A 110,091-nucleotide genomic window follows, 5' to 3' on the forward strand; every position below is an offset into this window, starting at 1 on the left:
CGCTGCTACTTCTTGAAGGCGTCTTTGACCTTTTCGCCCGCGTCCTTGAGGCTGGACTTCGCCTGGTCGAACCGGCCTTCGTTCTCGGTGCTCCGGTCCCCGCTGGCCTTGCCCACGGTTTCCTTCGCCTTACCACCCAGGTCCTCGATCTTGTTCTTGACCTTGTCTTCGGCACTCATGAAATGCGGCTCCTTTTCGCTTTTTGGCTGACCGCAAGGTAGTACCCGGGTCCGCCGGGTTTCGAAACCAAAGGCTGTCGCCTAGCGCACCCGTCGGCGCCGCCGGAACGCGTTTCGGACGTCCAAACCGGTGTCCTTGACGTTCGCCTTCGCCTGATCCAGTTTGCCTTCATACTGGGTGCGCCGGTTGCCGGAGAGGCGACCGATGCTCTCCTTGGCTCTGCCGCCCCAGTATCGGGCTGCGTTGCTCAATCGATTGTTGGTAGCCATCGGTGGTGCATACCCGTTGTGCGGCGGCTTCATTCTCCGGCGGCGGTCAATGGGTGGGCACCGTCCCCCGCGATAGCGTCAACGGAAGATCGGCGTAGGTGACAATGCCGGGAGCGGCGGCGACCACGGCCGGTATGGCGTTGATCGCCGGCATCGCCGTCATGATGTGACCGAGCGCCATGAACTCGGCCAGCGTTGTGGCCTGGAAGTACGGCGGCGGCAGGAAACCGACCTTGGTGGTCACCGTCGGCTGCCCGTCGATCTGAATCATCCAGCCGTCCTGTTCGATCTTCCAGTCGGGTTCGAGCGTCTGCCCCTTGCGCCACCGGACATTGAGGTCGATGACGGTTCGGTCGCCTATCAGGCCCTGCCAGCTTATGTAGACGCCGGCGACGCATCCCGCCGATATGGTCCACGACGCCATCTCGAGATCAGCTGTGGTTTGCGCGAATTCGGACACACACCGGATCTCGTCGAGCTCCACGCCGAGCGCGTCGGCGACCAACCGAACCGCCTCGCCGAATATCGCGGTGCCCTTCTCGGCCATCCGTGCCAGCTCCGGGTGGTCGATGCGCTGGCCGAAGCCCACCGGCTTCTCGGTGTCGGGGGAGTCGTAGAACGTGGTGTCTGCCGCCTCGTTGACGGTGACCTTGTCCACGCGGTTGCACACCATCGCCGACACGATGGCCAGCAGCTCGGCGAAGCCGGGGCTGACGCCGGAGCCGAACATCGTCGAGCCGCCCTCCAGACATGCCGCGGCGATGCGGTCGCGGCCGTCGCCCAGGTTGTGCCCGGTGATGAACGACGCCGTCGTCACCACATTCACCCCGGCGGACAGGATGCGGACCAATTCGTCGACGTCGCTCCACATCGGGTTGTAGACCACGCAATCCGGTTTGAGCGCCAGCAACGCCTCGACGTCGCCGGTGGCGGTCACTCCGATAGGGCCGATACCGGCCAGTTCACCGGCGTCACGACCGGCCTTGTCCGGTGACCACGCGAAACATCCGACCAGTTCGAATTGGGTGTTGGCGACGACGGACTGCAATGAACTCTTACCGACGTTTCCGGTCGTCCACTGCACGACTCGATATTTGTTGGGCACTCGCTCAGCATAGAGAAGCCGGGTGATGGCGCCTAGTACGACGATTCGCTCGCCAGCAGCTCGGCCAGGAAAGCATCCGGCGGCGGTTGCTCCAACCGGGCCCGCACCCAGTGCCGTACCCGGTCCCGGGCTTCCCGGGGCTCCGCGGCCTCCGGCAGCGGAACTCCGACCACTACCGACGTGGCCGGCCAATTGTGGTTCCAGGCAGCGACTTCCGTCATCTCGCCCCGATCGGCGTCGATCAGGGGGACGGTGGCCCGGCCGTTGGCGTCCAGTGCGCCGGCACCGGTCACGTCTCCTGATTGCACCCGAACGGCGATGTCGGTGGGCGGGTCCGGACCGATCACTTCCGCACGCACCACGGCGACGACGGCCGGGCCGGCCGCCTCGACGCTCCAGTCGACGGTGTCTTCGGCCGCGTCGAAGATTCCCGGCGGCACCGCACCCCAGTTGATCGACGCGACGCCCCGCCCGATCGCCGCCGCGGAGAACGGGCCTGAATCCGCACCGGCGGCCAGCGCGTAGTCATCGCGGTAACCGCTCGGCGAAGCGAGTCCGCCGAGCGAATCGCGCACTGCGGCCGAAAGATCCGACCAGCCGCCGCCGTCCAGTCCCAACTCGTCGGCCAGCTCGGCGCCGGCGCGGACCAGGTCGCGTACCCGGGCATCCTCGGTTCTCGCGTGAGCGATCAGCGCCGCGGCGTGTGGGTCAATGAGTTGGGTGACATCTGAATCCAGCGTGTCGTCGGTAAAGAAACCCTGCGCGCCGACCGTCAGCAGCGCCACCTCGACATCGAGCAGGGCGCGGTCGAGGGCGGGGATCCCGTCGCGGCGGCTGGCCGGCCACCAGCGCCGCAGCCAATGGCCCAGGGCGAGCCGACGGAGCGGGGCCATCGACCCGGGCGTGATGCCGACGCCCGGCACTTCGTTGGCCATCTCGTCGGCCGCAGCGGCCGCCAGCAGCGCGACATGGCCGGATTGGCCGATTACGCGCCACAGCCAGTCGGCGCGGGTGGGGTCGGTGAAGGCGATCTGCACGGAGTCGGCGCCCGCCGGATCATCGACGATCCATGACAGCACCGCGCCGCTGACTTCGAGCACCGCGACCAGCGGCATCGGTTGCTCGAGGACCCTGCCCAGCCTCATCCGGCCACCTGCAATTCCAGCATCGACTTGATGCGTTGCCGATGGTCCAGGCTGACCGATCTGGCCACGCCCTCCAGTAGTGACCGCACCTCGTCGACGTCCGCACAGGGCTCCTGCCACACGTCGCGTCCGTGCAACCGCGCCCACAGCCGGCTCAGGTAGGGCTGTGGGTAACGGGCCAGATCGTCGACGACCTGCTGTTGTCGCGGATGGATCGGTCCGACCTCGGTGAGATACCGCCGCGCGTGCAGGACGTAGGCCTCCTTGCGCAGCCGCGCCTGGATCTGTGCGGCCAGCGGGTAGCGGCTGTTGACGGACCGGTCCAGCGGCGCGAGCTCACCCGCGACTTCGATGCCGGTCACCAACGTTGCCTGCTTGTCCTCGGCCAGCAGCCCCCACGGCGCGCAGGCGCGGTCGACCTCCTCTTCACACAGCATCGGGATATCGGGTAGCGCATCGCGGTCCAGGGCGCGGCGCAGCGTGGCGCGTACCCGGTCCACCACCGTGCGGTCCAGCGGCCGATCGCTGTCATTGCCGCCGGCTATGCGCGGTGGTCGTTGCGGCGCAACCGAACTCAACCCGATTTCAACGATGGACCATGGCAGTTCGGCCCCGTCGACGCGGATCAGGGCGCCCAGGTTGTACGGGGTGGCATCAGCAATGACCGATGACCACACCCGTTGGCGCGCGGTGGCTGCGGTATGGCTCCGCGCCGGCCCGAGCACGGTGGACAGCGCGGCCAGAAACGTTTCCAGTGCTGCCGGTGCGGGACGCACGTCGCGCCAGCTCCCGTCGAGTTGGGCGGCCAGGGCGGCCACGACGCCGGGATCGGCGACATACTCGTTGAGCTCTTCGATCGCCGTGCGATCCCGGCCCCGGTGCACGTCGTGCAGAACCGCCGCGGCGGCCTCCTGATCTTGCGGTGTGGGCGCGCCTTTGGTGACCGCAAGCTCGAAGCACACCGGAAAATACAGCTCCTGGGCGTTGCCGCTGCGTATCCGCAATCTGCGGCGTTCGAGCTTGAGCACCTCGAACCAGGCTGCCGTGTAACGCAATTGGCCCGCACTCCCGACGATGAGGTCGTGCATCTCAGCGGCGGTGTCGTTCTCCACGATCGGCGTGGAGAACTGGGGGTTGGAGCGCAGCCGCAGGACCAGCGGATCGATGATGCGTTTGACCGTACGGGTCAGTGGTCCACCGTCCTCGCTGCTGAGCACCTCTACACCCGGGCCGACGGCGCGCCATGCCAAGTCGATCACCGCCCGGCGCGGTTGTCCCGCCGCGCGGCTGTCCACGGCAGCCGGTGCCTGCGGGTCGGCGCTCATGACCACAGAATAGGGGCACGCGTAAAAATTCCGGTACTCGAAAAGTTGGGTTCGGTAGCGCTCGGAGGCCCCCAGACTGACCGCATGAACAGTGAGTTATGGCTGGCAGTGGCCAGTATCGTCGTTGCCGCGACCGCCGCCGTGTGGGTGAGCCGGATCCGAGGATCGGCGCGTCAGTCCGCGAAGCGCCTTGCCGTCGGAGTGGGAACGGTACGCACCGTCGCCGGGGACCGGCCCGAAGCGGTCGGCGGAGAACGCGAGATCTGGATCGAGGTATCCAGCGTGCAGGGCGACACGTTCGTGGGCCGGCTGGTGCACCATGGTTGCGACGCTGACCTTGCTGCCCTGCGCCCCGGACTGGTGGTGCTGGTGGCCTTCGATCCCGCATCCCGCGAACGGCTTTCGTTACCCGACGACGTACTGGCCGTGCGTGCGTCCGGTCCGGCGCCGTCATGACGTCACCGGGTCCCGTCCACGGCGAACGTGACCAGGGCGGCCCAGAACAGTGGGCTTGCGGTGCGGGCTCCGTCGCGCCAGTGCCGCAGTTGTGAACGCTGCCAACGGTTCACAGCACACCCGGGCTCAGGCTCTTGGTGTGCGGTATCGACGGCGATGATGACGTCGGCCATCGCGTCCGGTGCCGGCTCATCACCGGCCGCGGCGAATCGGCGAAAAGCAGCGGTGGTGGGCAATGACCACAGGGTTGCGGTCACCACCTGGGCACCGCCCAGAATCATCGCCGCCACCAGGCCTGTGGCCTCGTCGAACTGGTAATCACCGCCGGATGCGCACGCCAGCAGGGCAACCCGCGGCGGCATCGGTAACCGCAACGACATCAGATCCGAAGCGGTCAGGGGGCGGTGGTTGCCGATGGCGACCGCGTCGCCCGGGACTGCGGCGGTGCATGCGAGATGCAGCGCGGCGCGGTCCGCGAGCGCCAACTCGCCATCGGCTGAGCTGGCGTGTCCGACATACATGAGTCGGCTCGGATGCCGGGCCAGCAGATCGGCAAGCCACCGGCGATCCGCGTCCTGTCGGCGGAATAACTCAATGGTGTCTCCGACGCTCGGCAGCACCTCGCGTCGCCGCCTCAACCCGGCGAAGTGCCGCGTCAAAATCGTTTGCTCGGAGGGCCGGCCGAGCACCGATCCCAGTGCCGAATCCGGTCGCTGCCCCGGCACCCGGGGATCGAGTATCAGTAGCGGCGGCCCGTCCTGGCGGTCGTCCCAGCACGCGGGTGTCCGCGCCGCGTGCACGATATTCTGGGGCGCCGCCAAGAGTACGTCGACCAGCTCCAGCAACCGGTAGCCGTCGGTGTGCTCGCGAACATCGGCCAGTTGCCAAGGGATTTGGGCGGCGACGCGGCCTGCGGCGGTGATCGCCTGTTGGCGGGCACGCACCAATTCCTCTTTGCTCGGGCCCGACTTCGGCATTGCCAGTAGCCCCCATGGCACCCGCGCCAGTCGTGCGCTCGGGGAGACGAACAGCGTCGGGCGCGGCGACGCGACGCAGTCGGCCAGAAGTTGCCAGCCGGCGGCTCCGATCAGCAACACCCCCAGGATGTACGCGATCGTCAGCTCAGTCTCGGGCGCCGCGAACGCTCCGCGGCCAAGGGCGCGTTCAATCGCGTCTCGGCGGCTCTCGTCGCCCTGCGGTTCGGGCAGCGCGCCGGTCAGTTCATCCAGGGCCGCCAACAGAATCGGCTCTTCCACAACCCAGTTGACGGTCCGCGAGGGATCGCCTACCACCCGCAGACTGGCATAGGTGGCGATACCGACGTCTGCGTACCGCAGCACCAGCGTCAACCGGTCCGGTGCGCTCACGGCCAGGTCGTCCACGCCGGTTCGGCGGCGGTGACCGCTCGTCCGTAGCGCTGCCGGGCCAGCGTGCGGTAGTGACTCAGGATCGGCCCGGCACCGGGATGCATCTGCAGCGGGGGTAACGGGCCGAGCCGAGTCACCGAATCACCGCCCGGGACAGGGGAACCGGCCGCCGTAGCTGCCGGCGTGAGTTCGTCGTCGGTCTCGATGAACGCCGGAGCGGCGGCGGTCGACTCCCATTCGCCGGCCTGCCGTTGCTCCCGTTCTTTGCTGAAAGTTCCCCGCGCACTGTGGTATTCGACGAGCTCGCTGACCAGTTCGGTGTTCTCCCATTCCCAGGCGACCGCGAAGGCGCCGGCGAGCACCGGCGCCGAGACCCGGGCCGCCCAGCGGGACCGGGCGTCGGGGTCGGCGATCGAGTGCCGCACCGAGTCGACCGCCAGCGCGGCGGGCACCTTGAGTTCTGCGGCCTGTTCCAGCTTGCTCAGCGCCCGCCGATGCTCCGGCGTGCCGACCTCGCCGCGCAAGATGCCCAGCGCCTCGGCCTGCCGGGCCCCGGTCTCGCGTAGCGATTCGTCAGGATTTCCCGCAGCGTCGAATCCCATGTCTGACAGTGCATCAGCTCGCCACACCGTGCCGAGGTGACTGTCGAGCAGCGCATACTGCAGCCAGCTGCTGCGTGGCGACGAATCCAGTAACTCCCGGGCCTGCGCGATCAACTCGACCGCGTCGGCGAAGCGGCCGCAAAAGATCGCAATCCAGCTGCGCTGCAGAAGAATGCGATGCAGATGCAACGGCTTGCCCAGCTCACGCCAGTGCCGCTCGGCCTCTTCCCAGCAGTGGTCGGCTTCTTCCAGTGCGCCGCCGGCCAGCCGGGTGAGGCCCAGGTACAGCCAGCAGCGGGAGACGTCGTGCGCACGCGCGTAGCGGCTGATCACCTGATAGGCCCCGGTGGCCAGCTCCTCGGTCGTGACGTGGTCACCGATCGTCCAGGCCGCCGCCGCCCGCTCCAATTGCGTTCGCGCCGTTGCAAGTTCCCACCCGTTGGCCTGGGCCCGCGCTCCGGCGCGGCGTAGCCAGCGTTCGGCCTCGGAGAGACGGCCCGTCTCGACGCAGAATCTTCCGTAGCCCGTGGCGGCAAGAACCCATACATACCGGGCATATGTGGTCGTCGTGGCGTTACGCCCCAGCACGTCGAGGACCCGTTCCCACAGCGGAACGGATCGCACGTGCAAATCGTCGTCGCACAACGCCGTTGCGCACAACACACGGGCATGGGTGCACAGGTTGGCCTGTTCGTCGGCCAGGTCGGGGAAATCGGGATCGGGCTCGGTCAGCACGTCCAGCGCAACCCGTGCCTGCTCATGATCCCCCTGCGCGGCGGCCAGGCCGGCGTGCAGGAACTGTGCCCGCCGCGAATAGCGGCAGATCATACGAGCGATCTCGGTCTGCGAGAGGCGCACCTGCTCGGCCGCCTCCGGCCGGCTGCCGGCCAGGATGTCCCGGTAGATGGTCAACGGTTCACGGATACGCCGAATACATTCGTGCACACCATCATTGACCCCCCGAGCCAAGTAGATGGCGCCGAGTTGGGCGAAGACTTCCAGCATCAGATCGTCACGATCCGCCTGCTCGATTCGGGGCATCAGCGACAGCAGCAGATCCTTGGCCCCGCTCTCGTCAGCCGCGAACGCCAGAGTCTGAGCGCGTTCGAGTTCGGCGGAGATCGACACGGCTGCATCATAAGTCCGGCCAATCCGAAACGGCGGACATGCAGTGCATGCCCGCCGTCCCGAACCACCCCTGGTCAGCCGCACGACACCTTGATGTTGAAGTCTTTGGTGATCATGCCGGCCATCGGGTTCTTCAGGTCGGCGCCCTGCGCCTGGCCGGTGATGGTGTACGTCTTGCCATCGACCGCGACCTTGGCCGAGCCGACCTTGGAACCCATGCTGTCTGCCACCGACAAGGCGTTGCCGTCGACCACCAGGGCCAGCGATTCAACGGTGGGCGGATTGCCGTCGGCCATCACCACCGCCAGGGCCTGCTGTCCGCCGGTGGAGCCGCTGCCGATGTTGATCTTGCCGGCCTGCTTGACGCAGGTCACCGACGAGGGATTCAGCCCGGGCAGATCCGAGCCGCCGACCTGGACCGAGGTTCCGGATCCGTTGTTGGTGGCCACGCTCGCCGGGCCGTTGGACGCCGGACTGGCAGTGTGGCCGCCGCTGGAGCAGCCGACCAGCGCGGACGCGCAGCCAAGTGTTCCGATCGCCACCGCGAAAACACGCTTCACTGAACTTCCTTCCGTCATGCGCCGCCCTGTTGGCGTCGTCATGGGAGAAGTACAGATCGCCGTTCCCGCTACCGATCCCAATTATCGTGGCGGCATGGCAACCGTGAAATGGCTGGAAAGGCCGGAGAGCCACGATTTTCCGGCCGCCGCCGACTACCTGGGACTGCTCGCGGACATACACACCGTCAACGAAGTAATTGAGCGGCTGCGGTCCGGCGCCATCGCGCACAAGAAGGCCAAGGACATTCTTCGGGCTGCCCGGTTGCGGTTGCTCGACGAGGGAAATCCGCATGTGGCCGCGGACCTGACGAAGATCAAGAAAGGGCAACCGCTCTCGCCCATTCTGCTGGTACGCGGCGACTATGCGGCTGGTGTGCCGTTGCAGGTCGCGGACGGCTACCACCGGGTGTGCGCCAGCTACCACACCGACGAGAACACCGACATCCCAGTAATTATCGTGTAGCGCCGGCGGCGTTAATGAGGAACTACTCCTCGACCGCAACGCCGCCCCTGCTGCGCCGGCGGCGATGTGAGGTCTTGCCGGTGGGACGGCGGTTGCGCAACCGTGGCGGCGCTTCGGCCGTCTTCTCGGATACCGGCGCTTCGACAGTTTCAGCGGTTTCGGGGGCCGGCTCTGCGGCCGATTCCGGGCTCTCGTCTTCCAGCGTGACTTCCGCGGGAACCTCTGAGGCCTCGGACTCCTCCGGCTCCGCGGCCTCGTCAGCGTCTTCGGCGTCCTCGTCTTCGGCGTCCTCGTCGGTCTCGTCGGACTCCTCGTCGACGACCTCGGAGCCTTTTGCGCGCTTCTTGCCCCGGATGCGACGCTCTTTGACCTTCTTCGGCTTGATCGGTTTGGGCGGTGGCGGCGGCAGCTCGGCGACGAACGACAAGTAGAACGCGAAGAATCCGAGAACGCCGATCGCGGCGGCTGCTCCGTAGATCGCGAACAACCACTGACCGGCGGAGTCCAGGCTGAACCAGTGTTCGCTGATCGCCGTGCCGATGATGAGCACCCCGGCCAGGATGTGCGCCACGATCGAGCAGGTCCTGATGGTCAGTGCCAGCTGCGGCGTGGCCAGCTCCGGCTTGCGGGTGCGCAGCAGCGTGAACACCACGGGCAGGGCGGCCAGGCCGAGCAGCGCGCCGGTCACGATGCGCAGCGTCATCCCCGCCCCGCTGGAGATGTCGCCCATCAGCTCGGGCCACCGTGGCAGGACGAAATAGTAGAACAGGACGCCGGCGCCGATCGTGAACGATGCGTGCCACAGGATGGCGACCTTGCGCCCCATACCACTCCCTCAAGCTGGTGAACTCAAGCCGCCGAAAACCGGCCGGGCCCGATGCCCACAACCGGCATCGTGCCTGGTCGCACGGCAGACCGTACAGCGGAGGATGCGGGATTTGAACCCGCGAGGGCTGTTAACCCAACCCGCGTTCCAGGCGAGCGCCATAGGCCACTAGGCGAATCCTCCGTGGTCATGGTAGCTGCTGCGGCGCGCCGAGTGTCCCCGGTACCTGCCACTGCCGCCGCTGCGTCGGGAATCCCAGGGACTACACTCGCCGTTGGACCCCGCGCGGCGTCTATCCTGTGAACTCCCCCAGGGCCGGAAGGCAGCAAGGGTCAATGGGCTCTGTCGGGTGCGCGGGGTCCCCACTATGACCCCCGCTTTGCTCGCGTTTTCGATGGGAAGGGTCCCTGGTGTCGCTCCACTCCCTCAGCCCTGAGGAGCTATCGGCTCTGCACACGCGCCACCAGCAAGATTATGCAGAACTCCAGGCCAAGAAGCTGTCCCTGGATCTCACCCGCGGCAAGCCGTCGCCCGGGCAGCTCGACCTGTCAAACCAGCTGTTGACGTTGCCTGGCGAGGATTCCCGAGACAGTTTCAAAGACCCCGAGGGAACGGACACACGCAACTACGGCGGACTGCACGGACTGCCCGGACTGCGGGAGATCTTCGCCGAGTTGCTGGGGATGCCGGTGCAGAATCTGATTGCCGGCAACAACGCCAGCCTGGAGTTCATGCACGACGCCGTCGTCTTCTCCATGCTGCACGGCGGCGTGGATTCGCCACAGCCCTGGATCCGGGAGCCGGTCGTCAAGTTCCTGTGTCCGGTCCCGGGCTATGACCGCCACTTCGCCATCACCGAGACCATGGGCATCGAGATGATCAATGTTCCGATGCTCGAGGACGGCCCGGACGTCGACCTGATCGAGGAACTCGTGGCCGCCGACCCGGCCATCAAGGGAATGTGGGCGGTTCCGGTGTTCGCGAATCCCACCGGGATCACCTACTCGTGGGAGACCGTTCGTCGCCTCGTGCAGATGCGGACCGCGGCTGCGGACTTCCGGCTGTTCTGGGATAACGCGTATGCCGTGCACACGTTGACTCACGACTTCATCCGCCAGGTCGACGTCCTGGGCCTGGCCACCAAGGCCGGCAACCCGAACCGGCCCTACATCTTCGCGTCCACCTCGAAAATCACGTTCGCCGGCGCGGGTGTCAGTTTCTTCGGCGGATCGCTGGGCAACATCGCCTGGTACTTGCAGTACGCCGCCAAGAAGTCGATCGGCCCGGACAAGGTCAACCAACTCCGGCACCTGCGCTTCTTCGGTGACGCCGACGGCGTGCGGCTGCACATGCAGCGCCACCAGCAGATCCTGGCCCCGAAGTTCGCCTTGGTGGCCGAAATCCTGTCGCAGCGGCTGGGCGAATCCAAGATCGCGTCGTGGACCGATCCCAAGGGCGGGTACTTCGTCAGCCTGGACGTCCTGCCCGGCACGGCGCGCCGCACCGTCGCCCTGGCCAAGGACGCCGGCATCGCGGTCACCGAAGCGGGCGCGTCGTTCCCCTACCGCAGGGACCCCGACGACAAGAACATCAGGATCGCGCCGTCGTTCCCCTCGCTTCCAGATCTGCGCGACGCGGTCGACGGTCTGTCGACCTGTGCGCTGTTGGCGGCGACCGAGTCGCTGCTCGCGAGGTCCTGAACCGGGACAGCGTGCATCCTCCGCATCGCATGTGCGTCCACTGCGGCGACACGCCGACGGATGTCGCAGTGCGCGCACACTCAGCGCCGGAGTGCACTCGCGAGCGCGCCCTCCGGGGCGCGCATCGTCACCGGGCGTCGGTAGCCTGCTCACCGTGGCCCTCTACCGCAAGTATCGACCGGCAACCTTCGCCGAGGTGGTGGGGCAGGAGCACGTCACCGAGCCGCTGTCCGTCGCGCTGCAGGCCGGGCGGATCAATCACGCGTACCTGTTCTCCGGGCCGCGGGGCTGCGGCAAGACGTCGTCGGCCCGCATCCTGGCGCGGTCGCTGAACTGTGAGCAGGGGCCGACGCCCACGCCGTGCGGCGTCTGCGACTCGTGCCAGGCGCTGGCGCCCAACGCGCCGGGCAGCATCGACGTCGTCGAACTGGACGCGGCCAGCCACGGCGGCGTCGACGACACCCGTGAACTGCGCGATCGCGCGTTCTACGCTCCGGCCCAATCGCGGTATCGGGTATTCATCGTCGACGAAGCCCACATGGTGACCACCGCGGGCTTCAACGCGCTGCTCAAGATCGTCGAGGAGCCGCCTGAACATCTCATCTTCATCTTCGCGACCACCGAGCCGGAGAAGGTGCTGCCCACCATCCGGTCGCGCACCCATCACTATCCCTTCCGGCTGCTGCCGCCGCGCACCATGCGGTCGCTGATCTGCCGGATCTGCGAACAGGAAGGCGTAGTCGTCGACGAGGCGGTGTACCCGTTGGTTATTCGCGCCGGTGGCGGTTCTCCGCGGGACACCCTGTCGGTGCTGGATCAGCTGGTGGCCGGCTCCGACGGTGGCCGGGTGAACTACCAGCGGGCTCTGGGACTGCTCGGTGCCACCGACGTCGCACTCATCGACGACGCCGTCGACGCCCTGGGCGCCGGCGATTCCGCGGCCTTGTTCGGAGCCGTCGAGTCGGTGATCGATGCGGGCCACGACCCGCGGCGCTTCGCCACCGACCTGCTGGAGCGCTTCCGCGACCTCATTGTGCTGCAAGCGGTTCCCGACGCGGTATCCCGCGGGGTGGTCGATGCGCCGGAGGACATCCTGGACCGGATGCGAGAGCAGGCCGCTCGCATCGGCCGGGCAACCCTGACCCGGTACGCCGAGGTGGTGCAGGCCGGGCTGGGTGAGATGCGCGGGGCGACGGCTCCTCGTCTGCTGCTGGAGGTGGTGTGTGCGCGTCTGCTGCTGCCCTCGGCCACCGACGCCGAGTCGGCGCTACTGCAACGCGTCGAACGCATCGAAACCCGGCTGGCCATCTCCATCCCGGCCACCGACGCCGGCCCACCAAGTCCGCCCGCTCCCACGCCCGCGCCGCAGCGCGAGCCCACGCGCCCCAAACCGGTTGCGACGCCGCCGGTCCCCCAGGCGCCCACGGCGCCACCGGCTCCCGCACCGGCACCAGATGCCGCCGCTCCCGGCGAACTCAACGCGTCGGCGGTACGAAGCATGTGGCCGACGGTGCGCGACAAGGTCCGCGAGCGCAGCCGCACCACGGCGGTCATGCTGTCGGGCGCCACCGTGCTGGCCGTCGAAGACAACACGCTGGTGCTGACGCACGAGGCCGCGCCGCTGGCTAAACGGCTGTCCGAACAACGCAACGCCGACGTCATCGTCGAAGCGCTCAAGGACGCCCTCGGGGTGAACTGGCGGGTGCGCTGCGAGACCGGACCGCCGGCGGCGGCCGACATCAGCGCAGTGCCGGTCAAAGAGGAGGAGCCTGCCCCTGCGCCGGACCCGGCGCAGCGTGACGACGAGGAGAGCATGCTCGCCGAAGCCGGACGGAGCGACCCGTCGGAGCCGCGCCGCGACCCGGAGGAGGTGGCCCTCGAGTTGTTGCAGAACGAGTTGGGCGCACGTCGCATCGAGGGCTGACGGCGCAATCGGAAAACGGCCCCACCTATATCGTGGTCCTCGACAAACGGCTACCACAGCAGAGGAGTTGCACCTGATGGGACAGGTGAAGGCATCCAGCACCGTCTTGATCGAGGCTGAGCCCGCGAAGGTTCTCGACGCGGTTGCCGACTACCAGACAGTCCGGCCGAAGATCCTCTCGCCGCAGTACAGCGAGTACGAGGTGCTACAAGGCGGCCATGGACAGGGCACCGTCGCCAAGTGGCGGCTGCAGGCGACCGAGTCGCGGGTGCGCAACGTGCAGGTGAACGTGGACGTCGCGGGTCACACCGTCATCGAGAAGGACGCGAATTCGTCCATGGTGATCAATTGGACCGTGGCCCCCGCCGGGCCCGGGTCCAGCGTCACCATCACGACCACCTGGACCGGCGCCGGCGGCGTCAAAGGTTTCTTCGAAAAGACGTTCGCGCCGCTCGGGTTGAAGAAGATCCAGGGTCAGGTGCTGACCAACCTCAAGAGCGAACTGGAGAGCGTGATATGACGAAGACCTCTGAGAGAAGTGCGAGCCGTACTGCGACGGGCCTGTTACGTGGTCGATGACGGTTGGCCGTCGACCTCGGCAGGGGCGCCGTCTACGTCACCACTAGAACAGCCGCACGGTGTCGGTGATCAGAGGGTCTAACCCTGACCCGTTGACCAGTGAGGTGTGAGCTGACAGTTGCTATCTCCTAGCATGTCTGGTCGGGAGAGACGTACGGAATTGGCGCGTTTATTGCAGGTTCTCAAACTCCGTGGCGGATCGCGACGCCTTTACCTTTAGGTCCGCCGAACTCTTATGAAAAATGGCCCGACACTTTTTCTCATCTTCGTGGCTGATCTTCGACTCATTCGATTGTGCAGTTCTGTCTGGCAATGATCTGCCTCTCCGCCGACGGTGAGGTGCGTTGTGTGTAATTGCGATTGTCTGTCGGCTGCCGGGGGCCTAGTGAATCCGCAGGGACAAGCGGACAAGCTTTGGAGTGGATCGCGTCGTTGTCGAGCGTCTCCTCAGGCGCGTCGAGCAGCAGCGCCCGGGTGCTGTCTCGTCCAATCCTGGTCCGTAAACGGCGCAAAATGTAGGATTCGGACTTACCGAGTCGCAACGCGTGAAGGTTGCTTCAAGCCGCCGTCCTCTCGAACCCAGCTTCTCAACGACGAGCGGCGACTCCATTCCATTCTGCGGCATCGAATATTTGCCGTAACCGATGAAGGACGTTCCGATGGATCTTCGTCTTCGAGGCAAACGCGCATTGGTAACGGGGTCGTCGAGCGGGATCGGTGAGAGCATCGCTCGCGGGTTAGCTGCTGAAGGTGTGACGGTCGCGGTTCATGGCCGTGACCAGACACGCGCTCTCCTTCCTACTTCGACCGCGTAACCGCCCGTCGACTACCGGCTTGGAGCCGCTGGTTATTCAGGCGCTGACCGCATCCTGGCGCGCGCGGCGGGGAGGTCATCGCACATTGACAGGTCGAATCCAGAGAGCGAGAGAGCCTAATAAGATATCATCTGATATCATTTCGGCGATGAGTGATGTGCTGATCCGCGACGTACCAGACGATGTGCTTGCGGGACTCGATGCGCGAGCCGCCGAGCTGGGCTTGTCGCGCGTTGAGTACATTCGGCGCCGCCTTGCCCAGGACGCCCGAACCCCACGAGTTGCGGTGACTCGCGAGGACTTATCCCGGTTTGGACACGCCGTCGCGGGCCTGGCCGACGATCACTTGATGGGTGAAGCATGGCGATGACGGACCAAAAGTGGCTGATCGACAAGTCGGCGCTGGCCCGACTAGCGCACAGCCAAGATCTGGACATTTGGAGCACCCGCATCGAGCGTGGACTGGTGCATATCAGCAACGTGACGCGGCTGGAAATCGGGTATTCAGCCCTATCCGGTGATGCGGCGCGCAGTGAGTTCCGTCAATCGCCTTTGGCGGCGATGCCGGTCGAGTACTTGACACCGAAGATTGAGGACCGTGCGCTGGAAGTTCAGCTGCTCCTCGCCGATAGGGGTCAACACCGCGGCCCGTCGATCCCCGATCTCATTATCGCGGCCACCGCAGAGATTTCCGGATTGACGGTGCTGCATGTTGACAAAGACTTCGACACCATAACCTCGATCACGGGCCAACCCACAACCCGCCTGGCCTACACCAGCGCGGGCAGTCCTGAATAGATCGCAGCATCACGGAGAGCGGACAACCGCTTCTGTGGTGACCGCGGTAGACCGTCTTCGCCGGTCAACCTCTCGGGTCAGCACATTCAGCGCGCCTGCCCCTGAGTCGCCAAAAAGCCGGCAACGCCCCGCACCAGCGCGTCGGCGTATTTCTGTCTGCCCTCCGCGGATTCCATCAGCGCCGAGTCGGCCGGATTCTTCATGTTGCCCAACTCGACCAAAATCGACGGGTACTGCGCCAGGTTGAGGCCGGCGAGGTCCGCCCGTCCATACAGACCGCCCTGGCCGATGTAGTTCGCCGGCGGGATACCCGAGGCCTGCAGCTGATCACGCATGACACGAGCGAACTGCACCGACGGCCCTGCCTGGGCAGCGTTGAGCGGCGGGGCGGAGTAGTTGACGTGGAATCCCCGGCCGGACGCCGGACCGCCGTCGCCGTGCAGGCTGACGACGGCATTGGGGTGCAGCGCGTTGGCCATATTGGCGCGTTCGTCCACGCAGGGTCCCAGCGCGTTGTCATTGCCGCGCGACATCGCCGTGCGTACGCCCAGCGCGTTCAACGCCGCCCGCAGTCGCAGCGCGGTGTCCCAGGTGAAGGTGTGCTCCGGATAGCCGCTGTTCGTCGTCGTGCCGCTGGCCTGGCAGTCTTTGGTGCCGCCCCGACCGGTGGGCACCTGTCGTCCGATCGACGCGTCGTTCGCGCCGTTGTGGCCGGGGTCGATGAACACGACCATCCCGGCGAGGTTGGCGGGGGTCGCGGCCGCGTGCGGCATCAGCGGCATGACGGCGGCGACGAGCACGCCGATGAATACCGCGATCCCGACACGCAGGCTTGCACGTACGTCCACTGCGCCAAGGTAACGCGGCGCGGACTACGCTGAAGGTTTCAAATCGCCCGACAAGCGCAGGCGAAACCAACTCGAGACCAAGATGCGAGGGGACTGTCATGCAACCCGGAGGCGATATGTCGCAGCTGCTGGCGCAGGCGCAGCAGATGCAGCAGAAACTACTGGAAGCCCAACAGCAGTTGGCCAACTCCGAGGTGCACGGTCAGGCCGGCGGCGGCCTGGTCAAGGTTGTGGTCAAGGGCAGCGGCGAGGTCGTCGGAGTCACGATCGACCCCAAGGTGGTCAACCCCGACGACATCGAGACTTTGCAGGACCTGATCGTCGGCGCCATGGGCGACGCATCCAAGCAGGTCACCCAGATGGCTCAGGAGCGCCTTGGTGCACTGGCCGGTGGCATGCGGCCGCCCGCTCCACCCGGGCCGCCGCCCGGTGTTCCGGGGGTCTGAACGGCAGGATGTTCGAGGGACCCGTTCAGGATCTGATCGACGAGCTCGGCAAACTGCCGGGCATCGGACCCAAGAGCGCGCAGCGCATCGCGTTCCACCTACTGTCGGTGGAACCGCCGGACATCGATCGGCTGACGGCCGTGCTCGGCAAGGTTCGTGACGGCGTGCGCTTCTGTGCGGTCTGCGGCAACGTGTCCGACGACGAGCGGTGCCGGATCTGCGCCGATCCGCGCCGGGACGGTTCGCTGGTCTGTGTGGTCGAGGAGCCGAAGGACATCCAGGCCGTGGAACGCACCCGGGAATTCCGTGGCCGCTACCACGTTCTCGGCGGTGCGCTGGATCCCTTGTCGGGGATCGGTCCGGAGCAACTGCGGATCCGCGAGTTGCTGACCCGCATCGGTGAGCGGGTCGACGATGTCGACATCACCGAGGTGATCATTGCGACCGACCCCAACACCGAGGGGGAGGCGACCGCTACTTACCTGGTACGGATGCTGCGTGACATCCCCGGTTTGACGGTGACGCGCATAGCCTCCGGCTTACCGATGGGTGGTGACTTGGAGTTCGCCGACGAGCTGACGCTGGGCCGGGCGCTGACCGGCCGCCGCGCCATGGCCTGACGCCGCATCATCCGGTCACGACGGCGAAATCGCCACTGGTGGCCCAGGACGCTTCGAAGGTGGCGAGCGAAACCTGCTCGTCGCGGCCGGCCTTGATGCCGCTGTCGTTGAGATGCACCACATCGCTCCGGGTGTCGATGCCGGTGACAACCACGAAATGGTTCTCCCGGCTACGGTCACCACCTTCGTTCCAGAGAATCCGGTTGTTGACCCCCGCGATCACTTTGCGGCCCTGATCCAGGGCACGCTCCAGCGCGGCCGTGTCGCTCTTGGTCTCGTCGGACTGGATCCCGTAGTGCGCCAACAACACCGGCAGGTCGCGGTTGCTGGTCCTGTTTCCCGGCGTGTAGATCGGTCCGGCATGGGATGTGCTGGGGATGTTTTCGGCCGCAGCGTCGATCTCTTCCTCGGACGGCAGGTTGCCGGTGATTTGACCGATGACGTCGGCCACGGCCATCTCCCCGCAGTCGCGGTCCTGCTTCTGATAACGCCAGTAGGGTGCGGCTGCCGCCGGGTCGCCATGCATTCCAACGGCGTTCGGATCGGCGTGTGCTGCTCCGGGCGATCCGACCAGCCAGCAAGCCACGGCCACGATCCCCGCCGCGTTGGCGACGGCTGCCCTGAAGTCACTGCTCATGTGGGTCCAATTCTCGACCCCCCGCGAGGATTCTAGATCCGCCACGGTCTATTGATAACGCTTCGGGCACGACGGGCGAAATGCTTTACTGAGCCACCGCGCTCGGATCCGCTCGGGGCAGAAGGGATGGCAATGTCATTTGTCAGCGCAAGACCGGAATTGCTCGAGGCGGCGTCGGCGGACCTGGCGGAGATCGGATCAAACCTGTCCGCGGCGAATGCCTTCGTAGCGGCGCCGACGATGACGGTTCCCGCTCCGGGCGCCGACGGCGTGTCAGCCGTGATATCGGCGCTGTTTGGCTGGCACGGCCAGGCATATCAGCGGCTGAGCGCGCAGGCCGGCGCTTTCCACGACCAGTTCGTGCAGCTCATGAGATCCGGCGCGCAGTCCTATTCGACGGTGGACGCCGCCAGCCAGGCGGTGTTGCAGGCCGAGACCGCAGTGAGCAGCGGGGGCGCGAGCGTGGGGCCTGCGGCCGGTTCGGCATTGGGGCTGGAAACCCAGATCACACCGGTGCTCACTCACACGGTGGCCACGGAGACGCCCTTGTACGCCGCATTGGCCAACAGCCCGGCCTTCGAGGGCCTGGGCGATTGGATCCAGTTCTGAGCTAACGCGCGCGAAGGCGCTCCCGCCGCAACAGGTCCACCTCGGGTAGCTCCAGCGGAGCCAACTCGCCCACCACCTGGGTCAGCAGATGGTCGGCGAGCTCGGGGTTGCGCGCCAGACACGGCCCGTGCATGTACGTTGCCACTACGCTGCCCTGTACTACGCCGTCGAAGCCATCCCCGGCCCGGTTGCCCGCACCCTTGGTGACTTCGGCCAGCGGGGCAGCCGCGGGTCCCAGCACGGTGCCGCCGCGGTGGTTCTCGAAACCGGTCAACGGCTGCGTCAACCCGGCCAGCAGTGGCCTCGACACCAGCTCGCCGATGGTTCGCCCGTTTTGCGGCGAGGTCGTCGCGTCGAGCATCCCGACGCCGTCCACCCGCTCTCCCGACGACGTCTCGTACCAGTGACCGAGTACCTGGACCGCGGCGCAGATGGCCAGCACCGGCGCACCGCGCTCCGCCGCGCGCTGCAGTCCCGGGTGTCGCAGCAGATGCCTGGTGGCCAGTCGCTGGGCGTAGTCTTCCGCGCCGCCGAGGGTGTACAGATCCAGCGAGTCCGGCACCGGATCGGCCAGCGTGATCTCGACGATCTCGGCGGGAATGCCCCGCAACAACAACCGTTGCCGCAGCACGACCGCGTTGCCGCCGTCACCATAGGTGCCCATCACGTCCGGCAGCACCAGACCGATCCGCACCGTCTCAGCCATGCCGTGCTAACTGCCGGCTGAGCTGCAGGAACGCGGTGTAGTTGGCCACCACCTCGACCCGCCCGGGCGGGCAGGACTCGATGGCCGCCGCCGTGTCGTGCACCAGGGTGTGCTCGACGCCGGCGTACCCGAGCCGCACCGCGAGGTCGGTCCCGCGTTCGCCGGCCGCCACTACCCGGGTCTGTTCGAAGTGCTCGAAGCGCACGTCCCACAGCCACGACAGGTCCTCACCATCGGGAACCTGGCCGTTGACCGCGATCACTACGCCGTCGGCGTGCTTGTCCACCATCGACAGTGCTTCCTGCCAGCCGGCTGGGTTCTTGGCCAACAGGATTCGCGCATCGTGCTGACCGATCCGGACGGTTCGGTACCGACCGGCGACCTCGTCGACCATGCATACGGCCGCCGCGGCCTTCGCCGGGTCGGCGCCGAGCGCGACAGCCGCGGCCACTGCCTGGGCGGCGTTGCCGCGGTTCACCGTCCCCGGCAGGGCCAGTCGCATCGGCATCGCCACGCCGTCGGGTCCGTAGAGGGCTTCGGCGTCGAACCACCACTGCGGACTGGGCCGCTTGAAGTCCGCGCCGGTGGAATACCAATGTCCCTGCTCGCGGACGATCACCTCGCCGCTGCGCGGGCAACTGACCGAATCGTTCGACCACGAGCCGCCCGCCGCCACCCACACCACGTTCGGGCTGTCGTAGGCCGCCGAGGTCATCAGCACGTCGTCGCAGTTGGCTACCACCACCGCGTTCGGATGCCGGGCCAGGCCCGCTCGCAGGGTGCGCTCGATGACGTTGATCTCGCCGACCCGGTCCAGCTGGTCGCGCGAGAGGTTGAGCAGCACGATCGCCGCCGGTTGCACGGCATCCGATACATGCGGCACGTGCATCTCGTCGACTTCCAGGGCCGCCAGACCCGCGCGCCGGTCCGCGGCCAGCGCTGCCACCAGGCCGGCGTCCATATTGGCGCCTTCGGCGTTGGTGGCCACCGCACCGAGCGTGCCCAATGCGGCGGCGGTCATGCGGGTGGTCGTCGACTTGCCGTTGGTGCCGGTGACGATGACGGTGCGGCGGCCGACACCAAGCTGCCGCAGGATCGAGCGGTCCAGCGTCATGGCGACCAGTCCGCCGATCATGGCGCCGGCGCCGCGGCCGGTGACTCGCGACGCCCACCGCGCGCTTGCCCCGGCGGCAAGAGCCAGACGTGCGCGCGTGGTGATCACCCGTGCAGGTTAACCGCCGACACGACGCGTCAGCGAACCGGCGATGTCGGTCGGACGTGCCATTCTCAAGCCATGAAGCGGATGTCCTGGGGTCGGCCGGCGCGGGAGCCGGACGCGGGTTGGGCGGTCGTCGATGTCGAAACCTCGGGCTTTCGCCCAGGTCAGGCCCGAATCATCAGTATTGCGGCGCTCGGCCTGGACGCCGCCGGTCGAGTCGAGCAGTCGGTTGCCAGCCTGCTCAATCCGGGCGTGGATCCCGGCCCTACCCATGTGCACGGGCTCACCGCCGCGATGCTGGAAGACCAGCCGCAATTCGCCGACATCGTCGCTGACGTGGTCGAGGTGCTGCGTGGCCGCACTCTGGTAGCGCACAACGTCGCGTTCGACTACTCGTTCCTGGCCGCCGAAGCCGAGATGGCCGCGGCTGAGCTGCCCGTCGACTCGGTCATGTGTACGGTCGAGCTGGCCCGACGGCTGGAGCTCGGCGTGGACAACCTGCGGCTGGAGACACTTGCCGCGCACTGGGGAGTCACGCAGGAGCGGCCACACGATGCTTTCGACGACGCGATGGTGCTGACCGGAATCTTGGCTCCCGCCCTAACGTTGGCGCGTGACCTCGACATCTGGCTGCCGGTCCACCCGGTGACCCGGCGCCGATGGCCCAACGGTCGCGTGACGCATGACGAGCTGCGGCCCCTGAAGGCTCTGGCTGCGCGGATGCCCTGCCCGTATCTCAACCCGGGCCGTTTTGTCCGGGGCAGGCCGCTGGTCCAGGGCATGCGGGTGGCCCTGGCGGCCGAAGTGCGGCGAACGCATGACGAACTCGTCGAGCGCATGCTCCATGCCGGGTTGGCCTATAGCGACTACGTCGACCGCGAGACGTCGCTGGTGGTGTGCAACGACGCCGCTCCCGAGCAGGGCAAGGGCTACCACGCCATGCAGCTGGGTATACCGGTGGTCTCGGACGCGCAGTTCATGGACGGCATCCGCGCGGTGGTGGGTGGGCGCAGCATGGAGGAGTTCGTCGACACCGCGATGGTTGATGAGCAGTTCGCGCTGTTCTGAAGGCGGCGGCTATGGACCGCCGCGCCAGTGCTCTATGCGGTGGTGGTCCGGAGTGAACCCATGTTCGACCCCCCACAACACCGCCTGCGTGCGGCTTTCCACCCCGATCTTTCGATAGATCGTGCGGATGTAGGACTTGACGGTGTTCGGGCTCAGATAGGTCAGCCGCGCGACGTCGGCGTTGCTCTTGCCCTGGGTGATCAACGCCAGTATCTCTGCCTCGCGGTCGCTGAGCCCCTCGCCGCGCCCGGGCCAGTCCAGCCCCGGTGCGCTGCGGGCCCGCATGGCTACTTCGCTGATGACCACCTCCCCGGCGTGCACGGCCTCCAGCGCGGCAACCAATTCCCGTGCGGGCAGGGTCTTCGAGAGATAGCCATGGGCGCCGTGGCGCCGCGCGCTCTCGATGAGATCTGGGTGAAAGTTCCACGTGTACACCACAACTCGGCGCGACCGGGGATTGGCGACCAGATGCCCGATCTCTTCGTGATCAGACTCGGGTTGTGCGAATGAGTCATAAAGGACGATGTCTACCGCGTCCTCGACAGGCAGGGAAGAGTCGAGTTCGGCGATCACGATGCGGTCGCGGTACGGGTCGAGCATGTTGGCGACACCCTTGACGACGACGTCGTAGTCGTCGACGAGCGCAACGGTGATCGGCGCGCCGGAGGCTGGCGGCATGGCGGCGAGATTACCCCCTTAAGGGTGTATTGGTACCCCCCTTAGGGGTGGTCGACTGAATTGGTCACTGCCCCAACGGAAGGCTCGAATCATGATTGTTCTCGGTATCGTTCTGCTGATCGCAGGCCTCCTGCTCAAGATGTCCATCCTGTGGACCATTGGTCTCATCCTGGTCGTCGTCGGCGCCATCCTCGCTGTCCTCGGCAACACCGGACGCGCCGTCGGCGGACGTCGGCACTATTACTGATCTCGTTACCGACGTTAAGCCGACGGACAGACGGCTATTCAACACACGTACGAGAGGAGCGCGAAATGCCCACTTGGGAAACGATTTTGATCGTGGTCTCCGTCGTCATCGTGATCGCGTTGGCGATCGTCGCGGCGAGTTACGCCAGTAGTCGCCGCAAAACGCGACGACTGAGACAGCACTACGGCCCCGAATACCAGCGTCTTGTAAGCGAGGCCGGAGGCCAGAAAGCGGCGGAGAAGGAGCTCATCGCCCGGGAACACAAGCGAAACAAGCTCGACGTCGTTCCGTTGACGCCCGCTGCCCTGTCCGACTTCACCACCCGCTGGAACCAGGTTCAGACGGCGTTCGTCGACAACCCCTCCACTGCCGTCGGCGTCGCCGATCGGTTGGTGACGGAGGTGATGCGCGAAAGGGGTTATCCGGTAGACGATTTCGACCAGCGAGCGGCCGACATCTCGGTCGACCACCCACAGGTCGTCGACAACTACCGCGCCGCGCATGCGGTTCATCTGTCGCAGCAACGCGGCGAGGTCAGCACCGAACAACAGCGGGAAGCCTTCGTGCACTACCGGGCACTGTTCGAAAAGCTATTGGAGACAACATCACAGGAGACGAAGAAATGACGACGCACGACCAGCGAAGCGACCTGACCGGCTCATACGAGCAATCACACCCTGCAGCGCAGTCAACCCCGCCGGCCGAAGAGCACACCCAGCCGCAGCGCCAGACCGCGGGTGGCGAAGCCGCACCCCGAAGCGAGGCGTCACCGTCGATGCAGCAATCACCTGGCGTTGGCCAATCAGCAACGGAGGAAACACTTTTCGCTGAGGCTGAACTCGCAGATCTGCGGGCCCGCTGGGCCGGCGTGCAAGCGGCTTTCGTCGATGACCCCAAGGACTGCGTCCAGAAGGCCGACGTGTTGGTCTCCGATCTGGTCGACCAGCTCACCACTGTATTCGCCCGTGCGCGTTCGCGTCTGGAAGAACAGTGGTCACGCGGCGAGGAAGCGTCCACCGAAGATCTGCGCATGGCGCTGATGCAGTACCGCGAGTTCTTCGAGCGACTGCTCGCCGTCTAACCGAGCACGGGCCCGGCCTCCCCACCTCGACGGGCCGGGCCCGCCCCTTGCAGTACTACATCTGTAGTGGTACCGTCGCCACATGACAACCACTACAGATGTAGTACAACACCACGAGGACCGCTCCCTGTGGAACTCCTACCGTCGACACGGCTACTTCTTCCGCGAAGCGGCCATGATCACCATCTCGCTGGGCGTCATCCTGCACTTGGATCGGGTCCTGCTGGGCGACGCCCTCGCTCTCCATCACCTGTTGACCGTGACCAGCGATCGGATTCTTCTTGTCCCGATGACGTACGCGGCGATCACCGGCATCCTGGTGTGGCGCCGCGCGTGGTTCGCGACCAGGCGGGAGCGGGCGATATTCACCGGGTCGGTGGTCTACATCGTGGGCAGCGTTCCACTGCACGTATACATTTCGTGCATCAGCATGAATGTGGCACTCGTCACGTGGTTCCCGATGTGGTTCAGCTACCTGCTGCTACTCGTGGTCTATCCGGTGTTCCTGACCACGTTCTGGCGATTGCGCTACGAGGCCGCTGACCAGAACTGATTGATGCCCCCCAACCCCGAACGTCGCCTCCAGATCCTCGACACCGCAATCGGCATCCTCGCCGACGAGGGGGTCGGGGGTCTGACACATCGGCATGTCGACGAGCTGGCCGCACTGCCGTCCGGCACCACGTCAAACTACTTCCGCACCCGGCAGGCCCTTCTCGAAGCCACCGCACAACGCACCGTCGATCTGCACTGGGAACGGGTGAACGTGCTGCAAGCCGCGATCGGTCCACTGACGCGCGACGGCCTGCAGGCTCTGATGACGCGGATGCTCGCCGCTGGCGACGAGCAGTTTCGGCGCAACACGCTGGCCCGGTTCGAGTTGTTCATGGAAGGCACTCGCCGCCCAGAGCTTCGACCGTTTCTCGACGAGCTTCAGAAAGCGGCGGTGAAGTCGGCGACACTGATCTTCGACGCCGCGGGCATGGCCCCGACGCCTGACGAGATGGAAGAGCTCAGCCGCCTGCTCAACGGCTACGCCTTCAGCGAACTCACCATTCCCAGCAAACTGGACGACGCCGGGCGGGCCCGGCTCGTCGAGCGGCTGCTGAAGGCGTTCTTCGACCGCTAGCGCGAAGCCCGGTTGACCGCCGACACCACCGCCCGCAGCGACGCGGTGGTGATCGACGGCGCGATCCCCACGCCCCACACCGTCCGGCTTGACACCGGGCCCGATGGGTGCCGACCCGCTTCGCCCGGCAGCGCCGCGCTCGCGATCGACACCGAAGCCTCCACGTACGCCGCGGCTTGCGCATCGTCCCCGGCGCTCATCGCGTGCTCGGAGTAGTCGAGTACCGCCACATCGAAGCCGACCGTGCCCAGCGCGTCGACGAAGGCGGCCAACGGGCCGTTGCCCGTACCGCTGATCTCGGTCTCCCTCCCGTCGATCTTGACGGTGGCGGTGATGCTGGTGGTGCCGGTGTCTTCCTCTGACGCGTCGACCCGCTGCTTGATCCGCTCCAGCGGCAGGATCGGCGCCAGGTACTCCTCGGAGAACGCCTCCCACATCTCCTTGGGGGACACCTCGCCGCCCTCGCCGTCGGCCATCTTCTGAATCACCTGCGAGAACTCGATCTGCAGCCGCCGCGGCAGGGCCAGCCCGTGGTCGGCCTTCATGATGTAGGCCACCCCGCCCTTGCCGGACTGGGAGTTGACCCGGATCACCGCCTCATAGGTGCGCCCGACATCCTTGGGGTCGATCGGCAGATACGGCACCTGCCAGAGCATGTCGTCTACGTCGGCGGCGGCTTCATCAGCGGCGATCTTCATGCTGTCCAGGCCCTTGTTGATGGCGTCCTGGTGGCTGCCGGAGAACGCGGTGTACACCAGATCACCACCGTAGGGGTGACGCTCGTGCACCGGCAGCTGGTTGCAGTACTCCACCGTGCGCCGAATCTCGTCGATGTTGGAAAAGTCGATCTGCGGGTCGACGCCGCGGGAGAACAGGTTCAGCCCCAGTGTGACCAGGCAGACGTTGCCGGTGCGTTCGCCATTGCCGAACAGGCAGCCCTCGATCCGGTCGGCGCCGGCCTGATAGCCCAATTCGGCTGCGGCGACGGCGGTTCCGCGGTCGTTGTGCGGGTGCAGGCTCAGAATGACGGAGTCGCGACGCGCCAGGTTGCGGCTCATCCACTCAATCGAGTCGGCGTAGACGTTGGGCGTGGCCATCTCCACGGTGGCCGGCAGGTTGAAGATGATCGGGTTTTCCGGGGTCGGCGCGATGATCTCGCCGACCGCGTCGCACACCTGCTTGGCGTACTCCAGCTCGGTTCCGGTGTAGGACTCCGGCGAGTACTCGAACCGCCACCGGGTGTCCGGATACTTCGCCGCCTCCTCGACGCACTTGCGGGCACCGTCGGTCGCGATGGCTTGCACGGCGGCCCGGTCGGCACGAAAAACCACGCGTCGCTGCAGGATCGACGTGGAGTTGTAGAAGTGCACGATGGCGTTCGCGGCGCCTTCGCAGGCCTGGAACGTGCGCTCGATCAACTCGGGCCGGCACTGGGTCAGCACCTGAATGGTGACGTCGTCGGGAATGGCGCCGTCGGTGATGATGTCGCGGACGAAGTCGAAGTCGGTCTGGCTGGCCGAAGGGAATCCGACCTCGATCTCCTTATAGCCCATCCGGACCAGCAGGTCGAACATGCGGCGCTTGCGGGCCGGGCTCATCGGGTCGATCAGCGCCTGGTTGCCGTCGCGCAGGTCCACTGCGCACCACAACGGCGCGTTCTCGATGACCCGGTCGGGCCACGTGCGGTCGGGCACCGTGATGGGCTCGACTTCATCGGCGAACGGACGGTACCGGTTGACCGGCATGGAGGTGCCGCGTTGGGGATTCCACGCGGGCTGTCCGGGCCGTGGCGGGCCGGCCGGTTTGTTGATGGTGCGCGCTGAGACGTAGGCGTCGGGTGAATCGGGGTTAGTCATGATTGGTGCTCCAGGGAGTGAAACGGGACGGGCGAGGGAACCTCAGACCGGCGCATCGCGAACACCCGCGACGGGAAGCCGGTCTGGATCAGACCCCGTCGCGGCGGCCGAGAAGGAGCACCCGCTGCACGGTGTGCACTCTACCGTGATCGGTCTGAGGGCCCAAACGCGCTCAGCTGGCGCCGAACCCCAACGGGCTCCTCAACCACGCCCATTCGCAGCCCACCAGCCCGCCCATCCAACTGAACATGCCCATCAGCCACAATGTCGCCACCGTCACCGCCACCGCGATGACCGTTCCGACAGCTTGCACCGCCCCGTGCTGTCGGCGAAACCACCCCATCGAGGCGTCATAACGAGTGCGGACCTGTTTCAGCAGCCGCCGGAAGACGTGAAACTCGGTAGCCAGGACGGCCAAACCCAGGAACACGATCGCCCACCCCGGACCCGGATAGGGGATCGCGATGACGCCCACAGCCAGCAGCGGCAGACCGACCAAGCCAACCATGCTGCGGTAGGCGAGATCGACCGCGGGCCAGTCGCGGATTCGATCCCGCGCACGAGCGAGTCGGCGTCCGATCCGGCGGCGTCTGTCGTCGCCCTCGTGGGTCACATCTTCACCGTAACGACCGGGAAGAGACGCCGGGGAAGGACTGCGCTGGCCCGACATGGGCTGTTGCGCTGCCGCATCGGAGATAAACCAAGATGCGCCGCCACGTATTCTGTTGTGGACTTATTCCAGGCCCCGTCCAAGACAGGAACTGATCAGTGGCGCTCGTCGTGCAGAAGTACGGCGGATCCTCGGTGTCCGACGCCGACCGGATTCGTCGCGTTGCCGAGCGGATCGTGGAAACCAAGAAACAGGGCAACGATGTCGTGGTCGTCGTGTCTGCGATGGGTGACACCACCGACGACCTGTTGGACCTGGCTCAGCAGGTCTGCCCGGTGCCGCCGCCGCGGGAACTCGACATGCTGCTGACCGCCGGCGAGCGCATCTCCAACGCGCTGGTCGCCATGGCGATCGAATCGTTGGGAGCCCACGCCCGGTCGTTCACCGGCTCCCAGGCCGGCGTCATCACCACCGGCACCCACGGCAACGCGAAGATCATCAACGTGACGCCGGGCCGGCTGCAGGCCGCGCTCGACGAGGGCCGCATCGTCCTGGTCGCCGGATTCCAGGGCGTCAGCCAGGACACCCGCGACGTCACCACACTGGGCCGCGGCGGCTCGGACACCACCGCGGTCGCGCTGGCCTCCGCGCTGGGCGCCGACGTGTGCGAGATCTACACCGACGTGGACGGTATTTTCAGTGCCGACCCGCGCATCGTGCCCAATGCCCGCAAGCTGGACACGGTCACTTTCGAGGAAATGCTCGAGATGGCTGCCTGCGGCGCCAAGGTGCTGATGCTGCGCTGCGTCGAATATGCCCGTCGCTACAACCTACCGGTGCACGTCCGGTCGTCGTATTCGGACAAGACTGGCACCGTCGTCGTCGGATCGATCAAGGACATACCCATGGAAGACCCCATCCTGACCGGCGTCGCCCACGACCGTAGCGAGGCCAAGGTGACCATCGTCGGGATCCCCGACATCCCCGGTTACGCCGCTAAGGTGTTCCGGGCCGTTGCCGACGCTGACGTGAACATCGACATGGTGTTGCAGAACGTTTCCAAGGTCGAGGACGGCAAGACCGACATCACGTTCACCTGCTCGCGCGACAGTGGCCCGGTCGCGGTGGCCAAGCTGGACTCGCTCAAAGAGGAGATCGGGTTTCTGCAACTGCTCTATGACGACCACATCGGCAAGGTCTCGCTGATCGGCGCCGGCATGCGCAGCCACCCGGGCGTGACGGCGACGTTCTGTGAGGCACTGGCCGCGGTCGGGGTCAACATCGAGCTGATCTCCACCTCCGAGATCCGCATCTCGGTACTGTGCCGCGACACCGAACTGGACAAGGCCGTGGTGGCGTTGCACGAGGCGTTCGGACTCGGCGGCGAGGAGGAGGCGACGGTGTACGCGGGGACGGGTCGCTAGATGGTTGCCATCGGAGTTGTTGGCGCCACCGGTCAGGTGGGCCAGGTGATGCGGGCGCTGCTGGACGAGCGCGATTTTCCCGCGACGTCAGTGCGGTTCTTCGCCTCCGCGCGATCGCAGGGCCGCAAGCTGCCGTTCCGCGGGCAGGAGATCGAGGTCGAGGACGCCGAGACGGCCGATCCTACTGGGCTGGACATCGCGCTATTCTCCGCCGGCGGGGCGATGTCGAAGGTGCAGGCGCCGCGGTTCGCCGCCGCGGGCGTCACGGTGATCGACAACTCGTCGGCCTGGCGCAAGGACCCCGACGTGCCGCTGGTCGTGTCGGAAGTCAACTTTCAGCGCGACGCGCATAACCGCCCGAAAGGCATCATCGCCAACCCGAACTGCACCACCATGGCCGCGATGCCGGTGCTCAAGGTGCTGCACGACGAAGCGCAGCTGGTCCGCTACATCGCGTCCTCCTACCAGGCCGTCTCCGGCAGCGGTCTGGCCGGCGTCGAAGAGTTGGCGACGCAGGCGCGCGCGGTCATCGACGACGTCGAGCAGTTGGTGCATGACGGCGGCGCCCTGGACTTCCCGCCGCCCCGCAAGTACGTCGCCCCGATCGCGTTCAACGTGGTGCCCCTGGCCGGCTCCCTGGTCGACGACGGCTCCGGCGAGACGGACGAGGACCAGAAGCTGCGCTCGGAGAGCCGCAAGATCTTGGCTATTCCCGACCTGCTGGTCAGCGGTACCTGTGTGCGGGTGCCGGTGTTCACCGGGCACTCGCTGTCGATCAACGCCGAGTTCGCCCGTCCGCTCTCACCCGAGCGAGCTCGGGAGCTTCTGGCCGATGCGCCCGGGGTGAAGCTGGTCGACGTACCGACCGCACTGGCAGCCGCGGGCATTGACGAATCGCTGGTCGGCCGCATCCGACAGGACCCGGGGGTGCCGCAGGGGCGCGGTCTGGCGCTGTTCGTATCCGGGGACAACCTGCGCAAGGGGGCGGCGTTGAACACGATCCAGATCGCCGAGCTGCTGGCCGCCGAGCTGTAGTCGACGGGTGCGTTCCGCCCTGGTCGCGCGGTGCTCACTGGCTGTCTATCTGCTTGCCTGGCAGAGCTATTGCCCTGCCCACGCCGACCCGCCGGCTCCGGCGCCGCAGCCGGTTCTGCAGCCGCTGGCGCCGGGCCAGGTGGTGCGCATGGGTCCGGTCGCCGGAACCGGCACTGCCACCGGGGATTACGGCATCGGCGCCACCGACCTGTGTGAATTCGTCGAGTTCCCCAGCCAACTGCTGCAGGTCTGCGGCGACAGCTTCGCCGGCCAGGGCGTCGGTTACGGCGGCTGGTACGCCCCCGTCGCGTTGCGTGTCGACACGGACTCGGTCGACGACCCCGGCGGCGTCCGCTATACCGGGGTCACCGGTATCAGCCGGCCGCTACTGGCCGACCCGACACCGCCCGGAGCATCGCAGCTGCCCGCCGGGGTGGTTCAGATCAATCGCCGCAACTACCTGATGGTGGCCACGACCAAGAACCTGGACCCACAGAACTCGCGGCTGGTCAGAGTCGACCCTTCCCGAGGGGACTGGGAAACGGTCGCCGGGTCGGCGCGCCCCGCTTCCTTTCAGGGCGGTCGGCAAACCCAGATCAGTGGTTACTACGACCCGATCCCCAAGCCGGACTCGCCGACAGGATGGGTGTACATCGTGGCCAATAGTTTCACCCGTCGACAACCGGTGGTGTTGTACCGGTCGGCGCCCGAGACGTTCACCGACCGGTCCCGCTGGCAGGGCTGGGCGGCCGCGGCGGGGTGGAACAAAACGCCGACACCGCTGTGGCCCGACCTGGTCGGTGAGATGTGCATCAAGCACATCGACGGCATGACCGTGCTGTCGTATTTCAATGCCAGCACGGGCGACATGGAAGTTCGGGTGGCCGCCGACCCCACCTTGCTGGGTTCCGCGCCGGTGACCACCGTGGTGCAACACGACGACGAATGGCCCGACCCACCGGAAAGTCTGCCGCCCCCTTATGACAACCGGCTCGCGCAGCCCTACGGCGGCTACATCTCACCGGGTTCCACGCTCGACGAACTGCGGATCCTGGTGAGTCAATGGGACACCCAGGCGCGGCAGGACGCGCCCTATCGGGTGATCCAGTACGCGGTCAACCCGTTCAAGGGCTAGCGAATCTCGGCCGGCTTCATCCGGCTATGGCGCCCGGTCGTCCCGTTGGCACCACCGAATAGGCCGCCGCTGCCACCAGCGCCGCCCTTGACGCCGTTGGCGCCGTAGCCGAACAGCGCCTGGGTGAAGGAGCCGTTGGCGATCACCCCTACGTTGCCGCCGTTACCGCCGTTGGCAGGCCCTGCGCCGTTGCCGGCGTTGCCACCGTTCCCGCCGATGCCGACGCTGAGAAGGCCGCCGCCGTCCGTCACCGCCGGCACCGCCATTTCCGCCGAGTTCAACGAGACCGGCGCCGCCCGTACCGCCGGTGCCGCCGGCGCCCAAGCCTACGAGCGTCACGCCCTGGCCGCCCCCGCCGCCCGCGCCGCCGGCGACGATGCCGAACCCACCGAGGCTGCCGCCACCGCCCGCACCCAGGCCGATGAGCGCAGTGGCCTGACCGCCCAGCCCACCCACGCCCCCGGTGGTTGCCACGCCACCCAGGCCGCCGAAACCCCCGACGCCCACGCCGACGAGTGCAGCGGCCACGCCGCCCTGGCCGCCGGCGCCGCCAACGGCGCCACCAAAGCCACCCATGCCGCCGGCACCGCCCTGCGCGTAGCCGACGATGGCGGCACTAGCACCGCCGGCGCCACCCAAGCTGTCGACGCCACCGGCGACACCACCGGCGCCACCCTCACCGCCGAGGCTGAACAGGAAACTCCGTGGGGCAGCGCCTTCGGCGCCACCGGCGCCACCGGCGCCACCGTCACCGGCCAGGCTGAACAGCAGACCCTGTCCGGTGCCGCCAGTGCCACCGGCGCCACCGGTGTTGGAGCCAAATCCGCCGGGCCCATCGTCAGCCCCCAGGCCGAAGAGGCGGCCGCCTGCGCCGCCGGCGCCGCCGGCCCCGCCAGTTCCAGTGAGTGAGACGCCGCCGGCCCCGCCCGTGCCGCCCTGGCCGAACAATAGAGCATTCCCGCCGGCGCCACCGGCGCCGCCGACAGCACCGAACGTCCCACCCCCGCCGCCACCGGCACCACCATTGCCGATGAGCCAGCCGCCGGCCCCGCCGGCCCCGCCGGCGGCACCACGCCCACCGGTGGCACCAGCCCCACCGGCACCACCATTGCCGATCAGGCCCGCGGCACCACCCGCACCACCGGCCACCCCGGCAACCGTGGGGGAGAAGCCGTTTCCACCGTTGCCGTACAAGATGCCGCCGGCGCCGCCGTTGGGGTTTGCCGCCGTCCCATTGGCGCCGTTACCGATCAGGGGACGGCCTAACGACGTCTGGGTAGGCACATTGATCACGCCCAACAGGTTCTGCTCCAACGCCTGCAACGGAGAAGCATCAGCCGCCTCCGCGCCCGCGTACGCGCCGCTGGCCGCGTTCAACGTTGCCACGAAACCGTGATGTAGCTTCGCAGCCTGCGCGCTCAGCGACTGGTACTGCTTGCCGTAACTACCGAACAGCGCCGCGATAGCTGCCGCGGTCAGCACCCCGGTGGTGGACGCGGCCGCCGCGGCATTCGCCTCGCTCAGCGATGTACCGATGCCTGCCATGTTCTGCGCTGCCGTCGCCTGGAGCTCCGGAGCTGCGATCACGAACGTCAAAAAAGGCTGCCTTCACTCGGGTCCTTTGACGCGGATCTTCCCATACGCCGACTACTGCTCAGCAATTGTCAGCAATTAGCAACGGCTCGTCTACTTCCGACCTAACGTTATGGATACGTAAGCGTAGGTAAACATTTCGAAAGTCATCGAAAGTCATTGTGGCGCTGAAGTTCAAGACGCCGTCACCGCCGAGGACAAGGCAATCCTCGCCGGCACCTACGTGAGCATCAATCCAGCCGCCATGCAACGCCAGATCCCGCCAGATCCAGGCACTAACCACCGAGCTGTTCACGATCACCCCAGCAAGGCCGGACCGTCCAATAAAGCCCGTCACGCGGAGCATCCCGCGGCTCCGGGAACGGTCCAGGGTACGCCAGTGTCGACCTCGCCAAATGGCTGACGGGAGGGCCTATCTGGCCATTGGCTGAACAGCGCTTAGCGGACTGTGGATGGTGCGTCTAGTTCTAGTCGTGCTCCACAGGCTGACGTTGAATTCGCGTATCGACTAATGCATCAGCGGTCACGCATTTACCCAGGTTGGAGGAGTTGTCCGTTGCCGATTTTCCCACCCTGGGCAGTGTGTCTACTCAGGGGTACCCCGGGTCAGCGCGGCGGCGTTGACCCGGCAGGCAGCCCAAGAGCGGGGGCGGCCAACAACGGTGCCGCCCCCGCTCTTGTCCAGCTATGGCGCCCCGTTCGTCCCTCTAGCACCAAGAACTGTGCCGCCGGCGCCGCCGATGCCGCCGGTGCCGCCGTTGACGCCGTTGCCGCCGTTGCCGCCGTTACCGACGAACGTCGGGGTGAAGGAGCCGTTCAGGATTAGCCCGACGTTGCCGCCGTTGCCGCCGTTGGCGGCCAAGGCGCCGCCGCCGGCGTTGCCTCCGGCGCCGCCCCCGGCGATGGTGAGCAGGCCGCCGGCATCACCGCCGGCACCGCCATTGCCGCCAGCTCCGCCGGCGAGAGACACACCGCCGGTACCGCCGGCGCCGCCGAGGGCCACGCCTAGCAGCCCAGAGCCCTGGCCACCTCTGCCGCCCGCACCACCGGTGAGATCGGCCTCGCCTCCGATGCCACCGACACCGCCGGCGCCGACACCCAGGATCGCAGAGCCCTGGCCGCCCTGGCCGCCTTGGCCGCCGGCACCAGCGGTCTCGGAGGCGATGCCACCGGTGCTGCCGGCGCCGCCGACGCCGATGCCTAGGACCGCGGCACCCGTACCGCCTTGGCCGCCGGCGCCGCCGGTGCCGACGAAGGTCTCTCCGCCAATGCCGCCGACGCCGCCTCGGGCGTAGCCGATCAAGGCGCCGCTATCTCCGCCGGCGCCCCCGGCGCCGGCACGCGAGAAACTGGCTCCACCGTCGCCGCCGGCACCGCCTACGGTGAGGCCGATCGTGGCGCCGCTAGCGCCACCGGCGCCGCCGGTGCCACCGTTGAAGAAGCCAAATCCGCCGGCTCCGCCGGCACCGCCCACGCCATAAAGTAGACCTCTTGCCTCGCCGCCGGCGCCGCCGGTGCCACCGAAGCTGGCGGCCGTTCCGCCGGCGCCACCGGCACCACCGGCGGCGACGAGCCGGCCGCCGGCCCCGCCGGCCCCGCCGGCCCCGCCGGCCCTGCCGAGATCGGAGGTCGACTCACCTCCAGCGCCGCCGTTGCCGCCCATGCCCCACAAGGGGGCGTTGCCGCCCGCTCCACCAGCACCGCCCACCTGGCCAGCGCCGGTCACCGGGCCGCCGGCGCCGCCGGCGCCGCCGTTGCCGAACAGCCACCCCCCATTGCCGCCGGCGCCACCGGACCCACCCAAGAAGCCGCTGCCGCCGGCCCCGCCGTTGCCGATCAGCCCTGCTGAGCCACCATTACCGCCGTTCTGAGTGGCGCCGCTGGTGAAGCTGAAGCCGTTACCGCCGTTGCCGTACAACAGTCCGCCGGCCCCGCCGTTGGGGCTGGCCGCCGTTCCGTTGGCGCCGTTGCCGATCAGTGGACGGCCCAACAACGTCTGGGTGGGCGCGTTGATCAGGCCCAGCAGGTTCTGCTCCAACGCCTGCAACGGCGACACGTTAGCGGCCTCCGCGCCCGCATACGCCGCACCGGCTGCAATCATTGTTTGCACGAAACTCTGATGTAGCTGCGCGGCCTGCGCGCTCAACGCCTGGTACTGCTTGCCGTGGCCGTTGAACAGCGCCGCGATAGCCGCCGATATTTCATCGGCGCCGGCCGTCAGTACTCCGGTGGTGGATGCGGCCGCGGCGGCGTTCGCCTCGCTCAGCGACGTCCCGATACCTGCCATGTTCTGCGCTGCGGTCTCCAGGAATTCTGGAGCCGCGATCACAAACGACATCAAAAACCTGCCTTCCACACTGGTCGTATCACAGGAAGCTTTCCATGTGCCGACCGCTGCTAAGTGGTCTCGCCCGGATGGTGTGCGCATTAATGCGCCATAGGAGCGCTCTGAATTCTTATTCACTAATGTCGGCGGTCACGCGTTTCCCCAGGTTTGAGGAGTTGTTCCGTCGCGCAATTCCAAAGATCAGCGCGGTGGCGTTGACCCGGCAGGCACGGTGAAGCGGGGGCGGCAAGGAAAGTGCGCCGCCCCCGCTCTTGTCCAGCTATGGCGCCCCTTTCGTCCCTCTAGCACCAAGAGCAATGCCGCCGGCGCCGCCGATGCCGCCGGTGCCGCCGTTGACGCCGTTGCCGCCGTTACCGCCGTTACCGACGAACGTCGGGGTGAAGGAGCCATTCAGGATTAGCCCGACGTTGCCGCCGTTGCCGCCGTTAGCGGCCAAGGCGCCCCCGCCGGCGTTGCCTCCGGCGCCGCCCCCGGCGATGGTGAGCAGGCCGCCAGCGTCACCGCCGGCACCGCCATTGCCGCCAGCTCCGCCGGCGAGAGACACACCGCCGGTACCGCCGGCGCCGCCGAGGGCCACGCCTAGCAGCCCAGAGCCCTGGCCGCCTTTGCCGCCCGCACCACCGGTGAGATCGGCCTGTCCTCCGGTGCCGCCGGCACCGCCGGCGCCCGCGCCGAGGATCGCAGAGCCCTGGCCGCCCTGGCCGCCCTGGCCGCCGGTACCAGCGATGGCGCCGAGACCACCGGCGCCGCCGGCGCCGCCTTGGCCAATGCCTAGGACCGCAGCTCCGATACCGCCTTGGCCGCCCGCGCCGGCGGTGGTGAGGCTATCTCCGCCAATGCCGCCGAAGCCGCCCCGGGCGTAGCCGATGAAAGCGCCGCTATCTCCGCCGGCGCCCCCAGCACCAGCGGTGCCGGTGAGGCTGGCTCCACCGGTGCCGCCGGTACCGCCTATGGTGAGGCCGATCGTGGTGCCACTAGCGCCGCCGACGCCGCCCACGCCACCGACATTGACGCCCCCGCCGCCGGCTCCGCCGGCACCGCCCAGGCCGGAAAGTAGACCTGTTGCACTGCCGCCGGCACCGCCGGCGCCGCCGATGTCGCCGGCGATTCCGCCGGCACCGCCGGCACCGCCGACGGCGACGAGCCGGCCGCCGGCGCCGCCGGCACCGCCGGCACCGCCGACACCGCCCGTAAGGGAGTCCGACTGACCTCCAGCCCCGCCGTTGCCGCCCATGCCCCACAATGGGGCGCTGCCGCCCGCTCCACCAGCGCCGCCCACCTCACCAACGCCGGTTACCGCGCCCCCGGCCCCGCCGGCCCCGCCGTTGCCGAACAGCCAGCCACCGGTACCGCCGGCGCCTCCGGTCCCACCCAAGAAGCCGCTTCCCCCGGCCCCGCCGTTACCGATCAGCCCCGCGGCGCCCCCACTACCGCCATTCCGACTGGCGCCGCTGGTGAAGCTAAAGCCGTTACCGCCGTTGCCGTACAAGAGCCCGCCGGCACCGCCGTTGGGGTTTGTCTCCGTTCCGTTGGCGCCGTTACCGATCAGTGGCCGCCCTAACAACGTCTGGGTGGGTGCGTTGATCACGCCCAGCAGGTTCTGCTCCAACGCCTGCAACGGCGAGGCGTTAGCCGCCTCCGCGCCCGCGTACGCGCCGCTGGCTGCGTTCAACGTTTGCACGAAACTCTGATGAAGCCCCGCGGCTTGGGCGCTCAGCGCCTGATACTGTTTGCCGTGACTACCGAACAGCGCCGCGATGGCCGCCGACACTTCGTCGGCGCCGGCCACCAGCACCTCGGTGGTGGACGCCGCCGCCGCGGCGTTCGCCTCGCTCAGCGACGTACCGATGCCCGCCATGTTCTGCGCTGCTGTCATCAAGAGCTCCGGAGCTGCGATCACAAACGTCATCAAAACCTGCTTTCCAAATAGGGGTCGTTTGGCACGCAGTCTGTCACGTGCCAACTAGTTCTGGGCAATTTCCGACGTCTTTTTCGGCGCATTTACTTTCGCTTTACGTCAACGGTTACGTAAGCGTAGGTAATCGTGCGTGTTAGGGTAACGGTTACGTAGGCAAAACCGACGGTTACGTAGGCAAAGGTACCGAATGCAGAGCGTCCATATTGCTAAAACGGCTGTTCGGAGGTGGAATCCTCGACTGGTCATCCAGCCTTTAGCGGCCACGAAAGCATTTTCCGGCTCCGGCCCAAAATGGCCTAGCTGCGACCTTCGATAATTTGGTTTCGATTTGAAACGCATATGGCGCGGCATTGCGCCGTCAATGTCTCGTCAATGGCAATTCAATTGCGCATGCTCGGCTGTGAGTGAGTACGTATGGTGAAACGCACGACGCTCTTGTTAGTCCGCGGTAACGGTGAAACGGGTTCGGCGGAACAAGCAGCCCCCGGGGTGGACGCTCGGCCCCGACGGTCCGATCCTGCTGCAAGACCACTAACTGATCGAGCCAGAGTGCAGCGCCCTATCGGGTGATCCAGTACGCGGTCAACCCGTTCAAGAGCTGAGCCGCCGAATCGCGGAGCATCGCCGCATGCGATACGTTGCCGGATAACTCGGCAATTGACGTTGTTGCCGGGTTCGGCGGGCATACCGGAGGTGCCAGATGTTGCTCGTGACGGCGGCGCCGGGAGTGATCGAGTCATCCGCCGGCGATGTGCTGCGGATCAACGCCACGCTGGCTGCGGTGCGTGCTGTCATTGCCGGCCCCACCACGGAGATGCTTGCGGCGGCAGAAGACGAGATCTCAGCAGCGGTCGCGGCGTTCTTTTCCGCGCACGGCCGGGATTACCAGGCGCTGAGTATCAGAATGGCGGAGTTCGGAGAGCAGTTCGCGGGCCTTCTGGTCACGGGCGCGGACTCCTATGCCGCTGCCGAGGCTGCGACCGCTACGCCGTTACAGGCGTTTTGGCGGCGCCTCCTTGGGCGGTAGCGGCGGTCTCGGTGGTACCGGAGGCAGGTCAGGCGTGCTGCTCGGCAATGGCGGCGCGGGTGGTGCGGGCGGCAACAGCGCATCGACGATCGGCGGTAGCGGCGGGGCCGGCGGTGAGGCCGTGTTCTTCGGCATCGCGGGTAACGGCGGCAACGGCGGCTTCTCCCTGGTGACGCCGGGTGCCGTCGGTGCCAGCGGTGCGGGTGGTCCCCTGCAGGTTGTCTTCGACGCGGTCAATGCGCCGGTGCGGGCGATCACCGGGCGCCCCCTCATCGGCAATGGTGTCAACGGAGCCCCGGGCAGCGGGATGAACGGCGCTCCGGGCGGCTGGCTGCTCGGAGACGGCGGCGCAGGCGGTTCCGCCGGCGGCGGCAACCAGAATGGCGGAGCCGGCGGTGCGGGCGCGCTGCTGGGTGCGGGCGGCGCCGGCGGTGCAGGCAGCTTCTCACTCAGTGGCGATGCCGGGGCCGGTGGCGCCGGGGGAGTGGGCGGTTTGCTGCTGGGCAACGGCGGCGGCGGCGGGCCCGGCGGATACGCACTGACCTCGGGTAACGGCGGCGTCGGCGGGAAAGGCGGCACAGGTGGCCTTTTCGGCGCCGGTGGAGACGGCGGAGTGGGCGGGTTCAGCTTCGCTCTCGGCGCTGTCGCCGGTGCCGGCGGGCCGGGAGGCGACGCGGGACCACTCGCCGGACTGGTCGGCGCCGCGGGAGGCAACGGCGGTGACGGTGGGGTCGGGTCCACCTCGGGCGCCGGCAGCGCCGGCGGCGCCGGCGGCCTTCTCGGTGGGTCCGGCGGTGCGGGCGGCAACGGCCGGGACGGCGCGAGCGGCGGTGCCGGCGGCAGGGCCGGCCTGGTGTTCGGCGGAGGCGGCGACGGTGGGGCCGGTGGAAATGGCGCCAGCGGCGGGCGGGGCGGCGATGCGGGCTGGCTGTTCTCCGCCGGCGGAACCGGCGGGAGCGGCGGCGACGGTGTGGACGGCGGCGCCGGCGGGGCCGGCGGCAACGCAACGCTGCTGGGCTTCGGCGGCGCCGGGGGAGCGGGTGGACTCGGCGCCAACATCGGAACCGGCGGTGCCGGCGGTGCAGGCGGTCAGGCCGGCCCGCTGTTCGGCATCGGCGGCAACGGGGGCGCCGGCGGAGACGCCGTTGATGACGGTAGGGGAGGCCGCGGCGGCGCCGGTGGCAGTGCGGTGATCTTCGGCGGTGGAGGCAACGGCGGCAACGGTGGCAGCGTGGGGCCGGGAGGCAGGCGAGGCGCCCCCGGCGACGGTGGTAGCGGCGGGCTATATGGAGTGGAGGGTCAAGCCGGATTGCCGTAACACGGCTCCAGGTGCTCGAGCTTCCCACGGTGTGAGCTGAGGACTTCAGCCTCTACCCGCACGCCTGGTGACCTGATCGACTGAACGTTGCAACCACGCTCCGCGGTCACGGAAGGAACGGGACGGTCATGGCGGGTACTTTGGAGTCCAAAGTCATTGTCCTGCAATCGCATCCCCGGTGGTGTGCCGCGCAGCGACAGGCGATGGAGCTCAGCGAGGCTGTCTGCCGTCATCCTTCATCGCTGGCGCGACCCGGCTTTTCGGCAGCGCGGGGGCAAGGGCGCGCCCAGCTCACAGCTGCTACCTAACCAGCGCATAGCGGCCACTACTGTTTGTCGAGTCATATTCGTCGCATGAGCGAAATTTCTGACACCCCAACCGCGCCGACTTCGACCGCGGTCGCACCACCACCGCCCGCTGAGCGGGTGGAAGACCGGACGCCCAAGGTCTTCAAGGCCGCAGCCTGGGTGGCCATCGTCGCCGGAATCGTCTTCATCGTCGCGGTCATCTTCTTCACCGGCTTCCGTCTCGGCGTGGCAGCCGGGCACGGCGGCCACCAACGGCATCACCACAAGCACGCCGGGATGATGCACCGCTCGGGATTGCCCAACAACGGCGGGGCCCCGGCGGTCAGCCCTGGCACGGGTCCCGCCGGGCCGAGCCAGGTCCCGCCGTCGGTTGCTCCGTCTGTTGCTCCCTCGACCACACCCGGCCGCTGAACACCCTCCCCCGTCCAGCCCGGCGCTGCACAGCGCCGGGCTTCATCAATTCGCGGCAACTTTGTGACCGCGCCCCTTTACGCTGCCGCGGGCCTGGACCATATTCGAAGGTATGAGTGAGACACCCGAACCCACGACCCCACCTGCGTCGGTTGCCACCGCGCCACCTGCCAGGACCGAGTACCGGGAAAAGCCGCCGCTCCTGTACCGGGTGGCAGCGTGGGTGGTCATCGTCGCCGGGATCGTGTTCATCGCATCGACGTTGTTGTTCACCGGTGCGATGATCTTCGGTGCCGGACAGTGCTATCAACACCGCCATTACCACCACGGCATGTTCCGACCTGACGGTCCCGGCGGGCCCGGCGGTCCCGGATGGCAGTTCCGCTTCCCGGGTGGGCCGCCTCCGCCCGGTATGGGTCCCGGCTTCCCGGGAGGCCCGCCGGGTGCCGGCACCGGCCAGACGCCGACCTCCGGTCCGTCCGCTCCCAGCACCGCGCCGGGTCGCCCCTAGTTTCGGGCGGGTGCCCTACTGGGTATGCCCCCGGTCAGGGTCGTGGCGTGCCACCTCGTTGCGCGCGAAAATTATTGCCGCGCATAGTTTTTGATTATCAGCTAGAGGAGAGTGAAATGGCGGAACAATACACCACTACTGACGGCGGCAGCCCGGCGCCCAGCGACGAGCAATCGTTGACCCTCGGTCCCGACGGCCCGATCCTGCTCCAGGACCACTACCTCATCGAACAGATGGCGCAGTTCAACCGGGAACGCATCCCGGAGCGCCAGCCGCACGCCAAAGGCGGCGGCGCCTTCGGCAACTTCGAGGTGACTCACGATGTCAGCCGGTACACCAGGGCCGCGGTTTTCCAGCCCGGCACCAAGACCGACACTCTGATCAGGTTCTCCACCGTCGCGGGTGAGCGAGGCAGCCCCGACACCTGGCGCGACCCGCGGGGCTTCGCGCTGAAGTTCTACACGTCGGAGGGCAACTTCGACATGGTTGGCAACAACACGCCGGTCTTCTTCATTCGTGACCCGATGAAGTTTCAGCATTTCATCCGCTCACAGAAGCGCATGCAGGCAACAAATCTGCGTGATCACACCATGCAATGGGACTTCTGGACCCTGGTACCGGAGTCGGCGCACCAGGTGACCTGGCTGATGGGCGACCGCGGCATCCCCAAAACCTGGCGGCACATGAACGGCTACAGCAGCCACACGTACAGCTGGATCAACGCCGACGGCGAGATCTTCTGGGTGAAGTACCACTTCAAAAGCGACCAGGGCGTCGACTACCTGACGCAGGAGGATGCCGACCGGTTGGCCGGCGAGGACGGCGACTACCACCAGCGCGATCTGTACGAAAGCATCGAGCGCGGCGACTTCCCCAGTTGGACGCTCAAGATGCAGATCATGCCGTTCGAGGAGGCAAAGACCTACCGGTATAACCCGTTCGACCTGACCAAGGTATGGCCGCACGGCGACTACCCTTTGATCGACGTGGGCAAGCTGACGCTCAATCGCAACGTCACCGACTACCACACCGAGATCGAGCAGGCCGCCTTCGAGCCGAACAACATCGTCCCAGGGACCGGTCTGAGTCCGGACAAGATGCTGCTTGCGCGGGGCTTCTCCTATTCGGATGCGCACCGGGCCCGGCTCGGGACGAATTACAAACAGATTCCGGTCAATACACCGAAGGTGGAGGTCAACAGCTACTCCAAGGACGGCGCCATGCGGATCAAGAATGTCTCCGACCCGGTGTATGCGCCCAACTCCTTCGGTGGCCCGCACGCCGATCCGGCGCGCGCCGCCGAAGTGCGCTGGCAGGCCGACGGCGAGATGATCCGTGCCGCCTACACGCTGCGTCCCGAGGATGACGACTGGGGCCAGGCCGGCACTCTGGTCCGCGAGGTTCTCGACGATGACGCACGGGATCGGTTGGCGCACAACATCATCGGCCACGTCTCCAAGGGTGTGAAGGAGCCGGTGCTGTCCCGGGTGTTCGAGTACTGGCGCAACGTCGACCCCGATCTCGGCAAGAAGGTCGAAGAAGGGGTTCGGGCGAACCTGGGCTGACAATTTCGGGGCTGGCATGATCGACCCCATGAGCATCGAAGTCGTGTACCCCACCGCAGCCACGGCCAAGGGCAACGTCGACGTCGCCGTCTCGGCAAAGGTCTAGTTCGGCATGCGGCTTGCCGTGCCCGCGCTGGGCGTCTGTCTGGCCCTCGGGGGAGCGGCCAGCGCGGCGGCCCACCCTTCGGAGCCGGGAGTGGTGTCCTATGCCGTGCTCGGCAAGGGCTCGGTGGGCAATATCGTCGGTGCACCGATGGGGTGGGAAGCGGTGTTCACCGAACCCTTCCAGGCTTACGCGGTGGACCTGCCGGTGTGCAACAACTGGGCGGAGATCGGGTTGCCCGAGGTCTACAACGATCCTGACCTCGCTGCGTTCAACGGTGCCACCGCGCAGACGTCGGCCAACGACCAGAATCATCTGGCCAAGCAGGCGGTTGGCGTTTTCGCCACCGACGACGCCGCCGGCCGGGCCTTCCACCGGGTGGTCGACCGGACGGTGGGTTGCTCGGGTCAGACCACCGCGATGCATCTCGACAACGGCGCCACCGAGGTGTGGTCGTTTTCCGGCGGACCCGCCACCGGCACCGACGCAGCGTGGATCAAGCAGGAAGCCGGAACCGACCGTCGGTGCTTCGTTCAAACCCGGCTGCGTGAAAACGTTTTGCTTCAGGCCAAGGTCTGCCAATCTGGCAACGCTGGGCCCGCGGTGAACGTGCTGGCCGGGGCAATGCAGAATGCGTTGGGCCAGTAGCCGGGGTAGAAAATGGGTACCCGTCTGCGTCGTGCAACTGAAAAGGTCGGGAATAAGTCGGTGCTCGCTGGAAGATGAAGTGATGGTGGTCGACAGCTACGCGTCCGGTTGCACCGAAGGGATGGTGATATGACGGGCACCGCCGCCACCACCGGCCCGCGGCTGGACAACATCGATCTGGCCAACGCAGAGCTGACCAGTTCGGCCGCCGTGGCCCAACACATCGCCGACGGCTGCCTGATCGACGGACCAGTGGGACGCGTCGGTCTGGAGATCGAGGCCCACTGCTTCGACCCGGACGATCCGCTGCGCCGGCCCACGTGGGATGAGATCAGCGAAGTGCTCGAGTGGCTGCACCCGCTACCGGGCGGCAGCGCGATCACCGTGGAACCCGGTGGTGCCATTGAACTTTCGGGTCCGCCCGCCGACGGCGTGCTGGCCGCGATCGACGCGATGACCCTCGACCAGTCCGTGTTGCGAGCCGGCGTCGCGGACGCCGGTCTGGGGTTGGTGTTTCTGGGAGCAGACCCGCTGCGGTCGCCGCAACGGGTGAATCCCGGCGCCCGCTACCGTGCGATGGAGCAGTTCTTCGCCGCCAGCCACAGCGGTGCGGCGGGCGCGGCGATGATGACCTCGACGGCTTCGATCCAGCTCAATCTGGACGCCGGCCCCCAGGCCGGATGGACGGACCGGGTGCGGCTGGCACACGCACTGGGGCCGACGATGATCGCGATCGCGGCCAACTCCCCGATGCTGGCCGGGGAATTCTCCGGCTGGCAGTCGACCCGGCAGTGGGTGTGGGGCCAGATGGACTCCGCGCGGTGCGGACCGGTGCTTGGGGCCAGTGTTGACGATCCCGGCACCGACTGGGCCCGGTATGCGCTGAAGGCGCCGGTGATGATGGTGCGAAGCCCAGACGCCTGTAACGCGTCGGCGGTCACGCATTATGTGCCGTTCACCGACTGGGTGGACGGCCGGGTGCTGCTCGGTGATCGCCGGCCGACCATCGCCGACCTGGAGTACCACCTGACCACGCTGTTTCCGCCGGTGCGGCCACGCCAGTGGCTGGAAATCCGCTACCTCGACAGCGTTCCCGACGCGATCTGGCCCGCGCTGGTGTTCACGCTGACGACCCTGCTGGACGATCCGGCAGCCGCCGAACTGGCTGCCGAGGCGGTTGAACCGGTGGCCACCGCCTGGGACACCGCGGCCCGGCTGGGCCTGCGGGACCGGCGGCTGTACGCGGCGGCCAACCGCTGTCTGTCCGTCGTCGCGGAGCGGGTACCGGACGAGCTGGGCGCGGCCATGCAACAGTTGATGCTCAACGTCGAAACCGGGCGATGTCCGGCAGACGACTTCTCCGATCGCGTCATCGAGCATGGAATCGCCGCCACGGTCGCGCAGGCTGCCCGCGCCGCAGAAGGGCAGTCGTGACAGGACGGGAACAGCTGGCCGGCGACCTGGAGCTGGCCCGCACGCGGACCCTGCGACTGGTTGATTTCGATGACGACGAACTTCGTCGGCAGTACGACCCGCTGATGAGTCCCCTGGTGTGGGACCTTGCCCACATCGGTCAACAGGAAGAACTCTGGCTACTGCGTGACGGCAACCCGGATCGGCCGGGACTGTTGCCGCCGGCAATCGAGGGGCTGTACGACGCGTTCGTTCACTCGCGTGCCAGTCGGGTGGACCTGCCGCTGTTGTCCCCGGCGCAGGCGCGCTCGTTCTGCCGCACGGTGCGCGGCGCCGCCCTGGATGCGCTGGATGCGCTGCCGGAAGACGCGGGTGACTTTCAGTTCGGGCTGGTCATCAGCCATGAGAACCAGCACGGCGAAACCATGCTGCAGGCGTTGAACCTGCGTAGCGGCGCGCCGTTGCTGCGGGAGCAGTCAGAGGTTCCCGCCGGGCGGCCCGGATTGGCCGGGACGTCGGTGCTGGTGCCCGGCGGGCCGTTCGTGCTGGGCGTGGACGCCGCGACCGAGCCCTACTCGCTGGACAACGAACGGCCCGCCCACACGGTCGACGTGCCGAGCTTCCGGATCGGACGGGTTCCGGTCACCAACGCGCAGTGGCGCGACTTCATCGATGACGGGGGCTACGCGCAGCCGCGCTGGTGGTCCGAGCGCGGATGGCAGCATCGGCAAAAGGCGGGCCTCACCGCCCCCCAATTCTGGAACGCCGACACCCGCACCCGGTTCGGCTACCTCGAGGACATCCCCGCCGACGAACCGGTGCAGCACGTTTCTTATTTCGAGGCCGAGGCCTACGCGACGTGGGCCGGTGCCCGGCTGCCCACCGAGATCGAATGGGAGAAGGCCTGCGCCTGGGATCCGGTGACCGAGTCCCGGCGGCGCTACCCGTGGGGCGACCAGCAGCCCGGCGCCGATCGCGCGAACCTGGGCGGCACCGCTCTGCGGCCCGCGCCCGTCGGCGCGTATCCGGCGGGTGCGTCGGCATACGGTGCCGAACAGATGCTCGGCGACGTGTGGGAATGGACCAGTTCGCCCCTGCGGCCCTGGCCGGGATTCGTTCCGATGATTTACGAGCGCTATTCGCGGCCTTTTTTCGACGGTGACTACCGGGTGCTGCGCGGCGGATCCTGGGCGGTCGAACAGTCCATCCTGCGGCCCAGTTTCCGCAACTGGGACCACCCGTACCGTCGTCAGATCTTCGCGGGCGTCCGGCTGGCCTGGGACGCCTGATGTGCCGTCATCTGGGATGGCTCGGTGCGCCGGTCAGCGTCTCGTCGCTGGTCCTGGACCCACCACAGGGACTGCGAGTGCAGTCCTACGCGCCGCGCCGGCAGAAGCACGGACTGATGAACGCCGACGGCTGGGGTGTCGGGTTTTTCTCGGACTTTCCCGACACCACGCCGCGACGCTGGCGCAGTCCCGCGCCACTGTGGGGGGACGCTTCGTTCGATTCGGTTGCACCGGCGTTGCGCAGTCGTTGCGTGGTGGCGGCCGTGCGCTCCGCGACCGTGGGCATGCCGATCGATGCCAGCGCCACCGCGCCGTTCACCGACGGGCAGTGGCTGCTGTCCCACAACGGCGTGGTGGACCGCGCGGTGCTGCCGCTGACGTCAACCGCTGAATCAGTCTGCGACAGTGCGGTTCTCGCCGCCGCGATCTTCGCCCGTGGCATGGACGCCCTGGGCGACATCATCATCGAGGTCGGCGCCGCGGATCCGCTGGCCCGGCTGAACATCATGGCGGCCAACGGTTCTCGTCTCGTTGCCACCGCCTGGGGAGACACGTTGTCGATCCTGCGCCGCGCCGACGGAGTGGTGTTGGCCAGCGAACCCTATGATGACGATCCCGACTGGGAAGACATACCCGACCGGCATCTGGTGGAAGTCACCGGCGACGGCGTCGAGTTGACGCCGTTGAACCGCCCGAAAGGAACCTGATGACGCTCACGTTGTCCAACCATCTGGCTGAGGACTCGGCGCTGCACGCGCTGCGGCGCGACGTGTTCGTCGGCCTGCAGCAAAAGCCTAAGTCCTTGCCGCCCAAGTGGTTTTACGACGCGGTGGGTAGCGATCTGTTCGACCAGATCACCAGGCTGCCGGAGTATTATCCGACGCGCGCCGAAGCCGCGATCCTGCGCGCCCGAGCGGCCGAGATAGCGTCGGCCAGCGAGGCGGACACCCTGGTCGAACTGGGCAGTGGAACGTCGGAGAAGACCCGCCTGCTACTCAATGCGCTGCGTGACCGCGCATCGCTGCGCAGCTTCGTGCCGTTCGACGTCGACGCCAGCGTGTTGTCAGCGGCCGCCCGTGCGATTCAGGACGAATACCCCGGCATCACGATCAACGCGGTCTGTGGCGATTTCGAGGAACACCTGGCCGAGATTCCCGCCGGCGGGCGGCGGCTGTTCGTATTCCTGGGCTCGACGATCGGTAACCTGACGCCCGGTCCGCGGGCCGAGTTTCTCACGCAGCTGTCCGCGGTGATGCGGCCCGGCGACAGCCTGCTGCTGGGCACCGACCTGGTCAAGGACACCGCCCGGCTGGTGCGGGCCTACGACGATGCGGCCGGGGTTACCGCGCGCTTCAATCTCAACGTGCTTGCCGTGATCAACCGCCAACTCGACGCCGATTTCGACGTCGACGCCTACCAACACGTCGCCCGGTGGAATCCCGACGAGGAGCGGATCGAAATGTGGTTGCGCTCCACCCGCCGCCAGCGGGTGCGCGTCGACGCCCTGGATCTGACTATTGATTTCGACCCGGGTGAGGAGATGATCACCGAGGTTTCCTGCAAGTTCCGCCCGGGCGCGGTGCGCGACGAGTTGGCCGCGGCGGGGATGCGCCGGGTCAGGTGGTGGACCGACGAGGCGGGCGACTTCGGCTTGTCACTGGCCGCCAGGTGAGCCGCCCCGGCGACCTGTCCGAGCGATGGCGCGCGGCCCGGCCGCCCGTGGCGGGGCTGCACCTGGACAGCGCGGCCTGCTCGCGACAAAGCTTGGCGGCACTCGACGCGGCGGCTCAACATGCGCTGCACGAATCCGAGGTCGGAGGGTATGTCGCCGCTGAGGCGGCGGCTACGGTGCTGGACGCCGGGCGCGCCGCGGTCGCGAAGCTCTGCGGCCTTGCTGATGCGGAGGTGGTCTACACCACCGGTTCCTTGAATGCCCTGGACATGCTGTTGCGCAGTTGGTCCCGCGACAGTCGCCGGCTGGCTTGCCTGCCCGGTGAGTACGGACCCAACCTGGCTCTCATGGAGGTGCACGGATTCGAGGTACGGCAGCTACCCACCCTTGACGACGGTCGGCTGGCGATCGACGACGCGGCATTCCAGTTGGAGGAGGACCTGCCCGACTTGGTTCACCTGACCCCGGTGGCCAGCCATCGTGGCACCGTGCAGCCCCTGGCGATGATGGCCGAACTGTGCCGCGAGCTCGGCGTGCCGTTGGTGGTCGACGCCGCGCAGGCGTTGGGGCAGATTGACTGCGCGGTGGGAGCCGACGTCACGTACTCGTCGTCGCGTAAATGGATCGCGGGCCCCCGCGGAGTAGGTGTGCTGGCGATCCGTCCCGAGTTGATGGACCGACTGACACCGCCGGCGCCACTTGGCTTCGGTGAGGCGAATGTGGCTGCGCGCGTCGGTTTTTCGGTGGCGCTGGGCGAGCACCTGGCGGGTGGCCCAGACCAGATACGGGCCCGGCTCGCCGAATCGGCCGGCATCGCGCGCAGGATGCTGGCTGACGTCGAAGGCTGGGCGGTGGTCGAAGAGGCCGAAGAACCGAGCGCGATAACCACCTTGGCGCCTACCGCCGGCGCCGACCCGGAGGAGGTGCGGGAGTGGTTGCTCGCCGAACGCCGGATCCTGACCACCTGCGCCGGGGTGCAACGCGCCCCGATGGAGCTGACGGCGCCCGTGCTGCGCATCTCTCCGCACGTCGACACCTCGCCAGAGGACCTTGTGACGTTCGCCGAGGCGCTGATCGAGGCGACCGCGGCAACTTCCGGGTGATGCGGTGATCCGTGCTGCGCGGTCAGCCCGCTTTGTGGGCGCTCAGCAGATAAGCGGGCATCATCACGCGGCCCTTGTCGTCAAGGGGATGCGAAGGCGGCGGCATATCCGGAAGCTGAGGCATATTCGCGTGGATGGCGGCGGGCCGGACCTCGTCGATCTCCCAGTATTCGCCGACGGCCGAACGGAGTTCCTGCTCATCGACCTCGTTGGGCCGGAACGGGGCGTCGGCCCCGAAGGCCCCCTTGGTGAACACCAGGACGTAGTAGCTGGCGCCCGGCGCCGCGGCGCGGTGCACCGCTTGCAGATAGTTGTCGCGGTCCTCGACCGGCAGCGAATGAAACAGCGTGCTGTCGATCACCGTATTGAACCGTCCGTCGTAACCGGAGAACCGCGTGATGTCGTCCACCACGAAGGTGGCGGTGGTGAGCCCGCGCTCCTGCGCCGTTCTGGTCGCCTCGGCAATGGCCGTCGGCGAATTGTCGATGCCGACAACGGTGTAACCGGCGGCCGCCAGCGCCAGTGACAACTCGGCGACCCCGCATCCGGCGTCCAGCACGTCCCCGCGCACTTTGCCGGCGGCGATCAGGGCCGCCAGGTCGGGTTGCGGTTCGCCGATATTCCAGGGCGGCGGCGCCTGGAAGACCTTCTCCTGGTACGCGTCGTCCCAATCCATCACCTGATCCGTCATGGCTCCCAACCTACGCCCGTCGCATACTGGGACCTATGTCGCAGCCGCCGCCGGCTCGTTATCTGCTACGCGCCAAGGACTTCGCCGACGCCCGCTACGCTGACCCGATCACCGTGGATGACCTGGCGGCTGCCGCCGGGCTGTCTCGTTCGCATTTCAGCCGGATGTTCACCCGCACCTTCGGCGAATCGCCGCGCTCGTACCTGCAGACACGCCGGCTGGAGCGGGCGGCGGCGTTGCTTCGCTACACCGACCGGTCTGTCGCCGACATCGCCGTCATGGTCGGTCTGCGCAGCGTCGGTTCGTTCACAACGAGTTTCGCCCGTGTGTACGGGCTGCCGCCGGCGGCGTACCGCGCCGGCATTCCACCGGCGTCGGTGCACGCGCGGGTACCGAGCTGCATCCTCGCGCGCGACACCCGCCCGCCAGCGGACAGCCGCGTCAAGGCAGCACACGGGGAGAAGACGGGCGGGCGGGCCGGGTCGTAGCGTTGGGGACATGCTCAAGATTGCCAGCGCCCACCTCTGGGTGCACGACCAGGAAGCCGCACTGAACTACTGGACCGAGAAGGTGGGTATGGAAGTGCGGCAGGATGTTTCGCTGCCGGACCTGGAGTTCCGGTGGCTCACCGTCGGCCCTCCCGGCCAGGACGACGTGTCCATCGTGCTGATGGCCATTCCGGGCGAGCCGGTCATGGACACCGCGACACAGAAGCAGGTCGCCGAAGTGATGGCGAAGGGCTTCGCCGGCACGGTCTTCCTCACCACCGAGGACTGTGCGGCCACTTACGCCGAAATGAAGGCTCGCGGCGTGGAATTCACCGAAGAACCGCACGAGATGCCCTACGGCATCGACTGCGGGTTCCGCGACCCGTCCGGCAACAGCGTCCGTTGACTCAGTTGTCGGAGATAGGCTAGCCGGGCTTGACGATAGGCCAGGTGTGGACCGGTTCATTGGCGTGCATGTGCTCGCAGTACCGGCGCAGCATTTCGGCCAGGGCCCGGGGCCGGGTCATGCCGGCGTCCTCCAGTGCGCCGACGGCTGATACCTGCCAGCTGGCACCATTGCGCCCGGACCTGGCCCGGGCCTCGACGACGCCGAGGAAGCGGTCGCGGACTTCGGCATCGACATCCCACCGACGCAAGCCCTCGTGGGCCATCGGCAACAGCGTGTCCAGAACCAGTTTTCGAGTGTTCACCTCGCCCACACCCGGCCAGTGCAGCTGCGCGTCGATGCCTCGTTGCGCAGCCTCCAGAAAATTGCGGTGCGCCACCGGGAAACTCATCTGCGACCACACCGGTTGTTCGGCTTCGGACATGGTCCGCAGCATGCCGTAGTAGAAGGCTGAATTCGCAAGCATGTCAACGACACTCGGTCCGGCTGGCAGCACCCGATTCTCCAGGCGCAGCTGTGGGCGGCCCTCGACCACGTCATACACCGGCCGGTTCCACCGGTACACGGTGCCGTTGTGCAGACGCAGTTCGGACAGCTTCGGCGTGCGTCCCGCCGTCAGCTCCGCTACCGGATCCTCATCCGACAGTTCCGGCAGCAGCGACGGGAAATAGCGGATGTTCTCTTTGAACAGGTCGACGGCCGAGTTGATCCAGCGCTCGCCGAACCAGACCCGAGGCCGCACCCCCTGAGTCTTCAACTCCTCGGGGCGGGTATCGGTGGACTGAGCGAACAGTTCGATGCGGGTTTCCGCCCAGAGATGGTGGCCGAAGAAATACGGCGAGTTCGCCGCCAGCGCCAGCTGCGGGCCGGCCAGCGCCTGCGCGGCGTTCCAGTTGGCCGCGAAGTCGTCCGGGGCTACCTGCAGGTGTAATTGCATGCTGGTGCAGGCGGATTCGGGCGCGATGGAAGCGGCCTGCCAGCTCAACGGCTCGGGGCCGGCGATGTTGATGGGGATATCCTCGCCGCGGGCCTCGAAGATCGACTCGTTGAGGGCTGCGTACCGGTTCGATTCGCTCATCCAGCCCTCGGACAGATGCTTGGGCATCAGGGTGGGCAGGATGCCGATCATGACGATGTGCGAACCGCTGGCATTGGCCTTGAGTTCGGCGTCGTTGAGGCTGGCCCGTACGTCTTTCTCCAGGTCCAGGGTGGTGTGTCCGGGTAGTGGCCGGGGCGGCACATTGAATTCGATGTTGTACGCGCCCAATTCGGTCTGATAGGCCGGATCGCCGATGGCGTCCAGCACAAATCGGTTTGACATGGCCGGCTGGTATTCGGCGTCTACGAGGTTGCACTCGATCTCCATGCCGGTGAGCGGCCGCTCCGAATCGAAGCTTCTACGCGAGAGCATCGTCTCGAAGACGTCGAGACACAACCGCACTTTGCGCCGGTATTCCCGCCGATGTGCGCGGTCATACGTGGTGCGCTTGACCTCTTCGCCCACCAAACCGATGCAACAGGTTTCCCGGGCCGCGCGCAACCCGGGGTGGCACTAGGCAATCATGTACCTGCAGTGTTCACCGTCAACCAGGAGAGGCCGGAGTTGGCCGTATCGCCGGAATTCATAGCAGCCATCGACCAGGGCACCACGAGTACCCGCTGCATGATCTTCGATCACGACGGCGCCGAGGTGGCCCGTCATCAACTCGAGCACGACCAGATCCTGCCGCAGGCCGGCTGGGTCGAGCACAACCCGGTCGAGATCTGGGAGCGCACCGCTTCGGTGCTTACCTCCGTGCTGAACGCCAGCAATATTTCGGCCAACGATATTGCCGCACTCGGCATTACAAATCAGCGCGAGACGACCCTCGTGTGGAACCGGCGTACCGGAAGGCCCTATTACAACGCCATCGTCTGGCAGGACACCCGCACCGATCGCATCGCGTCGGCCCTGGACCGCGACGGTCGCGGCGACGTCATCCGCCGCAAGGCGGGTCTGCCGCCGGCCACCTACTTCTCCGGCGGCAAATTGCAGTGGATATTGGACAACGTCGACGGCGTCCGCGCGGCCGCGGAAAAGGGCGACGCGCTGTTCGGCACCCCGGACACCTGGGTGTTGTGGAACCTGACCGGCGGCCCGCGCGGTGGCGTGCACGTCACCGATGTCACCAACGCCAGCCGGACCATGCTGATGAACCTGGAGACGCTGGACTGGGACGACGAGTTGTTGTCGTTCTTCTCCATCCCTCGGGAGATGTTGCCCGCTATCGAGCCGTCGTCGCCGCTGCAGCCCTACGGTGTCACCTCAGACACCGGCCCGATCGGCGGCGAGGTGCCGATCACCGGTGTGCTCGGCGACCAGCATGCGGCGATGGTCGGGCAGGTGTGTCTGGACGCCGGCGAGGCGAAGAACACCTATGGCACCGGCAACTTCCTGCTGCTGAACACCGGCGAGACAATCGTGCGGTCCCAGAACGGCTTGCTCACCACGGTCTGCTACCAGTTTGGGGACGCTCGGCCGGTATACGCGCTGGAGGGCTCCATCGCGGTGACGGGCTCGGCGGTGCAATGGCTGCGCGATCAGCTGGGCATCATCAGTGGGGCCGCGCAGAGCGAGTCGTTGGCCCGGCAGGTCACCGACAACGGCGGGGTGTATTTCGTGCCGGCCTTCTCCGGACTGTTCGCACCCTACTGGCGTTCCGACGCGCGCGGCGCGATCGTCGGACTGTCGCGGTTCAACACCAACGCGCATCTGGCCCGCGCGACGCTGGAGGCGATCTGCTACCAGAGCCGCGATGTGGTGGACGCCATGCAAGCCGATTCCGGCGTCCGCCTCGAGGTCTTGAAGGTCGACGGCGGAATCACCGGCAACGAATTGTGCATGCAGATCCAGGCCGACGTGCTGGGTGTGGATGTGGTGCGCCCGGTGGTCGCCGAGACCACCGCGCTGGGGGCCGCCTATACGGCCGGCCTCTCGGTGGGTTTCTGGGCCGACCCGTCCGAACTGCGGGCCAACTGGCAAGAGGACAAGCGCTGGACGCCGAACTGGGACGACGACCAGCGCGCCGAAGGGTATGCGGGGTGGCGCAAGGCGGTGCAGCGGACCCTGGACTGGGTCGACGTGTCCTGACGTGACGTGTGAGGAGACCGGCGAATCACTACACTTTGCGCGATGGAATTGCCGCTGCGGGTGAACGACGAGGGTCTCTCGGTTGCGCCGCCTGGTGCAGGGTTACGGCGGACCGGCTGACTGCCGATGATGTGCCGACCGGTGTTGGTTCGACGTGGCTGGCGAGTCACGGGGCGGTCAGTGCCGCCAACGCAAGTGTCGCCGCGGCCGCTGCCCGGTGCGCGGTGCGGGTAGCTGCTACCGCGACCAAGCTGGCCGCGGCGGCTACCGGCTACGCGGACAACGAAGCCCGGTCGGCGGCCGAATTGCGGGCGGTGCATTCACCGAGGACGTGCTGATGGCGCTCAGCGCAACGCTACCGACGTTGTCGCAAGTTCGGAGCCTGGATACGGCGTACCTGCGGGAGGCGGCGGATTCGTGGACCCGGACCGCCCAGCTGTGGGAGCAGGTCTTCACCGAAATCCACGACCGCATGTCGATTCCCGGCGGCACGCCTTGGGAGGGTCGGGGCGCCGCCGCGGCGCAACAGGGTTCGTTTCAGGACTCGGTGCTGGTTGGCGGGGCTTCGCACGAGTTGCACCAGGCCGCCGCCATTGCCCGACGGGGAGACGGGCAGTTGCAGGCCCGCAAAGAGGACGTGCTGGAGGCGGTGGCCGAGGCACGCGCGGAGGGCTTCGAGGTCAGCGAACAGTATTCGGTCACCGACCGTGTGCGGGGCGGCTTGGCCGAGTTTCGGGCTGCGCGTCTGGCCGCGGCCCAGGGTCACGCCGCCTTCATCCGGCACCGGCTCGCCGCACTGCTGGCTACCGATCAACAGCTCAACACCCAGATCGCCGCTGCCACGATCGGCATCGACGACCTCACCTTTCCCGAGTCACTCGACGATGCTGTCGTCGGCGACGATAAACACGACGGGATCCAACTCGTCGACCTGCACACCTGGAAACAGGATCCCCAACCCATTCCTCCCGACCCGCTGCCGGGTCCGCTGCCGCCCGTCAATAACGCCGACGACGTCCGACGCGTGCTGGACCCCTTGCAGAACGGGGGGAAGCGCGGCCCCAACGGTGTGGGTACGAAACCGAAGATCAAGGAACTGTGGGACGCAGCCACCATCAAGCGGATGTGGGACTACCTCACCCGCAATGCCACCGATGGCCCGGGCCCGCCGGGTTATAAGGGGCCAGTACGAATACTGCCCGACGGGACCAAGATCGGCATACGGCAGAGCAGCGACGGTTGGGGTGACACCCTGGACGTCTGGTATCCCGACGGGGAGTACAAGAAGATCCATATCCCGTACCTGCCGCCGCTGATCAGCGCGCCACCGCAGCTGCCGCCGCCCGGACAACCAGCCCCGTTGCCGCTGCCGCCACCGCAGGTCGGGCATCCGCCCGTCGTGCTGCCACCGACGCAGGTGGTCGATCCGCGCACGCTGCCGCCCTGGCTGCAGAATCCGTCGCCGCCGGGCTTCCAGGTCACGCCTAGCGCGCCGCTGCCGTTCGCCCCGTTCGACGTGCCGGACGCCCCGGCCGTTCCTGCGCCGCCGCCGTCGCTCCCCGCGCCGGGCGGGTCGCCGTCCTGGCCCGACCTGGCGCACGATCTGGCCGAAGCCGGAAAAACCGCCGGAGCCGGCGTGCTCGCCGGCATCGCCATTATCGGAGGCATCATGTCGGGCGGGTTGACGCCCGGCGGGCAGCTCGCCCGGTGAACACGCTTGGGCACTCAGAAGAGCGGCAACGCGTCTTGTCCGCGGCGTCGCTGACCGACATCGTTGCCGGCGCCGTTAGTGATTTCACGCCACAACCGGCAGCCGACGCGTTGCCAAGCATCGGCACGGCCGTGGTGCCGGCGGGCTGGTATCTGGCCGCGCCGGGCGACAATCGCGAGCAACCCGTACGGGTGGCGGTCACCGGGCACCGCTCGCGTGGTGGCTGGGAAGGCTGCGACACCCTGGCGACGTTCGGCTTCACCGGGGAGCCGCCCATCGACCTTGTCGTCGATCATGCCGCCTGCACCTTGCGTGACCTGGGCGCCGCCGGCGTCACGACCCGGACCGTGAATACCCCAGCGGCCGCGGGAGTGTGCGCGGTGCGCAGTTCCGGCTACTTCACCGCGGCCAGGTTGCGGATGTGGGGCCAATTCACGACGTATCTCGCCGGATCGGAGCGGCCGGGGCAGGGCCTGCTGGTGCAACACAGCCTGTTCGTCGTCACTCGCCGACGAACCCAGCTCAGGACGGATATCGCCGACCTCACCGATACCGCGGCAAACGCCTTCTCGGCGTTTCTCGATGCCCGCTCCGGCGCCGACATAAACGAGAACCGAGGCTAAGCATCGGGTTCGTCGGCGTGGTAAAGCTCGAGGGCCAGCTTTTTGCCCTTCTCGGTGAGGGCCAGCCAGCACATAGTGACCCAGTTCCAGCGGTCGTCGAAGTGGGTTACCTACGCGTCTTCGATTTTGGCCATTGCGGCGTCCAGCGGCAGGTCCCACGGTTCGAAGTGGGGGTGACGCCAGGGTCCGGTCGGCACGCCCAGCACGAACAGGCCCCCACTGACCAGCTCGCGGATCATGTTCAACGTCAGTTGCTGAATTTCGTGCACCGGCCGTGGCGGGCCTGTCTGTTGCATGAACGACGAGTGCACCCCGCTGAGGTGAATCCAGTCCTGCAGTCCCTCGATCAGCAGGCCTTCCTTGATCCAGTCATGTTCGGCAGCAGCGTCCATCGTGTCCCTTCCTGGCGCCCGAGCCCTTAGGAGTCTTCTTCAACTGCCGACCGCGAACTCTCGGTTTCGTCGGCGTAGTAAAGCTCGAGGGCCAGTTTCTTGCCCTTCTCGGAAGGGGCCAGCCAGCACATGGTGACCCAGTTCCAGCGATCGTCGAAGTGGGTCACGTAGGCGTCCTCGATCTTGGCCATCGCGGCGTCCAGCGGCAGATCCCACGGTTCGAAGTGGGGGTGACGCCAGGGTCCGGCCGGCACGCCCAGCACGAACAGCCCCTCGCTGACCAGCTCTCGGATCATGTTCAATGTCAGTTGCTGAACTTCGTGCGCCGGTCGTGGCGGCCCGGTCTCCGGCATGAACGACGAGTGCACATTACTGAGGGAACTCCAATCCTGGAGCCCCTCGATCAGCAGGCCTTCCTTGACCCAGTCGTGTTCGGCAGCTGCGTCCATCGTGTCTTTTTCGTGGCGCCCGAGCCCTCAGGAGCCTTCCTCAACCTCCGACCGGGAACTCTCGGTCTCGTCGGCATGGTAAAGCTCGAGGGCCAGCTTTTTGCCCTTCTCGGTGAGGTCCAGCCAGCAAACGGTTCTCCAACCCCACACGTCGTCGAAGTGGGTCACGTACGCGTCTTCGATCTCGGCCATCGCGGCATCCAGCGGCAGATCCCACGCTTCGAATTGCGGCTTGCGACGGCCCCTTGGCACGCCCAGCACGAACAGTCCCTCGCTGACCAGCTCGCGGATCATGTTCAATGTCAGTTGCTGAACTTCGTGCGCCGGCCGTGGCGGCCCGGTATGCCACATGAATAAGGAATGCATTTCGCTGAGGTGAATCCAGTCCCGCAGCCCCTCGATCAGCAGGCCTTCCCTGACCCAGTCATGTGCGGCAGCATCGTCCATCGTGTCCCTTCCCGGCGTCCGAGCCCTCAGGAGCCTTCTTCAACTGCCGACCGCGAACTCTCGGGTTCGTCGGCGTGGTAAAGCTCGAGGGCCAGTTTCTTGCCCTTCTCGGTGAGGGCGAGCCAGCACATGGTGACCCAGTTCCAGCGGTCGTCGAAGTGGGTCACGTACGCGTCCTCGATCTTGGCCATCGCGGCGTCCAAAGGCAGATCCCACGGTTCGAAGTGCGGTTTGCGCCACGGCCCGGCCGGCACGCCCAGCACGAACAGTCCCTCGCTGACCAGCTCCCGGATCATGCTCAGCGTCAGTTGCTGAATTTCGTGCACCGGCCGTGGCGGGCCCGTCTCGGGCATGAACGACGAGTGCACCCCGCTGAGGTGAATCCAGTCCTGCAGTCCTTCGATGAGCAGGCCTTCTTTGACCCAGTCGTGTTCGGCAGCTGCGTCCATCGTGTCCCTTCCCGGCGTCCAAGGCCCGACCAGGCATTCTTCCAGGCGCGGCCGTTTCACCTCGACAATTGCCCACAAGGATCGGGGGATGCGCCGAGAATCGTCGTCAGGCGCGGGCAATGTGACGCCCGCGCCATAGCGACGGCCCTGCTACGGTCCAGCGAAGTGCGCGCACGCGTCTTTGACTCTGGCCGCCGCACATCTCATCGTTGGCAGAGACTCAGTCCTCGCCGAGGATGCCGTAGATCTCCCGACGGGCGTTATTGAGCACGTCGACTATGCGTTGTTGCTGCTCGGCGCTAGCCGCGTGGGCCGACTGCCCGACGGCGCCGAACAATTGGCGGGCGGCACTCCGGAGATTGAGGTGCCCCGGGTCCGCGCCTTCGGCGATTTCGTCCCAAGGCGGGGTCTCGACCTTCGCCGCTGCCACGCGACCGTCGTCGGTCAGCGTGAACAGTTTCTTGCTGCCGTCGGATTCACCGGCCGTGATCAGGCCTTCGTCGTCGAGCAGCTGCAGAGTGGGGTACACCGACCCCGGGCTCGGCTTCCACAGTCCGTTGCTGCGTTCGGCGATCTGCTGGATCATCTCGTAGCCGTGCATCGGCCGCTCGGTGAGCAGCGTCAGAATCGCGGCCCGCACGTCTCCGCGTCGTCCGCGACCGCCGCGGCGTCCACCGCGGCCACCCGGTCCGAATCCGAAGCCCGGCCCGAATCCGAAGCCGGGCCCGAATGCCGGGCCGAAGCCCATCGGGCCGTCGTGACCGCCCGCTTGCTCGCGCAGGTTCTCAAGAAATGCCCGGCGGGCCTGCCGCCTGGCGGCGGGACCGAAGCCGAAACCAGGCCTTGGGCCGAAAGGGCCGGTGGGAGGGGCGAAGAAGGTGTTCATGTCTGTAGTCCTTATATCTCAGGGAGGAGGCGTCGACCATCGAGTCTCCATATGTATCGCTAACTATCACGATATATCGCTACCTATCGCAGTGCAAGTGGCGGCTGAAATGTCGGCCGTTTGTACCCCCCGAACGCCGGGTAGCACCTGACGGATGAACGGCAGTAGCCGCGATCAGGCCGTGACTGGTCCCGGCAGCGCCACGGACCCGGCCCGACACGGTGACGAGGGCGGGAACACTCGTTCGCGGGTTCATTGGGTGTTGGCTCTCTTGACGGTTCCCGCGGCCGCCATAGTCATGCTCTTTGCTCTCGGGGCCGTGATGAGTACCGACTCGTGCACCGAGGATCGGTGCCCCCACCTGGGCGCCGGGCTCAGTTTCGACTTTCTGTTCTACGGCCCGCCCGTGGTGGCGCTACTCGTGATCGTCGGCTCTGTGTTCACCGCCAAGCGGCGTGCCGGCATCGCGGTCCCGCTGGTGGGCCTGGCGCTGTTGGTGGCCGACGTCGCCATCTTGGCGTTCACCGTCGCCCAGTACTAGCTGGGCAACGAAAATCCGCCGCCATCGGGCATGGGTTGCTGCGGCGGCGGTGGTGGTGACGGCGGCCAGCGTTGTGTCTGATGCTGCGACGGCGGCCAGGCCTGTGGTTGGGGCCAGCCCGGGCCGGGCTGCGGACGCAGCCGTGACAGTTCACGCCGGTGTCGTTCAGCCAGGACGGCTGCCAGGATCAGCCGAGGTGGCACACCCGGCGGGGGAGGTGGAGCGATGTGCGAGACCACGTCTGCGGCGATTCGGTAGGCCATCTGATCGCGCAGCGCCGGGTCGAGCTGGTGTGCACGCGAGAGGAACTGGCGGGCAACTTCGGCCTGGCCGGAGCTCAGCCCGGACAACTGCAGCGACGCCGCCCACCCCGCCAGTGCCGGCGGCATGACCGGTGGTGGCCCGATCCGCGGCCCGCGTTCGCTGACCACGACGGTGCCGGCGAACATGTCGCCCACGCGCTTGGCCTTCGGCGAGAGCACACTGCAGATCACCGCGGGGCTCCCGAGCAGCATCCAGATTTCCACCACCGCGGCCAGTGCCCGGAACAACGCCTGACGGAAGCGTTCCGGCCCGCCGTCGTCGGACACCACCCGCAGGCCCATCACCATTTTGCCGATCGAGCGTCCCCGGGTTGCGGTCTCGATCGCCACCGGATAGCCGACCATCGCCAATACGGTGAAGATGATCAGGAACGCGACAGTCAGGGCTTCGTCGAACTGGGATAACGACGCCGCCCACATCATCACGCCAAGGAAGTAGATGACAAAGACGACGATGATGTCGATGATCGCGCCGACCGCACGCACTGGTAGCTGCGCTATCTGGACGTCGAGCACCACGGCGTCGCCGGTCACCACCTCCGACATACCTTGGAACGCTACAGGCTGGGTAGGCTGCGCAAGTGGACGTCGACGCGTTCCTGCTCACCCACCGGCCCACCTGGGATCGGCTCGACCAGTTGATCAAGCGGCGACGCTCGCTCACCGGCGCCGAGATCGACGAACTCGTCGAGCTGTACCAGCGGGTGTCGACGCATTTGTCGATCCTGCGGTCAGTGTCTTCGGATTCGCTGACCACCGGTCGGTTATCTAGCCTGGTGGCGCGCGCCCGGTCGGCGGTCACTGGCGCGCATGCTCCGTTGAGCAGCACGTTCGTCCGATTTTGGACGGTGTCGTTCCCGGTGGTCGCCTACCGCTCCTGGCGGTGGTGGCTGGCGACGGCGGTGGCGTTCTTCGCGGTGGTCGTGGTCATGGCGTTCTGGGTGGCCGGCAGTCCGGAGGTGCAGTCGGTCGTCGGGACGCCGGCGGACATCGACGAACTGATCAATCATGACGTGGAGTCCTATTACAGCGAGCACCCCGCAGCGGCGTTCGCCCTGCAGGTTTGGGTGAACAACTCGTGGGTGGCCGCCAAGTGCATCGCCATGTCGGTGGTGCTCGGCGCGCCGATACCGTTTGTTCTGTTCCAGAACGCAGCCAACGTGGGTGTCATTGCCGGTTTGATGTTCCCGGCCGGCAAGGGCGGCTTGCTGCTGGGTTTGCTGCTGCCACATGGGTTGCTCGAGTTGACGGCGGTGTTCCTGGCTGCTGCGGTCGGCATGCGATTGGGATGGTCGGTGATCTCGCCCGGTGACCGGCCGCGCGGGCAAGTCCTCGCGCAGCAGGGCCGCGGGGTGGTGGCCGTCGCGGTGGGCCTGGTAGGGGTGCTGCTGATCTCGGGCCTGATCGAAGCGATGGTGACGCCGTCGCCGCTGCCGACGTTCGCGCGAATCGGGATCGGCGTGCTGGCCGAAGTCGCGTTCCTGTCCTACATCGTGTACTTCGGCCGTCGTGGCGTCGCTGCTGGGGAGACCGGCGATATCGAGGATGCGCCGGACTTTGCGCCCACCACGTAGGCTTCTCGCCCTGCCCCTGCCACGGCGAGTGTGAATCTCCCGACGCGACACGCCGCCGGGGCGTCGTGAAAGTCGCAGTGGGCCAACGGCTTCAGAGCTGGCCGGTCGCTTTCATCGACAGGTAACGGTCGGCGAGACTCGGCGCGATTTCGGCGGGTGGCGCGTCAACGACGTCGACTCCCCCGTGGCGCAACCGGGAGGCGATTGCGCGGCGATCGTTGCGGGAGCGTTCAGCCGCCGCCGCGTCGTACACCGCGGCGGCGTCGCTGCGCCCGGCCGCCAATTCGTCGACGCGCGGATCCGCCACCGCGGCAACCAGCACATGGTGCTTGGCGGCCAACTGCGGCAGCACCGGCAACAGCCCCTCGTCCAGGGCGGTCGCGTTCAAGTCGGTCAGCAACACCACCAGCGAACGGCGCCGGGTTCGCCGGAGAATAGCGGCAACCATTGCCCGCCAATCGGATTCGATGAGCGCCGGTTGCAGTGGTGCCATCGCGTCGACCAGCTGCGCCAGCAATTCGGTGCGCGAGGCGCCGAAGACGGCCGCCCGGGTCACCCGATCATGGGCGAGGAAGTCGACGTGGTCTCCCGCGCGTGATGCCAACGCCGCCAACAGCAGTGCGGCGTCCATCGACCAGTCGAGCCGCGGCCAGCCGGCGGGGTCCGCGGCCGTCGGGTCTACCCCGACCCGGCCCGCCACCATGCGCCCGGTGTCGAGCACGATGACCACTCGCCGGTCCCGTTCGGGACGCCACGTGCGGACCATCACGTCGGCGCGACGGGCGCTGGCTCGCCAGTCGATCGAGCGGACGTCGTCGCCGACGACATACTCACGCAGCGAATCGAATTCGGTTCCCTGCCCGCGGATCAGGGTGGGCAGTAGCCCGTCGATTTCCCGGAGCTTGGCCAACCGCGACGGCAGATGTTTGCGGGACAGGAACGGCGGGAGCACCCGCGCCTGCCCGGGCACCGATTGCGAACTCTGACGACCCGCGAAACCCAGCGGTCCGATCGAGCGGGCGGTCACCACCGACGCCCGCTGGTCGCCGCGGCGCACCGGCCGCAGATGTGTCTGCACCTGCTGGTGCTGGCCCGGCGCGATCACCAGCCGGTGGCTGCGTGGCTCAGCCCGCGCGCTCGGTGGCCACGCGTCGCGCACCTGGCCGCGGAATCGGCGCCGGCCGTCGTTGTGGATCATCAGGCCCGCATCCACCGGCTGGCCCAATCGGGCCGAGCTGTTCGCGGACCGGACGAAACGAAGGCGGCGGGTGCTGGCCGCCAGCGTCACGTCGATGCCGACCACGACCGTCAGCACCACCAACAGCGTCACGAAAGCCCTTGCCGGCCATGGTGATACCGCGATCGGCAGGACGCAGACCAGCGCCAGCAGCCCAGTACGTCCGGTGAGGATCACTAGCGCGGCACCGGAACCGAGGCCAGTATTCCGTCCAGCACGCCATCGGGCGTGGCGCCTTCGAGTTCGGCCTCCGGACGCATCATGATCCGGTGCCGCAGCGTCGGACGGGCCATGGCCTTCACGTCGTCAGGGGTCACGTAGTTGCGGCCGGACAGCCAGGCCCACGATCGGGCGGTGGCCAGCAGCGCGGTTGCCCCGCGCGGCGACACCCCCAACTGGAGTGCGGGGGAGGAGCGGGTGGCGCCGACGATGTCGACGATGTAGCCCAGCACCTCGTCGCCGATCAACACCTGGCGTACCGCCTCGCGTCCGGCCGCCAGCTCGGCCGGGCCCGCTACCGGCTTGATGGCCGACAGGTCCCGCGGGTCGAAGCCATGGGCGTGTCGGCCGAGGATCGCGATCTCGGCGTCGCGCGGCGGCAACATCACATTCAGTTTGAGCAGAAAACGGTCCAGCTGGGCCTCAGGCAGTTGGTAGGTGCCTTCGTACTCGATCGGATTCTGGGTGGCGGCGACGATGAACGGGTCGGGCAGCGGCTTGGGTTCACCGTCGACGCTGACCTGACGCTCCTCCATCGCTTCGAGCAACGCCGCTTGGGTTTTGGGGGGCGTGCGGTTGATCTCGTCGGCCAGTAGCAGATTGGTGAACACCGGGCCCGGACGGAAGGCGAACTGCGCGGTGCGGGTGTCGTACACCAGGGACCCGGTGACGTCGCCAGGCATCAGATCGGGCGTGAACTGGACCCGCTTGAACTCCAGCCGAAGTGCGGCGGCCAGGGCGCGCACCATCAGTGTCTTGGCCACTCCCGGAACACCTTCCAGCAGGACGTGGCCGCGACACAGTAATGCGATCACCAGGCCGCTGACGACCCCTTCCTGTCCGACGACGGCTTTGCCGATCTCGGCACGCAATTCCAGCAATGCCTCGCGGGCGGAAGGGGCTTGCGGGTCGGACTGGGACTGTGTCACGAGTGGGTGACCTGCCTTTCGATGTCATCGAGCGCACGGGCTAGGTGGAGTAGGTCGGAATCGTTAGCGGGTGGGGGACCGAACAGGTGGTAATGGACGAGGTCCGGATCGGCGCCACTGCGCTGAGCCACCGTCATCACCACAGCGGGCGGTGCTGCGTTGGGCCCCAAGCCCAGCCGCGGCACCAGTCGTTGCAGCGCAGCGGTACGCAGCGCGTGCGCGGCGCGGTCCCTGGCCCGGCGCGAACGGTAGAGGCGGCCTCGGCCTTCTACCGTCTCCGAGGCGCGCACCACGACGGGGAGCTCTTCGGCGACCAGCGGACCGATCCGCCGGCCCTTCCACAGCGCTACCAGAATAACCACCAGCCATAGCTGCCAGACGATCCATGTCACGTTCTCGGGAATCAGGTCCATGATCGATCCGTGCGTGGTGGTGTGTCCCTCCGCACGTTGCGGGGCATACCAGATCACCCGGGACTTGACGCCGGCGAGGTTCATCGCCAGGGCGGCGTTGCCCTCTTCCAGGAGTCCTTCGTTTTCCATGAAGTGGCTGGTGCCCACCACAGTGACGGTGCGACGTGCGTCGCGGTAGCTCACCAGCGCCCCGCCGTAGCAGCTGACCAGGTCCAGATCGTCACCTCTGGCCCGGTATGCATCGCTGGGCCCGAAACTCACGGCGCCGGCTCGATTAGCTTGGTGCAGAGCGCAATTCGGCTCGTTCTCGAACTTGCTGGCCGCTGTCACACGCAGCTGCGGTGTCAGCGCCGCACGTGCCCGCGACGTGGGGTCCACCAGCAGCAGATCGCCGGGGACATCGGCGATACGACGCAGCAGCGAGTTGTCGGTCAGATACTGCGACTGCGCCACCAGCAAAAGCGTGTCCGACCGTGCCGCCCGTTCGATATCGGCGACGGTGTTGGCGACCATTACCTCGACGCCGCCGTCGCGCAGCAATGTCACCAGAGCGTGAGCGCCGGCCGGGCTGGTGGCCTCGGGGTCCATCGTGCCGCCCGGGCGGGGCGCTGTCAGATACGTGGTGATCGACGCGACGATGACCAGTGCCGCAAGTGTGAACAGAATCCCGCGCCAGGGACGTCGTTGCGGGACGGTGGCGATCGTCGCACCGGGATGGATGGCCGTCACCGGACCGTCGCCCAGGAGTCAGGTGGCGGGGGTTGTGCGACCGCAGAGGTCGCGGCCGATCGCGATCGAAGGTGGTCGTCGAGGTCGGCGATCATCTGGTAGGCGGATTGCGTACCGGGTCGTTCGCCGTAAGTGACATCGTTGAATACCGTTGCCGCTTGCGACAATTCGGCCGCGAGGTGGGGCAGCGCGGCGCCGGCGTCGTGGGCGAGCTCGTTGGCGGTGCGGCCGGGAACCTGGACGAGTACGCCGGTTTCCTCCAGTTCACGAGCCACCGCTCGGAGCCGATGCCGAATGGCAGCTGCCCAATTACCTTCGGCGGCAAAGGCTTCAGCGGTAGCACGGTGCTGGGCAGCGGTGAGCTGGCCGGCGCCGAACAGTTCGTAGTCGCCGCCGCGGTTGGTGCGCATGGTGCGCCGGGCGACGCGGACGGCGACGAAAATGGCGATGGACAACACGATCAGCAGCACGGTGACGGTGAACCAGCCTCCCGATACGTGCGACGTCTTGAGCACCAGCTTCAGTAGGAACTCGTTGATCTTGTCGACGATCTCCTCCGTCAGGCTCTGTCTGGGATAGATCGGCTTGCTCAGCTCGCGTTGCGCAGCGTCATGCGCGGCATCGCGGTCGATGTCGATGGCGGGCACTGTCAGTAGGTTCTTCCCTAGAACGGCCGGGTCAGCCAGAGGTTGTCGGTGGATTGCACCGCGGCGGGGCCGCCCGCAGCGCCGGTCTGCAGCACCAGATCGAACGCTTCGGCGCGGATCCGCCGGTCGGTGTACAGCAACACGACCACACCCGCGACGAACGGGGTGGTGACGATCTGGCTGATGCCGCCGCCGATGGCGGACAGGGTGGTGCCCACCAGAAGCGTTGTGGTGCTCGACGCGCCCATCAGCAATATCTGTCCGGCGATGCTGAACGGTGCCGAGATCGCGCCGCCGACGATGCCGACGACCAGCGTCGCGAGCAGGCGGATGCCCAACACCCGCCAGAAGCCGTTTCGGACCAGCCTGAATGATCGCGTGATGGCGTCGACGACGGGCATCCGCTCCAGCACGATCAGCACCGGTGCGAACATCAGCACGGTGTATGCGTAGGCCAGCAGGGCCACCACCAGCAAGAGCAGCGGGAATCCGAGCAGTACCGCCGCGCCTGCATTGGCAGCCACGCCCACGCCGATCAGGATCACCACGACCAGTCCGATGATCACGGCCAACCCGACGGCCTCCAGCAGGGCGAGGCCGAGCAGGGCCGGTAGCCGGCCGCGGACCTTGGCCCACGCTTCACCGATGGTGATCGGCGAGCCGAACACCGCGCGGCCGACGATGACGGTGAGCATCCCGCTGAGCAGCACGCTGCCCAGCCAGCTGACCAGGGCGCTGCCGCCCAGCGACGCCATCCATGCCCCGACGGCGCCGAGGCTCGGCTCCGACTTATTGGTGTCGAGTTCGTTCGCGGCGGTCAGCGGCCCGATGGTGGCGAGCAACGAGATGACCTGCATGATCACCACGACCATCGCGGTGATGCCGAGCGTCGCCTTCGGGTTGGCGCGGACATAGCCGACCGCGCCGTTGAAGATGTCGCTGAGGGTCAGGGGTCGCAGCGGGATGATGCCGGGTTTGACGGCGCCGGGGATGAGCGGCGGACCGTAGCCCGGCGGCGGACCGTAGCCCGGCGGTGGACCATAGCCCGGTGGCGGACCGTAGCCGGGCCCGTACCGCGGTGGCGGACCGTAGCCGGGCCCGTACGGCGGTGGCGGACCGTAGCCGGGCCCGTACGGCGGTGGCGGACCGTAGCCGGGCCCGTATCCCGGGGCGGCATATGCAGGCGGTGGACCATAGGCGGGGGGCGGCGCATACGCGGGGGGCGGACCGTACGCGGGTTCCGGCGCCGTGTCACCGGAATGCTCAGGCGGCAGCGTGCTCACCGGGGGCAGCGGCTGTCGTCGGTCGTCATGGGGTCCATCCTGTCGGCGGTCGGTGCATTTCTCAATGTAGGTCCCCGGGTCGGCGCGTAGCGTCTCTGGAATGGCGGAACTCAAATCCCGGCTCAGGTCGGACCTGACCGACTCGATGAAGGCGCAGGACAAGCTGCGGACTGCGACATTGCGCATGCTGCTTGCCGCGATTCAGACCGAAGAAGTCTCGGGCAAGGAGGCCAAGGAGCTCTCCGATGACGAGGTCCTCAAGGTGCTGGCCAGGGAGTCCCGCAAGCGTGGTGAAGCCGCCGAGATCTACACCCAGAACGGTCGCGGTGAGCTCGCCGCCAATGAGCACGCCGAAGCGCGGATCATCGACGAATACCTGCCTACACCGCTGACCGACGCTGAGGTGGTCGACGTCGTAGAAACCGCGATCGCCCAGGTTGCCGAGACACTCGGCCACGCGCCATCGATGAAGGAGATGGGCCTGGTCATGAAGGTTGCGACCGGGATCGCCGAGGGTAAGGCCGACGGGTCACGCCTGTCGGCGGCGGTCAAAGACCGGCTCTGAACAGGCCTTCATCGGGGACTTGCCGCCGGTCGTTGATCGCGGCCGCCGTTATCCACAACTAGCGGCTTTGCCATAAGCAGTGTCGGTGGATCGCGTACTATCGAACTTATGTTCGAACTACCGCGCACCAATTCTCCGGAGTTGTTGGCGCGCTTTGACTGTTTCCGCGAGCAGGTGTTGGCGCGCCGGGAGGCGCTGATGGAGACCACTACGGAGTCAACGGGGTGGGTGCAGCGGATCTGCGGGGCGGCGCGGGTGGTCAATCAGGGTGCGGCTGCGGAGTTGGTGGCGATCGGGCAGTTGTTCGCTTATCGGCTGGCCCGGAGTGGGGAGACCGAGGACTGGGCGATCGACACGATGAAGGCCGTCGCCGGGGAGGTGGCGGCGGGGTTGCGGATCAGTCTGGGTCGCGCGGAGACCAAGGTGCGTTATGCCCGGGCGATGCGCGAGCGGTTGCCGCAGGTGGCGGCGGTGTTTTGTGCCGGGGACATCGATCTGGAGGCGTTTGCCACGATTGTGTTCCGTACCGATCTGATCGAGGACCCCCAGGTGCTGGCGGCAGTGGATGGCAAGGTCGCCGCGCGGGTGACGCGCTGGCCCTCGCTGAGCCGGGGGCGGTTATCGCAGAAGGTGGACAAGATCGTCGTCCACGCCGATGTCGATGCGGTGCGCCGCCGCAAAGAGATCCAGGCTGGTCGCGAGGTGTGGATCGGCGGCGAGTCCGACGGGCTGTGTCAGATCGAGGGACGGCTGCGCAGCACCGATGCCCGCGCCGTCGATCAGCGGCTGGCGGCCTTGGCGGCCACGGTGTGTCCCAACGATCCGCGCACTGCGGCGCAGCGCCGCGCCGATGCGTTGGGGGCGCTGGCTGCTGATGCCACCCGCCTGGGCTGCGAGTGCGGCCGCCCGGACTGCACCGCTGCCGGGACGAAGCCGTCCTCGCCGGTGGTGATCCATGTGGTCGCCGAACAAGCCACCCTCAACGGCCACAGCGACAGCCCGGCCTGTCTGCTCGGCGGGGAGGACCTCATCACCCCTGAGTTGCTGGCCGAGCTGGCCCTGACCGCCCGCCAGGTTCCGTTGATTCATCCCGGCTACGGCCCGCCCGAACCCCACTACATCCCATCGCAGGCGCTGGCCGATTACGTGCGGGCCCGAGACCTAACCTGTCGCTGGCCGGGTTGCGACGTGCCGGCCACCCACTGCGATCTGGACCACACCATCCCCTACTCCCAGGGCGGGTCCACCCACGGCGGCAACCTCAAGTGCTACTGCCGTACCCATCACTTGATGAAAACGTTTTGGGGCTGGGCCGAAAAGCAACTCCCCGACGGCACCCTGATTCTGACTTCCCCGGCCGGAGACACCCACGTCACCACCCCCGGCTCGGCGCTGCTGTTTCCCAGCCTGTGCCACGCCGTGGGCGGCATGCCCGCCCCCGAAGCCCAAACCCCCGACCCGGGCTACTGCGCCGAGCGCACCGCGATGATGCCCAAACGCCGCCGCACCCGCGCCCAAGACCGCGCCCACCGCATCGCCGCCGAACGCCGCGCCAACCGCCACGCCCGCACGGCCACCGGCCCACCCGATGACGATCCGCCGCCCTTCTAAGCGGGCCGCAGGCGGTCTTGGGACGGGGCGACGGCGAAAAGCTGCCACTCGCCGGGCACCCCTTTGAGCTGATGGGTGCCGCGGTCTGCGAACTCCAGGCCTGACCCCAGCAACGCGTGCCAGTCCCTGTCACCCAGCATCACGGCCCGCCGCGTCGAGTCCACAATGTCGGTGAATAACACCGTGGCCAGCACCCGATCGTCCGGTACCTGAGCCTGCTGACCGGTGAGGAATTCGGCGATCTCCTGAAACGAGGCGCGCCACGGCTCGACGAAGAGGAGCCGGTTGCGGCCTGGTAGTTCAACATATTTCGCGTAGTCGGGTATGTGCTCGGCGATGTACTCGCCCTTAGCGGGCGGGATAAACGGGTCGTCGGTGTGGTGGAGGACGAGGGTTGGAACGCGGATTGTCGGGAGGACCGCGCGCACGTCCAACTCGCCCACGAGCGGCAACATGAGGGCGAGGGTCCGCGGGCTGGATGTCATCGCCTCGACCCACCCCTGAATCGAAGGGCAGCTGCCTCCACGCGAAGCGCGGTAGGCGACGCGCACGTCCCCGTTCAGCGCGTAGCGCGTCTCCGAGAACATTGCGGAGGTGTAATTCCAACGAGACACGATCGACCGATGCCGATGCGGCTCAAAGCGCTGCCACGCCGTTTGCTCTGCGGACAGCAGGGTACCCGTCAGATATGGCACGGTTCGGCTATACCCTGATGACGGAGCAGTCTGGTCCGAAAGAGCTTGTGCGCGACGCTGTTTCGGCTGAGCAGCGCGGGTTTGACTTCGAAGTGTGCAGTGACCATTTCTCCCCGTGGCTCGCTTCGCAGGGCCATGCCCCCAACGCGTGGGCGGTGCTGGGAGCGGTGGCCCACGCCACCGAACGGGTCGATCTGTACTCCTACGTGACCTGCCCGACCATGCGGTACCACCCGGCGATCGTCGCGCAGCAGGCGGCCACCGTGCAGATTCTCTCCGATGGGCGGTTCACGCTCGGTCTGGGCAGTGGCGAGAACCTCAACGAACATGTGGTCGGCAAAGGCTGGCCGACGGTCGAGCGCCGCCAGGACATGCTGCGTGAGGCCATCAAGATCATCCGCGAACTGTTCGGCGGTGAGCTCGTGGACTGGCGCGGCGAGTACTTCCAGGTCGCCTCCGCGCGACTCTGGGACGTGCCTGACGTGCCCCCGGGTATCGGGGTGGCAATGGCCGGCGCCAAGGGCGTCGAAAAGTTCGGCAAACTTGCCGATCACCTCATAGCGGTCGAGCCCGATCAGGAACTCGTGGACGCCTGGCACACCGCCCGCCAGAGTGGCGGGTGGCCCGGAGCCGGACGCGTGGTCGGACAACTACCCGTGTGCTGGGACCCGGACCGCGACGCTGCCATCGCCCGTGCGCATGATCAGTTTCGCTGGTTCGCGGGCGGGTGGACGGTCAACGCGGACCTGCCCACGCCCGCGGGATTCGCCGGTGCAACGCAGTTCGTGCGGCCCGAAGACGTCGCGGACAGCATTCCGTGCGGCCCGGACCTGGACGCGATCGTGGATGCCGCAAAGGCCTATTGGGAAGCCGGTTTCTCCGATATCGCGCTGATCCAGATCGGCGGACAGTCCCAGGAACAATTCCTCAAGGAAGCCGCCGAACCATTGCTGGACGCGCTGCGTAGCGCCGCCAGTTGAAAGACCACGACGTTTGGGCAACCCCGCCCGGGGTATCTCGACACTGAACCGCCGGAATGGCGCGGCGACGCAAGGAGTTTGGCTGATGAATGATCCGGCAGCGAGCAAGACCACGGCGCTGGTGAAGGGGCTGGGGGTAGCCAGTCTGGGCCTTGGCCTATCCGAGATAGTGGCACCGGGAAGGGTCGCAGCGCTGGCCGGTGTCGACGAGACCGCCCGATCGCGCACCGTTATCCGGGCCTTGGGCATGCGCGAATGTGGCCATGGCGCAGCGCTGTTGGCCGGGCCGGACAAGTTGGTGTGGACACGCGTCGCCGGTGACGTGCTCGACATTGCATTCCTGGCGGCAGGTGTCGTACGTCGTGGGCCGGCCCGGCGCCAGCGCGGCCTCATCACTGCCGCCGCGCTCACCGCCATCGGCGGAGCCGACCTGTATGCCGCGCTGCGTACCACACGCAGCGACACCGCCCGCCACGCGGGCGGTCGGCGACACCGCACGCTGCGCGCCGCGATCACCGTGATGCGCACTCCCGAAACCGTTTACGGCTTCTGGCGCAATCTGGAAAATCTGCCGACGTTCATGCACCACCTGCAGGAAGTCACCGACGCCGGCGACGGGCATTCACACTGGGTCGCGAACGCACCGGTGGGCCAGCCCGTCCAGTGGGACGCCCAGATCATCGAAGACCTGCCCGGTAAGCGGATCGCATGGCAGTCGTTGCCGGGCTCGGGAATCGAAAACAGCGGGTGCGTCGACTTCACGCCCGATCCCATCGGCAAAAGTACCGAAGTGCGGGTCAATATCGCCTACCAGATGCCCGGCGGCGCGCTGGGCAAGGCAGCCGCCACACTCCTGGGTGAGTCTCCTGATCAGCAGGTCAACGACGACCTGCGCCGTTTCAAACAGATCATGGAGACCGGTCAGGTGTTGCGCTCCGACGGATCCCCGGACGGCACCGTGGCACGGCGACAGCTCCACCAGCAGCCGGCCCAACCCTCAGGCAAGGTGGTGCAACGATGAAGGCTACGGTGTGGGCCGGACGCAATAGCGTTGAGGTGCAATCGGTTCCGGACCCGAAGATCCTCAACGACCGGGATGCAATCGTGCGGGTCACCTCGACCGCGATCTGTGGTTCGGATCTGCACATCTACGACGGCTACATCCCGACCGTCAAACACGGCGACATCCTCGGCCACGAATTCATGGGTGAGGTGGTGGAGGTCGGCAAGGGCGTCCACAGCCTGGCCGTCGGCGACCGGGTGGTGGTGCCGTTTCCCATCGCGTGCGGAGCATGTTCGGCGTGTGATCGCGACCTGTACTCACTGTGCGAGAACTCCAATCCCAATGCCGGAATCGCCGAGAAGCTGATGGGGCATTCCCCGGCGGGCCTCTTCGGCTACTCGCACATGCTGGGCGGATTCGCCGGTGGACAGGCCGAATACGCGCGCGTTCCGTTCGCGGACGTCGGCCCGCTGAAAATCGACGACGACCTCACCGACGACCAGGCGCTGTTTCTCTCCGACATCCTGCCGACGGGATACATGGGCGCCGAGATGTGTGACATCACTCCCGGCGACGTGGTCGCGGTGTGGGGTGCCGGGCCGGTCGGGCTGTTCGCGGCGGTGAGTGCCCGCCTCTTCGGTGCGTCACAGGTGATCGTGATCGACCGGGTGCCTTACCGGTTGGACTTGGCGGAGCGACTGGGCGCCACCCCGCTGAATTTCGGTGAAACGTCGGTACTCGGAGAGTTGCAGGAAATGACCGCAGGACGCGGCCCGGACCACTGCATCGACGCCGTGGGCATGGAGGCCCGCAACGGTTCCGCCGTGGTGGACGTCTATGACCGGGTGAAGCAGGCGGCGCGGCTGGAAACCGAACGGCCACATGCACTTCGGGAAGCCGCCATGAGTTGCCGTAACGGCGGCACCATTTCGATCGTCGGCGTCTACGGCGGAATGATGGACAAGTTCCCGATCGGCGCGGTCATGAACCGCTCGCTGACCATCAAGACCGGGCAGTGTCACGTGCAGCGCTACATGCGCCCACTGCTCGGGCGCATCCGTAACGGCGAGGTCGACCCGACTGCGATCATCAGCCATCACTTGCCGCTGAACCAGGCCCCGAAGGGATACGAGATCTTCAAACACAAGCAGGACAACTGCACAAAGGTCGTCCTGAATCCATAAGGAGCTGCATCATGACTCTGGACGGCAAAAGAATCGCCATCCTGGCCGCCGACGGCGTTGAGAAGGTGGAACTCGAACAACCCCGAGACGTGGTTGAACAGGCCGGCGGCCAGGTTGAATTGTTGTCGCTGAAAACCGGCGAAATCGAAGCCCGAAATCACGATCTCGAGCCTGCCGGTACATTCCCCGTCGACCGCGCGGTTGCGGATTCGTCGGTGGCCGACTACGACGGCTTGATTCTGCCCGGGGGCACCGTCAACCCGGATAAGTTGCGACTGGACGAGTCTGCGGTGTCGTTTGTGCGCGATTTCGTCGAATCCGGAAAACCGGTGGCCGCGATCTGTCACGGCCCGTGGACCCTGGTGGAGGCCGGCGTGGTCTCCGGACGCACATTGACGTCATATCCGAGCATCCGCACCGATCTGCGTAACGCCGGAGCCCGCGTGGTCGACGAAGAAGTGGTGGTGGACGGCAACCTGATCACCAGTCGGTCGCCCAAGGACTTGTCTGCGTTTTGTTCAACCATTTTGCGGCAATTTGCCGAGGCGACGGCGAGTTCGCCCACCTGAACGAAGATTCCCGATTTCTGTTTCAAGTGCTCTCGTTGCGGGCACTAAAACGCAGGGCCGTGATCGCCACGGCAGAATCCGCCGGGTTGAGAAAGGCTTGCCGTGACGACCACCTATCTAACGCCGGGTCAATCCCTGGTAGCCGAAATTGTTTATCAACCGCAATATGATTCATATCTCCTCGTCGACACTATGCGGCGAACAGGTTTGGTTCCGCGACGTCGGGTGCTCGATTTGTGCACCGGATCGGGATATGTCGCGATTTCGGCCGCTGAAATGGGGTGCGCCAGTGTGACCGCCTACGACATCTGCCCGTCGGCTGTCAGCTATTCCCGGGGCAACGCCGCCGGAGCGGGTGTCGATGTCGACGTGCGACAGGGGTCATGGGTCAAGGCCCTCGACCATGGCCCGTTCGACGTCGTGGTGTCCAATCCGCCCTACGTGCCGACTCCGCCCGTCGATGACACCGCCGCGATCGCGTCGATCGCCGGCCCGTCGCGGGCCTTCAACGCCGGCCCTGACGGCCGCCTGGTGCTGGACCCGCTGTGCGGGTCGGCTCCGCAATTGCTGGCAGACGGCGGATCGCTGTTATTGGTGCATTCGGCCCTGGCCGGGGTTGAGCAGACCGTGGAAACATTGCGGGAGAACGGCCTTGACGCCGATGTCGTTGCCTCACAGATAATCCCGTTCGGACCGGTGTTGACGGCGCGAGCACAATGGCTGGAGGACACAGGCCGCATCCCGCGCGGTTGCCGGAAGGAGCAGATCGTGGTGGTCCGAGCGGACAAGCCGTGAGCACGACTCGCGTGCAGGTGGTACCCAACGGGCCGGTATTGGTTTCCGGCCCGGCGCGGATCGAGACACCCGATGGTGCGGTGGTGGAATCCGACCGGTTCATGGTCGCGATCTGCACGTGCCGGCGCAGTCGGGACTATCCCCTGTGTGACACCAGTCACCGACGGTGCCGAGGCCCGAAGGTCGAGCGCCTGCTTAGCTGAGCGGGCGCCGCAGCGACGACCGTCCCTGCTGCCAGGCCTGCATCAACACCTCCGCCAACCGGTCTTCGACGGCGGCGTGCGCGCGGATCCCGAAGACGACGTCGTTATCCAGCTGCGGTTCACGGGCAAGCAGATCACCGACGACGTCTATCCGGACCACATGCTCATGCACCGCATCGGCTTCCACATGCTCTTGGTAGAAGGCCGCGCATGCCGCCGGCGCCTGCATACGCTGCAGCGCCTGGACCATACGCTTGGAGCCGGGCGGCGAGGTGATCTCGGTCGACGCGAAGTGGCCCACCGCGGCACCCCGTAGCCGCCGGTGCAGCCCGAACAGCGACATCAGGTTCACCACCGCAAGTGACTCGGCGGGCACCGCGTCCAGGTAGCCCAAATAGGTCGAATCCAGGTCCGCCGCGGTCAACAGATCCGCGAAGAGCTGCTGGTGCATGTGCGCGCCGCGACCGGCGCCGTACTCGTCGAACTCGATCGCGACGAACGCCGCCTTGGCGGTGCCGGTCAGGCGCGGGATCGCGAAGGCGTGCGGGTCGCCCTCTTTCAGGTGGTAGAGCGATCGATGCACGAAGTATTCGCGCATCTGCTCCCACGTTCCGGTGTCGCGCAGATACCAGGACGGTCCGGTGCCGTCACGCGGTTCGACGGTCAGCGACTCCATTTCCGCCGCGGCGGTGTGCCCGGCGTCGATAGGCCCCACGTCGCGGCGAACGCCGGCAAGGAAGACGCGCTCCAGCTCTGCCCTCAGGCCCAGCAGGGCGGGACTCCACTCCCACACCGGATCTACCGACGCGAAGCCGCGATAGTGCAGTTCGTAGCACATGTACAGCGCCAGCTGCAGGTCCAGGCCGTAGGGATCGGAGTCACGTACCGACGCTCCTATGCGGCCGGACGGTTCACGCGAGGCCGGTGTGGTCAGAATGCGGCGTACAGCCGTCGATAACGGGCCGTGTGCCGCAGGCAGCGCCGGTTCAACGGAGATCGACGTATGAGTCACCACGCTGTTTTACCCCGCTATCGGCCGGACAAACGGAAGACGACGTCGATGGTGGTGCCGTCGGGTCGGCTGTCGACCTGCATCGACTCGCTCAACGCAGCCATCAGCAGCAGGCCCCGGCCGCGGTTGTCCGGAGTGGCGGCCGGCGTCTTCCAGGAGCCGGAGTCGGCGATCCGGGCGCGGATCGCGCCGTCGACGAGGTCCATCTCGAGCAGCATGCTCCCCACGTCATGACCTGCGTAGGCGTGCTCCACGCAATTGGTGCAAGCCTCACTGATCACGAGCACGATGTCGATGATCTGCGGCTCCGAGACGTCCGCGGCCCGCAGCCAAGCGGTCAGCTCGCGCCGGATGGGTGCCAGGTTTTCCGGGGTCGCACCGGTTTCGATGCGCAGCGGCGCCAGCCGGTGGCGGTAGAGGACCATCGCGACGTCGTCGTCATAGCCGCCCACCGGTGCCAGCTGGTCCAGCACCGCATCGGCGACGGCGTCAATGGGCAATCCCATGGTGTCCGTCAGAACATCGGCGACGCGGTCGAGCCCGTCGTCGATGGACTCATGCCTGCGCTCCACCAAGCCGTCGGTGAACCAGATGAGCGTCGAACCCGGCGGGAGCATCTCGCTGGCTTGCGGTCGAGTCTCGTTGCGGCGCACGGCCAATGGTACCGAACTGGCCTCGGTGAGCAGGGTCGTCGCGGTCGCCGTTGCTGCCTTCGGCTTGACCAGCACGGCGGGCATATGGCCGGCGTTGCTGTATTCGAGGACACCGGACTCGGTGTCGAGAATGGCGAGAAAGACTGTGGTGCAGTACGCGTCGGGAATCAGCGACGCCGCGGCATCGAGCTGTTCGAGCAGCACAGCGGGCTTGGCGCCGGTGAGTAACAGCGCCCGCGCCGAACTGCGCAACTGGCCCATGATCGCGGCCGCCGGTAATCCGCGGCCCACGCAGTCGCCGACGACGATGCCGATGCGGCGTTCACCGATCGGAAGCACGTCGTACCAGTCACCGCCGATCTCCAGTGGCGGCACCGCAGGCTCGTAACGCACGGCGAAGCCCGGCGGAGGCTTCATCGGCGGCAACAGCGCCCGCTGCAACGTCAACGAGGTCACCCGTGCGTTCTCGAACTGGCGGACGTGCTGAATGGCCAGGCTCAGGTGGCCGATCAGCACCGTGACCAGCAGCTTGTCCTCTGCGCTGAGCCACCGTGGCGAGCCGAGCTCCAGCCACAGAGCCACATCCGCGGTACCCGAGAGCATGGCGACCAGGCCCTGGGTCTTGCCGGCAGCATCGGGATCCTCGACCGTCTTCGCCGTCAGCGGCAGCTGCTGACGCGCGTCCTGAAAGATCTCGCGAAGGCGCGGATCCATTGTGCGCCAGTTCGATTCAGGCGGCTCGCCGGCCACCAGGACGGTCGGCTCACCGTCTCCCGGCGGCCACATCACCGCCACGACGCGCTGTACGTCGACGGCGGTGCGGGTCTCATCGAGAGTGATCTCCAGCACGTCGGCCACGCTCTTGGCCACGCTCACCGACGTGGCCAGCCGCATGACGGCGCTCTCCCGGGCGGCGAAGGCGCGCTGCGCGGTGATGTCGCGCACCGTCCCCACGTACACGTCCCGGCCACCGTCCGGCCCGCGAACGGCGTTGATACTCACTGCCACCCAGGCGTGGTGACCATCCTGGCGGCGCACCGGTACCTCGTACTGGGCACTGCCCGCCGCGATGGCCTGCCGCTGTTGCTCGCCAGTGAGCTTGCGGTCAACCAGCCAAGGTTGGGGCCAGTGATAAGGCATGCCTTCGGGCGGGTAGCCGAGGATCTCGCTGAAGGCGTTGTTCATCTCGATCACCGCGCCGTTGCGGTCGGCGACGAAAAACCCTTCCTGCAACGAGTTCACCAGTGCGGTACGGAATTTGTCCCGGTCGGCCAGATCCTCGGCACGGGCCCGCTCCTGTGCGTATCGCCTTGTGCCGTCGATGAATCCGCGTGTCGCGACATCCAGCGGCGCCAGTGTCTGGAGCACGAATTCCAGGGCGGTGCCGCGGTCCACCGGCCCGGCCTGGGAGAGTTCGTCGAGCAGCCAGAAGGTGTTCTCGATGATGTCGAGCATGCTGATCTGTTCCTGCAACGCCCTGCGCCCGAGTTCGTGCGCCACGGCCAGGCTGTCCTCGTTGCGGTCGTTCAGATAATTGCGCAGTGCGACCCGGTACTCATCGTGGAAATCCTGGGTGTAGGTCATGTCGAGATACCCCGGTGACGCGCGGCGAGCACCGTGGCATCGTCGGAGTCCTTGGCGTGCTTGGTCAGGATATGCTCGGCGATGTCGGTCGCGGCCGCCGCGAAGTCGATATGGTCGAGATGCTCGTCGGCGATGCCGTCGCTGGTGATCACCAGCAGGTCGCCGGTGCGGATGGAAACCACTTGCGCGGGCCTGGTTTCCGGTATCCGGTAGCCGACGATGCCGCCGACCAGCCGGGCGCTGGAACGGACGTGAACGCCGCTGACGCTCTTGGCCACCAGGTGCGCGCGGACATTGCCGATCCCGGTCCAGCTCAGCTTGTTCGTCTGAAAGTCGATGCGGGCCAACGACATCGCGGCGCCCCGGGTGCCGGTCAGCACCCGGTGGCAGAGCGCGACCAGAACCTCCAGCCGCTCCCCGCGGGCGTTGGCAAGTGCCTCGACACCCGCCAGTGCGGCGCCGGCGGCGCCGGCTCCGTGCCCGAGGCCGTCCAGCACGCCGAACAGCGCGGCCTCTCCGTCGACGTCCACCGCAACAGCCTGGTCGCCGCAGAGTTGCTCGCCCGGGCGGGGGCGACTTGCCGTCGCCCACTCGATCGGTCCGAACCGACCCGCCGCCCGGGCGCGATCAGCCACGGGCCGGAACCCATTTCCACATCTCGATGACCGTTCCACGACCCAGCGACGACTCGACGATCAGGCGATCCATCAGCCGGCGGGCACCTGGCAGTCCCATGCCCAGGCCGCGCCCGGTCGTATAGCCGTCTTCCATCGCGCGGTCGATATCGGCGATTCCGGGTCCCTCGTCTTCGGCGCGCACCACCAGCGCCGTGCGGCCTTCCCGGTCGGCGACGGCGACGCGAACCTCCCCGTGGCCGGCATAGCTGGTGATGTTGCGGGCGATCTCGGAGATCGCGGTGGCGATCATGGTGACGTCGGTCAGCGAGAAACCAAGTTCGAGAGCGAGTCGATGGCCGGCCTTGCGGGCGGCGACGATGTCGTCGGAGGTGTTGATGGCGATCACGGTCTCACCCGCCACCGTCGCGCCCGATCGTCGATCTACCCAGTCCCAGGCCCAGTTTTCGGTTCAGCAGCGCGATGCCTTCTTCGAGGTCGAGCGCGGTGCTCATGTCGTCGAAGGCCAGCCCGAGTTGGACCATCGCGAACGCCACTTCGGGCTGAAGCCCGACGATCACGGTGGTGGCCCCACGTAACCGGGTCATGTGTGCGATGGTGCGCAGTGACCGGGCCGCGAACGAATCCATTACGTCGATGGCGGTGACATCGACGACGATCCCCTGCGCCCGGAACCGGCTGACCCGCTCCATCAGGTCTTCGCGCAGCCGCTCGGTGTCCGAGTCGGTCAGGGCGGCCTGAACGGTCGCGATCAAGATCGCGCCCTGCTTCAAGATGGGTACGGGCATTGGCAGTGCGCCGCGTTATTCGCCGGTGCGGGTGACTTCGTAGCCGAGCAGGCGCTCGGCTTCTTCGATGCCGCCCTGCAGGTCGCCGACGGCGTTCATCTTCGACAGATCGAGCCCGATGGTCACCAGGGTCAGCGCGATCTCGGAGGACAGGCCGGTGATGATGACGCTGGCGCCCATCAGACCTGATGCGTCGACCGTCTGGACCAGGTGGTTGGCCACGGTGGAGTCGATGGTGGGGACACCGGTGATGTCGATGACGACGACCTTGGCGCGGTTGGCGCGGATGGCGCGCAGCAGCTGCTCGGTGACCTGCCGGGCCCGCTGGCTGTCGAGCACACCGATGATCGGGAGGATCAGCAGCTGTTCGCGGACCTGCAACACCGGCGTGGACAGCTCGCGGATGGCCTCCTGCTGCTGGCGGATGATGCGCTCGCGTTCCTGCACGAAACTGACGCCGACGGTGTTGGCGATGCGGTTGGCCGCCGGCTCGTACGCGTCCAACACCCGGTTGAGCATGTCGAACTCGGCCTGGTACTTCTCGAACAGCGACCGCGCCAGCACGTCACGCAGCAGCAGCACGATGCCGAGCACCTCATCGGTCTCCACACCCCGCGGGATGATGCGCTCGGAGAGGTCGCGCGCATAGTCCTGCAGCGCCTCGACGCTGCCGGTCTCGAGCACCTCGACGTAGTTGTCGTAGACCGCGGTCGCCTCGGAGAAGATCTCCTCCGGCGTCATCGCGGTCAGCAACTCCGCTTCGGTGATCCTGCGCGCCCACTCTTCGCGCAGCGCGGTCCGGTTTCGGCGCAGGTGCTGGACGAGCTGCGGCAGCAAACCTTCAGAGGAGACGCTGTTACCGGTGCTGCTGGATTCCGACGGCGAATCTGACATGTGCCCCTCCAAGCCCCTCGAAGCCATCGCAGGCCCGTATTGGGAGAGTAGCTTGAGGTGTGACGACGGACGTGTTGAGGTCTTCTACTTCTTGCCGCAAGCACGGCAGGTTAGGCTTGCAGCACACTCGCCGAGTTGTGAGGCCCCGACTGAAGGATCGCCAGTTGACAGCTCCTGATTCGATCACCGCCACGGTCGCAGACCACGACGGAGTCGTCGTACTCAGTATCGGCGGCGAAATCGACCTGGTCACGGCACCGGCCCTCGAAGAAGCCATCGGCGGCGTGGTGGTGGACGATCCGGAAGCGCTGATCATCGATCTCTCCGGGGTGGAGTTCCTGGGTTCGGTGGGATTGAAGATTCTGGCAGCGACATACGAGAAGCTCGGCGATGCGGCGCAGTTCGGTGTGGTGGCCCGTGGGCCGGCGACCCGTAGGCCGATTCACCTGACCGGACTGGACAAGACCTTTCCGTTGTACCCCACGCTGGATGACGCCCTGACCGGTGTGCGGGAAGGCAAGCTCAACAGGTAAACCGGGACTGCCCGGTTAACGTTTCCGTCACAAAGCAGATCACGATCTCCTAAGAAACTGTCCTCGTTCTCTAAGGGTTCTCACGTTTCGGCGGCTCTGCTGAGTTATTTGCTCAACTGAATTCGTCACTTGAGTTCCTTGTGTCACGTGATTTTCGCACTGCGCGCACCGGGTTCGTTTCGTGTCCGCGAACATCCCCGGGGGACCGTCTTCCCTTTCGCTACTTTGGATTTCAGGGGCTCGGGATCCCAATGCACGGTTCACTCATTCGGAGGAACAGACATCATGAAATTCAGCAGCATCGTCGCTCGCCGCCGCGTTGCCGGTATCAGCGCCGGTTGTGTGCTCGGGGGAATCGCTATGGGTATCGCCGGCGCACCGTCGGCCGCTGCCGCGCCTGACTGCAGCCCGGAAGGCGTCAATTCCACCGTCATGTCGGCGCGGGGCGCGGCAGAGCAGTACCTTGCCGGCCACCCGGGCGCCAACCAGGTGGTCACCGCGGCGTACGGGCAGCCGCGTGGGGAAGCCGCCGCCAACTTGCGCAGCTACTTCACCACGCACCCCAACGAGTACTACGACCTGCGGGGGATTCTGGCGCCGATCGGTGACACCGAACGTCAGTGCAGCGTGTCGGCGCTGCCGCCGAACCTGGAATCGGCATACCAGGAATTCATGGCCGGCTGATTCGTCGGTCAAGACGCAACGACCCGCCACAACGCAGTGGCGGGTCGTTCGGCGTTTCCCGGTGCGATGATCAAAGTCATTCCTACGGCGGTCTGTTGCTGCTGGGCCTCGCGCTGACGGGTGTGACGGTGCTGATCTTCACCTCGGTAGCCGGCCGCACCGCCGGCGTCATCTCCGGTGGCTGCGCCCTGGCACTGTTCGCCGTCTCGTGGCTATTCGTGCCGCTGCTGCTACGAACCCGTGGTCGGCAGGTGTGAGCGGTCGCGGAGCGGGTTATCCCCCGTGCAGCCGATGTGACGTCGGGGACAGCGGAGGATTTCGATGCGGCTGCGCCGCAGTGATTTAACCAAGCCGGGCATCACGCGTAAACGCCGTGGCAAGGGTTTCGCCTACCACGGCCCGGACGGCGAACGGCTGACCGATGCCGACGTGTTGCAGCGGATCAAGGACCTGGTCATTCCGCCGGCGTGGAAGAAGGTGTGGATCGCGCCGTATGCCAACGGACACATTCAAGCCGTCGGCACCGACGCGGCGGGGCGTCGGCAGTATCTCTACCATCAGAGCTGGCAGCAGGAGCGGGCGGAAGAGAAGTTTGATCGGGTGCTCGAGATGTCCAACGAGCTGCCCGCGTGGCGTGAACGAATCGCCCGCGATCTGACAGGGCGCGGGCTGACCCGCGACCGGGTACTCGCCCTGGGTCTGCACCTGCTCGACCTCGGGTACTTCCGCGCCGGGGGCGAACAGTACGCCGAGGAAAACGAGTCCTACGGGCTGGCCACCTTGCTGTGTGAGCACGTGACCCTGCGCCGCGGCGCGGTGGCCTTCGACTATCCCGCCAAGAGCGGGGTGCGGCGCCGATATGAGATCGAGAACGCCGAGGTGGTGCGGGCGGTCCGCGCGCTGCTGCGCAGGACCGACTGCGGTAGCGGACGATTCCTGGTGTGGCGCAACGCCTCCGGCTGGGTGGACGTGCACAGCGACGATCTCAACGCACGATTCAAGGAGCTCGTCGGCTCCGATTACAGCGTGAAAGATCTGCGGACGTGGCACGGCACCGTGCTGGCCGCCACGGCTTTCGCCGACGCGGACCCAGCGGTATCGCAGCGGGTAGCCAAGCGGGTCGAGGCTGCGGTGATGCGGGAGGTCTCCGAGGAGTTGGGAAACACACCAGCGGTGGCTCGCAGTTCCTACGTGGATCCTCGGGTGGTCAGCGGCTACCGCGAGGGCATCACCATTGCCCCGGCGGTGCGGCGCGCCGCGCGCTCGGATCGCCCGGAGATCGCGCAGGGCGTGCTGGAGAAGTTAACCCGGCAGATGATCCGTCGAATCGCGAGGGGCAGCAGAACAGATCGTTCACCGGCGCTCGCCAAGACGGCCTGACGGTTTCGCTTTCTGGGACTTTATCCGCAGTGCGAAACGATCCGACGGCGAAATTCAACCGTGGCTCGCGGGTCGGAATATTATGGCGCTGGTGAGCGCAGATTCACGGCGAAAGAGGGGTCGCCGCTGGCCACTGGTGGGCAGATTTCGCTACCTGGCCCGTGAGGACCGCTGGGAGTGGTCGGAAGAGGTGGCCCGAATGCACGGCTATGAGCCGGGCAGCGTGCAGCCGACGACGCAGTTGCTACTCAAACACAAACATCCCGACGACAAGCCGACGGTGCCGGAGCTCATCGAGCAGGTGCGCCGCCACGGCGCCGCTTTCAGCAGTAGGCATCGCATAGTCGATACGCGTGGGGAAACGCACGTGGTGGTTGTGGTGGGGGACCGATTCGGCGGCCCGGACGGCCGGCTGCTCGGTATCGCCGGGTTCTACATCGACGTCACCGATCAGTTCGACGCCGACCTGCAGAAACACCTGAGCGAGGCGCTGCTGGCGGTTGATTCCCGACGTGCGGTGATCAACCAGGCGATGGGGATCCTGATGTTGCGCTACGGCGTCAACTCCGAATCAGCGTTCGATCTGCTGGTGAAGCTGTCGCAGGAGTCGAACGTCAAGCTGCGTGACATCGCTGAGCGGGTGGTCGGCGAGATCACCGCGCACGACGTCCTCAACGACGACGCGGCTGATCGAGTCGACCGGCTGTTGCGCACCCGGGACGGGCTGTAGCGCGGTCACTGCTGCAGCGTCGCGTGCGGACTCTGACCGTATGTTCTGCGGTAGAGAGCGGCGAATCGACCGGTGTGGGCGAAACCCCAGCGATGTGCTACCTCGCTGACGGTGGTGGTGGACCGGTCGCTGCTGATCAGCTCCTGGTGAGCACGGTGCAACCGGACGCGGCGCAAGTACTCGGTGGGTGTTGTCTGCAAGTGTTGCCGGAATAGGTACTGCACGGCGCGCGAGGTCATGCGCAGTGCGTCGGCGATGTCGTTGACGCCGATCCCGTCGCCCGCATGGCGGTGAATGAACGCGATCGCGCCTTTCAGAGTCGGGGGCACCGACGGATTGCGCAGCAGATCCTGACCCTCGCTCATGTTGGACGGGAAGCATTCGAGCAACGCGGCACCAAGCAGGTTGGTGGCGGCGTTGACGACCAGGGGCTGATGCGCGGTGTCCGCGTAGGAGAAGCTGGCAATGATGTAATCGAGCGCCTGCTGCCACGTCTGCGCCACGGCTGCCGAGCGGGGGCGGCAACTCGCGAAACGGATCTGCTGGGGTAGCGGCCCGGTCTTGTCGGCGGCGACCTGGCTGAGGTGGCGCAGATCCATCCGCACGACGTGAAATCGCGCCGTGTTCGCCTGGATCGCGCAGGGCAGGCCGTCCGCTGCGATCACCGGAGAGTCCATCCTGGTGCCGGGATCACCCGCCAGCGTCAGCGAGCCCGCCCTGGGCTGTATCACCACCACGGCGTCGCTGGTTCGGATTTCACACCCGAGCCGACCCTCGATCAGCACCTCGTCCACGGTGACCGCGTCGGTCTCGAAGCGGTGATGCGTGAGGGACGCGCCGGCGGTCAGGCTGCTGGTGCGCCAACCGGGGCAATAAGCCTGGGCGAAAAATCGTCTGGCCGCCTCAGGTTCGGCGGTGTGAAATTTCGCGTACCGGACCGCATCCGGTGCGCGCTTCTCGCCGGATCGGTCTGCGAGGTCCGGGGGGTACGGCGCGGTTGTCATTTGTTCGTTGTCCTGTTCTCGCCCAGGGCGCCCAGGGCGCCGGTTTTCAGGTTGCTCGTCTGCTCGTAGATGCTGAGCGCGTCTTGGGCGATTCGGTCCCAGGTAAAGCGCGACATCACCCGGGAGCGACCTGCCGAACCCATGCTCTGGCGCTGAAAGCGTTGTTGCTGCATGGTTTTCAGCGCCCCTGCCAATTGGTACGGTTTGGTCGGGGACACCAGCACGCCGGTGACGTTGCCGATTACGGTGTCCATCAGGGCGCCGACCGCCGTCCCGACGACGGCCCGCCCGCTGGCCATGGCCTGCAACGCCGAGGTCGCGCGCGGTGCTAGTCGCGGCGTGCAGGCGACCACATCGGCGGACCAGAGCAGCGTCGGAATGTCCTCGGGCGCAACGTAATTCGCAAAGCGGACGCGGTCGCTCACGCCCAGTTCGGTGGCCATGCGCTTCAGCTGGGTCCGTCGCTTCTTGTTCTGGGCGTCGGTGACCGACGTCTCCGCAATGATGAGTTCGCTGTCCGGCACGTGGGGTAATACCCGAATGGTCCTGTCAAGTCCGTTGCGCGGCTGCAAGTTCGGCGCAACCTGCAAAATCCGGTGAGTGCCGTGGTCCGTCCAGGCGGGATCAGTGCATGTGTAGCGTTCGGCGTCGATACCGGTCGCCAAGACCGATGTGCGTGCCCGATTACGACGCAACCTTGTCAGCACCTCGAGTTCCTCGCTGCTGCCGCCCGTCACCCAGGTGGCGCCGCGGATCAGCAACGGTTCAAGACGAGCGCGTTCGAAATCGTTCGGCTGTACCGCGCCGGAACGGGCATCCGTCACGGCCAGGCCATGGAAGCTCTGCACGGTGAGCAGCTGAAAACGTCTTGCCGCCAGCTGTGCGGCCAGTCCGCCCAGCCATCCGAAGCTGTGCACGATGTCGGGCGGTTCGGTGGACCAGCAGCGGGTCAGTTCGGCCGCCCACTCGCCGACGAACGGCAACACGCGCGCCGGGGATACCGGCGCGGGCGGGCCGACGCGAGCCGGCACGGTCAGATATGGAGGTTGGATCTGCTCGGCTGGTTGCTCAGCCTGTTGGCGCGGGTGAGCGGTCACCGTGTGACCGTGGCCTGCGAGGGCTGCGCAGAACTCTCCCAACTCCTGACCTACGGCGTTTCCGGCGAAGTCGCCGGAACACGCATCGTCGCCCCAGACAATGGCGATTCTCACGAATGGGGGATTACCGACTCTCCTGCCTAATAAACTGGCACCGGCTCAGCAGTTCGCTTCCTGGACAATCCGCGCAAGTTCGCGACCTCCATCGGCAGCAGTGCCCCGCCGGCGCCTACTCCGAGGCGGACAACGATGTGCCGGCCACGCGCACTCGGGCGTCACAGCTCATTTTCGGATCCGACGAGCGCCCATACCGTCTTGCCGCCGGGAGTCGGCGTGCTGCCCCAGGCGCGGCACAGGCAGGAAACGATGGCGAGACCAGATACCGCCTGCGCACCGCTACGCTCCTCATGCCGGACCGCCAGGAATTGGCTGCAGTCTTCGACCGCGATGGTCACCGTGTCGTTGCACCGTTCCGCGATCAACACCGGCGCACTCTGCGTGTGCTCGAGCACATTCTCGACGAACACCGTCGCCACCGTGCTGACGACCGGAATGAGGTGATCGACAGACCACGCCGTGAGCCATTCGTGGAGCATGGCCCGGGCCAGACGAATGGCGACCGGGCTGCGCGGCAGCTGCGCCCGTCCGCGACGGCGAGCGTTCATGATCAGGTCATGGGTTGCGGCCAGGGCGGCATGGGCGGTGGGGTGGACCGGAACATATCTGGTGACACCGCAGGCGGCGATCGCCCGGCGCGACATGATGTCGCTGCAGACCAGGGCTATCGGTACGTCGGGCCAGATGTTGACGTGCCATCGGGCGCTGGTGAACACCGACCACGCCGTCGCGGAAGGCACCGCCAACCGGTTGACATCGACGATGACGGCCCGGGGCTCGTCGAGTGCCGCTTTGATCACCGCGTCACGCAGTCCGCGATAGGTGGAGCTGTCCAGCAAACCGTCGGCGTACAGGAGTGAGGTGTCGCCGTGGCGGTCCAGAGCGACGGTGACGGCGCGCTGGGGCTCAGTCACCGTTGCCTTCGTGGCGGTCGTTGACGGCCGCCAGTCGCGCGCTGAGCACCGCCAAAGCCCGTTCGGCTTCGGCGATGACGTTGTTGTAGCGATGAGAAGGCAGACCGAAACCTGTCCGGTCAGCCGGTTGTCTTGCCAGCCCGGCCTTTTCCGGCAGGCTGCGCAGCGCAACCCAGTACGCGGCGTCGCGCGCGGCCAGCAGCGACTCCGGCGACCACGCACGGCCCGCTCGGCAACGGAAGCCATTTTCTTCCAGCGTCACCGGCGAGCCATGGCAGTCTGGACACTGCGCCAAAACGCTGGGCACGGCGGTGGTCAAGTACGAGTTGGGCCGATCCGACGACAACCCTGCGACCAATGGTGACAGCGCCGCTACTTCACCTGCCGAAGCGCCGATCGCGACGACCCCGAGAAGCTCGCTCGGTCCGTTGCTTTCCTGCATCATCGAGCGCATACCCCTTTCACGTCGAGGCAACCGGACTTTCGCTGACCAAGACTTCTGCGGCTGCCGAAGGCCGCGATTTCGGGGCAGAGAACACCGTTTAGCTGATCACTCTTAGGGTATTTCGCGCGCCGTGCCCTTGGCTAGCGCGGGCTGTCGCCCAATCGTTCGTCGCGGGACGGCACGCCCGGACGTGGTTACCTGAGAACAGCGTCGCATCAGCGTTCTTCAAAGAGGTGCGGCCCTGGCCGGTTGGCCAGGGCCGCTGCAGGAGGCCTGCTACTGGTGGGACTTCTGCCGTTCCTCGGCGGCTTCCGCGCCCCCGCGTGCGGACTCAGCTTCCGCCTCTTTCTTGGCCACGTCGCGTTGCGCGTCGGCCTTGTCCTGCTGGGCCCGGCCTTCGTTCTTCAGGTCGTCGCTGCCGGTCACGGCGCCGACCGCTTCCTTGGCCTTGCCCTTGATTCCCTCGGCGGCTCCCTTGATGCCTGCTTCTGGTCCACTGTCCTTGTCGCTCATACGCTTTCCCATCTTGTCGAGCTGCCGCGAATGCGGGTTAGGGCGGCAGCGATGTTCGGGTTCCCGTAAAAATCTGTATGAAACCGCGCGCGGACCTTTCGCAGGGTGCTTGCGGCACCCGCCGAACGGAATAGCCGCAATGCGAAGAAATCTCCCCCGGGACGAGTGAGCGTTGTGTCGCTGATGCCGGAACCCGTCACCGCCGGCGGCATCACCGATCCGTTGTTCCCGCTGCGGAACAGACCGCCGGACAACGATCCCGCCGAGATCACCCGGCGGGCGTTCGAAGCTCTCACCTTTGATGACAAGCAGTGCATCGCTGCCCGGGCAACCGAAGCCGTCACGTCGCTGGCCGGACGATTCGTTCCCGAGCGCGTCAAAAACCCGGTCCGCCAGATCATTTCACCGACCGGGCGGGCGGTTTGATCCGGGCCGATTCGGGCATTCTGCCAGCTGACACAACGTAGGAGGTGGCTGCCGTGCCGAATTCGTCGATCAAGAATGAAAAGCTCTACAAAGACCTGCGCAAGAAGGGCGACTCGAAGGAGAAGGCCGCGCGGATCTCCAACGCGGCGGCGGGACAGGGGAAGTCGAAGGTTGGGCGCAAGGGCGGCAAATCGGGCTCCTATGCGGACTGGACCGTTCCCGAGCTGAAGAAGCGGGCCAAAGAGCTGGGTATTTCCGGCTACTCGAGCCTGACGAAGGACAAACTGGTCGCGAAGCTGCGTAACCACTGACCACCCGATCAGTCGGGCGGTTCATCCTCTGATCCCTGAACCGGAGCCTGCTCCCGCTCGGTTGCGTTGCCGGGCACCTGCTGGTCCCGCCGTTCCTCGGTCACGTTCTGCTGAAGCTTGTCGACCACCTCTTCGAGGTCCTCATCTCGGCGGAGTCCACGACTCGGTTGCGGTTCCATGGTTCTCGGAGATACCCGTAAACGCCGTTTTCACCCCTACCGGTCAGGTCCGTAAGCCAAGGCGCTCGTATAGGACCAGGAAGGCGGCCGCGAAATCATTTTCGGCGGTCTCGTCGGCGATGCGCTCCCAGTCCAGCTGTTCGCGGACCGCCCGCGCAGCTGGAATCAGCTTCGCGAAGTCACAGTAGTGCTCGGTCAGGGCGCGGAGCTTTTGGATGAAGACCGTGGTGGGCGGCAGGACGTCATGGGTCGGCTCGGGCGCACCGTAGGCCCACAACGCATAACTGCCGGCCAGCGCGAAGCCGGGGCCGTGCTCCTTGAGTGCCGAGGCCGCATGCCGCAGTGCCTCGCGGAGTTCGGCACAGCGTGGTTCGCAGGGCGAAGTCATAGTCGCCACGGCATACCCGGCCGATGCCCACCGCAACCCGAACGCCCTGTGGTGCTGGTGCTCAACCGTTTAGTCGGTTTCGAAACGGGAAATTAGATTCATTATGTCAGCCACAGCGTCAAGTCCCCATGACCAGACTGCTGTGGTGATTCCGGCCCACAACGAGCACGCGAATCTTCCCGAGTGCCCGCGTGCCGTTGTCAAGGCCGCACTGGTCTGGGTCAGGGACTGGCACGGCCATCCCTGCGGCGAGGATGTTGACTTGGTAGCTAGGTTCGAGCATGCTGGCTACCGCATTTGCCGAGACACCGCTCGATCGGTCGTCACTTCGGCGCGAATCCAGGCTCGGGCGCCACACGGATTTGCTGACAATTCGAGCATGCTCTCTGAATGCGCGACGGGGGATGTCGCATGACGGCCGGATTGGTTCAGCACTGGCTGGAATCGGGACGATTGGAGTTGCCGCTGCCGGCGGCGGGATACACCGCAGAACGCCTGCAGCGGTTGACATGTTTGGCACAGGATGATATCGCGGCGGCCCGCATCGCCGAAGCCCACGTCGACGCCGTGGCCATCCTGCACGAACTGGGCGGCAAGCCACCCGAACCGGGCCAACTGTGGGGGGTGTGGGCGGCCGAGAGTTCCGAGGCGAAGTTGACCGCCACCAGCATCTGCGGTGACGAGTTCCTGCTCAACGGCACCAAAGTATGGTGCTCGGGCGCGGGATTCTGCACGAACGCTTTGGTCACCGCGCAGATGGAAGAGGACGAGCGGGGTTTGTTCGCCGTCACCCTCACCGATGCGGGGGTCAGACCGTTGCCCAGCACCTGGTGGAACCCCGGCATGGCCGGCAGCGACACCCGATCGGTGCAGTTCAACAACGTGCACGCGATCCTGGTCGGCGAACCGGGTGACTATCTGACCCGTGCGGGGTTCTGGCACGGGTCGATCGGCGTCGCCGCCTGTTGGCTCGGCGGTGCCCGCCGCGTGGCCGACCCGCTGTATCGGTGCGCCCGCAGCGAGTCGGCCGACGCCTACGCCCTGGCGCACCTGGGAGCGGTCGATGCGGCGCTCGCCGCCGGCGACGCGATGCTGGCCACGGCGGCGGCCCAGATCGACGCGGACCCGTTCGACCGCACCGGCACCGCTCAGCTGCTGGCCCGTCGCGTTCGCGCGGTCGTCGAACATGCCGTCGACGAAGCGATCACCCGCACCGGACGCGCGCTGGGCCCGGGACCGCTGTGTCAGGACGGCCGGCATGCTCAGCGCGTTGCCGACCTGAGCATTTACATACGACAGAGCCATGCCGAGCGCGACCTGGCCGAACTCGGGCGCCTGGCCGGGCGGCCCAGCCGTTGAGGCAACGCCGTCGACCAACGGGCCGGGTCATGCGAATAGCGACTTTCAACATCCTGCACGGGCGCAGCGTCGGGAACGGGGTCGACCCGCGGCGGCTGCGTGACTGCGTACGGCGGCTGGATCCCGACGTCCTCGCCTTACAAGAGGTCGACTTCGACCAGCCCCGGTCCGGTCGGGCCGATCTCACCGCAGCCGCGGCCGAGGCGATGGGAGCGGTGCAGCACCGGTTCGTGGCCGCCATCTCGGGAACCCCGGGGGCGACATGGATGGCTGCCACCGGCCGGGAACAACCCGGGACCGCGGCCTACGGGATCGCGTTATTGTCGCGGTTCCCGGCCACCAGCTGGCAGGTGGTGAGATTGCCCCGCATTCCGATGCGCTTCCCGATGTATCTGCCGGGACCCAAGAAGGTGATGATCGTCGACGAGGAGCCGCGGGCGGCGGTGATCGCGCGGTTGCAGACACCGCTGGGCTTGATGACGGTGGCCAACACGCACCCGTCGTTCGTCCCGGCATGGAATGTGCGTCAGTTGCGCCGGCTGGTTCGCGACCTGCGCGGCCTACCAGGACCGCGGCTGCTGGTGGGTGACCTCAACCTCACACCCGGGCCGGTGCACCGCTGGACCGGCATGCGGCCGCTGGCGTCGGCTACAACGTTTCCCGCCGACGCCCCGAGTCGTCAGCTCGACCACATCGTGACCGACGACACGCAGCTGCGCGCCGGCGCCACCGTCGCCGAGTTGATGCCCATCTCGGATCACCGGCCACTGGTGGCCGACTTGCACCGCTGAGTCAGCCCTGCTGGCTGCGCGCCTCCGCGCCGGTCATCCCGGCATCGAAGTCGTCGTCGGCCGCCGTGCGCCCCACGTAGTCGCCGTCGCTCTCGCGGCCTTCCCGTGAATTGGCGACATGCTCGTCACCCTCCACGTCGGACTCGCTCTTTTCCTTGCCACCGGTCATCGCGACCTCCTTCAGGTCTTCGGGTGTCTTGATCTTTCGTGCGCTATGACAGACAGTGCGCGGCGGACACGAGTTCGGCACTCATATTGCGCTCCATCATCTTCAGCGCGGCCGAACCGAGTTCCTCGTCGATGTGCGCGACCGCGTCGGGTGGCACCACCACTTCGTAGTGCCGCAGGTAGGCGTCAAGTGCGCTGTAGAGGATGCACTGCTCGGTGACCTGACCGGCCAGGACGACGCGCTGTGCTTTCAGGCGATCCAGCAGGTAGTCAAGCGCCGTGGAGTAAAAGACGCTATGGCGGACCTTCGTGATCACGTAGGTGTCCTCCGGGGGCACCAGCGGCTTGACCAACTCGGGCCGCCTTCCGTCCAGCGCGCTGGTGATGATCGCGCGGTGGTCGGCGGTGAAGTTGCCGTGATTGTCGTTGACGTAGATCAGATCGACGCCGTCATGGTCGCGCGCATGGTTGACCAGGCCGACCAGCGGATCGATGATGCCGGCGACGTTGTCGGCCAGCTGTTCGGCGTCGGGATGGTCGTAGTCGTTGAACATGTCGATGATCAGAACGGCGGTATCACTCACAGGTGACGTGTACCCGCTCCCGGCGAACTCAACAGGGTGAACAGCGGTCCGTGGCATCACGGACCAAATTGGTTAGTGCAGAAACAATATCCCTGAGATACAGTAACCTAAATCGTTATTCATTCGTTGTGCGTGGGAGTGAGCATGGTGTACACGGGGACAGACGGGACCGTAGGCGGACCGGCCGCGGCCGGCCACTCCCGCGAGCGGTCCGTGAGCGTGCCAGGCTTGGTGGCCGCCGCGACATGGGCCGTCGGACTTGCCATTGGCCTTGTCGCGCTGGCCGGACAGCACGAACTTCTCGCCGGCGTGGCCCTGGTGTCGGCCATCATGTCGCCGTGGTTCGGCTTGGCCTGGGTGGCCCGTAACGAGCGGGCGGACATGCGCAGGGAACGTGCGAGTGCGGGAGTGGTGTCCTGCGTGGACCCGTGGCCGAGCCCGCAGCGGACCGCGCGCTGATCCGCACCCACCACTGATCGGGGCCGCTCCTCGGGGCGGCCCTTAGCACATATGCGAATTCCTCTTGCCTCGAGGGTGTGGGGCCCACTGGAACGGGGTACTGCCTGTGCCAACGGGCGGCAACCACAGGTTGGCGGGCAGCCCGGCCCTCAGCAGGAAGGAACTGCCATGACGACCGTGAGCGACTACGACGCACGCCGGGTAATCGACACTGACGTGACGGACCGGTCCACTCTTCGCGAGCTGGGACCGCTGCCGAAGCTGGCCACGGCAGTGACCGACGATGACCCCAACGACGCACTCTTCTTCGAACTACCGGGGGCGGACTTGTCCAGCGAAGAGCTGTCGGTGGCGGTGATTCCGCAGCGCTCGGACGAGTTCACCTGCTCGTCCTGCTTCCTGGTGCAGCATCGCAGCCGGCTGCGCATGTCCAGCGGCGGGCGACAAATCTGCGCCGACTGCGTGTGACGCTTCGCTCTCGTCGCGGCGAGGAGGACAATCGCTGCGCGTGAGCCCGCCACCCGGTCTGCCCGCGCCGCGCGGGTTTCGTGGCGCTTGTGCCGCAGCGTATGCATTGGCCTACCTGGTCGGTGGCGAGCGCCGGATGCTGCGACTGATCCGCCGGTACGGGCCGATCATGACGATGCCGATCCTCAGTTTGGGCGACGTGGCAATCGTCTCGGACCCGGCGCTGGCCAAGGAGGTTTTCACCGCACCCACCGACGTGCTGCTGGGGGGCGAGGGTGTCGGGCCCGCGGCGGCGATCTACGGGTCCGGGTCGATGTTCGTGCAGGAGGAACCCGAGCATCTGCGGCGGCGCAGGCTTTTGACACCGCCGCTGCACGGCACCGCGCTGCATTCCTACGTGCCGATCGTCGAGGCGTCCACCCGCGCCGCGATGCGGAAGTGGCCCGTCGACCGCCCGTTCGAGATGTTGCAGGCCGCACGGGAGCTGATGCTGGACGTGATCGTGCGGGTGATCTTCGGCGTCGAGGACCCCGGTGAGGTCCAGCGATTGGGACGGCCGTTCGAGCACCTGCTGAATCTCGGAGTGTCCGAGCAGTTGACCGTGCGCTACGCGCTACGCCGGTTCGGCACCTTGCGGGTGTGGCCGGCGCGGTCGCGGGCCAACCGCGAGATCGACGACGTCGTGATGCCGCTGATCGCGGCGCGGCGTGCTGACCCTGGTCTGGCCGACCAGCGCGACATCCTGGCACTGTTGCTGTGCGCCCGGGGTGACGACGGAAAAGGGTTGTCGGATAGTGAGATTCGTGATGATCTGATCACATTGATGCTGGCCGGTCACGAAACCACTGCGACCACTTTGGCATGGGTGTTCGACCTGTTGCTGCACCACCCTCGAGTGCTTCGCCGGGTGCGGGAAGAGGCCATAGGCGGGGAAGAAGATTTCACGACGGCAGTGATCGACGAGACGCTGCGGATACGTCCGCCTGCTCCGCTCACGTCGCGGGTGGCGGCACAACCCGTCCGGCTGGGCGGCTACCTGGTTGCCGCAAAGACGCGGATCGTCGTCCACATCATCGCGATCAACCGCAATCCGGCCGTCTACCACAATCCGCATGAATTCTTGCCCGAGCGGTTCCTCGGCACCCGGCCCCAGACGTACGCCTGGGTTCCGTTCGGGGGAGGTGTCAAGCGCTGTCTGGGGGCGGCGTTCTCGATGCGAGAGCTGATCACGGTGCTGCACGTGTTGCTGCGTGAGGGCGAGTTCGCCGCTGTCGACCCCGAGCCGGAGAAGGTCGTCCGCCGGTCCATCATGCTTGCTCCGCGACGCGGCACCAGGGTCCTGTTCCGGCCGCGTATCGAGTGATTGGGCGCGCATATTGCGGGGTATCCACCTGGTGGATCTGCCAATTAGACAGCGTTCAACAGAAGGGGCGCGCCGTGATCATCCTGGGTATCGTTTTGCTGCTGATCGGCTACTTCGCCGGTATTCCAATTCTGTACACAATCGGCGGCATTCTTGTGCTCGTCGGAGTGATTCTGTGGATTCTGGGTGCGGTTGGGCGCCCGGTGGGTGGCCGAAAAGTCTGGTTCTAGCGCCTCGGCTGCGCTCGAACCTAGTTGCGCCGGACCGGAAACGCGGTGTTGCGTTTCCGGTTCGGGGCGCTCGGGGGTTTGAGATGCTACTGCCACAGGGGCGCCTCAGGCCGCTATTGTGAGCTTGGCCGATCGACCTCGATAGATCGGACACCGCCGGGGGCTTGAGACCTTGGAAGGTGTCGTATGTCTTTCGTCATCGCGGTGCCGGATGTATTGTCCACGGCGGCAACGAATTTGACGAATCTGTCGGCAACGCTGAGGGCGGCCGGCGCGGTCGCTAGCGCCCCCACCACAGCGGTAGTGGTGGCCGCTTCAGATGAGGTATCGGCGGCAATCGCCGCAGCGTTCTCCCGGCACGGCCAGAGCTATCAGGCCGTCAGCGCGCAGGCCGCGGCGTTTCAGGCGCAGTTCGTCGAAACGCTGGCGGCCGGTGGCCGCGCCTATGCCGGTGCGGAGGCCGCCAATGCGGCCGCGGTTGCGGCGAATCCGCTGCAGGCCGTGCTCGACGCGATCAACGCTCCGGTTCAGTCCCTCAGCGGGCGGCCGCTGATCGGCAACGGAGCACCCGGAACTGCGGGAACGGGGCAGGACGGTGCGCCGGGCGGCTGGCTGCTCGGCGACGGTGGCGCCGGCGGCTCGGGCGCATCCGGGCAGCAGGGCGGTAACGGCGGCGCGGCCGGGCTGTTAGGCAGCGGCGGGTCCGGCGGGGCCGGCGGAAATTCGCTGACCGGTAACGCCGGCGCCGGGGGCAGCGGGGGAGCCGGTGGACTGCTGTCCGGTGCCGGCGGTGGCGGCGGCGTCGGAGGGAAGTCCGGGAGCGGGCTTGGCGGCGCCGGCGGTACTGGCGGTGCGGGCGGATTGTTGGGTGGCGGCGGAGCCGGCGGACTCGGTGGCGCGAGCATCACCGGGGCGGGTGGGGCCGGCGGAAGTGGCGGGTCGGCCGGCGTGCTGGCCGGGTTGGTCGGCGCCACCGGCGGTCACGGCGGCAATGGCGGATTCGGCTCGACGGGCGGCGTCGGCGGCGCCGGTGGAGCCGGTGGCATGCTCGCCGGCGCGGGCGGTGACGGTGGAAGCGGCGGACTCGGCATCCCCCACGCCGGCGGCGCCGGCGGAGCCGGCGGCAAAGCGGGTTTCTTGTTCGGTGCTGGTGGATTGGGCGGTTCGGGCGGCGTCGGCAACGACGGTGGCGGCGCCGGCGGACACGGCGGGGACGCCGGCCTGTTGTTCTCCAGTGGCGGCGCCGGTGGCGCCGGCGGATCCGGCAATGGCGTACTGGTTACCTTCGGCGGCGCTGCCGGATCGGGCGGCAACGCCGGTCTGATCGGTTGGGGCGGAGCGGGCGGGATCGGCGGCTACTCGGACAACGGTGTCGGAGGTGCCGGCGGCGCAGGTGGCAGAGGTGGTCTGGTGCTCGGCAACGGCGGCGCAGGCGGTGAGGGCGGGCAAAGCTTCATCGAGTCCGGCGGCGCGGGCGGCAGGGGCGGCAACGCGGTGCTGGTCGGCATCGGCGGCAACGGCGGCAACGGCGGTAACGGCGGCGGGTTGGGCAGCATCGGCCTGACCGGGGTCAACGGCTCGGGCGGCCCGCTGCAAGTCGTGTTCGACGCAATCAACGCGCCCGTCCAGGCGCTGACCGGCCGTCCCCTGATCGGAAACGGCGCCAACGCCGCCCCGGTATCCGGTCAGGATGGCGCCCCGGGCGGATGGTTGATCGGCGATGGCGGCGCCGGCGGGTCGGGCACCAACGGCCAGCACGGAGGCGCCGGTGGCGCAGCCGGGTTCCTGGGCAGCGGCGGCGCCGGCGGTGCCGGGGGACACTCAGTCGGTTTGGGCAGCGGAGGCGGCGGTGGAAACGGGGGGATCGGCGGCCTGCTTGGTACCGGAGGAGCAGGCGGAACGGGTGGATCCGCGAATTCCCTGGCCGGCTTCGGTGGGCGTGGCGGCACAGGTGGAGCGGGAGGGCTGTTCGGCGGTGGCGGGGCAGGCGGAGGGGGCGCCCGTTCGGATGCTGTCGGCGTCTTCGACAGCGGCGTGGGCGGCAACGGTGGATCGGCCGGAGCGCTGGCCGGGCTGGTTGGCGCAGGCGGCGGTCATGGTGGCAATGGCGCAATCAACGCCAAGAGCCCCGGCGGGGCAGGCGGTGCCGGTGGAGACGGCGGTTGGCTGGCCGGATTCGGCGGCGCCGGCGGGACCGGCGGATTCGGTGAGGGCGGTGGGCCCGGTGGAGTCGGCGGCAAGGCCGGGCTGTTGTTCGGTAGCGGCGGGTTCGGCGGGACCGGAGGCGACACCTTCGTCGGACACGGCGGCGCCGGCGGTGCCGGCGGTGCGGCCGGCTTGCTGTTCGCCAGCGGCGGCGCCGGAGGTTCCGGTGGCTTCGGTCGGTTCGGCGGAGCGGGTGGAACCGGCGGAGACGCCGGTTTGCTGGGGTGCGGCGGGGCCGGGGGTACCGGCGGAAGCGGCAGCCTGGAGGGGCTCGGCGACACCGGCGGCGCCGGTGGGTCCGGCGGCCGGGGTGGAGGGCTACTAGGGGTAGGCGGTGCCGGGGGCGCCGGTGGTACCGATGATACGGGTGGCGGTGACGGCGGCGACGGCGGCGACGCAGTTTTCATCGGCAACGGCGGCAACGGTGGTGACGGCGGCCTCGGCCCGACGCCCGGCACCGCGGGTAAACCGGGCACGGGAGGCACCGGCGGCCTGCTCCTGGGGGTGAACGGGATCGACGGTTCGCCTTGAGCGGTCGATATCACAGAGTCGGGGTGGCGGGATTCGAACCCACGGCCTCTTCGTCCCGAACGAAGCGCGCTACCAAGCTGCGCCACACCCCGCTTGAAGCCTCGACAGCCTATCGCACCGAGCCAGCCACTTCCCAAACGGCAGGTCGGCGCCTCACTCACCCCCACCGGCAGGAGCGTTCGAATTCGACCAATGCCTCAGCGGGGTGACTGGGATCGAGCCCCTGAGCGGTCACCCACTCGTCGTCGAAGTAGGTGTCGGCGTAGCGGTCGCCGCTGTCGGCCAGCAGGGTCACCACCGAACCGCCGCGTCCCTCCGCGGCCATCTCCGCGAGCAGGCCGAACGCGCCCCAGACATTGGTGCCCGTCGACGGGCCGACCCGGCGCCCCAGCACGGCGCTGACGTGGCGCGCGGCTGCGATCGAGGCCGCATCGGGCACCGACACCATCCTGTCGACAACCGAAGGCAGGAATGACGGTTCCACCCGCGGCCTGCCGATGCCCTCGATCCGCGACGAGGCACCGGTCACGATGTCGGCCCGGTTGTCGGCGTAAGCCGGGAAGAAGGCGGAATTCTCCGGGTCCACGACGCACAATCGGGTCGCATGCCGCCGGTACCGGATGTAACGGCCGATCGTGGCGCTTGTTCCACCGGTACCGGCACCCACCACGATCCAGGCCGGTATGGGGTGCGCCTCGTAACCCATCTGCAGATAGATCGACTCGGCGATGTTGTTGTTGCCGCGCCAGTCGGTGGCCCGTTCGGCATTGGTGAACTGGTCCAGGTAGTGGCCGCCGGTCTCCGCGGCAACCCGCGCCGCCTCGGCGTAGACCTCGCTCGACTTCTGCACGAAATGGCAACGGCCGCCTTGTGATTCGATCAGTTTGATCTTCGTTGCGCTGGTCGATGCCGGCATCACCGCAACGAACGGCAGGCCCAGCATCGCCGCGAAGTAGGCCTCGGACACCGCGGTGGAACCCGACGACGCCTCCACCACGGTGGTGCCCTCACCGATCCACCCGTTGCACAGCGCGTAAAGGAAAAGCGATCGGGCGAGCCGGTGTTTCAGGCTGCCGGTGATGTGCGTTGTCTCGTCTTTGAGGTAGAGCGCGATGTCGAGGTCCGCGGACCACGCCGAGGGCAGCGGGTATCGCAGCAGATGGGTGTCAGCACTGCGACGGGCGTCCGCCTCGATCAGCCGTATCGCATTGTCGGTCCAGCTTCGGGAGAGGCTGCGGACCGCGATTGGCGTGTGCGTCAACGCACCGACACTGTTGGCTGCGAACGACCCAGGTTGCTGGTGGAGTCCCGGCCGCCCATCGGCGCCGCGATCAGTGTCAGCAGCGTCGCCTCGGGCCGGCAGCAGAATCTCACCGGCGCAAACGGTGACGTGCCGATCCCTGCCGAGACGTGCAGTCGAGTGTTCGAACCCCACTGCGATGGACCCTTGGCCCGCGAGCGGTCCAGGCCGCAGTTGGTAACCAGCGCGCCGTAGAACGGCAGGCAAAGCTGCCCGCCGTGGGTGTGGCCCGCCATGATCAGCTGGTAGCCGTCCGCGGCGAAGCGGTCCAGCACCCGCGGCTCCGGCGAGTGCACCAGGCCCAGCCTAAGGTTGGCCGCCGGGCTGACCGGTCCCGCGATCGTGTCGTAGCGGTCCCGGTCGATATGGGGATCGTCGACGCCCGCGGCGGCGACGTGCAGGCCGGCGACCTCGAACTCGCGCCGGTTGTGGGTGAGATCGAGCCAACCGCGCTCGGTGAAGGCCGCCCGCAGGTCCTGCCAGGGCAGCGGCTCTCCCTTGATGCGGTGGTCCGGGTTGGTCAGGTAACTCATCGGGTTCTTCAGCCGAGGCCCGAAGTAGTCATTGCTGCCGAAGACGAACACGCCCGGCCGGGACAACAGGTCGCCAAGAGACTGCACCACAGCCGGCACCGCTTTGGGGTGGGCCAGGTTGTCGCCGGTGTTGACCACCAGGTCGGGCTCCCAGCTGGCCAGCTCGCGCAGCCAGGCCTGCTTACGTCGCTGGTTAGGTGTCATGTGCAGGTCGCTGATATGGAGCACCCGCAGCGGTGTGGAGCCCGGGCTCAGGACCGGCATTGTGATCTCGCGCAGCACGAATGCATTGCGCTCGACGAACGCGGCGTAGCCGATCCCGGCAGCCGCCGAGGCGAGCGCGGCGGCGCCGGTCCTTAACACGACGGGAAGCGCCCCGCGAGGATGCGGTCCGTGAAGCGGACGGCTGAGGAGCGGGGCAGTCGGTCGTACGTCAGCCATGCCAGGCAGTTTACTGCCGGGACACGGCCCGACGCGCGTCTCTTCGCGCGACCAGGGCCTACGGAGGAGGAGCCGGCGGCGGAGGCGCCAACAGCGGAATGGTGATCGGCGGCAGGCCCGGAATCTCGACAACCTGCGATCCGACGACCTCCGGCGGCAGACCACCCTCCGGCGGCGGCGGCGGTGGTGGCGGGATCCCGTTACTGATCTGGATCGTCACGATCGAGCCCGGGATGGTCTGGCCGCTGGGCGACGTCCCAACAACCTCGCCGTACTTGGCGCCGCTGTTCACCGAGTTCGTTTGATCGGCCACCTGGAAACCGGCGTCGCGCAGGCGCTGACGTGCCTGGTCGACGTCCAACCCGGCGACGCTGGGCACGCGAGACCCCGGTGAGCCCTCGACGTATCGCGGGTCGGTGGGAGGCAGATGCACCTCGCCGAAGTTGTTCGCGATCGGCTTCATCGCGGTGAACCACGTGCGTGCCGGTTCGTTCCCGCCGTACAGGTCACCGCTGCCGCAGTGGCGCAGCGGCCCGGAACACAGGTCCGTCGGCGAGGGCGAGTCGTCATAGATGTAGTTGGCCGCCGCATAGCGGTTGGTGAAGCCGACGAAGCCGGAGGACCGGTGTGCCTCGGTGGTGCCGGTCTTGCCGGACATCGGCAGATCCCAGCCCGCCGCACCCGCCGATCCGGCTGCCGTGCCGCTGCCGACGGCGTCCTTGCTCATGGCGTTGGCCAGGGTGTTGGCCAGGCCTTCGGGCACCACCTGCTCGCAGGTCTCGGTGGTGACGGCCACCTCGTTACCGTTGCGGTCGATCAGCTTGTCGATCGGGTTCGGCGGGCACCACATCCCCCCGGAGGCGAGCGTGGCCGCGACGTTCGACAGTTCCAGGGCGTTGACTTCGATTGGTCCGAGGGTGAACGAGCCGATGTTCTGGCGCTTGACGAAGTCGGCCAGGCTCTCGTTGCTGTCGGGGTTGTAGTCGCGCGCGGTGCCGGGATTGGCGTAGGAGCGCAGGCCGAGTTTGATGGCCATGTCCACCGCACGCGAGACCCCGACCTGCGAGATCAGCTTCGCGAACGCGGTGTTGGGCGAGGTGGCCAGCGCGTCTGTCACGCTCATGGTGCCGCGATAATTACCGGCGTTGACCACGCACCAGGTGTCCTTCGGGCAACCCTTGGCGCCGCCGCTACCCAAGCCCTTGCCCTGGAATCGCGGCGGCACGTCGAGCTGCGCGTTGATGCCCATGCCCATGTCCAGCGCGGCAGCCGTCGTGAAGATCTTGAAGATCGAGCCGGCACCGTCGCCGACCAGGGAGAAGGGCTGCGGCCGCATGGTCTCGCCTGCCTCGGTGTCCAGGCCGTACTTGCGGTTGCTGGCCATTGCCACCACTTTGTGCGAGGTCTTGCCCGGCAGGATCACGCTCATCACGCTCGAGATACCGCTCAGCGTCGGGGGAGCGAATTTGTCGATGGCGGATTTGACCGGAATCTGCACGTCAGGGTCCAGCGTGGTCCGGATCAGGTAACCGCCACGGGCTACCTGTTCCTTACTGATCCCCGCGCGCGACAGGTATTCCTGGACGTAGTCGCAGAAGAAGGCGCGATCGCCGGCGGCGATGCAGCCGCGGGGCAGTTCATTGGGCTGCGGCAGGATTCCCAGCGGCTGTGTCTTGGCCGCGCGCAGCGCGTCGGCCTCGTTGGGGATGTTCTCGATCATGGTGTCCAGCACCACGTTGCGCCGAGCCAGCGCGCCTTCGGGGTTGGTGTACGGGTTGAGCGCGCTGGTCGACTGCACCATGCCCGCCAGCAGCGCTGCCTGCTGCCAGTTCAGGTCGATCGCGTTGACCCCGAAGTAGGTCTGCGCGGCGTCCTGGATGCCGAAGGAGTTGTTGCCGAACGACACCAGGTTGAGGTAGCGGGTGAGAATCTCCGGCTTGGTGAAGGTCTTGTCCAGCGTGAGTGCCATCCGGATCTCACGCAGTTTGCGCGCCGGGGTGGTCTCGACGGCTGCCCGCTTCTCCGCGTCGGTCTGTGCCGTGACCAGCAGTTGGTAGTTCTTGATGTACTGCTGCTCGATGGTCGAACCGCCGCGGGTCTCGACATCGCCGGAGGCGTAGCCGGCCAGACCGGTCAGCGTGCCTTTCCAGTCCACGCCGTTGTGATCGGCGAACCGCTTGTCCTCGATCGACACGATCGCCAGCTTCATGGTGTTGGCGATCTTGTCCGACGGCACTTCGAAGCGGCGCTGCGAGTAGAGCCAGGCGATCGTGTTGCCTTTCGCGTCGACCATCGTCGACACCGCCGGCACCTGTCCTTCCAGAAGTTGCGCCGATCCGTTCGCCACGACCTCGGAAGCCCGATTGGACATCAGCCCCACGCCACCGGCGAGCGGGAACATCAGCGCGGTGGCCACAACGCTGGCCAGCAGGCAGAAGCCCGCCAGCTTCAGCAGCGTGAGTGCTACCGGGGGGCGCTCGGACATGCGTACTACAGTAGCGACCTCTCGTCACGCCCCCGCGCCGAGCGGTTGAGAAAAATTTCTTTAGCAGCTGTTGAACCGGTTCGCTACCCCCGGGCACCTGTGCGATTGCTGCGATGTTACTGGTCAGGGGCCCAAAACGGGACAGGCCGAACCTGTTTCCCCCGGCCGGTCTGCGGAAGACTGCACGCACGTCCCAGAAAAAGCGTTATCGTACTGTTGCGCAATTGCCGCCCAACACCCTAACTTAGAAGCGCAGTGAGATTCAGGTAACTCCGATGTGCACCATGTGGCATAGCTCGCATCATCGGCTGGTACCCGAGGAGGGCGGCCGCAGGCGGCGGCCGGAAGGAAGGGATCAGCTCGTGTCAGGAACACGTCCGGGCGCACGCAGGACCAACCTCACGTCCACAGGCAACCTGCTGCGCAGCGTCGAGGCTGAGGAGCGCATCACCTGGGTGTCGCAGGCGTTGTGCCGGGCCACCGACCCCGACGAGTTATTCGTGCGCGGCGCAGCCCAGCGCAAGGCCGCCGTGATCTGCCGGCACTGCCCTGTAATGCAGGAATGCGGTGCCGACGCACTGGACAACAAGGTGGAGTTCGGCGTATGGGGCGGGATGACCGAGCGTCAGCGTCGGGCACTGCTCAAGCAGCACCCAGAGGTTGTTTCCTGGTCCGACTACTTCGACAAGCGCAAGCGCCGCAACATCATCTGACGGGCACCTAGTCCGCGCGGCGTGCGCGGTTCTCTCATTACGGCTACATTACCGCTTAGCCGTTAGAAATTGCTGATAGGACTGTTTCGGGCTGGTCAGAGCCTATTTTCAGCAGTAACGAACGTTAGCCGTACTTCGAACGCGATTGAATGTGCGTCAAATAACGCTGCATCCGGGGCATCGGCGTTGGTGGCGGGGCCCATTGCCGACGCCACTCGGGCGGTCGCCGGCGCGAGTTGCCCTGGGCCGGGGGCGGCGGGGTCTACGGGTGGTCGCACGTGTCCCCAAGCGCCGTTGTGCATACCAAGCTCCATCATTACTTTTCTGTTACAGCATAGCTGTACTTGATATCTATAGCGCTGTATCCACGCAGGTCAGAGGGATTTTTGGGACTGCAGATACTGATGTTGTTGACGATCGGGGTTGAATGGCCGTCAAATAAAGGACGGCAGCCCCGCATCGCCGCAGTTCAGATACCGATCAGACGGACGTGATCTGATCGGCCAGGGCTCGCAGGGCTTCGAGATCAGAGACGTCGAACGGCAACGAAGGCACTCCAATCACCGGAACATGGGGGTGCGCTCCGGTAAAGCGGGACAGCAGCCGGATCTCACGCTTGGCCGTCTGGCCGCGGTCGGCATGTATGTGCAGCACCGCTGACGCCAGCGCCGCCGATTCTGAACTGTCCGCCGCCAGCTTTTCGGTGGCGTCGATCGCGCGCTCGACAGCCAGGGAGCACAGTGGCGGGTGGGTGCGGTTCAAGACCAGCCCGGCCAGCGGCATGCCTTCCTGCGACAGTCGATCGACAAAGAAAGCCGCCTCGCGCAGTGCGTCGGGCTCGGCGGCCGAGACAACGACGAACTGCGTGCCGCGCCGCTTCAGCAGCGCGTAAGTGCGGTCGGCCTTCTCCCGGAAACCGCCGAATGTCGCGTCCAGCGATTGCACGAATGCCGCCGCGTCGCCGAGCATCTGCGAACCCAGTATGGTCGACATCGCCTTCATGGCCAGACCCATCGCACCGGTGACCAGCCGCCCGATGCCACGCCCGGGCGCGAGCAACAACCGCCACAGCCGGCTGTCCATGAAGCTGCCCAAGCGTTTGGGGGCATCCAGAAAGTCCAGTGCGTTGCGCGACGGCGGGGTGTCGACAACCACCAGGTCCCACCGGTCCTGCGCCAGCAGCTGGCCCAGCTTCTCCATCGCCATGTATTCCTGCGTACCGGCCAGTGACGTGGCGACCGTCTGGTAGAACTGGTTGTCCAAAATCGACTGTGCCCGATCGGATCCCGAGTACTGCACCACCATCTCATCGAACGTGCGCCGCATGTCGAGCATCATCGCGTGCAGTTCGCCGGGCACCTCCGGAGCCAGTGGCACGCGTTGCGGCGTGTTGCCAAGGTCGTTGACTCCCAAAGCTTGTGCAAGACGCTTGGCCGGGTCGATGGTCAAAACGACTACGGTGCGCCCATATTCGGCCGCCCGCAACGCGATCGCCGCTGCTGTGGTGGTCTTGCCGACACCGCCCGCGCCACAGCACACCACCACGCGGTTGGTGGTGTCGGCCAGAATCGAGGCCATATCAAGGGTTTCCGGTTTGTGTGCCTGGGTCATGTCATCGAACCCCTTGCTGTGCAAGTACTTCCGAAAGTTCGTAGAGGCTGCCCAGGTCGACGCCGTCGGAGATCGTCGGCAGTTCCAGCCGCGGGACTTGCAGCGAGTCGAGTTGCTGCGCGGTCTCCGATCGCGCGCTGATCCGGGTGGCGTGCTCGATCGTCTCGGTCAGCAGACCGGCGAAGTCGCTGTCGTCGAGTTCGATGCCGGCCTTTGCCAAGCCGGAGCGCACGGAGTCGGCGTCCACCACACCCTCGGCGGCCTTCGCGAGGTCGTCATTGTCGAGATAGGCCGGAATGTTGCGGTTCACGATCACACTGCCGATCGGCAGCTCCATCTCGGCGAGTTCCTCGATGGCCTCCAGGGTTTCCTGCACCGGCAGCGCCTCCAGCAGCGTCACCAGGTGGATGGCGGTCTGGTCGGAGTGCAGCAGCCTGACCACACCTTCGGCCTGAGAATGGACCGGTCCACCCTTGGCCAGGTCCGACACCGCCTTGGTGACGTCCAGGAAGCGGGCGATGCGACCGGTCGGAGGCGCGTCGACGACGATCGCGTCATAGACGGGATTCTTGGCCCCCTTGTTCATCCGGATCACCGTCTCCTTGATCTTGCCGGTGAGCAGCACGTCGCGTAGGCCGGGCGCGATGGTGGTCGCGAACTCGATAGCGCCGATACGCCGCATTGCCCGGCCCGCGATGCCCAGGTTGTAGAACATGTCGAGGTATTCCAGGAACGCGGCCTCGATGTCGATGGCCAGCGCGTTGACCTGGCCGCCGCGCTCGGCCGTCGCGATCTTCAGTTCCTGATAAGGCAGCGGCGGAACGTCGAACATTTGCGCAATCCCTTGGCGCCCTTCGACTTCGACCAGCAGGACCTTGCGCCCGCCGGCGGCCAGGGTCAGCGCGAGGGCTGCCGCGACCGTCGATTTGCCGGTGCCGCCCTTGCCGGTCACGAAATGGAGGCGGGCCTTCGACAACCGAGAGGGCCACCCGACGGAGCTACCGCCGCTCGATGTGTTTGCCACCATCGCATGCTAGCCGTTGCCCATTTGCCCGATAAGCTCGCGACCATGACCCAACCCACCACATGGGAGTACGCGACCGTTCCGCTGCTCACCCACGCCACCAAGCAGATCCTCGACCAGTGGGGCGCCGACGGCTGGGAACTGGTGTCGGTGCTGCCCGGGCCCACCGGTGAGCAGCACGTCGCCTACCTCAAACGGCCCAAGTAGGGCGGAGCGGATGAGCGCCAAAGCACGCCTGAAGGAACTCGGCCTCACCCTCCCGCAGGTGGCGGCCCCGCTGGCGGCCTACGTGCCCGCGGTACGCACCGGCAACCTCGTCTACACCGCGGGCCAGCTGCCGTTCGTGGACGGAAAGCTGCCCGCCACCGGTAAGGTCGGCACCGACGTCGCACCCGACGTCGCCAAATCGCTGGCGCGGGCGTGTGCTCTCAATGCCCTTGCCGCCGTGGATTCGCTGGTGGGTCTGGACTCGGTGACCCAGGTGGTCAAGGTGGTCGGGTTCGTCGCGTCAGCGCCGGGCTTCCACGGCCAGCCGGGCATCGTCAACGGGGCCTCCGAACTGCTGGCCGAGGTCTTCGGCGACAGCGGTTTGCATGCGCGGTCGGCGGTCGGTGTCTCGGAGTTGCCGCTGGACGCCCCGGTGGAAGTCGAAGTGATCGTGGAGGTCGGTTAGCGACCGATGTCCGGACCCGCACTGGCTCATCCCGCCTACGCGCAGCTGCGGGCGGTCACCGACACGGCTTCGGTGTTGCTGTGCGAAAACCCGGGCCTGATGACGCTGGAGGGAACCAATACTTGGGTGCTGCGCGGGCCGCGCAGCGACGAACTGGTCATCGTCGATCCCGGGCCTGACGACGACGAGCACATCGCGCGGGTGGCCGCTCTGGGCCGTATCACGTTGGTGTTGATCAGTCACCGGCATGGTGACCACACCGACGGCATCGACAAGCTGGTCGACTCGACGGGGGCGACGGTGCGGTCTGCGGGCAGTGGATTTCTGCGCGGGTTCGGCGGCGAACTGACCGACGGCGAAGTGATCGATGCCGCAGGCCTGCGGATCACGGTGATGTCCACACCGGGCCATACCGCGGACTCGTTGTCGTTCGTGCTCGACGATGCGGTGTTGACCGCCGACACCGTGCTCGGCCGCGGCACCACCGTGATGGACTCCGAGGACGGCAACCTGACCGCCTACCTGGAATCACTACACCGGCTGCGCGGCCTGGGGCCGCGGACCGTGCTTCCCGGACACGGGCCCGAACTGCCGAATCTGGACACGGTTGCGCAGGGCTACCTGGCGCACCGGAGCGAGCGGCTGGAACAGGTGCGTTCGGCGCTGCGCGAGCTCGGCGAGGATGCCAGCGCCCGTCAGGTCGTCGAACACGTCTACACCGACGTCGATGACAAGCTCTGGGACGCGGCCGAGTGGTCGGTGCAGGTCCAGCTGAACCACCTGCGGGCCCAGTAGCGCGAGCAGACACAAAATCGCACATTCCGGCACGGAATCGTGCGATTTTGTGTCTGCTCGGCGGGGTGGTGTGCCCGTGCTTAGCGCGCTCGGCGGGCCAGCCGCTCGCTGTCGGAGATGAGCACACTCTTGCCCTCCAGCCGAATCCAGCCGCGGTGCGCGAAATCGGCCAGCGCCTTATTGACCGTCTCCCGAGACGCGCCCACCAGCTGGGCGATCTCTTCCTGGGTGAGGTCGTGGGTGACCCGCATCGCGCCGCCTTCCTGGGTACCGAAACGCTGCGCGAGCTGCAGGAGCTGCTTGGCCACCCGGCCGGGCACGTCGGTGAAGATCAGGTCGGCAAGGTTGTTGTTGGTGCGACGCAGCCGGCGGGCCAATACCCGGAGCAGCTGTTCGGCGATTTCCGGCCGGTCGGCGATCCAGGCCCGCAGCGCGTCGCGGTCCATCGACACCGCGCGCACCTCCGTGATTGTCGTCGCGCTCGAAGTTCGCGGTCCCGGGTCGAAGATCGACAGCTCGCCGAACATGTCCGACGGGCCCATGATCGTGAGCAGGTTCTCCCGCCCATCGGGCGAGCGACGACCGATCTTCACCTTGCCCGCGATTATGATGTAAAGCCGGTCACCCGGTTCACCTTCAGCGAAAACGGTGTGTCCACGGGGGAAGTCGACGGGCTGCAACTGCTTGGTCAGTGCGGCGACTGCGCTGGGCTCAACCCCTTGGAAGATTCCGGCCCTTGCCAGGATCTCGTCCACGTTGCCTCTTCTTGCCTCTTCAGTTACTCACGAAGTAGATACGGGCTGGCCAACCTGTGACGGCCGACACGAGTCTAAGGTAGGCCAAACGGTGCGGCCTGCCAACGCTAAACACGATTAACGTGTCGAGTCACCGTAAACTGCGTATCGGTCACATACCGGCCGCCCCAGCTGGCCCCGATGCGGGTGGGCAGGCCTAATTCGATTCGGCCGACGACGTCGGCGGCAAAGAAAGTCTCGGCGTGATGGCGACCGGTCAACGCCGGGGGTTGCGGAGCTGCGTGCAGCCCCAGGGCCTGCCGTCGGTGCAAGAGCTCTAGCGCCTCCGGCATTCCCTCACGCGCTAGTGTGCGGACGTCGACGGCCTCAGCGTGGTCGAGAAATTCGGCGACATCGGTGGCCGTGACGGTGTCGTGGGCGAGCGTCCTCTCCAGTCGCCCGAGCCCGAGCGCCGCCAGCATCAGCAACCCGGGTATGCAGGCCACCAGCAACCACAACACAAAATGAGTAAACATGGCCAATATCTCAGCCAGATCACGAAATCAGTACTCTGTCGTAGGTGTCAGCGGCCACACCCACCCCTCCCGGGAACAAAGCGGTCGCCAAACGCTTCGCCGACGAGACCCGCACCGGATTGGTACGACGGGCGCGCAGAATGAATCGGGCCCTGGCCCAGGCCTTTCCCCACGTCTACTGCGAGCTGGACTTCACGTCGCCGCTGGAACTGGCCGTGGCGACCATTCTTTCGGCGCAGAGCACCGATAAGAGGGTGAATCTCACGACGCCGGCGCTGTTCGCGAAATACCGTACGGCCCTCGATTACGCCCGGGCCGACCGCGAGGAGCTGGAAGCCCTGATCCGGCCCACCGGCTTCTACCGAAACAAAGCGACCTCACTGATCGGGCTCGGTCAGGCTCTGGTGGAGCGTTTCGACGGCGAGGTGCCTGACACCATGGAGGAGCTGGTGACGCTGCCCGGGGTCGGGCGCAAGACCGCAAACGTCATCCTGGGCAACGCATTCAACATTCCAGGCATCACCGTCGACACCCACTTCGGCCGGTTGGTCCGCCGCTGGCGGTGGACCGCCGAGCAAGACCCGGTCAAGGTGGAGCACGCGGTCGGCGAACTCATCGAGCGCAAGGAATGGACATTGCTGAGCCACCGGGTGATCTTTCACGGCCGGCGGGTGTGCCATGCCCGTAAACCGGCGTGCGGTGTGTGCGTCTTGGCCAAGGACTGCCCGTCCTACGGCCTGGGACCCACCGACCCGCTGTTGGCCGCCCCGCTGGTCCAAGGCCCCGAAACCGACCACCTGTTGGCCCTGGCCGGGCTGTAGTCGCGCTTGGCATGAAGGGGCTCTCCGGCACTGCACGCTGGACCATCGCCGTTCTGGTGATGGTCGCGGCACTGGTGGTGGCGCTGGTCGCGCAGTTGCGCGACACCGCCACGACGCCGGCGACCAGGCAGGTCCCCAGCGGGCGGGAACACCGGGATGCCGACACCGTTGAGGCACTGGCCGGGCCGCGGCGGCGGGCCGAGCTGGCGCCCTGTCCGCCCCCGAGGTCCGAGCCCGCCGTGCCGGCCCTGCGTGGGGTCATAGTGGAATGCGCGGCCGACGGCGCAGCGGTCGACGTGGCCGCGGCGCTGGCCGGACGGCGGGTGGTGATCAACTTGTGGGCGTACTGGTGCGCGCCCTGCGCTGCCGAATTGCCGGCCATGGCCGAGTATCAACGTCGAGTCGGGTCCGACGTGATGGTGGTTACGGTGCATCAGGACGAGAACGAGGCCGCCGCCCTGCTGCGGTTGGCCGAACTGGGTGTCCGGCTACCGACACTGCAGGACGGTCGCCGTCGGGTGGCGGCGGCGCTGCGGGTGGCAAACGTGATGCCCGCGACCGTGGTGGTGCGGGCGGACGGTAGCGTTGCGCAGACCCTGCCGCGGGCCTTCGACAGCGCCGACGAGATTGCGGCCGCGGTCGGGGAGTGAGGCGGGGGTGAGCGATTCAGGTGAGGTGTCGGTGACTGCAGCGGGTGCCGCGCGCGGGCGGGGGACGGTCGCCCTGACTCCTGAAGCCGGTCCGAGGTGGTTGCGACCGCTGATCGACAACGTCGACCAGATTCCCGACGCATACCGCCGCCGGCTGCCGGCGGACGTGGTGGCGATGGTGACGGCGGCGAAGGCGCTCAGTCGAGGTGGGCGCGATGCGGCCGTGCTGGTGCTGTTCTCGGGACCCGAATCGGGAACCGCCGACGGAGGTGTCCCCGACGACGCAGACCTGCTGCTGACGGTGCGGGCCTCGACCTTGCGCCACCACGCCGGCCAGGCCGCCTTTCCCGGCGGTGCATCGGACCCCGGCGACGACGGTCCCGTCGCCACCGCCCTGCGTGAGGCGCGCGAGGAGACCGGCATCGACGTTGGCCGACTGCGTCCGCTGGCGACCATGGAACGCACCTTCATCGCACCGTCGCGCTTCCACGTCGTGCCGGTGCTGGCCTACTCACCCGATCCGGGCCCCGTCACGGTCGTCAACGACGCCGAAACCGCAATCGTTGCCCGGGTCCCGGTGCGCGCCTTCATCAACCCGGCCAACCGGCTGATGGTTTACCGCGGCACCCTCGGGCGTCGCTGGGCCGGACCGGCGTTTCTGCTGAATCAAATGCTCGTGTGGGGCTTCACCGGCCAGGTGATCTCTGCGGTGCTCGATGTCGCGGGCTGGTCGCAGCCCTGGGACACCGACGACATCCGCGAGCTGGATGACGCGATGGTGCTGGTCGGCGATTCGGACGGGTCAGGGGGTGGGTTGCGATGAACTCGATGACCCCGTCGCAATGGCTGGACATCGCCGTCCTGTCGGTCGCGTTCATCGCCGCCATCTCAGGCTGGCGATCCGGCGCCCTGGGATCGGTGTTCTCATTCGCCGGGGTGGTGCTGGGCGCGTTGGCCGGGGTGCTGCTGGCGCCGCACATCGTCAGCCATATCGCCGCTCCGCGGGCCAAGCTGTTCGCGGCGCTGTTCCTGATCCTGGCGCTGGTGGTGGTCGGCGAAGTCGCCGGCGTGGTGTTGGGACGGGCGGTGCGGGGTGCGATCCGCAACCGGCCTTTGCGCACCATCGACTCGGTGATCGGCGTGGCGGTCCAGCTTCAGGTCGTGCTGGCCGCGGCCTATCTCCTGGCGACCCCGCTGACCCAGTCAAAGGACCAGCCGGAGCTGGCCGCCGCGGTGCGCGGCTCCCGGGTGCTCGCTGAGGTCAACGAGGTGGCCCCTGAGTGGTTGAAGCAGCCGCTTCGCCAGCGGCTTTCCGGGTTGCTCAATAACTCCGGCCTGCCCGCGGTGTTGGAACCGTTCAGCCGCACCCCCGTGATACCGGTCGCCTCGCCTGACCCGGCGCTGGCCAACAATCCGGTGGTGGCGGCCGCGGCGCCGAGCGTGGTCAAGGTGCGCAGCCTGGCACCCAGCTGTCAGAAAGTGCTGGAAGGCACCGGATTCGTGATCTCGCCGGAGCGGGTGATGACCAATGCGCACGTGGTCGCCGGCTCCAGCAACGTCTCGCTGCAGGCCAACGGCAAGAACTTCGACGCCACCGTGGTGTCCTACGACCCGCAGGTGGACATCGCCATTCTGGCGGCCCCGGGATTACCGTCAGCGCCGCTGGTGTTCGACGACACCCCCGCGAAAACCGGGACCGACGTCGTGGTGCTGGGCTACCCCGGCGGCGGTAACTTCACCGCCACCCCCGCCCGGATCCGGGAGGTGATCAAACTCAGCGGACCCGACATCTACCGCAGCCCGCAGCAGGTCACCCGTGACGTGTACACCATCCGGGCCAACGTGGAGCAGGGCGACTCCGGTGGCCCGCTGATCAACCTCGACGGGCGTGTCCTCGGCGTGGTGTTCGGCGCGGCCGTGGACGACGCGGACACCGGCTTCGTGCTGACGGCCGAGGAGGTGGCCGGTCAGCTCTCCAAAATCGGGGCAACCACACAGGTGAGCACCGGAGCGTGCGTCAGCTGACCTGGTGCACTCTGGCCAGAAAACGCGTCAAGTGGCGGTTGATCTCCTGTGGCGCCTCTTCGTGGCTGAAGTGTCCCGCGCCGGCAACGGATACATAGCGGCCATGCGGTGCGTAGCGCTGGGTACGTTCGACCGGGGCGGCCAGGACGTAGGGATCGGCATCGCCACGGATATGCAGCAGCGGCACACCCAGCTGCGCGACGGTGGACTTGATGAACCGGTGACCCTCGCCGCGCAGCTGGCTGCGGACCGCCCACCGCTGATATTCGAGGGCGCAGTGTGCGGCCCCCGGGATCTGTATGGCTTGCCGCAGGTAC

At 67.0% G+C, this 110,091-nt stretch carries 122 protein-coding genes, 2 tRNA genes, 1 other RNA gene and 3 pseudogenes (1 of these 128 running past the window's edge); 70 read left to right on the forward strand and 58 right to left on the reverse strand.

All coding sequences use genetic code 11. From position 1 onward, the window contains the following. Positions 1-5: 5 nt before the first annotated feature. The 5 genes from ACX9NE_RS09675 to ACX9NE_RS09695 all read right to left on the reverse strand — a co-directional run bounded on the left by ACX9NE_RS09675 (position 6) and on the right by ACX9NE_RS09695 (position 4,024). Positions 6-179 carry a CsbD family protein gene (locus ACX9NE_RS09675; protein WP_459361460.1) on the reverse strand — a complete coding sequence of 58 codons (174 nt, stop codon included), beginning with the start codon at positions 177-179 and terminating at the stop codon, positions 6-8. 81 nt (positions 180-260) lie between these two features. Beyond that, on the reverse strand, positions 261-449 hold the full coding sequence (locus ACX9NE_RS09680) for a CsbD family protein (RefSeq protein ID WP_459361461.1): 189 nt from the start codon (positions 447-449) through the stop codon (positions 261-263). A 46-nt stretch (positions 450-495) separates the two neighbouring features. Continuing rightward, entirely contained in the window at positions 496-1,554 is a 1,059-nt protein-coding gene (locus ACX9NE_RS09685; RefSeq protein WP_459361462.1) for an NAD(P)H-dependent amine dehydrogenase family protein, read from the reverse strand. Positions 1,555-1,586: 32 nt separating this feature from the next. Next, the gene (locus ACX9NE_RS09690) at positions 1,587-2,699 is read right to left on the reverse strand and encodes a hypothetical protein (RefSeq protein ID WP_459361463.1); all 1,113 of its coding nucleotides are present in this window, start codon (positions 2,697-2,699) and stop codon (positions 1,587-1,589) included. Next, on the reverse strand, positions 2,696-4,024 hold the full coding sequence (locus ACX9NE_RS09695; protein WP_459361464.1) for a hypothetical protein: 1,329 nt from the start codon (positions 4,022-4,024) through the stop codon (positions 2,696-2,698). Before ACX9NE_RS09695 ends, ACX9NE_RS09690 begins: the two co-directional genes overlap by 4 nt. Positions 4,025-4,108: 84 nt before the next feature. Here ACX9NE_RS09695 and ACX9NE_RS09700 point away from each other — a divergent pair, with 84 nt between their 5' ends. Then, positions 4,109-4,480 (forward strand): hypothetical protein, encoded by a 372-nt coding sequence (locus ACX9NE_RS09700; RefSeq protein WP_459361465.1) that lies wholly within the window; start codon positions 4,109-4,111, stop codon positions 4,478-4,480. A gap of 2 nt (positions 4,481-4,482) precedes the next feature. On the opposite strand, the gene ACX9NE_RS09705 is transcribed toward ACX9NE_RS09700, so the two are convergent. From ACX9NE_RS09705 to ACX9NE_RS09715, 3 genes are all read right to left on the reverse strand, one after another. Next, entirely contained in the window at positions 4,483-5,847 is a 1,365-nt protein-coding gene (locus tag ACX9NE_RS09705) for a CHAT domain-containing protein (RefSeq protein ID WP_459361466.1), read from the reverse strand. Continuing rightward, the gene (locus ACX9NE_RS09710) at positions 5,844-7,577 is read right to left on the reverse strand and encodes a hypothetical protein (RefSeq protein WP_459361467.1); all 1,734 of its coding nucleotides are present in this window, start codon (positions 7,575-7,577) and stop codon (positions 5,844-5,846) included. The genes ACX9NE_RS09705 and ACX9NE_RS09710 overlap by 4 nt, the downstream gene beginning before the upstream one ends. 74 nt (positions 7,578-7,651) lie before the next feature. Continuing rightward, complete coding sequence (locus ACX9NE_RS09715; protein ID WP_459361611.1) at positions 7,652-8,155, reverse strand: lipoprotein LpqH; 504 nt, start codon at positions 8,153-8,155, stop codon at positions 7,652-7,654. A gap of 76 nt (positions 8,156-8,231) precedes the next feature. Here ACX9NE_RS09715 and ACX9NE_RS09720 point away from each other — a divergent pair, with 76 nt between their 5' ends. Next, the gene (locus tag ACX9NE_RS09720; RefSeq protein ID WP_459361468.1) at positions 8,232-8,600 is read left to right on the forward strand and encodes a hypothetical protein; all 369 of its coding nucleotides are present in this window, start codon (positions 8,232-8,234) and stop codon (positions 8,598-8,600) included. A 22-nt stretch (positions 8,601-8,622) separates the two neighbouring features. Here ACX9NE_RS09720 and ACX9NE_RS09725 read toward each other — a convergent pair whose 3' ends face one another. Further along, complete coding sequence (locus tag ACX9NE_RS09725; RefSeq protein ID WP_459361469.1) at positions 8,623-9,426, reverse strand: hypothetical protein; 804 nt, start codon at positions 9,424-9,426, stop codon at positions 8,623-8,625. A gap of 97 nt (positions 9,427-9,523) precedes the next feature. Further along, positions 9,524-9,609: transfer RNA gene (locus tag ACX9NE_RS09730), tRNA-Ser, on the reverse strand. Positions 9,610-9,698: 89 nt separating this feature from the next. Here ACX9NE_RS09730 and ffs point away from each other — a divergent pair. The 7 genes and pseudogenes from ffs to ACX9NE_RS09765 all read left to right on the forward strand — a co-directional run bounded on the left by ffs (position 9,699) and on the right by ACX9NE_RS09765 (position 15,242). After that, positions 9,699-9,795: signal recognition particle sRNA small type (ffs, locus tag ACX9NE_RS09735), an RNA gene on the forward strand. A gap of 41 nt (positions 9,796-9,836) precedes the next feature. After that, on the forward strand, positions 9,837-11,126 hold the full coding sequence (locus ACX9NE_RS09740; RefSeq protein ID WP_459361470.1) for an aminotransferase class I/II-fold pyridoxal phosphate-dependent enzyme: 1,290 nt from the start codon (positions 9,837-9,839) through the stop codon (positions 11,124-11,126). A gap of 154 nt (positions 11,127-11,280) precedes the next feature. Then, on the forward strand, positions 11,281-13,050 hold the full coding sequence (locus ACX9NE_RS09745) for a DNA polymerase III subunits gamma/tau (RefSeq protein ID WP_459361471.1): 1,770 nt from the start codon (positions 11,281-11,283) through the stop codon (positions 13,048-13,050). A 76-nt stretch (positions 13,051-13,126) separates the two neighbouring features. Further along, on the forward strand, positions 13,127-13,570 hold the full coding sequence (locus ACX9NE_RS09750; protein ID WP_459361472.1) for an SRPBCC family protein: 444 nt from the start codon (positions 13,127-13,129) through the stop codon (positions 13,568-13,570). 718 nt (positions 13,571-14,288) lie between these two features. Beyond that, positions 14,289-14,417: pseudogene (locus tag ACX9NE_RS09755) on the forward strand (SDR family NAD(P)-dependent oxidoreductase); the annotation flags it as partial. 175 nt (positions 14,418-14,592) lie between these two features. Next, positions 14,593-14,814, forward strand: a complete 222-nt coding sequence (vapB, locus tag ACX9NE_RS09760; protein WP_459361473.1) for a type II toxin-antitoxin system VapB family antitoxin — start codon at positions 14,593-14,595, stop codon at positions 14,812-14,814. After that, the gene (locus ACX9NE_RS09765; RefSeq protein ID WP_459361612.1) at positions 14,811-15,242 is read left to right on the forward strand and encodes a PIN domain-containing protein; all 432 of its coding nucleotides are present in this window, start codon (positions 14,811-14,813) and stop codon (positions 15,240-15,242) included. Before vapB ends, ACX9NE_RS09765 begins: the two co-directional genes overlap by 4 nt. An 86-nt stretch (positions 15,243-15,328) precedes the next feature. Here the strand turns inward: ACX9NE_RS09765 and ACX9NE_RS09770 are convergent, their stop codons facing one another. Further along, positions 15,329-16,090: an Rv3717 family N-acetylmuramoyl-L-alanine amidase gene (locus ACX9NE_RS09770; protein ID WP_459361474.1), complete on the reverse strand. Its 762-nt coding sequence runs from the start codon at positions 16,088-16,090 to the stop codon at positions 15,329-15,331. Between the two features lie 98 nt (positions 16,091-16,188). Here ACX9NE_RS09770 and ACX9NE_RS09775 point away from each other — a divergent pair, with 98 nt between their 5' ends. After that, the gene (locus tag ACX9NE_RS09775) at positions 16,189-16,536 is read left to right on the forward strand and encodes a YbaB/EbfC family nucleoid-associated protein (RefSeq protein ID WP_459361475.1); all 348 of its coding nucleotides are present in this window, start codon (positions 16,189-16,191) and stop codon (positions 16,534-16,536) included. 8 nt (positions 16,537-16,544) lie between these two features. Further along, a complete protein-coding gene (gene recR / locus ACX9NE_RS09780) occupies positions 16,545-17,156 on the forward strand; it encodes a recombination mediator RecR (protein WP_459361476.1) in 612 nt (203 codons plus the stop codon). Between the two features lie 7 nt (positions 17,157-17,163). On the opposite strand, the gene ACX9NE_RS09785 is transcribed toward recR, so the two are convergent. After that, positions 17,164-17,793 carry a C39 family peptidase gene (locus ACX9NE_RS09785; protein WP_459361477.1) on the reverse strand — a complete coding sequence of 210 codons (630 nt, stop codon included), beginning with the start codon at positions 17,791-17,793 and terminating at the stop codon, positions 17,164-17,166. A 132-nt stretch (positions 17,794-17,925) separates the two neighbouring features. On the opposite strand from ACX9NE_RS09785, the gene ACX9NE_RS09790 reads away from it, so the two are divergent. Next, the gene (locus ACX9NE_RS09790) at positions 17,926-18,402 is read left to right on the forward strand and encodes a PE family protein (RefSeq protein ID WP_459361478.1); all 477 of its coding nucleotides are present in this window, start codon (positions 17,926-17,928) and stop codon (positions 18,400-18,402) included. A 1-nt stretch (position 18,403) separates the two neighbouring features. On the opposite strand, the gene ACX9NE_RS09795 is transcribed toward ACX9NE_RS09790, so the two are convergent. Both ACX9NE_RS09795 and ACX9NE_RS09800 read right to left on the reverse strand, forming a co-directional pair. Further along, entirely contained in the window at positions 18,404-19,108 is a 705-nt protein-coding gene (locus ACX9NE_RS09795) for a type 1 glutamine amidotransferase (protein ID WP_459361479.1), read from the reverse strand. Beyond that, positions 19,101-20,330 carry a MurT ligase domain-containing protein gene (locus ACX9NE_RS09800; RefSeq protein WP_459361480.1) on the reverse strand — a complete coding sequence of 410 codons (1,230 nt, stop codon included), beginning with the start codon at positions 20,328-20,330 and terminating at the stop codon, positions 19,101-19,103. Before ACX9NE_RS09800 ends, ACX9NE_RS09795 begins: the two co-directional genes overlap by 8 nt. Before the next feature lie 72 nt (positions 20,331-20,402). Here ACX9NE_RS09800 and ACX9NE_RS09805 point away from each other — a divergent pair, with 72 nt between their 5' ends. Beyond that, on the forward strand, positions 20,403-21,395 hold the full coding sequence (locus ACX9NE_RS09805) for a DEDDh family exonuclease (protein WP_459361481.1): 993 nt from the start codon (positions 20,403-20,405) through the stop codon (positions 21,393-21,395). 9 nt (positions 21,396-21,404) lie between these two features. Here ACX9NE_RS09805 and ACX9NE_RS09810 read toward each other — a convergent pair whose 3' ends face one another. Then, complete coding sequence (locus tag ACX9NE_RS09810) at positions 21,405-22,073, reverse strand: LuxR C-terminal-related transcriptional regulator (protein WP_459361482.1); 669 nt, start codon at positions 22,071-22,073, stop codon at positions 21,405-21,407. 91 nt (positions 22,074-22,164) lie between these two features. On the opposite strand from ACX9NE_RS09810, the gene ACX9NE_RS09815 reads away from it, so the two are divergent. The 5 genes from ACX9NE_RS09815 (at position 22,165) to ACX9NE_RS09835 (ending at position 24,530) form a co-directional block, all read left to right on the forward strand. Beyond that, positions 22,165-22,320, forward strand: coding sequence for a DUF6131 family protein (locus tag ACX9NE_RS09815; RefSeq protein WP_459361483.1), 156 nt, complete (start codon positions 22,165-22,167; stop codon positions 22,318-22,320). 65 nt (positions 22,321-22,385) lie between these two features. Continuing rightward, the gene (locus ACX9NE_RS09820; protein WP_459361484.1) at positions 22,386-22,946 is read left to right on the forward strand and encodes a hypothetical protein; all 561 of its coding nucleotides are present in this window, start codon (positions 22,386-22,388) and stop codon (positions 22,944-22,946) included. Continuing rightward, the gene (locus tag ACX9NE_RS09825) at positions 22,943-23,401 is read left to right on the forward strand and encodes a hypothetical protein (RefSeq protein WP_459361485.1); all 459 of its coding nucleotides are present in this window, start codon (positions 22,943-22,945) and stop codon (positions 23,399-23,401) included. Before ACX9NE_RS09820 ends, ACX9NE_RS09825 begins: the two co-directional genes overlap by 4 nt. Positions 23,402-23,483: 82 nt before the next feature. Beyond that, entirely contained in the window at positions 23,484-23,954 is a 471-nt protein-coding gene (locus ACX9NE_RS09830) for a hypothetical protein (RefSeq protein WP_459361486.1), read from the forward strand. 3 nt (positions 23,955-23,957) lie between these two features. Then, the gene (locus tag ACX9NE_RS09835) at positions 23,958-24,530 is read left to right on the forward strand and encodes a TetR/AcrR family transcriptional regulator (protein ID WP_459361487.1); all 573 of its coding nucleotides are present in this window, start codon (positions 23,958-23,960) and stop codon (positions 24,528-24,530) included. Here ACX9NE_RS09835 and leuA read toward each other — a convergent pair. Further along, complete coding sequence (leuA, locus tag ACX9NE_RS09840; RefSeq protein ID WP_459361488.1) at positions 24,527-26,386, reverse strand: 2-isopropylmalate synthase; 1,860 nt, start codon at positions 26,384-26,386, stop codon at positions 24,527-24,529. The genes ACX9NE_RS09835 and leuA overlap by 4 nt on opposite strands. Before the next feature lie 172 nt (positions 26,387-26,558). Further along, positions 26,559-26,999, reverse strand: coding sequence for a TIGR02611 family protein (locus tag ACX9NE_RS09845; RefSeq protein WP_459361489.1), 441 nt, complete (start codon positions 26,997-26,999; stop codon positions 26,559-26,561). 155 nt (positions 27,000-27,154) lie between these two features. Between ACX9NE_RS09845 and ACX9NE_RS09850 the strand changes: the two genes are divergently transcribed. Genes ACX9NE_RS09850 through ACX9NE_RS09860 form a run of 3 tightly spaced genes read left to right on the forward strand, consistent with a single transcriptional unit; the run spans position 27,155 to position 30,590 of the window. Next, entirely contained in the window at positions 27,155-28,420 is a 1,266-nt protein-coding gene (locus tag ACX9NE_RS09850; RefSeq protein ID WP_459361490.1) for an aspartate kinase, read from the forward strand. Beyond that, entirely contained in the window at positions 28,421-29,455 is a 1,035-nt protein-coding gene (locus tag ACX9NE_RS09855; protein WP_459361491.1) for an aspartate-semialdehyde dehydrogenase, read from the forward strand. A gap of 7 nt (positions 29,456-29,462) precedes the next feature. After that, entirely contained in the window at positions 29,463-30,590 is a 1,128-nt protein-coding gene (locus ACX9NE_RS09860; protein WP_459361492.1) for a DUF4185 domain-containing protein, read from the forward strand. Here ACX9NE_RS09860 and ACX9NE_RS09865 read toward each other — a convergent pair. From ACX9NE_RS09865 to ACX9NE_RS09875, 3 genes and pseudogenes are all read right to left on the reverse strand, one after another. After that, a pseudogene (locus ACX9NE_RS09865) lies at positions 30,587-32,186 on the reverse strand (PE family protein). The gene ACX9NE_RS09860 and the pseudogene ACX9NE_RS09865 overlap by 4 nt on opposite strands. Positions 32,187-32,868: 682 nt before the next feature. Continuing rightward, positions 32,869-34,521 (reverse strand): PE family protein, encoded by a 1,653-nt coding sequence (locus tag ACX9NE_RS09870; protein ID WP_459361495.1) that lies wholly within the window; start codon positions 34,519-34,521, stop codon positions 32,869-32,871. 268 nt (positions 34,522-34,789) lie between these two features. Continuing rightward, positions 34,790-36,439 (reverse strand): PE family protein, encoded by a 1,650-nt coding sequence (locus ACX9NE_RS09875; RefSeq protein ID WP_459361496.1) that lies wholly within the window; start codon positions 36,437-36,439, stop codon positions 34,790-34,792. Between the two features lie 709 nt (positions 36,440-37,148). Between ACX9NE_RS09875 and ACX9NE_RS09880 the strand changes: the two genes are divergently transcribed. The 11 genes from ACX9NE_RS09880 to egtE all read left to right on the forward strand — a co-directional run bounded on the left by ACX9NE_RS09880 (position 37,149) and on the right by egtE (position 47,816). Next, positions 37,149-37,475, forward strand: coding sequence for a PE family protein (locus tag ACX9NE_RS09880; RefSeq protein WP_459361497.1), 327 nt, complete (start codon positions 37,149-37,151; stop codon positions 37,473-37,475). Positions 37,476-37,596: 121 nt separating this feature from the next. Next, on the forward strand, positions 37,597-38,793 hold the full coding sequence (locus ACX9NE_RS09885) for a hypothetical protein (RefSeq protein WP_459377719.1): 1,197 nt from the start codon (positions 37,597-37,599) through the stop codon (positions 38,791-38,793). 344 nt (positions 38,794-39,137) lie between these two features. Next, positions 39,138-39,512, forward strand: coding sequence for a hypothetical protein (locus ACX9NE_RS09890; protein ID WP_459361613.1), 375 nt, complete (start codon positions 39,138-39,140; stop codon positions 39,510-39,512). A gap of 112 nt (positions 39,513-39,624) precedes the next feature. Continuing rightward, positions 39,625-40,023: a hypothetical protein gene (locus ACX9NE_RS09895; RefSeq protein WP_459361499.1), complete on the forward strand. Its 399-nt coding sequence runs from the start codon at positions 39,625-39,627 to the stop codon at positions 40,021-40,023. A 116-nt stretch (positions 40,024-40,139) separates the two neighbouring features. After that, positions 40,140-41,588 (forward strand): catalase, encoded by a 1,449-nt coding sequence (locus ACX9NE_RS09900; protein ID WP_459361500.1) that lies wholly within the window; start codon positions 40,140-40,142, stop codon positions 41,586-41,588. A gap of 112 nt (positions 41,589-41,700) precedes the next feature. Beyond that, positions 41,701-42,339 (forward strand): sensor domain-containing protein, encoded by a 639-nt coding sequence (locus ACX9NE_RS09905; protein ID WP_459361501.1) that lies wholly within the window; start codon positions 41,701-41,703, stop codon positions 42,337-42,339. A gap of 129 nt (positions 42,340-42,468) precedes the next feature. Continuing rightward, a complete protein-coding gene (gene egtA / locus ACX9NE_RS09910; RefSeq protein WP_459361502.1) occupies positions 42,469-43,773 on the forward strand; it encodes an ergothioneine biosynthesis glutamate--cysteine ligase EgtA in 1,305 nt (434 codons plus the stop codon). After that, positions 43,770-45,041 (forward strand): ergothioneine biosynthesis protein EgtB, encoded by a 1,272-nt coding sequence (egtB, locus tag ACX9NE_RS09915; protein WP_459361503.1) that lies wholly within the window; start codon positions 43,770-43,772, stop codon positions 45,039-45,041. Before egtA ends, egtB begins: the two co-directional genes overlap by 4 nt. Next, entirely contained in the window at positions 45,041-45,748 is a 708-nt protein-coding gene (egtC, locus tag ACX9NE_RS09920; protein ID WP_459361504.1) for an ergothioneine biosynthesis protein EgtC, read from the forward strand. The genes egtB and egtC overlap by 1 nt, the downstream gene beginning before the upstream one ends. Next, positions 45,748-46,713 (forward strand): L-histidine N(alpha)-methyltransferase, encoded by a 966-nt coding sequence (egtD, locus tag ACX9NE_RS09925; protein WP_459361505.1) that lies wholly within the window; start codon positions 45,748-45,750, stop codon positions 46,711-46,713. The genes egtC and egtD overlap by 1 nt, the downstream gene beginning before the upstream one ends. Next, complete coding sequence (gene egtE, locus ACX9NE_RS09930) at positions 46,710-47,816, forward strand: ergothioneine biosynthesis PLP-dependent enzyme EgtE (RefSeq protein ID WP_459361506.1); 1,107 nt, start codon at positions 46,710-46,712, stop codon at positions 47,814-47,816. The genes egtD and egtE overlap by 4 nt, the downstream gene beginning before the upstream one ends. A 22-nt stretch (positions 47,817-47,838) precedes the next feature. On the opposite strand, the gene ACX9NE_RS09935 is transcribed toward egtE, so the two are convergent. Continuing rightward, entirely contained in the window at positions 47,839-48,507 is a 669-nt protein-coding gene (locus ACX9NE_RS09935; RefSeq protein WP_459361507.1) for a class I SAM-dependent methyltransferase, read from the reverse strand. Positions 48,508-48,542: 35 nt separating this feature from the next. Here ACX9NE_RS09935 and ACX9NE_RS09940 point away from each other — a divergent pair, with 35 nt between their 5' ends. Continuing rightward, the gene (locus ACX9NE_RS09940) at positions 48,543-48,995 is read left to right on the forward strand and encodes a helix-turn-helix transcriptional regulator (protein ID WP_459361508.1); all 453 of its coding nucleotides are present in this window, start codon (positions 48,543-48,545) and stop codon (positions 48,993-48,995) included. A gap of 10 nt (positions 48,996-49,005) precedes the next feature. After that, complete coding sequence (locus tag ACX9NE_RS09945; protein WP_459361509.1) at positions 49,006-49,401, forward strand: VOC family protein; 396 nt, start codon at positions 49,006-49,008, stop codon at positions 49,399-49,401. Positions 49,402-49,420: 19 nt separating this feature from the next. On the opposite strand, the gene ACX9NE_RS09950 is transcribed toward ACX9NE_RS09945, so the two are convergent. Continuing rightward, positions 49,421-50,905 (reverse strand): glutamate--cysteine ligase, encoded by a 1,485-nt coding sequence (locus tag ACX9NE_RS09950; RefSeq protein ID WP_459361510.1) that lies wholly within the window; start codon positions 50,903-50,905, stop codon positions 49,421-49,423. Between the two features lie 99 nt (positions 50,906-51,004). Between ACX9NE_RS09950 and glpK the strand changes: the two genes are divergently transcribed. From glpK to ACX9NE_RS09970, 4 genes are all read left to right on the forward strand, one after another. Next, entirely contained in the window at positions 51,005-52,531 is a 1,527-nt protein-coding gene (gene glpK / locus ACX9NE_RS09955; protein WP_459361614.1) for a glycerol kinase GlpK, read from the forward strand. 131 nt (positions 52,532-52,662) lie between these two features. Further along, positions 52,663-52,869 carry a hypothetical protein gene (locus tag ACX9NE_RS09960; RefSeq protein ID WP_459361511.1) on the forward strand — a complete coding sequence of 69 codons (207 nt, stop codon included), beginning with the start codon at positions 52,663-52,665 and terminating at the stop codon, positions 52,867-52,869. After that, positions 52,869-54,242: a hypothetical protein gene (locus ACX9NE_RS09965; RefSeq protein ID WP_459361512.1), complete on the forward strand. Its 1,374-nt coding sequence runs from the start codon at positions 52,869-52,871 to the stop codon at positions 54,240-54,242. Before ACX9NE_RS09960 ends, ACX9NE_RS09965 begins: the two co-directional genes overlap by 1 nt. Next, positions 54,239-54,865, forward strand: a complete 627-nt coding sequence (locus tag ACX9NE_RS09970) for a hypothetical protein (RefSeq protein WP_459361513.1) — start codon at positions 54,239-54,241, stop codon at positions 54,863-54,865. The genes ACX9NE_RS09965 and ACX9NE_RS09970 overlap by 4 nt, the downstream gene beginning before the upstream one ends. Positions 54,866-54,975: 110 nt before the next feature. On the opposite strand, the gene ACX9NE_RS09975 is transcribed toward ACX9NE_RS09970, so the two are convergent. From ACX9NE_RS09975 to ACX9NE_RS09995, 5 genes are all read right to left on the reverse strand, one after another. Next, positions 54,976-55,257, reverse strand: a complete 282-nt coding sequence (locus ACX9NE_RS09975; protein ID WP_459361514.1) for a hypothetical protein — start codon at positions 55,255-55,257, stop codon at positions 54,976-54,978. A gap of 26 nt (positions 55,258-55,283) precedes the next feature. Beyond that, the gene (locus ACX9NE_RS09980; protein WP_459361515.1) at positions 55,284-55,706 is read right to left on the reverse strand and encodes a hypothetical protein; all 423 of its coding nucleotides are present in this window, start codon (positions 55,704-55,706) and stop codon (positions 55,284-55,286) included. A 27-nt stretch (positions 55,707-55,733) separates the two neighbouring features. Then, positions 55,734-56,153, reverse strand: coding sequence for a hypothetical protein (locus ACX9NE_RS09985; protein WP_459361516.1), 420 nt, complete (start codon positions 56,151-56,153; stop codon positions 55,734-55,736). A gap of 26 nt (positions 56,154-56,179) precedes the next feature. Beyond that, complete coding sequence (locus ACX9NE_RS09990; protein ID WP_459361517.1) at positions 56,180-56,602, reverse strand: hypothetical protein; 423 nt, start codon at positions 56,600-56,602, stop codon at positions 56,180-56,182. Positions 56,603-56,822: 220 nt separating this feature from the next. Then, positions 56,823-57,488, reverse strand: a complete 666-nt coding sequence (locus tag ACX9NE_RS09995; protein WP_459361518.1) for a PadR family transcriptional regulator — start codon at positions 57,486-57,488, stop codon at positions 56,823-56,825. Positions 57,489-57,642: 154 nt separating this feature from the next. On the opposite strand from ACX9NE_RS09995, the gene ACX9NE_RS10000 reads away from it, so the two are divergent. Next, a complete protein-coding gene (locus ACX9NE_RS10000) occupies positions 57,643-58,029 on the forward strand; it encodes a hypothetical protein (RefSeq protein ID WP_459361519.1) in 387 nt (128 codons plus the stop codon). On the opposite strand, the gene ACX9NE_RS10005 is transcribed toward ACX9NE_RS10000, so the two are convergent. Beyond that, positions 58,026-58,898: an RDD family protein gene (locus ACX9NE_RS10005; RefSeq protein ID WP_459361520.1), complete on the reverse strand. Its 873-nt coding sequence runs from the start codon at positions 58,896-58,898 to the stop codon at positions 58,026-58,028. The genes ACX9NE_RS10000 and ACX9NE_RS10005 overlap by 4 nt on opposite strands. A gap of 35 nt (positions 58,899-58,933) precedes the next feature. Here ACX9NE_RS10005 and ACX9NE_RS10010 point away from each other — a divergent pair, with 35 nt between their 5' ends. Beyond that, entirely contained in the window at positions 58,934-59,926 is a 993-nt protein-coding gene (locus ACX9NE_RS10010; protein ID WP_459361521.1) for a stage II sporulation protein M, read from the forward strand. Between the two features lie 91 nt (positions 59,927-60,017). Here the strand turns inward: ACX9NE_RS10010 and ACX9NE_RS10015 are convergent, their stop codons facing one another. From ACX9NE_RS10015 to ACX9NE_RS10035, 5 genes are read right to left on the reverse strand one after another with little or no spacing between them, the layout of a single operon-like run. Beyond that, on the reverse strand, positions 60,018-61,340 hold the full coding sequence (locus ACX9NE_RS10015) for a DUF58 domain-containing protein (RefSeq protein WP_459361522.1): 1,323 nt from the start codon (positions 61,338-61,340) through the stop codon (positions 60,018-60,020). Continuing rightward, positions 61,340-62,311, reverse strand: a complete 972-nt coding sequence (locus tag ACX9NE_RS10020) for an AAA family ATPase (RefSeq protein ID WP_459361523.1) — start codon at positions 62,309-62,311, stop codon at positions 61,340-61,342. The genes ACX9NE_RS10015 and ACX9NE_RS10020 overlap by 1 nt, the downstream gene beginning before the upstream one ends. Further along, positions 62,308-63,468, reverse strand: a complete 1,161-nt coding sequence (locus ACX9NE_RS10025) for a DUF4350 domain-containing protein (RefSeq protein ID WP_459361615.1) — start codon at positions 63,466-63,468, stop codon at positions 62,308-62,310. The genes ACX9NE_RS10020 and ACX9NE_RS10025 overlap by 4 nt, the downstream gene beginning before the upstream one ends. Continuing rightward, the gene (locus ACX9NE_RS10030) at positions 63,450-64,100 is read right to left on the reverse strand and encodes a DUF4129 domain-containing protein (protein ID WP_459361524.1); all 651 of its coding nucleotides are present in this window, start codon (positions 64,098-64,100) and stop codon (positions 63,450-63,452) included. Before ACX9NE_RS10030 ends, ACX9NE_RS10025 begins: the two co-directional genes overlap by 19 nt. 17 nt (positions 64,101-64,117) lie before the next feature. Then, positions 64,118-65,485, reverse strand: coding sequence for a hypothetical protein (locus tag ACX9NE_RS10035; RefSeq protein WP_459361616.1), 1,368 nt, complete (start codon positions 65,483-65,485; stop codon positions 64,118-64,120). Here ACX9NE_RS10035 and ACX9NE_RS10040 point away from each other — a divergent pair. Further along, positions 65,484-65,948, forward strand: a complete 465-nt coding sequence (locus tag ACX9NE_RS10040; RefSeq protein ID WP_459361525.1) for a GatB/YqeY domain-containing protein — start codon at positions 65,484-65,486, stop codon at positions 65,946-65,948. The two genes, ACX9NE_RS10035 and ACX9NE_RS10040, sit on opposite strands and share 2 nt — an antisense overlap. A gap of 108 nt (positions 65,949-66,056) precedes the next feature. Further along, a complete protein-coding gene (locus ACX9NE_RS10045; protein ID WP_459361526.1) occupies positions 66,057-67,559 on the forward strand; it encodes an HNH endonuclease signature motif containing protein in 1,503 nt (500 codons plus the stop codon). On the opposite strand, the pseudogene ACX9NE_RS10050 reads toward ACX9NE_RS10045, so the two are convergent. After that, positions 67,556-68,050, reverse strand: a pseudogene (locus ACX9NE_RS10050) (alpha/beta fold hydrolase); the annotation flags it as partial. The gene ACX9NE_RS10045 and the pseudogene ACX9NE_RS10050 sit on opposite strands and share 4 nt — an antisense overlap. 197 nt (positions 68,051-68,247) lie before the next feature. Between ACX9NE_RS10050 and ACX9NE_RS10055 the strand changes: the two are divergent. The 6 genes from ACX9NE_RS10055 to ACX9NE_RS10080 all read left to right on the forward strand — a co-directional run bounded on the left by ACX9NE_RS10055 (position 68,248) and on the right by ACX9NE_RS10080 (position 72,988). Next, positions 68,248-69,234 (forward strand): LLM class F420-dependent oxidoreductase, encoded by a 987-nt coding sequence (locus ACX9NE_RS10055; RefSeq protein WP_459361527.1) that lies wholly within the window; start codon positions 68,248-68,250, stop codon positions 69,232-69,234. Positions 69,235-69,319: 85 nt separating this feature from the next. Then, a complete protein-coding gene (locus tag ACX9NE_RS10060) occupies positions 69,320-70,255 on the forward strand; it encodes an SRPBCC family protein (protein ID WP_459361528.1) in 936 nt (311 codons plus the stop codon). Continuing rightward, entirely contained in the window at positions 70,252-71,421 is a 1,170-nt protein-coding gene (locus ACX9NE_RS10065) for a zinc-dependent alcohol dehydrogenase (RefSeq protein ID WP_459361529.1), read from the forward strand. Before ACX9NE_RS10060 ends, ACX9NE_RS10065 begins: the two co-directional genes overlap by 4 nt. An 11-nt stretch (positions 71,422-71,432) precedes the next feature. After that, positions 71,433-71,990: a type 1 glutamine amidotransferase domain-containing protein gene (locus ACX9NE_RS10070; RefSeq protein WP_459361530.1), complete on the forward strand. Its 558-nt coding sequence runs from the start codon at positions 71,433-71,435 to the stop codon at positions 71,988-71,990. Between the two features lie 102 nt (positions 71,991-72,092). Further along, entirely contained in the window at positions 72,093-72,785 is a 693-nt protein-coding gene (locus tag ACX9NE_RS10075) for a HemK2/MTQ2 family protein methyltransferase (protein ID WP_459361531.1), read from the forward strand. After that, positions 72,782-72,988 (forward strand): CDGSH iron-sulfur domain-containing protein, encoded by a 207-nt coding sequence (locus ACX9NE_RS10080; RefSeq protein WP_459361532.1) that lies wholly within the window; start codon positions 72,782-72,784, stop codon positions 72,986-72,988. Before ACX9NE_RS10075 ends, ACX9NE_RS10080 begins: the two co-directional genes overlap by 4 nt. Here the strand turns inward: ACX9NE_RS10080 and ACX9NE_RS10085 are convergent. From ACX9NE_RS10085 to ACX9NE_RS10110, 6 genes are read right to left on the reverse strand one after another with little or no spacing between them, the layout of a single operon-like run. Further along, the gene (locus ACX9NE_RS10085) at positions 72,981-74,000 is read right to left on the reverse strand and encodes an iron-containing redox enzyme family protein (RefSeq protein WP_459361533.1); all 1,020 of its coding nucleotides are present in this window, start codon (positions 73,998-74,000) and stop codon (positions 72,981-72,983) included. The two genes, ACX9NE_RS10080 and ACX9NE_RS10085, sit on opposite strands and share 8 nt — an antisense overlap. A gap of 17 nt (positions 74,001-74,017) precedes the next feature. Beyond that, positions 74,018-76,237: a SpoIIE family protein phosphatase gene (locus tag ACX9NE_RS10090; protein WP_459361534.1), complete on the reverse strand. Its 2,220-nt coding sequence runs from the start codon at positions 76,235-76,237 to the stop codon at positions 74,018-74,020. Then, complete coding sequence (locus tag ACX9NE_RS10095) at positions 76,234-76,833, reverse strand: SpoIIE family protein phosphatase (RefSeq protein ID WP_459361617.1); 600 nt, start codon at positions 76,831-76,833, stop codon at positions 76,234-76,236. The genes ACX9NE_RS10090 and ACX9NE_RS10095 overlap by 4 nt, the downstream gene beginning before the upstream one ends. A gap of 31 nt (positions 76,834-76,864) precedes the next feature. Continuing rightward, positions 76,865-77,275 (reverse strand): anti-sigma regulatory factor, encoded by a 411-nt coding sequence (locus ACX9NE_RS10100; RefSeq protein WP_459361535.1) that lies wholly within the window; start codon positions 77,273-77,275, stop codon positions 76,865-76,867. After that, entirely contained in the window at positions 77,265-77,660 is a 396-nt protein-coding gene (locus ACX9NE_RS10105) for an STAS domain-containing protein (RefSeq protein WP_459361536.1), read from the reverse strand. The genes ACX9NE_RS10100 and ACX9NE_RS10105 overlap by 11 nt, the downstream gene beginning before the upstream one ends. 15 nt (positions 77,661-77,675) lie before the next feature. Then, on the reverse strand, positions 77,676-78,554 hold the full coding sequence (locus ACX9NE_RS10110) for an STAS domain-containing protein (protein WP_065048101.1): 879 nt from the start codon (positions 78,552-78,554) through the stop codon (positions 77,676-77,678). A gap of 164 nt (positions 78,555-78,718) precedes the next feature. On the opposite strand from ACX9NE_RS10110, the gene ACX9NE_RS10115 reads away from it, so the two are divergent. The 5 genes from ACX9NE_RS10115 (at position 78,719) to ACX9NE_RS10135 (ending at position 81,881) form a co-directional block, all read left to right on the forward strand. Continuing rightward, the gene (locus ACX9NE_RS10115; RefSeq protein WP_459361537.1) at positions 78,719-79,087 is read left to right on the forward strand and encodes an STAS domain-containing protein; all 369 of its coding nucleotides are present in this window, start codon (positions 78,719-78,721) and stop codon (positions 79,085-79,087) included. Positions 79,088-79,372: 285 nt separating this feature from the next. After that, positions 79,373-79,771: a heme-binding protein gene (locus ACX9NE_RS10120; RefSeq protein ID WP_459361538.1), complete on the forward strand. Its 399-nt coding sequence runs from the start codon at positions 79,373-79,375 to the stop codon at positions 79,769-79,771. Positions 79,772-79,866: 95 nt separating this feature from the next. Continuing rightward, positions 79,867-80,028 (forward strand): hypothetical protein, encoded by a 162-nt coding sequence (locus tag ACX9NE_RS10125; protein ID WP_459361539.1) that lies wholly within the window; start codon positions 79,867-79,869, stop codon positions 80,026-80,028. A gap of 64 nt (positions 80,029-80,092) precedes the next feature. Then, the gene (locus ACX9NE_RS10130; protein WP_459361540.1) at positions 80,093-81,151 is read left to right on the forward strand and encodes a DNA topoisomerase IB; all 1,059 of its coding nucleotides are present in this window, start codon (positions 80,093-80,095) and stop codon (positions 81,149-81,151) included. Positions 81,152-81,242: 91 nt separating this feature from the next. After that, positions 81,243-81,881 (forward strand): PAS and ANTAR domain-containing protein, encoded by a 639-nt coding sequence (locus ACX9NE_RS10135; protein ID WP_459361541.1) that lies wholly within the window; start codon positions 81,243-81,245, stop codon positions 81,879-81,881. Positions 81,882-81,886: 5 nt separating this feature from the next. On the opposite strand, the gene ACX9NE_RS10140 is transcribed toward ACX9NE_RS10135, so the two are convergent. From ACX9NE_RS10140 to mbp1, 5 genes are all read right to left on the reverse strand, one after another. After that, the gene (locus tag ACX9NE_RS10140) at positions 81,887-82,885 is read right to left on the reverse strand and encodes a helix-turn-helix transcriptional regulator (RefSeq protein ID WP_459361542.1); all 999 of its coding nucleotides are present in this window, start codon (positions 82,883-82,885) and stop codon (positions 81,887-81,889) included. Then, positions 82,882-84,096: a glycosyltransferase gene (locus ACX9NE_RS10145; protein ID WP_459361543.1), complete on the reverse strand. Its 1,215-nt coding sequence runs from the start codon at positions 84,094-84,096 to the stop codon at positions 82,882-82,884. The genes ACX9NE_RS10140 and ACX9NE_RS10145 overlap by 4 nt, the downstream gene beginning before the upstream one ends. 161 nt (positions 84,097-84,257) lie before the next feature. Beyond that, a complete protein-coding gene (locus tag ACX9NE_RS10150) occupies positions 84,258-85,013 on the reverse strand; it encodes an STAS domain-containing protein (protein ID WP_459361544.1) in 756 nt (251 codons plus the stop codon). After that, complete coding sequence (locus ACX9NE_RS10155; RefSeq protein ID WP_459370712.1) at positions 85,006-85,458, reverse strand: hypothetical protein; 453 nt, start codon at positions 85,456-85,458, stop codon at positions 85,006-85,008. The genes ACX9NE_RS10150 and ACX9NE_RS10155 overlap by 8 nt, the downstream gene beginning before the upstream one ends. Positions 85,459-85,734: 276 nt before the next feature. Beyond that, positions 85,735-85,971, reverse strand: a complete 237-nt coding sequence (gene mbp1, locus ACX9NE_RS10160) for a microaggregate-binding protein 1 (protein ID WP_459361546.1) — start codon at positions 85,969-85,971, stop codon at positions 85,735-85,737. Positions 85,972-86,136: 165 nt separating this feature from the next. On the opposite strand from mbp1, the gene ACX9NE_RS10165 reads away from it, so the two are divergent. After that, the gene (locus ACX9NE_RS10165) at positions 86,137-86,397 is read left to right on the forward strand and encodes a hypothetical protein (protein ID WP_459361547.1); all 261 of its coding nucleotides are present in this window, start codon (positions 86,137-86,139) and stop codon (positions 86,395-86,397) included. Positions 86,398-86,450: 53 nt separating this feature from the next. Next, complete coding sequence (locus ACX9NE_RS10170; protein WP_459361618.1) at positions 86,451-86,708, forward strand: DUF7218 family protein; 258 nt, start codon at positions 86,451-86,453, stop codon at positions 86,706-86,708. Between the two features lie 8 nt (positions 86,709-86,716). On the opposite strand, the gene ACX9NE_RS10175 is transcribed toward ACX9NE_RS10170, so the two are convergent. Together ACX9NE_RS10175 and ACX9NE_RS10180 are read right to left on the reverse strand one after the other, a co-directional pair. After that, a complete protein-coding gene (locus ACX9NE_RS10175; protein WP_459361548.1) occupies positions 86,717-86,887 on the reverse strand; it encodes a hypothetical protein in 171 nt (56 codons plus the stop codon). Positions 86,888-86,930: 43 nt separating this feature from the next. Beyond that, positions 86,931-87,275, reverse strand: a complete 345-nt coding sequence (locus ACX9NE_RS10180; RefSeq protein ID WP_459361549.1) for a hypothetical protein — start codon at positions 87,273-87,275, stop codon at positions 86,931-86,933. Positions 87,276-87,686: 411 nt separating this feature from the next. On the opposite strand from ACX9NE_RS10180, the gene ACX9NE_RS10185 reads away from it, so the two are divergent. Both ACX9NE_RS10185 and ACX9NE_RS10190 read left to right on the forward strand, forming a co-directional pair. Beyond that, a complete protein-coding gene (locus ACX9NE_RS10185) occupies positions 87,687-88,634 on the forward strand; it encodes an acyl-CoA dehydrogenase family protein (protein WP_459361550.1) in 948 nt (315 codons plus the stop codon). Between the two features lie 29 nt (positions 88,635-88,663). Then, a complete protein-coding gene (locus tag ACX9NE_RS10190; protein WP_459361551.1) occupies positions 88,664-89,425 on the forward strand; it encodes an endonuclease/exonuclease/phosphatase family protein in 762 nt (253 codons plus the stop codon). A 1-nt stretch (position 89,426) separates the two neighbouring features. Here ACX9NE_RS10190 and ACX9NE_RS10195 read toward each other — a convergent pair whose 3' ends face one another. Both ACX9NE_RS10195 and ACX9NE_RS10200 read right to left on the reverse strand, forming a co-directional pair. Continuing rightward, on the reverse strand, positions 89,427-89,594 hold the full coding sequence (locus ACX9NE_RS10195) for a hypothetical protein (protein WP_459361552.1): 168 nt from the start codon (positions 89,592-89,594) through the stop codon (positions 89,427-89,429). Positions 89,595-89,637: 43 nt separating this feature from the next. Then, the gene (locus ACX9NE_RS10200; RefSeq protein ID WP_459361553.1) at positions 89,638-90,177 is read right to left on the reverse strand and encodes a cysteine hydrolase family protein; all 540 of its coding nucleotides are present in this window, start codon (positions 90,175-90,177) and stop codon (positions 89,638-89,640) included. A gap of 144 nt (positions 90,178-90,321) precedes the next feature. Here ACX9NE_RS10200 and ACX9NE_RS10205 point away from each other — a divergent pair, with 144 nt between their 5' ends. The 5 genes from ACX9NE_RS10205 to ACX9NE_RS10225 all read left to right on the forward strand — a co-directional run bounded on the left by ACX9NE_RS10205 (position 90,322) and on the right by ACX9NE_RS10225 (position 95,433). Further along, entirely contained in the window at positions 90,322-90,636 is a 315-nt protein-coding gene (locus ACX9NE_RS10205) for a hypothetical protein (RefSeq protein ID WP_459361554.1), read from the forward strand. A 168-nt stretch (positions 90,637-90,804) separates the two neighbouring features. Further along, entirely contained in the window at positions 90,805-91,104 is a 300-nt protein-coding gene (locus ACX9NE_RS10210; RefSeq protein ID WP_459361555.1) for a DUF4193 domain-containing protein, read from the forward strand. 34 nt (positions 91,105-91,138) lie between these two features. Continuing rightward, positions 91,139-92,467 carry a cytochrome P450 gene (locus ACX9NE_RS10215; RefSeq protein ID WP_459361619.1) on the forward strand — a complete coding sequence of 443 codons (1,329 nt, stop codon included), beginning with the start codon at positions 91,139-91,141 and terminating at the stop codon, positions 92,465-92,467. A gap of 74 nt (positions 92,468-92,541) precedes the next feature. Continuing rightward, positions 92,542-92,697 carry a hypothetical protein gene (locus ACX9NE_RS10220; protein ID WP_459361556.1) on the forward strand — a complete coding sequence of 52 codons (156 nt, stop codon included), beginning with the start codon at positions 92,542-92,544 and terminating at the stop codon, positions 92,695-92,697. Positions 92,698-92,883: 186 nt separating this feature from the next. After that, a complete protein-coding gene (locus tag ACX9NE_RS10225; protein WP_459361557.1) occupies positions 92,884-95,433 on the forward strand; it encodes a PE family protein in 2,550 nt (849 codons plus the stop codon). 18 nt (positions 95,434-95,451) lie between these two features. Here ACX9NE_RS10225 and ACX9NE_RS10230 read toward each other — a convergent pair. From ACX9NE_RS10230 to ponA2, 4 genes are all read right to left on the reverse strand, one after another. Beyond that, positions 95,452-95,525 (reverse strand) — tRNA-Pro (locus ACX9NE_RS10230). A 65-nt stretch (positions 95,526-95,590) separates the two neighbouring features. Further along, positions 95,591-96,694: an L-cysteine desulfhydrase Cds1 gene (cds1, locus tag ACX9NE_RS10235; protein WP_459361558.1), complete on the reverse strand. Its 1,104-nt coding sequence runs from the start codon at positions 96,692-96,694 to the stop codon at positions 95,591-95,593. Beyond that, the gene (locus ACX9NE_RS10240) at positions 96,691-97,707 is read right to left on the reverse strand and encodes a metallophosphoesterase (RefSeq protein ID WP_459361559.1); all 1,017 of its coding nucleotides are present in this window, start codon (positions 97,705-97,707) and stop codon (positions 96,691-96,693) included. Before ACX9NE_RS10240 ends, cds1 begins: the two co-directional genes overlap by 4 nt. Positions 97,708-97,765: 58 nt before the next feature. Next, complete coding sequence (gene ponA2 / locus ACX9NE_RS10245; RefSeq protein ID WP_459361560.1) at positions 97,766-100,192, reverse strand: transglycosylase/D,D-transpeptidase PonA2; 2,427 nt, start codon at positions 100,190-100,192, stop codon at positions 97,766-97,768. A gap of 362 nt (positions 100,193-100,554) precedes the next feature. Here ponA2 and ACX9NE_RS10250 point away from each other — a divergent pair, with 362 nt between their 5' ends. After that, positions 100,555-100,905 (forward strand): WhiB family transcriptional regulator, encoded by a 351-nt coding sequence (locus ACX9NE_RS10250; RefSeq protein ID WP_459361561.1) that lies wholly within the window; start codon positions 100,555-100,557, stop codon positions 100,903-100,905. Between the two features lie 480 nt (positions 100,906-101,385). Here the strand turns inward: ACX9NE_RS10250 and ACX9NE_RS10255 are convergent, their stop codons facing one another. Together ACX9NE_RS10255 and ACX9NE_RS10260 are read right to left on the reverse strand one after the other, a co-directional pair. Then, on the reverse strand, positions 101,386-102,516 hold the full coding sequence (locus ACX9NE_RS10255) for an ArsA family ATPase (RefSeq protein ID WP_459361562.1): 1,131 nt from the start codon (positions 102,514-102,516) through the stop codon (positions 101,386-101,388). 1 nt (position 102,517) lies between these two features. Continuing rightward, the gene (locus ACX9NE_RS10260) at positions 102,518-103,543 is read right to left on the reverse strand and encodes an ArsA family ATPase (protein ID WP_459361563.1); all 1,026 of its coding nucleotides are present in this window, start codon (positions 103,541-103,543) and stop codon (positions 102,518-102,520) included. A gap of 42 nt (positions 103,544-103,585) precedes the next feature. On the opposite strand from ACX9NE_RS10260, the gene ACX9NE_RS10265 reads away from it, so the two are divergent. The 3 genes from ACX9NE_RS10265 to ACX9NE_RS10275 are packed head-to-tail and all read left to right on the forward strand — an operon-like array spanning position 103,586 to position 105,008. Further along, positions 103,586-103,747: a DUF4177 domain-containing protein gene (locus ACX9NE_RS10265; RefSeq protein ID WP_099051178.1), complete on the forward strand. Its 162-nt coding sequence runs from the start codon at positions 103,586-103,588 to the stop codon at positions 103,745-103,747. 10 nt (positions 103,748-103,757) lie between these two features. Then, positions 103,758-104,213 (forward strand): RidA family protein, encoded by a 456-nt coding sequence (locus tag ACX9NE_RS10270; RefSeq protein ID WP_459361564.1) that lies wholly within the window; start codon positions 103,758-103,760, stop codon positions 104,211-104,213. 6 nt (positions 104,214-104,219) lie between these two features. Beyond that, the gene (locus tag ACX9NE_RS10275) at positions 104,220-105,008 is read left to right on the forward strand and encodes an MBL fold metallo-hydrolase (RefSeq protein WP_459361565.1); all 789 of its coding nucleotides are present in this window, start codon (positions 104,220-104,222) and stop codon (positions 105,006-105,008) included. An 80-nt stretch (positions 105,009-105,088) separates the two neighbouring features. Here ACX9NE_RS10275 and crp read toward each other — a convergent pair whose 3' ends face one another. Both crp and ACX9NE_RS10285 read right to left on the reverse strand, forming a co-directional pair. Continuing rightward, positions 105,089-105,763 (reverse strand): cAMP-activated global transcriptional regulator CRP, encoded by a 675-nt coding sequence (gene crp, locus ACX9NE_RS10280; protein ID WP_085200145.1) that lies wholly within the window; start codon positions 105,761-105,763, stop codon positions 105,089-105,091. 107 nt (positions 105,764-105,870) lie between these two features. After that, positions 105,871-106,278, reverse strand: a complete 408-nt coding sequence (locus ACX9NE_RS10285) for a hypothetical protein (RefSeq protein ID WP_459361566.1) — start codon at positions 106,276-106,278, stop codon at positions 105,871-105,873. Between the two features lie 140 nt (positions 106,279-106,418). Between ACX9NE_RS10285 and nth the strand changes: the two genes are divergently transcribed. From nth to marP, 4 genes are read left to right on the forward strand one after another with little or no spacing between them, the layout of a single operon-like run. Beyond that, positions 106,419-107,099, forward strand: a complete 681-nt coding sequence (gene nth / locus ACX9NE_RS10290) for an endonuclease III (RefSeq protein WP_459361620.1) — start codon at positions 106,419-106,421, stop codon at positions 107,097-107,099. An 11-nt stretch (positions 107,100-107,110) separates the two neighbouring features. Further along, complete coding sequence (locus tag ACX9NE_RS10295) at positions 107,111-107,749, forward strand: TlpA family protein disulfide reductase (protein WP_459361567.1); 639 nt, start codon at positions 107,111-107,113, stop codon at positions 107,747-107,749. A gap of 7 nt (positions 107,750-107,756) precedes the next feature. Continuing rightward, entirely contained in the window at positions 107,757-108,572 is an 816-nt protein-coding gene (locus tag ACX9NE_RS10300; protein WP_459361568.1) for an NUDIX hydrolase, read from the forward strand. 5 nt (positions 108,573-108,577) lie between these two features. Then, the gene (gene marP / locus ACX9NE_RS10305; protein ID WP_459361621.1) at positions 108,578-109,774 is read left to right on the forward strand and encodes an acid resistance serine protease MarP; all 1,197 of its coding nucleotides are present in this window, start codon (positions 108,578-108,580) and stop codon (positions 109,772-109,774) included. On the opposite strand, the gene ACX9NE_RS10310 is transcribed toward marP, so the two are convergent. Next, a protein-coding gene (locus ACX9NE_RS10310; RefSeq protein ID WP_459361569.1) for an alpha/beta fold hydrolase crosses the window boundary here: on the reverse strand, positions 109,767-110,091 show its 3' portion. 626 nt of this gene lie beyond the right edge of the window; the window shows 325 of its 951 coding nt (coding positions 627-951); its start codon lies beyond the right edge, outside the window — the gene reads right to left on this strand; the stop codon is at positions 109,767-109,769. The two genes, marP and ACX9NE_RS10310, sit on opposite strands and share 8 nt — an antisense overlap.

It is taken from the genome of Mycobacterium sp. ML4, assembly GCF_054515735.1.

What these genes read in the sequence shown, in the direction of transcription:
- ACX9NE_RS09675 (WP_459361460.1), bottom strand. Translation starts at nt 179, where the DNA reads ATGAGTGCCGAAGACAAGGTCAAGAACAAGATCGAGGACCTGGGTGGT.
- ACX9NE_RS09680 (WP_459361461.1), bottom strand. Translation starts at nt 449, where the DNA reads ATGGCTACCAACAATCGATTGAGCAACGCAGCCCGATACTGGGGCGGC.
- ACX9NE_RS09690 (WP_459361463.1), bottom strand. Translation starts at nt 2,699, where the DNA reads ATGAGGCTGGGCAGGGTCCTCGAGCAACCGATGCCGCTGGTCGCGGTG.
- ACX9NE_RS09695 (WP_459361464.1), bottom strand. Translation starts at nt 4,024, where the DNA reads ATGAGCGCCGACCCGCAGGCACCGGCTGCCGTGGACAGCCGCGCGGCG.
- ACX9NE_RS09700 (WP_459361465.1), top strand. Translation starts at nt 4,109, where the DNA reads ATGAACAGTGAGTTATGGCTGGCAGTGGCCAGTATCGTCGTTGCCGCG.
- ACX9NE_RS09715 (WP_459361611.1), bottom strand. Translation starts at nt 8,155, where the DNA reads ATGACGGAAGGAAGTTCAGTGAAGCGTGTTTTCGCGGTGGCGATCGGA.
- ACX9NE_RS09720 (WP_459361468.1), top strand. Translation starts at nt 8,232, where the DNA reads ATGGCAACCGTGAAATGGCTGGAAAGGCCGGAGAGCCACGATTTTCCG.
- ACX9NE_RS09725 (WP_459361469.1), bottom strand. Translation starts at nt 9,426, where the DNA reads ATGGGGCGCAAGGTCGCCATCCTGTGGCACGCATCGTTCACGATCGGC.
- ACX9NE_RS09750 (WP_459361472.1), top strand. Translation starts at nt 13,127, where the DNA reads ATGGGACAGGTGAAGGCATCCAGCACCGTCTTGATCGAGGCTGAGCCC.
- vapB (WP_459361473.1), top strand. Translation starts at nt 14,593, where the DNA reads ATGAGTGATGTGCTGATCCGCGACGTACCAGACGATGTGCTTGCGGGA.
- ACX9NE_RS09765 (WP_459361612.1), top strand. Translation starts at nt 14,811, where the DNA reads ATGACGGACCAAAAGTGGCTGATCGACAAGTCGGCGCTGGCCCGACTA.
- ACX9NE_RS09775 (WP_459361475.1), top strand. Translation starts at nt 16,189, where the DNA reads ATGCAACCCGGAGGCGATATGTCGCAGCTGCTGGCGCAGGCGCAGCAG.
- recR (WP_459361476.1), top strand. Translation starts at nt 16,545, where the DNA reads ATGTTCGAGGGACCCGTTCAGGATCTGATCGACGAGCTCGGCAAACTG.
- ACX9NE_RS09785 (WP_459361477.1), bottom strand. Translation starts at nt 17,793, where the DNA reads ATGAGCAGTGACTTCAGGGCAGCCGTCGCCAACGCGGCGGGGATCGTG.
- ACX9NE_RS09790 (WP_459361478.1), top strand. Translation starts at nt 17,926, where the DNA reads ATGTCATTTGTCAGCGCAAGACCGGAATTGCTCGAGGCGGCGTCGGCG.
- ACX9NE_RS09795 (WP_459361479.1), bottom strand. Translation starts at nt 19,108, where the DNA reads ATGGCTGAGACGGTGCGGATCGGTCTGGTGCTGCCGGACGTGATGGGC.
- ACX9NE_RS09805 (WP_459361481.1), top strand. Translation starts at nt 20,403, where the DNA reads ATGAAGCGGATGTCCTGGGGTCGGCCGGCGCGGGAGCCGGACGCGGGT.
- ACX9NE_RS09810 (WP_459361482.1), bottom strand. Translation starts at nt 22,073, where the DNA reads ATGCCGCCAGCCTCCGGCGCGCCGATCACCGTTGCGCTCGTCGACGAC.
- ACX9NE_RS09815 (WP_459361483.1), top strand. Translation starts at nt 22,165, where the DNA reads ATGATTGTTCTCGGTATCGTTCTGCTGATCGCAGGCCTCCTGCTCAAG.
- ACX9NE_RS09820 (WP_459361484.1), top strand. Translation starts at nt 22,386, where the DNA reads ATGCCCACTTGGGAAACGATTTTGATCGTGGTCTCCGTCGTCATCGTG.
- ACX9NE_RS09825 (WP_459361485.1), top strand. Translation starts at nt 22,943, where the DNA reads ATGACGACGCACGACCAGCGAAGCGACCTGACCGGCTCATACGAGCAA.
- ACX9NE_RS09830 (WP_459361486.1), top strand. Translation starts at nt 23,484, where the DNA reads ATGACAACCACTACAGATGTAGTACAACACCACGAGGACCGCTCCCTG.
- ACX9NE_RS09835 (WP_459361487.1), top strand. Translation starts at nt 23,958, where the DNA reads ATGCCCCCCAACCCCGAACGTCGCCTCCAGATCCTCGACACCGCAATC.
- leuA (WP_459361488.1), bottom strand. Translation starts at nt 26,386, where the DNA reads ATGACTAACCCCGATTCACCCGACGCCTACGTCTCAGCGCGCACCATC.
- ACX9NE_RS09855 (WP_459361491.1), top strand. Translation starts at nt 28,421, where the DNA reads ATGGTTGCCATCGGAGTTGTTGGCGCCACCGGTCAGGTGGGCCAGGTG.
- ACX9NE_RS09870 (WP_459361495.1), bottom strand. Translation starts at nt 34,521, where the DNA reads ATGTCGTTTGTGATCGCGGCTCCAGAATTCCTGGAGACCGCAGCGCAG.
- ACX9NE_RS09875 (WP_459361496.1), bottom strand. Translation starts at nt 36,439, where the DNA reads ATGACGTTTGTGATCGCAGCTCCGGAGCTCTTGATGACAGCAGCGCAG.
- ACX9NE_RS09880 (WP_459361497.1), top strand. Translation starts at nt 37,149, where the DNA reads ATGTTGCTCGTGACGGCGGCGCCGGGAGTGATCGAGTCATCCGCCGGC.
- ACX9NE_RS09895 (WP_459361499.1), top strand. Translation starts at nt 39,625, where the DNA reads ATGAGTGAGACACCCGAACCCACGACCCCACCTGCGTCGGTTGCCACC.
- ACX9NE_RS09900 (WP_459361500.1), top strand. Translation starts at nt 40,140, where the DNA reads ATGGCGGAACAATACACCACTACTGACGGCGGCAGCCCGGCGCCCAGC.
- ACX9NE_RS09905 (WP_459361501.1), top strand. Translation starts at nt 41,701, where the DNA reads ATGCGGCTTGCCGTGCCCGCGCTGGGCGTCTGTCTGGCCCTCGGGGGA.
- egtA (WP_459361502.1), top strand. Translation starts at nt 42,469, where the DNA reads ATGACGGGCACCGCCGCCACCACCGGCCCGCGGCTGGACAACATCGAT.
- egtC (WP_459361504.1), top strand. Translation starts at nt 45,041, where the DNA reads ATGTGCCGTCATCTGGGATGGCTCGGTGCGCCGGTCAGCGTCTCGTCG.
- egtD (WP_459361505.1), top strand. Translation starts at nt 45,748, where the DNA reads ATGACGCTCACGTTGTCCAACCATCTGGCTGAGGACTCGGCGCTGCAC.
- ACX9NE_RS09935 (WP_459361507.1), bottom strand. Translation starts at nt 48,507, where the DNA reads ATGACGGATCAGGTGATGGATTGGGACGACGCGTACCAGGAGAAGGTC.
- ACX9NE_RS09940 (WP_459361508.1), top strand. Translation starts at nt 48,543, where the DNA reads ATGTCGCAGCCGCCGCCGGCTCGTTATCTGCTACGCGCCAAGGACTTC.
- ACX9NE_RS09945 (WP_459361509.1), top strand. Translation starts at nt 49,006, where the DNA reads ATGCTCAAGATTGCCAGCGCCCACCTCTGGGTGCACGACCAGGAAGCC.
- ACX9NE_RS09965 (WP_459361512.1), top strand. Translation starts at nt 52,869, where the DNA reads ATGGCGCTCAGCGCAACGCTACCGACGTTGTCGCAAGTTCGGAGCCTG.
- ACX9NE_RS09975 (WP_459361514.1), bottom strand. Translation starts at nt 55,257, where the DNA reads ATGGACGCTGCTGCCGAACATGACTGGATCAAGGAAGGCCTGCTGATC.
- ACX9NE_RS09980 (WP_459361515.1), bottom strand. Translation starts at nt 55,706, where the DNA reads ATGGACGCAGCTGCCGAACACGACTGGGTCAAGGAAGGCCTGCTGATC.
- ACX9NE_RS09985 (WP_459361516.1), bottom strand. Translation starts at nt 56,153, where the DNA reads ATGGACGATGCTGCCGCACATGACTGGGTCAGGGAAGGCCTGCTGATC.
- ACX9NE_RS09990 (WP_459361517.1), bottom strand. Translation starts at nt 56,602, where the DNA reads ATGGACGCAGCTGCCGAACACGACTGGGTCAAAGAAGGCCTGCTCATC.
- ACX9NE_RS09995 (WP_459361518.1), bottom strand. Translation starts at nt 57,488, where the DNA reads ATGAACACCTTCTTCGCCCCTCCCACCGGCCCTTTCGGCCCAAGGCCT.
- ACX9NE_RS10000 (WP_459361519.1), top strand. Translation starts at nt 57,643, where the DNA reads ATGAACGGCAGTAGCCGCGATCAGGCCGTGACTGGTCCCGGCAGCGCC.
- ACX9NE_RS10005 (WP_459361520.1), bottom strand. Translation starts at nt 58,898, where the DNA reads ATGTCGGAGGTGGTGACCGGCGACGCCGTGGTGCTCGACGTCCAGATA.
- ACX9NE_RS10040 (WP_459361525.1), top strand. Translation starts at nt 65,484, where the DNA reads ATGGCGGAACTCAAATCCCGGCTCAGGTCGGACCTGACCGACTCGATG.
- ACX9NE_RS10045 (WP_459361526.1), top strand. Translation starts at nt 66,057, where the DNA reads ATGTTCGAACTACCGCGCACCAATTCTCCGGAGTTGTTGGCGCGCTTT.
- ACX9NE_RS10055 (WP_459361527.1), top strand. Translation starts at nt 68,248, where the DNA reads ATGGCACGGTTCGGCTATACCCTGATGACGGAGCAGTCTGGTCCGAAA.
- ACX9NE_RS10060 (WP_459361528.1), top strand. Translation starts at nt 69,320, where the DNA reads ATGAATGATCCGGCAGCGAGCAAGACCACGGCGCTGGTGAAGGGGCTG.
- ACX9NE_RS10065 (WP_459361529.1), top strand. Translation starts at nt 70,252, where the DNA reads ATGAAGGCTACGGTGTGGGCCGGACGCAATAGCGTTGAGGTGCAATCG.
- ACX9NE_RS10070 (WP_459361530.1), top strand. Translation starts at nt 71,433, where the DNA reads ATGACTCTGGACGGCAAAAGAATCGCCATCCTGGCCGCCGACGGCGTT.
- ACX9NE_RS10090 (WP_459361534.1), bottom strand. Translation starts at nt 76,237, where the DNA reads ATGACCTACACCCAGGATTTCCACGATGAGTACCGGGTCGCACTGCGC.
- ACX9NE_RS10105 (WP_459361536.1), bottom strand. Translation starts at nt 77,660, where the DNA reads ATGCCCGTACCCATCTTGAAGCAGGGCGCGATCTTGATCGCGACCGTT.
- ACX9NE_RS10110 (WP_065048101.1), bottom strand. Translation starts at nt 78,554, where the DNA reads ATGTCAGATTCGCCGTCGGAATCCAGCAGCACCGGTAACAGCGTCTCC.
- ACX9NE_RS10120 (WP_459361538.1), top strand. Translation starts at nt 79,373, where the DNA reads ATGAAATTCAGCAGCATCGTCGCTCGCCGCCGCGTTGCCGGTATCAGC.
- ACX9NE_RS10130 (WP_459361540.1), top strand. Translation starts at nt 80,093, where the DNA reads ATGCGGCTGCGCCGCAGTGATTTAACCAAGCCGGGCATCACGCGTAAA.
- ACX9NE_RS10140 (WP_459361542.1), bottom strand. Translation starts at nt 82,885, where the DNA reads ATGACAACCGCGCCGTACCCCCCGGACCTCGCAGACCGATCCGGCGAG.
- ACX9NE_RS10155 (WP_459370712.1), bottom strand. Translation starts at nt 85,458, where the DNA reads ATGATGCAGGAAAGCAACGGACCGAGCGAGCTTCTCGGGGTCGTCGCG.
- mbp1 (WP_459361546.1), bottom strand. Translation starts at nt 85,971, where the DNA reads ATGAGCGACAAGGACAGTGGACCAGAAGCAGGCATCAAGGGAGCCGCC.
- ACX9NE_RS10175 (WP_459361548.1), bottom strand. Translation starts at nt 86,887, where the DNA reads ATGGAACCGCAACCGAGTCGTGGACTCCGCCGAGATGAGGACCTCGAA.
- ACX9NE_RS10180 (WP_459361549.1), bottom strand. Translation starts at nt 87,275, where the DNA reads ATGACTTCGCCCTGCGAACCACGCTGTGCCGAACTCCGCGAGGCACTG.
- ACX9NE_RS10185 (WP_459361550.1), top strand. Translation starts at nt 87,687, where the DNA reads ATGACGGCCGGATTGGTTCAGCACTGGCTGGAATCGGGACGATTGGAG.
- ACX9NE_RS10190 (WP_459361551.1), top strand. Translation starts at nt 88,664, where the DNA reads ATGCGAATAGCGACTTTCAACATCCTGCACGGGCGCAGCGTCGGGAAC.
- ACX9NE_RS10195 (WP_459361552.1), bottom strand. Translation starts at nt 89,594, where the DNA reads ATGACCGGTGGCAAGGAAAAGAGCGAGTCCGACGTGGAGGGTGACGAG.
- ACX9NE_RS10205 (WP_459361554.1), top strand. Translation starts at nt 90,322, where the DNA reads ATGGTGTACACGGGGACAGACGGGACCGTAGGCGGACCGGCCGCGGCC.
- ACX9NE_RS10210 (WP_459361555.1), top strand. Translation starts at nt 90,805, where the DNA reads ATGACGACCGTGAGCGACTACGACGCACGCCGGGTAATCGACACTGAC.
- ACX9NE_RS10225 (WP_459361557.1), top strand. Translation starts at nt 92,884, where the DNA reads ATGTCTTTCGTCATCGCGGTGCCGGATGTATTGTCCACGGCGGCAACG.
- ACX9NE_RS10240 (WP_459361559.1), bottom strand. Translation starts at nt 97,707, where the DNA reads ATGGCTGACGTACGACCGACTGCCCCGCTCCTCAGCCGTCCGCTTCAC.
- ponA2 (WP_459361560.1), bottom strand. Translation starts at nt 100,192, where the DNA reads ATGTCCGAGCGCCCCCCGGTAGCACTCACGCTGCTGAAGCTGGCGGGC.
- ACX9NE_RS10255 (WP_459361562.1), bottom strand. Translation starts at nt 102,516, where the DNA reads ATGACCCAGGCACACAAACCGGAAACCCTTGATATGGCCTCGATTCTG.
- ACX9NE_RS10260 (WP_459361563.1), bottom strand. Translation starts at nt 103,543, where the DNA reads ATGGTGGCAAACACATCGAGCGGCGGTAGCTCCGTCGGGTGGCCCTCT.
- ACX9NE_RS10265 (WP_099051178.1), top strand. Translation starts at nt 103,586, where the DNA reads ATGACCCAACCCACCACATGGGAGTACGCGACCGTTCCGCTGCTCACC.
- ACX9NE_RS10270 (WP_459361564.1), top strand. Translation starts at nt 103,758, where the DNA reads ATGAGCGCCAAAGCACGCCTGAAGGAACTCGGCCTCACCCTCCCGCAG.
- ACX9NE_RS10275 (WP_459361565.1), top strand. Translation starts at nt 104,220, where the DNA reads ATGTCCGGACCCGCACTGGCTCATCCCGCCTACGCGCAGCTGCGGGCG.
- ACX9NE_RS10285 (WP_459361566.1), bottom strand. Translation starts at nt 106,278, where the DNA reads ATGTTTACTCATTTTGTGTTGTGGTTGCTGGTGGCCTGCATACCCGGG.
- nth (WP_459361620.1), top strand. Translation starts at nt 106,419, where the DNA reads ATGAATCGGGCCCTGGCCCAGGCCTTTCCCCACGTCTACTGCGAGCTG.
- ACX9NE_RS10295 (WP_459361567.1), top strand. Translation starts at nt 107,111, where the DNA reads ATGAAGGGGCTCTCCGGCACTGCACGCTGGACCATCGCCGTTCTGGTG.
- marP (WP_459361621.1), top strand. Translation starts at nt 108,578, where the DNA reads ATGACCCCGTCGCAATGGCTGGACATCGCCGTCCTGTCGGTCGCGTTC.